Origin of the sequence: Shinella sp. HZN7 (assembly GCF_001652565.1) — a bacterium.
In the GTDB taxonomy this organism is placed as follows: domain Bacteria; phylum Pseudomonadota; class Alphaproteobacteria; order Rhizobiales; family Rhizobiaceae; genus Shinella; species Shinella granuli.
Genome location: NZ_CP015736.1, coordinates 2,530,350 through 2,642,838 on the forward strand (window position 1 = coordinate 2,530,350; position 112,489 = coordinate 2,642,838).

Here is a 112,489-nt window from a genome sequence, read left to right on the forward strand (position 1 = left end):
TTGAAGTCCATAGGCAATTGCCGGCCCTTGTGGGGAGATGCCCGGCAGGCAGAGGGGGTGCCCGCCCTTTCGGGTACGGACGGGCGCCGGCTCCTTCCGGGAACATTTTCAGCCCTCGCGCGTCTTCACTCCGACACAATCGGAGGCATCGCCATGCTGAAATGGGCACTCATTTTCCTCGTCATCTCGCTGATCGCCGGCTTTCTCGGCTTCTCCGGCGTCTCGGCCGCCACAGCGACGATCGCCAAGGTGCTCTTCGCCATCGCGCTCATCATCTTCCTGATCTTCCTTGTGCTTGCAGTGATGGCCGGCAGCCTCGCCTTCTGAGTGCGGATCCTCCACAGCCTGTGTTGCATCCGGGCAACACAGGTCAAATCCTGAGCATTTAAGTCATATAATTTGTTGCAGCAGGCCAAATCCTGATAAAAACGATCACGTTATCGATCCGCTTCGTCAGAAAGTTCCCGCATGCACAAGCCCTCCCGCACGATGTTCCGCCTGGCGCTCGCCGGCACGTCCCTCCTCACGCTCGCCTCGCTCGCCCTTGCGCAGGACGAGGGGACAACGACGGCGGGCGGCGCGACCGTGCTCGAAGACATCGTCGTCAACGGCGGCAGCGGCGGCGTCATCACGGCGGACGGCTATGTCGGCAAGAGCAGCGCGACGGGCGCCAAGGTCGACACGCCCTTCATCCAGACGCCGCAGTCGATCTCCTCGGTCACGCAGCAGCAGCTCGAAGACCGCAACCCGCAGACCCTGCTCGACACGCTCGCCTATACGCCCGGCACCCGCATCGGCGGCTACGGCTTCGACCCGCGCTTCGACAGCTTCACCGTGCGCGGCTTCGACGTGACCTATACCGGCGTCTTCCGCGACAACCTGCGCCAGCCGGGCGCCGGCTCCTCGCTGTTCAAGACGGAACCCTACGGCCTCGAAGGCGTGTCGATCCTGCGCGGCCCCTCCTCCGCGCTCTACGGTGCCTCCGGCGCCGGCGGCCTCTACAACCTCATCAGCAAGCGCCCGACGGAAGAGGCGCTGCGCGAGATCCAGCTGCAATATGGCAGCCACGACCGCTACCAGGGCCAGTTCGACCTTTCCGGCCCGATCAACGAGGAAGACCCGGTCTACTATCGCCTCACCGGCCTGCTGCGCAGCGCCGATACCGAGCAGGTCGGCGTGCCCGACGACCGCGCCTACATCGCGCCGGCCTTCACCTGGAAGCCGGACGAGGACACCAGGCTGACCATCCTCGGCGAATATTCCCGCACCAAGACGGGCGGCACGGCGGCCTATTACTACGATCCGATCACCGGCAAGGTCAGCGACTTCTTCGCCGGCAACCCGGCCTTCAACGATTCCGTGCAGAACCAGGGCCGCATCGGCTACGAGTTCGAGCATCGCCTGAACGAGGTCTTCACCTTCCGCCAGAACGCCCGCGCCTCCCGGCTCAACATCGACGCCGACTGGGCCTTCGCCTACCAGCCGAACGCCGCCGACCCGACGCTGCTCGACAGCAGCGCCGGCTCGTTCGAAGAGTGGATGAACACCTACACGATCGACAACCAGCTCGAAGCGAAGTTCGAGACCGGCGCGCTGGAACACACGCTTCTGACCGGCATCGACTTCACCAAGGTCTACTGGAAGTCGCTGAACGGCTACGGCGTGACGCCGCCGCTCGACACCACCGACCCGACGCGCGGCCGCCCGACGGACCCGATCGGCTTCCAGACCAAGAGCGTGCAGGACCAGTTCATCACCGGCCTCTACCTGCAGGACCAGATCCGCTACGACGCGCTGACCTTCACGCTCGGCGGCCGCTACGACTGGGTCTCGACCGACACCGACAACACGGACCTCGCCTCCGGCGCGCTCGACACGATCAAGCAGAGCGACCGCGCCTTCACCTGGCGCGCCGGCGTGACCTATGAAACCGAATGGGGCATCACCCCCTATGCAAGCTATTCGACCGCCTTCTCGCCGAATGCCGGCGTGAACATGGCCACCGGCAACCCCTTCAAGCCGACCGAGAGCGAACAGCAGGAAGTGGGCGTAAAATACCTGCTGCCGGACAGCAACACGCTGCTGACCGCCGCGCTGTTCAACATCGACCAGACCAACGGCCTCTATTACGAGGTCGTCGACCTGCCGACCGGCCCGGCCAACATCCAGGTCCAGCGCGGCAAGCTGCGTTCGCGCGGCCTGGAACTGGAAGCCTCCACCAGCCTCGACAACGGCCTGTCGCTGATCGCTTCCTACACCTATACCCAGGCGAAGATCATCGACGGCCCGGCCGGCACCGTCAACAACGACGTCTCCTCCGTGCCGCGCCACATGGCCTCGCTCTGGGCGCACTACACCATGCCGGAAGACGGCGCGCTGGCCGGCCTCGGCTTCGGCGCGGGCGTCCGCTTCACCGGCGAAAGCTACGGCGACGACGCCAACAGCATGAAGAACAAGGCACGCGCCTTCGTCGATGCGTCGATCGATTACGACTTTGCCGCCATCGACAAGGACTTCGCCGGCCTGAAGCTGCAGGTCAACGCGACGAACCTCTTCGACCGCCAGGATGCCGTCTGCTCGGCCGGCTTCTGCTACCGCGACCAGGGCCGCACGATCATCGGCAGCCTGAAATATTCCTGGTAAGCGCTTGACGGCGCTGTCCCCCCACGATGGCGAGACCGCTTTCCGGCCGGACGGCCTGAAGGCGGTCTTTACCGGTGAGCACGCCTGGTGCGGCGAGAAGATGATGCTCTCGTCGGATCTCGACGGCGCCGTACCGCTCGCCGAGTTCCTGGGGGGAGACGGGTTTTCCCGGACGATCGACCGCTATGCGGAAAGCCACGGCAAGGCCGATCGGCGCGCCGCCGCCTCCTTCTGGTCGCTCTACTATTTCTCCGCCCTCACAATCCCCTATGTCGTGGCGCGCCGCGCGGAACGGACCCTGCCCGTCGCCTTCGAGGAGATGACCATCGCCATCGGCGAGGACGGCCTGCCGCACGCCTTCGGCCTGCCGCACGAGGGCGACTGGAGCGAGGGGGGCGAGCTCGTCGATTTCGTCACGCCGCTGGTCGATTGCCATCTCGCCCGTGCCGTCGCCCTGTTCAAGGAAAAGACCGGCATCGCGCCGAAACTCGCCTGGAACAACGCGGCCGTCTATATCGACTATGCCTTCAACGCGACGGACCGTTCGCCGCCCGAAAGCGACGACCACTGGCCGTCCCGCCCCCTCTTCGATTGTCCGCTGCTGGCGAACGGCAGCCGCAATCCCTTCCATGGATGCCTGCGCCACGAGCTGGACGCGGGTGCCGTCCACTGTCGCCGCAAGGTCTGCTGCCTGCGCTACATGCTGCCCGGCATTCCGGGCTGCGGCGAGCTGTGCGCCCTGCCGGAGCTGAGAAAACAATGATCCTGCGCCTTTCCACCCTCATCGCCGCAGCCTTCCTGCTCCTGGCCGCCCTGCCCGCCCGCGCCGAGGTAGACTATCCGCTGACCGTCAAGGACGCCTTCGGCCGCGAGGTGACCATTGCCGCCGAACCCAAGGCGGTGCTGCTCGGCAGTGGCTTCAACCTGGTCGCACTTTCGCTGATCCATCCCGATCCGGTCAGCATCCTTGCCGGCTGGGCGAGCGACATGAAGGGCGACAACCCGGAGATCTATGACCGCTTCAAGGACAGGTTCCCGGCAATCGACGACGTGCCGATCATCGGCGACGGCGTCACCGTCTCGTTCGAGGCCGCGCTCTCGCTGAAGGCGGATCTCGCCATCCTCGCCAACTGGCAGGCCGACACGGACCTCGGCAGGCAGGCGATCGACTATCTGGAGAGAAGCGGCGTCCCCGTCGTCGTGGTCGATTTCAACAGCGACGCACTGAACAACACCGCGGACAACATGCGCCTCCTCGGCACGGTGCTGAACCGGGAGGAGCAGGCGAACGCCTTCGCCGATTTCTACGAGGAACGGGTCAAGCGCATCCGCGACCGCGTGGCCGAGCACAAGGAGCCCGGCCCGACCGTGCTGATGGACGCCTTCCCGAACCCGGAAAAATGCTGCTACGCCTACGGCACCGGCGGGCTCGGCGCCTTCATCGCCATCACCGGCAGCCGCAACATCGCCGAAAGCCTGCCGGCGCAGGGCGGCATCGTCAGCTCGGAATTCATCGTCGCGGCGGATCCCGACGTCTATATCGCGACCGCCTCGCCGGGCGGCACCTACAGCACCTTCTCGGTCGGCCCCGGCGTTGCGCCGGAGGAGGCACGCGAGACATTGGCGCGCGCCGTGTCCGGCCCGTTCCTCAAGAACCTCAAGGCAGTGAAGGAGGAGCGCGTGCACGGCCTGTGGAACTTCTTCAACGCCGTGCCGCTGAACATCCTCGCCGCCGAAGCCTTTGCCCATTGGCTGCGCCCCGAGATTTTCGCCGACATCGACCCGGATGCGACGCTGGCGGAAATCAACGCGCGCTTCGCCGCCGTGCCCTTCGACGGCGCCTATTGGATCAGCCTCAAGGCAAAGTGACAGGAGCGGCCTTTCGGTCGCTTCTTCCGCAGGCTATATCATGCCCAGGAGGACCTGCATGATCTGGGCATTCGCAGTCGCGGCAGCGGCCATACTCTATCTCGCATTGCGCTTCCGGCGCTTCCAAAGCTGGGTCGAACCCGTTCTCACCATCGTGGTGGCCATCGGCCTTGCAAGCGCGCTTCTCATCTGGTTCGTCGAGGACCGCACGCCCTCCGGCACCGCCGTCACGCCGAACGCCACGGTTTCGGCGCTGTCCGCGGATGGGGCGGAACTCTCCGAGATGCAGGCCAGCGCCGGCCAGACGAAGACGAGCTTTCGCGTGACCGGCCGAATCGCCAACAAGGGCAGCCAGCCGATGCAGTCCTTCCGCCTCGATGTCGTGCTGTCCGATTGCCCTGGCGGCACCTGCCGCGAGGTCGGCCGCGACAACGCGCTGATCGTGCTGCGCGTGCAGCCGGGCGAAAGCCAGCCCTTCTCCACCTTCGCCGTCTTCCCCGGCATCGACCTCAACCCCGTCATAGCCCCCGAATGGGATTTCGGCGTGCGTGAGGTGAGGGCCGCGACCCGCTAGAGCATTTCCGCTTTTCTTCGAATCGCGAAAACGCTCTATCTGTTTGTTTTTACGCAATTCCGGACGCAAAACCGCTACGCACTTTTGCTGGAATTGCTCTAGAGGCCAGCCACGATCTCTGCCGTGCGCAGCACCGTCGCGAATTCGTGGCGCAGCGTCGCGACATGGGCGCGGTGCACGTCGCGGGCGGCGATCGTCCCGCCCTCCCCGTCCGGCAGGTCGAAGCAGTCGCAGGCGTCCTCGACCAGGATCACCCGGTAGCCGAGATTGGCCCCGACGCGCACGCTGGTCGACACGCACATATCCGTGGACACGCCGAACAGCACGACCGTATCGGCCCTAAGACGGCGCAGGCGCAGATCGAGATCCGTGCCGATGAAGGCGGCATTGACGCTCTTCGTCACCAGCGGCTCGCCCTCCTGCGGCGCAAAACCCGGGCGGGACGCGTTGCCCGGCGCCTCCGGCCGCAGGGTGGAGGCGGGTTCGACGCTGTCGTGCCGCACATGGATGATCGGCCGGCGGGCGGCCCGCCAGGCGGCAAGGAGCGCAAGGCCGTTCTCGTCCAGCCTTTCGTTCCAGCGCCGCGGCCAGGGCGCGGCGTCGAAGGCCTGCTGCATGTCGATCGGGATCAGGACGGCGTTTTCCGGCAGGGTCGGCATCGGTCTCTCCTTGAAGCGATGTCCGACGAATAGTTGCTTTTCCGTCCGGTTTCGCGCAGCAAGAAGGCGGCGTGCCGGACGATCATCCGGCAACAGGGAAATTTTCCGGATGAACGAACTGGACGACAAGGACAGGCTGCTGCTCGCCGCGCTCCGCGCCGATGCCCGGCAGAGCCTCGTGGAGCTTGCGCGCCATGCGGGGCTGTCGCGGAGCGCCGTGCACGAGCGCATCCGGCGGCTGGAGGCGAGAGGCGTGATCGCAGGCTATACGGTCAAGCTCGGCATCGACCGGGAGCGGCCGGGCGTCGAGGCACTGATCGCCATCGGCTTCCAGCAGGGCCGCAACTGCGATCACATCGTGCCGCATCTCACCGGCATTCCGAACGTCGTGACCTGCTGGTCGCTCGCCGGGCCGACGGACCTGATGCTGCTCGTCGAATGCGCCTCGAACGGCGAGCTCGACACCGTGCGCCGCCAGATCGCCACGACGCCGGGCATCGCGACCGTGCAGACGCACGTGTCGCTGCGCACCCATTTCGATCGGCGGAGCTGACTTGCAGCCGAAAGGCATCAGAAATAGATCTTGAACTTTTCCCGCACCGCCTGGTCCGTCGCGAAATCGAAAAGCGGGCCGCCGGCTTCGGCGAGAATGCGGTTCTTGCGCTCGATCGCCTTCTGCACGAGGTCCGGCCGGCCGATCTCGGCCCATTCCTTCGGGCTCGTGCGGTCGGCCACAGTGGGGTAGATATATTCCGTCTGCATCAGCGACAGGGTCTGAGGGTCGCCGAGATAGTGGCCCGGTCCATCGAGGCAGACGGATCGCATGGTCTCCAGCGAGACGGAATCCTCCGTGACGTCGATGCCGCGCACGCAGCGCTGCACCTGGCCCAGAAGATCATCGCCGAGCACGAGGCTTTCCAGGCAGAAGCCGAGCAGCGAGGCGTGCATGCCGACCGCCTCATAGACCATGTTGAGGCCGGAAAGGCCCGCCATGACATTGGAGATCGCCTGTTCCCAGCCCGCCTGCATGTCCGGAAGCTTGGAATCGGCGATGCCCGCGGCCGCGCCGCCGGGAAGCTTGTAGAACTGGTGCATCTGCGCGCAGCCCGCCGTCAGCAACGCCTGCTCGCCCGAACCGCCGGACATGGCGCCCGTCCGAAGGTCCGACACGAAGGGCCAGGTGCCGAAGATCGCCGGGTGGCCGGGCGCCATGGCGTTGACATAGACGACGCCCGCAAGGCACTCGGCGACGGCCTGCACGATGGCGGTGGCAAGCGGCGCCGGCGCCGTCGCGCCCGCCTGCCCGGCGGAGAGCAGCAGGATCGGCATGCCGGCCCGGATGCAGGCCTCCATGGTGATGCAGCTTTCCTCCGCGAACTTCATCGGCGGCACGACGAAGCAGTTGGAATTCGACACGAAGGGCCGTGCCCGCCACTTGTCCTCGCCGCCCGCCATCATGTGGATGAGGTCGAAGCAGCCGGCGACATGCGAGGGATCGGAGAAACTGGTGCCGACATGTTTCGACGTGCCGGCGCAGCAGCCGTAGAGCGTGTTGATGTCCATCAGGAAATTGTCGGCGACGTCGCGGCAGACCATCGCCCGCTGGAAGAAATGCACATTGTCGAGGTGGTGGACGAGCTGGGCGGCGTTGTAGAGGTCCTTCGCCGTCGATTCGCGGTATTCCCGCTTCTCCACGTCGACGATATGCACCGCCGCGCCCGCCGTGCCGTAATAGACGCGGGTGCCCGACAGTTCGAGGTCGTATTTCGGATCGCGGCCATGGAGCGTGATGTCGCGCGCGGCAAGTGCCAGCATGTCCTCCACCAGCGCCCGCGGAAAGCGCAGGCGCCCGTCCTCGCCGAGGATGGCGCCCGCGCCGGTCATGATCTCGATGCCGGATTTCGGCGCATTGGCAAGGCCGATATTCTCCAGCGCATCCAGCGCCGCCTCGTGGATGCGGCGCACGCCCGCCTCCGTCAGCGGCTTGTACTGGCCGCCGGGAAGACCCGGCCGCACCGGCCGGACGTTTTCCGCCAAGGGTGCGGCGCGCATCGCGACCCGTGCCGCACGCCCGCCCGATCGCCGGGACAAAACTGCCTGTTCACTCATGACCCGTCTCCCCCGCACCGGCGGCCAGCATTCTGTTAATGAGATCCCCCGACGCCGCGGCGGACAATTTCGCAAAACTGCCATCCTTCACGATGGCGTCCATCTGCTCGGCGATCGCGGCATGGGTGACGCGGGCGATCATCGAGCCGAGCGAGATGCGCCGCACGCCGAGCGCGGCGAAGTCCGGCACGGTGAGCTGGCGCAGCGGCCCCGCGGCAAGCCCGTTCACCGGCACCCCGACCGATTGCACGACGCGCCTGAGCTCCTCCGGCCCCGGCGGCACCGGCACATAGACGAGGTCCGCGCCCGCCTTCTCGAAGGCCTGGATGCGCCGGATCGCCTCGTCGAGGTCGTAGACGCCGTTCATCACGCCATCGGCCCTGGCGCAGAGGATGAAGGGACGGCCGAGCGAACGGGCGGCGTCCGTGGCGGCACGGATGCGCTCCACGGCAAGATCGAAGGCATAGGCCGGGTTGCCCTCGACCATCCGCGTATCCTCGATCGAGCAACCGGAAAGCCCGACCTCGGCGGCGAGCCGGATCGTCTCGGCCACGTCGTCCGGCGCATCGGCAAAACCGTTCTCGAAATCGCCCGAGACCGGCAGCGGCGTGGCGCGCACGATATCCTGCGCATGCCGCAGCGCCTCGTCGCGCGTCACGCGGCCCATGTCGGGCCGCCCCAGCGTGAAGGCGAAGCCGGCGGAGGTGGTGGCGAGCGCCACGGCGCCCGACGCCGCCATCATGCGGGCCGAGCCCATGTCCCACGGATTGGGGATGACGAAGCAGCCCGACTGGTGCAGGGCATGAAAACGCCGGTGGCGTTCGGCAAGGTTGCTCACGCGCGTACCCTCTCGGCTTTCGGATCGTACATGGGCACGAGCGAGGCCTCGGCCTTCACCCGCACGCCGGCGATCTCGATCTCGTAGTTGGAGGCCAGCACATCCGCCTCGCTCTCGCCGGCGCATGGCACGTAACCCATGCCGATCGCGCCGCCGAGATGGTGGCCATAATTGCCCGAGGTGACGGTCGAGACGATCCTGCCGTCGCGCACCAGCGCCTCGTTGTGGAAGAGCAGCGGCTCGGGATCGGTCAGCCTGAACTGCATCATGCGGCGCTTCAGCCCCGCTTCCTCCTTGCGCAGCACCGCGTCGCGGCCGATGAAATCGCCCTTCCTCGTGCGCACGGCAAAACCGAGGCCGGCTTCCAGCACATGGTCCTCGTCGGTGATATCATGGCCGAAATGGCGGAAGGCCTTCTCGATGCGGCACGAATCGAGCGTGTGCAGGCCGCAGAGTTTCAGGCCGACATCCGCCCCCGCCGCCTCCAGCGCCTCGAAGACATGGGCCGCCTGGTCGGTGGAAACGTAGAGCTCCCAGCCGAGTTCGCCGACATAGGTGACGCGGTGCGCCCGGGCAAGGCCCATGCCCACCTCGATCTGCCGCGCCGTGGCGAAGGGATGCGCCGCATTGGAAAAGTCGTTCGGGCTCACCTTCTGCATCAGCTCGCGCGCCTTGGGGCCCATGACGCAGAGCACGCTTTCGGCCGCCGTCACATCGGTGATGACGACGAACTCGTCCGCAAGGTGCTTGCGCAGCCAGGCAAGGTCGCGCTGCAGCGTCGCGCCGGGCACGACGAGGAAGAAGGCGGTCTGCGAAAGGCGCGTCACCGTCAGGTCGCTCTCGATGCCGCCGCGTTCGTTGAGCATCTGCGTGTAGACGATCCGGCCGGGGGCGACGTCCATCTGGTTGGCGCAGAGTTTCTGCAGGAAGGCCAACGCATCGCGGCCCTCCACGCGGATCTTGCCGAAGGAGGTCATGTCGAACAGACCGACACGCTCACGGACGGCGAGGTGTTCTTCCCGCTGATTCTCGAACCAGTTCTGCCGCTTCCACGAATAGCGGTACTCCCGCTCCTGCCCCTCCTTGGCGAACCAGTTGGCGCGCTCCCAGCCGGCGACCTCGCCGAAGACGGCGCCGCGGGCCTTCAGGTGCTCGTGCAGCGGCGATCGGCGCACGCCGCGCGCCGTCGCCATCTGGCGATAGGGGAAGTGATCGGCATAGAGCAGGCCGAGCGTTTCGGAGACGCGGTCCTTGAGATAGGCGCGGTTCTTCTGGAACGGCTGGGCGCGGCGGATATCCACCTCCCAGAGATCGAACGGCGGCTCGCCGTCGTTCATCCACTGGGCGAGCGCCATGCCGGCCCCGCCGGAGGAGACGATGCCGATGGAATTGTAGCCGGCGGCGACCCAGTAGCCCTTCAGCTCCGGCGCCTCGCCGAGATAGTAGCGGTCGTCGGGCGTGAAGCTCTCCGGACCGTTGAAGAAGGTGTGGATGCCGGCCGTCTCCAGCATGGGCATGCGGTGGATGGCGTTTTCGAGGATCGGCTGGAAGTGGTCGAAATCCTCCGGCAACTGGTCGAAGCAGAAGTCTTCCGAAATGCCGTCCATGCCCCAGGGCTTGGCCTTCAATTCGAAGGCGCCGATCAGCATCTTGCCGGCATCTTCCTTGTAATAGGTGCATTCGTCCGGCACGCGCAGAACGGGCAGCCTCTGCAGGTTCGCGATCGGCTCGGTGACGATGTAGAAATGCTCGCAGGCGTGCAGCGGCAGGGTGACGCCCGACATGTCGGCGAGCGTGCGACCCCACATGCCGGCGGCGTTGACGACGTTTTCCGTCTCGATGGTGAACGTCTCGCCGTTCTGCTCGCAGGTGACGCCCGTCACGCGGCCGTCCTTCGTCAACACCGACGTCACCTTGACGCCTTCGATGACGGTCGCGCCGTTCTGCCGCGCGCCCTTCGCCAAGGCCATGGCGATGTTGGCGGGATCGCACTGGCCGTCGAGCGGCAGGTGCACGGCGGCCTTCACATCCGCCGTGTTGAGATGCGGATAGAGCGCCTTCACCTCCTCGACGGTGATCTCGCGCACATCGATGTCGAAGGCCCGGGCGAGCGAGGCCTGGCGGTAGATTTCCTCCTTGCGCTCGTCCGTCAGCGCCACCGTCATAGAGCCGCACTGGCGCATGCCGGTGCCGATGCCGGTCTCGGCCTCGAGCTTGACGTAGAGATCGGCGGAATATTTCGCGAGCCGCGTCATGTTCTGCGAGGCGCGCAGCTGGCCGATGAGGCCGGCGGCATGCCAGGTGGTGCCTGAGGTCAACTGCTTGCGCTCCAGCAGCACCACATCCGTCCAGCCGAGTTTGGCCAGGTGATAGGCGACCGAACAGCCGGAGACGCCGCCGCCGATGATGACGGCTCTCGCCTTCTGGGGAATGGGCTTCGTCATGCGCGCAGTCTTTCATTGTTGGGGTCGAAGAGCGGGCCGTCGGGCTCAACGGTCGCCTTGAAGCGTTCGCCGTAGATTTCCACCTCGATCTCCGTGCCCGGCACGGCGAGGTCGGCCCTCAGCATGCCGAGCGCGATGGATCTGCCGGTGCGGTAGCCCCAGTTGCCGGAGGTCGTCTCGCCGACGACCTTGCCACCGTGCCAGAGCGTCGACATGTAGGGCGCATCGCAGTCCCCGGCCTCGACGGTCAGCGTCACGAAGCGCTTGGTGACGCCCTGCTGCTTCTCCCGCTCCAGCGCCGCCTTGCCCTTGAAGGCGGGCTTGGTCCAGTCGACGAAGCGTTCGAGGCCGCCCTGCAGGATGGTATAGTCGGTCGAAAGATCGCCCTTCCAGGCGCGATAACCCTTCTCGATGCGCAGGCTGTCGAGCGCCTCCATGCCGAAGGGCTTCAGGCCATGCTTCTGCCCCGCCGCCCAGACGGCGTCGAAGATGACGGCCGTGTCCTCCACCTTGGTGTGGATCTCCCAGCCGAGTTCGCCGGCGAAGGAGACGCGCACGAGCTGGCACCAGCGGCCGGCGATCTCCACCGGCTGGTGGGTGAGCCAGGGCATGGTGAGGTCCGCCTTGCAGACATCCGAAAGGATGGCGCGGGAATTCGGGCCGGAGAGGATCTGGCACGAAAAGTTTTCGGTGACGTCCTCCAGCGTGAAGACGGGATTTTCCGGCAGGTGTTTCTGCAGCCACTCGAAATCGTGCCACTGCGCCGTCGCGGCGGTGATGAGGAAGAAGAAATCCTCCGCCAGCATCATGACCGACATTTCCGTGACGATGCGGCCCTTGTCGTCGGCGAAATAGGCAAGGCCGATGCGGCCCGGTTTCGGCACGCGGCCGGTGATCAGCGAGGAAAGCCAGGCCGTCGCGCCCTCCCCCTTCACGCGGAAGCGCGAGAAGCCCGGCAGGTCGAGGATACCGGCGGCCTCGGTGACGGCGCGGCACTCCGCCTCGATGCGCGGCCGCCAGGGGCCCTCGCGGTTCCAGGTCTGGGTCGCGGCCTCCGACGTGTCGTCGCCGGGCCCGGCATACCAGTTGGCGCGCTCCCAGCCGTTATAGGGCTTGAACTGCGCGCCGAGCGCCGCGATGCGGTCGTGGATCGGCGACAGCTTCCGGTTCCGGCCGGCCGGCCAGGCGTGTTTCGGGAAATGCATGGCATATTCGTGGCCGTAGACCTCCATGCCCTTGGCCACGCAATAATCCTTGTCGGCGGCGAAGCTCGTGTAGCGGCGCGGATCGCAGGACCACATGTCCCATTCCGTTTCGCCCTCCGTCACCCATTCCGCCAGCACCTTGCCCGCGCCGCCCGCCTGGCAGATGCCGAAGGTGAAGACGCAGGCCTCATAGGCGTTCGGCACGCCCGGCATCGGGCCGATCAGCGGGTTGCCGTCCGGCGCATAGGGGATGGGACCGTTGATCATGCGCGACAGGCCGGCGGTGCCGAGGATCGGCACGCGCTCGACGGCGTCGTTGAGATACCATTCGAGCCGGTCGAGATCGTCCGGGAAGAGCTGGAAGGAGAAATCGTCCGGCATCGGGTCGTCGGGCGTCGTCCAGTGCGCCTTGCAGTTCCGCTCGTAGGGGCCGAGGTTCATGCCCGTCTTCTCCTGGCGGAGATAATAGGACGAATCCACGTCGCGCAGCAGCGGCAGCTTGTGGCCGGCCTCCTTCGACCAGGCGGCAAGCTCCGGAATCTCCTCGAACAGCATGTATTGATGGCTCATCACCATCATCGGCACCTCGCGGCCGAACCATTTTCCGACCTCCCGCGCATAATAGCCGGCCGCGTTGACGACCTTCTCGCAGCGGATCTCGCCCTGAGGCGTCGAGATCACCCATTCCTCGCCCTCGCGCCGCGCGCCGGTCGCCGGACAGAAGCGGAAGATTTTTGCGCCCATGTCGCGCGCACCCTTGGCGAGCGCCTGCGTGAGCTGCGCCGGGTCGATGTCGCCGTCATAGGGGTCGTAGAGCGCACCGGTGAGGTCGTGCGTTTCGAGGAACGGATATTTCCCGCGCATCTCGTCGGGCGAGAGGATGTCGAGGTCCATGCCCTGGTAGCGGCCCATGCCGACGACGCGCTTGAACTCCTGCAGGCGCTCCTTCGAATGGCCGAGGCGGATCGAGCCGGTGACGTGGTAGTTCATGGGATAGTCGACCAGCGCGCCCAGCTCCCGGTAGAGCGCGGCGGAATAGCGCTGCATGTTCATGATCGACCAGGAGGAGGAGAAGGTCGGCACGTTGCCGGCGGCATGCCAGGTGGAGCCGGCGGTCAGCTCGTTCTTTTCCAGAAGCACGCAATCCGTCCACCCGGCCTTCGCCAGATGATAGAGCGCCGACGCCCCGACGGCGCCTCCGCCGATGATGACGACACGGGCATGGCTTGGCAGTGCGGACATTCTCGTTCCCCTTCTTCGCCCCGGATTTGTGGCAACCAAAGCGGCGCGCAGCAAGCGGATGGATTTTGCTTTATTAATCGACTTTCTCGATTACACTTCCCCCGAACACTGGGAAAAATCGGCGCATTCATGCAAATTGTCCTGATTGAGACATTCCTCGACCTGATGGAAACGCGCAATTTCAACCGCACGGCCGAGCGGCTGAACATCACGCAGTCGACGGTCACGCACCGCATCAACGCGCTGGAAGGAATGTTCGCGCGAAAGCTCTTCGCGCGCAACAAGGGCGGCACCCAGCCGACCGCGGCCGGCCTGCGCTTCCTCGATCACGCCAAGGCGCTGCAGCACCAGTGGCACGAGGCGGCGCGCGCGGTGGAAACGGCCGGCGCCTACGAGCGCTCCATGCGCATCGGCCTGCAGCACGATCTTGCCGCCCACTTCGCCGGCGACTGGCTGGCGGCGGTGCGCAAGGAATTGCCGGGCACCTCGATCTATGTGGAGGTCGACTATTCCAACCAGATGAACCGCGACCTCGGCGCGGGCGACCTCGACCTTGCGATCCTTTTTACCCCGCACTACCTGCCGGACCTTGCCTATGAGCGCATCGGCGAGGTGCAATACGAGATGGTGAGCAACAGGGTGGCGCGGATCGAGGACGTCCGGCCGGAGGACTATATCCAGGCCGTCTATTCCCCCGCCTTCGACCGGCTGCACCGCCAGGCGCATCCGACCCTCTCGACCGCGCCGATCGCCAGCGGCGAGACGACGGCGATCCTCGCCCTGCTGCAGAAGCTCGGCGGCTCCGCCTTCGTGATGACGCACGATGCGAAGCGGCTGCTGCGCTCCGGCGCAGTGAGCCGCGTTACCGGCGCCGAGCCGATCGCGCAGGCTGTCTATGCCGCCACCAATGTGCGCACGCGCCATGCCCACCAGCACCGGCGCATCGTCGCCATCATGCAGGCCTTGCTCGCCGCGTGACATGCGCCATTGAAACGGCCCGCCGCTGCGCCTATGAACGGTCCGCCGATATTTGACGAAGGAGTTTCCATGGCCGCCCGTGACCGCTATTCGCGCAAGCTCGAATGCGCCATGTGCGGCAATTCCGGTTATGCCGAGGTCTCGGAAGACGACATGCCGAGCCGCAAGCACCCGGATTTCACCATCGATTCGCTGCCGCGCGGCTTCCTCACGGAACGCGCCTCGAAATATCCGGACAAGCACATGCTGCGCTGCCGCTGCGGCCATGTCTTCAAGTTCCAGCAGAAGACCGTCTACGCCGAGGGCGGCGAGCCGCGACGCTGAACCTACCCGCGCCCGACGAAGGGCATGGTCGTCGCCATGACCGTCATGGTCAGCACATTGGCATCGAGCGGCAGGCTGGCCATGTAGACCACCGCATCGGCGACGTGCTTGACAGGCATGGTCGGCTCGCTGGCGATCTCGCCGTTCGGCTGGAGGATGCCGGCGCTCATGCGCTTCGTCATGTCCGTCGCCGCATTGCCGATATCGATCTGGCCACAGGCGATGTCGTATTTGCGCCCGTCGAGGGCGGTCGATTTGGTAAGGCCGGTGATCGCGTGCTTCGTCGCCGTATAGGGCGCGGAGTTCGGCCGCGGCGTCGTGGCGGAGATCGAGCCGTTGTTGATGATGCGCCCGCCGCGCGGGCTCTGCTCCTTCATCAGTTTGAAGGCCTGCTGGGTGCAGAGGAAGGCACCCGTCAGGTTTACGGCGAGGATGTTGCTCCACTCCTCGAAGGGAATGTCCTCCAGCAGCGCCGGGGAGACGTTGGAGCCGGCATTGTTGACCAGCACGTCGAGCCGGCCGAAAGCATGCCCGATCTCGGCAAAGACCGCGGCGACCTCGCCCGGATCGCCGACATTGCAGGCAATCGCGCGGACCGGATTGCCCGTTTCACCGGTGATGGCGGCGGCGGCCTCCTCCAGCACCGCGGCCCGGCGGCCGGTGACGACGACCGCATAGCCCTCGGCGCTGAGGCCCCGGGCGATGGCAAGGCCGATGCCCGTGCCGCCGCCCGTCACCAGCGCGATCTTGCCCATGCCGGTCCGGCCCCAATCGGTCATGTCGTCCTCCTCCTTTGACGCCTTCTTCCGGTTTGCTCGAAAAGCGCATCCGCTGCAAGCGGTCATGAAAAAGTCCCCGGCACCGGCCGGGGACCTGGCTTTCCGACAAGCATCGCCCTCCACCATCGTCATCCTCGGGTTCAACCCGAGGATCCAAGTCTCACCCGCGGTGGTGGATGGTCGGGTCGAGCCCGACCATGACGGAGGAGAGGGCGTCTCCGGGAGGATCTCAGAACAGCGCGGCGGTGCTCTTCAGCGTCACCCAGATGCCCCAGAGGAGCGGAAGGCCGACGACGGCCCAGGCGAGCGCCGCCCTGGCGTCGAGCCCGCCCTTGCCGATGCCGAAGGAACCGGTCGGGCCGGCATTGGCGGCCGCGGTCTTCGCCTGCAGGGAGGCGACCTCCTCGTCCGACATGAACCATTTGTCGGAAAGCGGCCGCACCAGCATGTTGGCGATGAGGCCGAGCGCCAGCATGCCGGCGAGGATGTACATGGTGCCGGTATAGAGCGCCGGCCCCGGCGCCACGCCGGCGGCGATCTGCGCCTCGCGGATATAGTTGACCACGACCGGGCCGACGATGCCGGCGGTCGCCCAGGCGGTCAGCAGGCGGCCATGGATCGCACCGACGAACTGCGTGCCGAAGATGTCGGCGAGATAGGCCGGAACCGTGGCGAAACCACCGCCGTACATCGACAGGATGATGCCGAAGGCGAGCACGAAGAGCGCCTTGCTGCCCATGTCCGCCAGCGTCGGCGCGAGCGCGTAGAGCACGATGCCGAGGATGAAGAAGGTATAATAGGTGTTCTTGCGGCCGATCTTGTCGGAGAGCGAGGCCCAGACGAAGCGCCCGCCGATGTTGAACAGCGAGAGCAGGCCGGTGAAGCCCGCGGCGATCGCCGCGATGGCGGCCTTCTGGTCGGTATCGAGCTGGCCGAAACTCAGCTCGGGCTGGCCGATGAGGCGGCCGCCGAAGATTTCCTGCAGCATCGGCGAGGCCATGCCGATGACGCCGATGCCGGCCGAGACGTTGAGGCAGAGCACCAGCCAGATCAGCCAGAACTGCGTCGTCTTGTGCGCGTCGCGCAGGTGGACGTGCTTGGTGGTGATCATCGTCGACTTGGAGGCCGGCGGCGTCCAGCCCTCCGGCCTCCAGCCGGCCGGCGGAATGCGGTAGCCGAAGGCACCGCCCATCATGAAGCAGAAATAGATGGCGGCCATGACGAGGAAGGTCTGCCAGACGCCGGCCGTCGTGTCGGTCTTGAAGACGTTCATCAGGAGGTTCGCAAGCGGGGCGCCGATCATCGCGCCGCCGCCGAACCCCATGATCGCCATGCCGGTCGCCATGCCGCGCCGATCCGGGAACCACTTGATCAGCGTGGAGACCGGGGAGATGTAGCCGAGGCCGAGGCCGATGCCGCCGATGACGCCCGCGCCGAGCCACATCAGCCACAATTGATGGGTCATGACGCCGAGCGCCGCGACGACGATGCCGCCGCACCAGCAGCAGGCCGAGACGAAGCCCGCCTTGCGCGGGCCGACGCGCTCCAGCCAGCCGCCCCAGATGGCCGCCGAACAGCCGAGCAGCACGAAGAACAGCGTGTAGATCCAGCCGAGATCAGCGACGCGCCAGTTGCAGCTCGTGGTGAAGAGCGCGGAGACGAGGTTGAGATCGGCGCAGGCCGCATCGGCAGCGCCCGGAATGGCCCTGGACAGCGGCAGCCAGAACACGCTGAAGCCGTAGGCCATGCCGATGCAGAGATGGATGGCGAGCGCGGCCGGCGGAACGAGCCAGCGGTTGAAGCCGGGTTTGGCGATGATGCGCTCCCGGTCGAGGATGCTGCCGGAATAGTCGCCGGCATAGGTCTCGGTCGATGCAGTCATTGGGTCTCCTCCGCGACGCACCCCTCGGTGCGAAGATTTTCGTGATGGGGAGCCGGCGAAAACCGCCCCTTCGACGCCCGGATGCCTGCATCCCTCTCGCAGGCGGCCGGAAGCCGAACCTCCCGCGCGGACCGAAGCAAGGCCCATGCCAGAATGGATGTCCTTTGGAATCAGGAGGTTGGAAGAAAAAACGGAAGGAAAACGGACACTTTGTCCGAAGGGCGGACAAAGTGTCCGGTCAGGCCGCCTCGGGCAGCCAGATGGTGAAGGTCGCGCCCTCGCCCGGCCGGCTCGCCACCGAGATGGCGCCGCCCTGCCGCGTCACCAGCGTCTGGCTGATGGAAAGGCCGAGGCCCGTGCCCTCCTGCCGCTTCGTGGTGAAGAACGGATCGAAGACCTTCGCGACGAGATCCGGCTCCATGCCGACCCCGGTATCGCTGACGACGATCTCGACGCCCGGGCGCCCGCCGCGGTCGCTGTCGCGGGTGACGATGGTCAGCCTGCCGCCATCCGGCATGGCGTGGATGGCGTTGACGACGAGGTTGACGACGACCTGCTGCAGCTCGGTGCGGTTCATCAGCACCAGCCGTTCGGCCGTATCCTCCAGCCGCACCTCGATCGCCGCCCTGGCGAGCAGATGCTGGACGAGCGGCATGCAATCGGCCACCGCCGTGCCGGGCGCATGGCGATCGACGAAACCGGCGAATTCCTCGGGCTTGGCGAATTGCAGGAGTTTCGTGACGATCTGGCTGATGCGCTGGATCTGTTCGTCGAGGAGCTGGAACTCGACCTTGGCCAGCGCCGCCCGGTCGCCGACCACGGAGCGGATGACCTCCAGATTGCCCTGCATGACGGCGATCGGGTTGTTGATCTCATGGGCGACGCCGGCGGTGATCTCGCCGATGGCGGCAAGCTTTTCCGACAGGATGAGCTGCTTGGTCGTCGCCTCCAGCCGGCGGTTGGCGAGCTGCAGCTCGCGGGTGCGCTCGTCGACGCGCGCATTCAGCTCCTCGTTCCAGCGGCGCAGCTCCAGGTCGTTCTGCTCGAGCTGGTTCAGGAGGTCGTCGAGATGCACGGCGACGCGGCCGATCTCGTCCTGGCTGTCGACCGGGCCGGTGCGCGCACCGAGATCGCCGCTCTCCACCCGCGCGATGGTGGCGTCCACCCGCTCCAGCGGCTCGAAGATGCCGCGCGCCCAGCGCAGAAAGATCGGCACGCTGGCCGCCGTGATGGCAAGGAAGGCGACGACGATGGTGAGCACCGTCTGGTACTTCGCCGCCGTGAACGGCGCCTCGAGGAAGCCGACATAGAGCATGCCGACGCGCTCGCCGCGGCTGTCGGTGATCGGCTCGTAGGCGGAAATGTACCAGTCGTTGACGACGAAGGCGCTGTCGAGCCAGGTGCGCCCCTCGCCCAGCACGGCCGAGCGCACGGCGGCCGAGACGCGCGTGCCGAGCGCGCGGCGCCCTTCGAACAGGCGCACATTCGTGCTGATGCGCACGTCGTCGAGGAACAGCGTCGCCGTGCCCTGGCTGCCCTCCGGCAGGCTCGCCTCGCGGTAGACGAGATCGTTGATCGTGTCGATGAAGACGAGGTTCTGGTTGAGCAGGATGCCGCCGACGAGCACCGCCGCGCGCCCGTCGCCGAGCGTGACGGGGCTGGCACTCTGCACGACCATGCCGCGCGTCTCCTCCGTGCGCTCGGTCGGCACCGCATTCGGCGTCGAGACGAGCGGCAGCCGCGCGCGGGCGGCAAGGTCGGGCGAGAGCCGTTCGAGATCGGCGTTCTCGAAGATATCCACCCCCGTCGCCGGCTTGCCGGCCAGCGCGTCGCGGATGACCGGCCAGTCGGTGCGCAGCGTTTCCGCCGTGGTCGCGGTCACGGAGACGACGAGCCGGCCGTCGGTCGCGACGACATAAAGGAAATCGAGCTCCAGCCGCGCCCGCGCCTCGTCGAGCAGGGCTTTCAGCGCGCCGGTGTCGCCGGCGCTGTCGCGGAAGCGCACGGAGCCGCCGAGCGCGGTGACGTGCTCGCCGGTATTGTCGAGGATATGGGCGAGATACTGGTGCGCGATGGTGAGGTCGCCGTTGACCTTGGAGATCAGCGTCGCGTCGAACTTCTCGTTCCAGCGGTAGACGGTGATGCCGAGCAGGAGCGGCAGGATCACCAGCATCGGCAGGAGCGCGATGGCCAGCAGCCGGTAGCGCACCGAGCGCGCCGGCCGGATGACGCCCTGCCTGCCGTCAGCCATCCCAGGCCGCCAGCTTGCGGTCGATCGTCTTGCGGGAAATGCCGAGCTGGCGCGCCGCCTCGTCGCGCTGGCCATTGCAGGCGGCAAGCACCGAGAGGATGTGGCGCCGCTCGACATCGGCAAGCGAGCCGCCCTCCCTGCCGGCCGCCGCCTGCCCGAATCCGTCCGGGAAGCGGCCGAGGATCAGCGTGCGCTCGATGAGATTGCGCAGTTCGCGCACATTGCCCGGCCAGTCATAGGTCGACAGCGCCCGGCGGGCCGCCTCGTCGATGGGCACGGCGGGCATGGCGAGCTGCGCCGAGAGCTTCTTCATGAAGAGGACGGCCAGCTCCACCGCATCGCCGTCGCGGTCCTTCAGCGGCGGCAGGTGGATCTGCATGACATTGATGCGGAAGAAGAGATCGGCCCGGAAGCGCCCGGCCTGCACCTCCTTCTCCAGCTCCGCATTGGTGGCGAAGACGAAGCGCAGGTCGACCGGCACCTCGCGTTCGGAGCCGACGGGCCGCACCTTGCGGTCTTCCAGCACGCGCAGCAGCTTGCTTTGCGTGGCCGGCGGCATCTCGCTGATCTCGTCGAGGAAGAGCGTGCCGCCCTGTGCATGCAGGAACAGCCCCTCGCGCGCCCGTTCGGCGCCGGTGAAGGCGCCCTTCAGGTGGCCGAACAGCTCGCTTTCGATCATATCCGCCGGGATCGCCCCGCAATTGACCGGCACGAAGGGTTTCGCCGCGCGGTCGGACAGCGTGTGCAGCGAGCGGGCCGCCACCTCCTTGCCGGTGCCCGACTGGCCGGTGAGCAGGACCGAGGTCGGCAGCGGGGCGACGCGGGCGATGGTTTCGCGCACGCGGGCGATGGCCGTCGATTCGCCGATCAGCCGGTCGCGCAGGAGGATATGGTCGGACGTCGCCTTCAACTCGTAGCGCAGCACGTAGTTTTCGCGCTGCAGGCGGATGCGGTCGAGGCAGCGCGCGACGGCATTGAGCAACTGGTTGGAGCGGAAGGGTTTCAGGATGAAATCGACCGCGCCGGCCCTGAGCGCCTGGATCGCGGTTTCGAGGTCGGCATAGGCGGTCATCAGGATGGCATCGGCGAAGAAGCCGATGGCCCGCTGCTCGGCAAGCCATTCCACGCCGTTCTTCTTCGGCATGATGTTGTCGAGGATGACCACGTCGAAATGGTTCTGGTCGAGCTTGCGCGAGGCCTCGTCCGTATCGGCCGCCAGCTCCAGTTGACGGCAGCGCGGCCCGAGCGTGCGCATCAGGAAGTTGCGCATGCCCGGCTCGTCGTCGACGACGAGGATCGAGGCCTGCGCCAGCCACGGCCCGAATTCCGGGTCGGCGGACGTGTCGCGCAGCACGCGCGCGGCTTCAGTCGACACCTCATCTCCTCCCGATGGTCAGGCGCGTCAGGTTTGCACGCCCGGATGCGAAAGCGCTGCACGCTTCTGCCCGGACGGCTTGAACACCTACCATAGAAAGCCGCCGCCGCGAGCACAAGGCGAGCGCGGCGGCAGAGCGGGAGGAATTGTCAGGAATGTAGACGAATGCGCTCACGGCGTTCACGCATCGCCGCAAGCTCCTGTTCGATATGAATTTTTCGAGCATCCTCCATCGCCGCGGCGATGGTTTCGCTGATCACGCGCACGCTTTCTTCCGAGATGAGCGGCGATGCCCCCTGGCACTCCGCTGCATGCAGTTTGCAAAGCGCGCTGGCGAGCAGCCGCGCATAGTCTTCCGGTTTGCGACCCATGTTCCCCACCTTTTTTGATTAGAGCCACAGAAAACCACACAATAAGGCAAAAAGCCACAGGTTTCTCACATGCTAATGGAAAAAAATGTGGGTATTCGCATCGGGCCGCCCGCGCGGGAATGCCGGGAAACGAGACTGTTCAGAAATGAGGCAGGGGAAATGCCGGGCAGCGTCAGTGCGCGGCCGGAAACACGATGTCTGCCTGAAAACCGTCAACACGCCCGGCAATGGGCGATGTGAGGACGAGGCTGGCGCGCATCTGCGCCAACAGCCGCTCGGCGATGGAAAGCCCGAGACCGGAGCCCGCGGCAAGCGTCCTGCCGCGGGAAAAGCGCTTGCGCACCGCGCCGAGCTCCGCCTCGGACAGAACAGGCGCGCCGTTGCGGATGCTGACGATGCCCGTTTCGGTGAGGTGGATCTCGACCGGCTCGTCCGCCCGCCCGTGCAGCAGCGCGTTTTCGACGAGGTTGCGCAGCACGATGGCGAAGGCGTCGGCCGTGCCCTCGCGCAAGGCCGGTCCCGCGAGATCGTTCCGGAAGCGGATGCGGCTTGCCGCGTCCGATGCACGCTGGAAATCCGTGACGACGACGCCGAGCACATCCACGAGGTCGAAGGTCGTCTCGCTGACGCCGATCCCGGCCTCGGCGCGGGCAAGCTGGAGCAGCTTTTCGGTGAGTTTCGTCAGCTTCTGCAGGGAGGCCTCGATCTGCCGGGCGCGGGCACGAGTCGGGCCGTCCTTCAGTTCGGCCGTGAGCAGTTGCGTCTGCGCCAGCGCGCCGGCGATCGGCGTGCGCAGTTCATGCGCGCTGTTGGCGGTGAATTCCCGCTCCGCCGCCAGCGCGGCGCGCAGGCGCGCGAGCAGGAGATTGACGGAGCGCAGGATCGGCTGCAGCTCCTGCGGCAGGCCCGCCGCCGCGATCGCCGCGAGATTGCCGCCGTCCTTTACACCGATCGCCGCCCGCAGCGTCTCGACCGGCCGGAGCACGCGGCGCACGACGAACCACACGGCCAGCACCGTGACCGGCACGATGAGCAGCACCGGCAGCAGCAGCGCCAGCGCGCCCTCCAGCATCGCCTCCCGCCGCTCCTCGGCCGAATCCTCCACCTGCACGAAGATCGAGCCGTCCGCCGTCGCGGCGGTGTAGACCCGGCCCCGCGCGCCATCCCGGAAACCGACCCTCAGCGGCACGTCGAACGGTTCCGCCGAGGCGGTGTGCGAATGCAGCAGCACCCGGCCCGCACGGTCGCGCACCTGGTAGGTCAGGTATTCCTCGCCGGGCTGCGCGGGCGAGCGCTCGATGCGCCGGGGGGCGTTCAGGTCGTCGCGACGGTTGAGGTCGTCGATGACGAGCGGCACCAGGCGCTCGGCGGTCTCCTGCAGGGCGCTGTCGAAGATCTCGCCGAACTCGTCCTGCATGACGAGCGCGCCGAACCCCACCGCGACGAGCCAGAGGCAGGTGGTGATGACGGTGATCCACAGCATGAGCTGGCCGGCGAGGCTCTTCGGCCGGAAGGCGCTTGCGTGCGGTTTCCCGCTCTGCGGTGCCGACCCCGTCACCGGCCGAGCCTGTAGCCGATGCCGCGCAGCGTCTCGACGCAGTCCTTGCCGAGCTTCTTGCGCAGCCGGCTGACATAGACCTCGACCGTGTTGCTCTCGATCTCCGCGCCGAAGGCATAGAGCGCCTCCTCGATCTCGCCCTTGGAGACGACGGCATTCGGCCGCGTGGCGAGCCGCGCCAGCACGGCCCATTCGCGGCCGGACAGATCGACCGGCGCGCCATCGCGCAGGACCCGTCGGTCGGCCAGCGCGATCGCCAGCGACCCGGATTGCAGCACCGGCAGCGAGGAGGCCGAGTAGCGCCGCGCGACGGCGAGCATGCGGGCGCCGAGCTCGCCGAGGTTGAACGGCTTGACGAGATAGTCGTCCGCCCCGCTGTTCAGGCCCTCGATACGGTCGGAAATCTGGTCATGCGCGGTGAGGATGATGACCGGCACCGCCGTGCCGGCGCGGCGCAGGTCCTTCAGCAGCGAAAGCCCGCTGCCGTCGGGCAGGCGGAGATCCAGCAGGATCAGCTCGTAGCCGACCGCCTCCGCCGCCGTGCGGCCGTCCTCGAGCGTCTGCATCCAGTCGACCGCATGGCCGAGCCCGGCCACATAGTCGCGCACCGCCTCGCCCAGAACGGCATCGTCCTCGATCAGCAGAACCCTCACGCGCCCGTCTCTCCGCACCATGGCGACGGCCGCCCATGCGCCCGCGCGTCACCTTCCGAAACCGGAGAATACACAGGGGAAGCCAGGCTTGCCACCGCCCGTCCCGATCAGGATACGGCGCCGCGCCGGCAGGAGGACATGAGGTCGAGCGCGGGGTCGCGCACCTTGGTTTCCACCCGCATCATGCCGAGCACGGTGTGGAAGAGTATGTCGTGCGATTGCGGCTTCACCGTCTGCGCATCGAGGCAGGCGCCGGAATAGGCGGCCCTCGCATCCTCGCCGAGCCAGAGCACGAAGGGCACATGGGTCTGCTCGCCCGGCGCGATCATGTAGGGCGCGCCGTGCAGGTAGAGGCCGAGCTCGCCGAGCGATTCGCCGTGGTCGGACATGTAGAGCATCGAGACGTCGAGGCTGCCTTCGGCCTTCTGCAGCCGGTCGATCACACCGGCGAGGATATGGTCGGTATAGGCGATCGTGTTGTCATAGGCGTTGACGATCTCCTCGCGCGTGCAATCGGAAAACTCGGCGCTGCGGCAATCCGGCCTGAAGCGGCGGAATGCCTCCGGATACCGCAGGTAATAGGACGGGCCGTGGCTGCCGATCTGGTGCAGAACCAGCACGGTGTCCGCCTTCACCGAGCCGATCCAGGCGTCGAGCGCGTCGAGCATCACTTGGTCCTGGCACTCGCCGCCCGAGCAGTCGCGCGGGTTGCCGCCCTCGATCAGCGAGCGCTCCCTCACGCGGGCGGCGATCTTCTTGCTGCCGGTATTGTTGTCCCACCATTCGACGGCGACGCCCGCATGGGCGAGCACGTCGAGCAGGTTCTCGGTCTCCAGCCCCTTGCGGTGCGAATAGTCGGCGCGGGTATAGACGGAGAACATGCAGGGCAGCGAGACGGCAGTCGCCGTGCCGCAGCTCGTCGTGTCGCCGAAATAGCGGATGTCCTTCGTCTTCAGTTCCGGATTGGTCTCGCGCGCATAACCGCCGAGCGAAAAATTGGTGGCGCGCGCCGTCTCGCCGGCAACGACGACCAGCAGCCGCGGCTTGCGCCCGGTGACGGGACCATCACCGATACGGGCATCCGTGCCGAGCGGGGCGGCGACCACGTTGCGATCGGCCGACTGGCCGGCGGCGAACTGCACGGCCGTGACGAGCGGCACGAAGGGGTTCAGCGTCTCGAACCAGTCGTGATGCGCCCGCACGGTGGCGGCATAGACACGGGCATGGGAAAGGCCGGCGACCAGTGCGATGACCAGCGCGGGCAGGATGATGGCGAGATTGGCGCGCAGCTTCCAGAAGAAGGTGTGGTGACGAACCTTGACCCACAGGAGCAGCGCTGCGGGCAGCACGCCATAGGCCAGCATGTGCAGGACGAAACCCGGCGTGATCAGGTGCCCGGCCTCCGCGCTGTTCGTCTCGGCCGCGTTGCGGATCATCTCCATGTCGATGATCACGCCGTAGCGGTCCATGAACCAGGCACCGGCGGCGCTTGCCAGGATGAGCAGGATGAAGACCGGCTTCATCACATATTTCAGCGAGACCGCGACGCAGAACGCGATGTAAAGGCAGGCAATGCCGACGGCGATGGAGAAAAGCGTGGTCGGCCGGCCATCGAGATAGAGCCAGCCCTTCGACCAGAAGCTGCGGTTGGTCAAGGCGAGCAGGTAGAGCGCCGTCAGGATGCTGACGGCAATGCTGCCGAGCTGCGGCCGCCAGACGGCGGGGAAGCCGGCCTTGCCGGTTGTTTCGCGCATCGGATGTCCTTTCGAAAGCGTCTCAGGCAGCCCGCGGGCCGCCATCCCGCGCCTCCCTGCCCCGCGAAGCTGACAGCCGCCTGAACGAGCTGACGGCCGCGTTCAGCGCCGCGTCAGGTTGGTGGCGGACAAGACGGCTGTTCGAATGTGAGGTGACGCGTGAAATCGGGACTGCTGCATCCGGGAATGCTGTTCGTGACGGCCCTGGTCTTCCTGGTCCTGTCGATCCCCCTCGCCCAGATGCAATTTTCAAGGCCGCATGGCCAGGATCTGAGGCAGGCGCTGCTGCTGCGCCCAGGATGAAAAAACCGATTGCAAAACGCAATCAGATTTGCGACAACGTCCGCAGACGCGGAGGTTGCCATGAAACCCGTTCTGTATGCTCATCCCTTTTCCAGCTACTGCCAGAAGGTGCTGATCGCGCTTTATGAAAACGGCACCGATTTCGACTACCGCCTGCTCGACCACAACGACGCCGAAACGCTCGCGGATTTCGAAAGGCGCTGGCCGATCAAGCGCTTCCCGATCCTCGTCGACGGCGACCGGACGATCGTCGAGGCGAGCATCGTCATCGAATATCTCGGGCTTTATCACCCCGGGCCGGTAAAGCTCATCCCCGACGATCCGAAGGCGGCGATCGAGGTGCGCATGCTCGACCGCTTCTTCGACAACTACGTCTCGACGCCGCAGCAGAGGATCGTCTTCAACGCCATCCGGCCGGAGGAGAACCGCGATCCCTACGGCGAGAAGGATGCGCGCGACATGCTGGAAACGGCCTATGCCTGGCTCGATACCCACATGGACGGCCGGATCTGGGCCACGGGCGACACCTTCACGCTGGCCGACTGCGGCGCCGCTCCCTTCCTCTTCTATGCGGACTGGACGCACGCCATCGACCCGGCCTTCGCCAATGTGCATGCCTATCGCAAGCGCCTGCTCGCCCGCCCCTCCTTCGCCCGCGCCGTGGACGAAGCCCGGCCCTTCCGGAAGTTCTTCCCGCTCGGGGCGCCCGATCGCGACTAGATACCCAACGGCTAGCCGGCGCGGCAGTGCCGCCGTTCATCGGCCGTGGCCTCGCGCTCGATGCCGGTGACGACGAGGACCGGAAGGCTCTGCCGCCGGCCGGCGATCTCCTGGTCGCGATCCTCGACATGGCCACGCAGGACAAGCCGGCCGTAGTAGAGTGCATCCGTCTCGCGGATGCGCTGCCGGTCCGCTTCGGCCAGCCCGTCGATATCAGGGGAGACGCCGCGCGTTTCCGCACCGCTGTCGAGATTGCGGATGGCGGAGGACGGGCATGGCGCCGTCACACAGCGAAGGCCGTTGTCGCAGACGACATAGCGCTCCTCCGCGGCAGCGAGCGGAGAGGCGAACAGGGGCAGCACGGCGGCAAGGGCAAGGGTTCGAAGGCGCATGCATCATCCTCCGCAAGGATTGCGGCCAAATAGCGTTACTTGCGGCCATCCCGCTCGCGGCGCATCTCGGCCAGCGCGCGGATGGCGTCCTGCCGGCCGGTCTCGCCCAGCGCCTCGAACAGGCGCATGGCATCGACGCGCATGCCGAGATTCTTGTAGGCATAGGCGCGCAGCACCATCAGGTCCGCCGGCTCGGCATGGAACTGGCGGCGCTGGTCGAGGAAGACCAGGGTTTCGCGATAGCGTTGCGCGCGAAAACTGCTGACGGCGCGATCGCCGAGAATGGCGGTCTGCAATTCGGCGGCACGCCCCTGCTCCAGCCGCGCCTTGGTAGCGGAGACCGCGGCATCGCTCGTCAGCCCGGCGCGCAGATAGGCAAGGCTCTGGCCATAGGCGGCATCGCTGCGCGTGCGGCCCTCGCCGGCCAGCGCCGCCTCGAAGGCCTGCACGGCCTCCAGCGGCCGGTTGATCTCCATCAGGCACCAGCCGAGCGAGAGCGCACCCGCCGCCGAAAGGCGGCCGGGATCACGCGTGCTGCGGCAATCGACGGCGCCGTCCGTCCGGCGCGCCGTGCGGGCGCCGCGCTGCGGCGTCAGGGCGACCTCCTCGACCACTTCGCGCACCGGCACGCGGCGTTCGGTGCGGGCGGTCCGCGCCTGCCGGTCGCGCAGCGCCGGCGCGGCATCCCCGCTCGTGTCCCGCTCGCCGAGCAGCGCGATGCGCTCGGACCGGCCGGCCCAGGCCTGCTTGACGGCGGCGAGACCGGCGCGGTCCTCCAGCCTCAACCGCGCGACGCCGAGCCCGTAGGCGGCAGGCTCGTAGTCCGCCTTCCACGCCAGCACCTGCGAAAACCATTCCTCCGCCGTTCCCGGCTGGTCCATGGCGAGCGCATACCAGCCGAACTGCTCGCCGGTCTGCGGATGCTTCTCCTCCAGCGTCACCTGCGCGATGCGGCCGAGCACCTTGGCGTCGAGCTTCGGCGGCGGATCGAGCGCCAGGAGGTTGGCGGTGGCGGCGAGATAGGTCTGCATCGCCTGGTCGGAGGTCGTGCGCCAGGCATACATCACCTCCTCCGCCTCGCCCGGCATCTTGCGCGCGAGAAGGATGAGGGCGAGGCCTTGCGAGGCCGAGGCGGAATCCTCGACGGCGCGCGCCTTGCGGAAGAAGGGTTCGGCCAGCGCATTCTGCTCGCGCCGGAGGTGATACCAGCCGAGCAGCAGCGCATCGGAGGCGAGCCCCTCGTCCGTCACCAGCTTCTCGACGAGCTTCAGATAGGCCGGCGCGACCGTGATCGCCGCGTCCTCGTCGCCCTCGCCGACGAAGCGGCGGGCGAGATCGTTGCGGATCGTGTCGAATTCCTTGACGCCATCGGCGCCGGTGCGCTCGCGGGCGATGAGATCCTGCATGTCGGCATAGCCGAGCAGGGTCGAGGCCTTCTGCACGGTGGCGACACGGATCGGCCCGTCCGAGCAATTGTCGAGCATGTAGCCGTAGGCATCCTTGGCGCGCTGCACGCGCTCGGTCTTCACGAAGGCCTCGGCGACGCGCCAGAGCACATCCGCATCCGAGCAGGTGAGCAGGCTCGGCGTCTCCGCGCCGAGGCGCACGACATCCTCGCTGCGCCCCGCATTGGAGGCGGCCACCAGCTCGGCGCGCTTCTCCGCCACGTCGAGGCGCTCGACGAGGTCGGCGGGCGGCGTCCATTGCGGGTCGTCCTGCTGGCGCCGGGCGATCGCCGCGCGCACGTCCGCGTAGCGCGACTGGGCATAGAGCGCCCACATCTCCTCGAGCTGCCGGTCCTCGTTGACCGGCACGGCGAGCGGGTTTTCCGGCGGTGTCCAGGTGGGATAGAGCGCGCGCAGCCGGGCGATCTCCGCATTCAGCCGGGCGGTGTCGCCGCGGGCGGCGAAGTAGCGCAGCGCGCTTTCGTCGACGACCGGCTTGTTCTGCGTGACCTCCACGACGGGCGTCGGCTCCGTGCCGGTGCCGGCCGCCTGCTCGGTCTGCTGTGCCTGCGCGATTTCCACGCGCGGCTGCTTCGTCAGGGAAGCCGGCGCTTCATCGAGGCTGCCGGTGGTGACGCCGTCGGTTCCCGCACCGAGGCGCGGCAGGCCCTTCACCAGACCGTCGGGCACGCCGAAGGATACGCCTGCGACGCTGGCCGCGCCGGCGGAGACGATGACGAGCGCCACGAGGATCGACTTCATCCCGAATTTCCTTCGGTCCATCACTGCCATACAGCGCCGGGCATCGGTCATGACGCACGAGGGGCGCTGCAACATTCCAACTTCCAATCGGCCCGCCCCGGTCCGCGGCGACACCATGCGCCATGAACGGCGGGACATCTCGCCCCGCCCCCGGGAAGAGCCAATCAATCGTGATAAAACCCCGATAGGGTTAACCGTCGGTAAACAGGCGCCCTCAGACTTCCCTACCGAAGCGGCGCAGGAGGCCGGACGTGGCGATGCCGAGCAGGATCGACAGGACACAGAACACCGCCGCATAGGCGAGGATGTTGGAGGACAGCCAGTTCGCCGCGACCAGCCGCATGTTGGAGAAGGTCCAGGGCTGCGTCGCCACGAAGCGGGTGCGGCTGACCGGGCGCGTGTCGAGCGCATCCGCGTCCTTGCTGTCCAGGCTGACATAGCCGTCGAGCTGCTGCCAGCGTTCGTCCTGCGCGACCGCGACCATGCCGGCCTTGAGGTCGGCGCCGGTCGGCGCGGAGAGCACGGTCCAGGTCGCACTCTCGTCAGGGCTGTTGCCCTGCGCGACGAGGAAGCGCGCCGTATCGCCGGGCGCCACGAGCGGTTCTTCGCCGGGCAGCAGGCGGAGCGAGGCGAGCGGGATGTCGAAGGTCTCCTGCAGCCAGGCCTCCAGCGCGGAAATCTGCCCGCGCCAGGAACCGCCGCGCACGCGCGACTGCCACTCGTCGATGGCGTCCTGGGTCGCGCCGTGCTGCGCGCCGCCATCGGCCGGCCCGCCCCAGGCGGAGGCGCTTTCGGCGGCGATATGCGTTTGGCCGAGCACGAGCGGGGGAAGTTGCGAGATCGTGCCCACCAGGATGGCATTGCGTTCGCCGATGGCGAGCGCCGAGGATTCCGGACGCACCTGCAGCGCCCGCCCGCTCGACACCGCCATCTTGCCGAGGAAGGTCGCGCTGGTCGAAAGCGTGTCCGCATCGAGGCGGTCGAGATAGAGCGCCACCGGATCGGCCTGGCCGTTATAGGGAAAGCCCGTGCCCGACAGGGCGGCAAGGCTGGGAAGCTGCGCGACGCGGGCAAAGCGCGGCATGCGGAACTCGGAGGTATCGAACAGCGCGAAGCGCGGCTCGTCGCTGGCGCTGGCGCCCGGCGCGCAGATCTTGTCCGCCTCGGTCAGGAGCGCGGTCTCGATGTCGATGCGGTTCGGCCCCGGCCGGAAATGCCGCATGGTCACGCGGATCGGCAGATGGCGGAAGATGCCGCCGTTGCGGTTGGTGATCGGCACCGTCGTGGCGATGTTGCCGTTCACATAGATGTCGATATGGCTGCCCGGCAGCACTTCGGGCGAATAGGCCGCATCGAGCAGCAGCGTCGCCTCGCCATAGGCATCCGCATAGAAATCCGAGGGAATGCCGACGTCGAAGCCGATGCGATAGCGCCGGCCGCTGAATTCGCCGGTGCGCACGCCGAGCGAGGCGAAGGTCGGCGACGTCTCCCCCAGGATGAGCGGCATGTCCGCGCCGTTGCGCTGGCGCACGCTGAGCGCTTCGCGCGTCACGCCGAGCGGCCGGTCGATGGGCGAGACCATGCCTTCCACCGCGCCCTCGATCGACGGCCAGTCCGGCCCGCTGACCACGAAGACCTTGCGGTCGCCGTCCGGCGCATCGACGAAGGTGGCGACGGCCGAGGAGCGCGCCGTCGCGGGCAGGCCCGGCAGCAGCGCCGCCAGATTGCCGGCCGTGCCGACCAGCACTGTCAACTCCCCGGCCCCCGCCGCCGACGGCAGCGTATCGGTGATGTCGAAGGTCTGGTTCGGCATCTTCGCGATCAGCGCCAGCCCCTGGCTGAGCCGCATCAGCGCATTGGTGGCGACGGGCTGGCCCATTTCCGGCACGACCATGACGAACTTCGTCTGCCCCGTCGGCCCGAGGCCGATGGCCGCGACGTCGTCGGTCGTCAGGAGGCGGCCGCTCGTGTCGCGCGGCACCGTCAGATAGGTGCGCGACGGGTCGAGCGACGTCCAGAGATCATAGGTCGAGCGGATCGTGCAATCCGTCCGGTGGCGGTGCACGGCGTTGAAGGTCACCCGGTTGACGCCGGGGCGCAGGAGGCCCGCCGGCAGGTCGAAGCGCACGTCCTTGATGCCTTCCGCGGACTGGACCGGCAGCTCGCCGACGACCGTGTCGTTGACGACGACGGTGAGCCGCGAGGCCTCCGGGGCCACCACGACGGCATTGGAATAGCCAAGATTGATCGCCGTCGCGCTGCCCGCCTGTTGCGGGGTCAGGAAGAGCGGGAAGGACTGGCTTGCGACCTCCCCTTCCAGAAGCAGCGACGTTGCCGGAACGATATAGCGCCGGGTGGAAAGATCGGGCATCGCCACCTTCTTTTCCGGCTGCTTCGTTTCCCGCACGGCAGGGGTGTTTTCCTCCGTCGCCGGCGTGTTCTCGACGGCAGGGCCGCGTTCGCCGGACATGTCGAAGGGAACGGAGGTATCCTGCGCGAGGGCGACGGATGCGCAGAGCGAGAAGGTGAGACCGCAAAGCGCGGCCCTGACGGGCAGGAGCATCACGAGGCAACCTCCTTCTTGCGGCCGCCGCCGAAGCTGCGCACGAGATAGAGAAGGCCGCGGCTCGTCTGGTAGAGGGCGATGCCGAGGAACCACAGCGAGCCGCGGAACAGGCCCGGATTGTAGCGGCGCGAGACCTGGAAATCGCTCCACTGGTTGGAATTGGCGAAGATCAGGTCGGCGACGAGCGAATGGTGCCGCGCCACCTCCGGCATGAAGCGGCAGCCGACCGCGACCACGCTGCCGAGGTTTTCGACATTGCGCACGTCGACCGGCAAGACCTCCTCATGCGCCGCGCCGTAGGGGGTGAAGCGCAGCGCGCAGCGCGCATCCGTCGCAAGGTCCGGCTCCAGCCCGAAGACCTGCACGCGCGCGCCGTTGGCCGAGACATTCTCCAGCGTGGAGGGATATTCCCGTCCGTCGGCGATGAAGGTGCAGCGCCGCTTGACCGTCACGCGCCGGCTCGCGGCCCTTTCGCTGCGCTCCGACACGACGCCGAGCGCGCAGCCGGCGATGATGAGGTTGAGCAGGTTCCAGCCGCCGACGACGAAGGTGACGTCGGCCTTGTAGGGCTCGGAATAGAAACGGTAGATGCTCATCAGGAAGGCGACGAACAGCACGGCGAAGATGACGAAGAACGGCCGGCTGATCTCCGAAAGGCGCGATTCGCGGATCGACTCGTCCTTCGCGGTCACCTTGAAGGTCGGCTTGGTCGGGTTCAGCATGACCGAGACGACGGCGGGCAGGAGATGCACGCTCTGCACATATTCGTAGAGCTCGGAGATCCAGGGCCAGCGGAACGAGCCGTAGAGATAGTTCTGCATCATCAGGTTCACGAACATGTAGGCGAGCGTATAGCCGAGGAATTCGCCGCCGGAGGCCGTGAAGATCTCCAGGTCGAAGAACAGGTAGAACAGCGGCGCGAAGAGGAAGATCGTGCGCGGGAAGGGAAACAGCCAGAACAGCATCGACGACATGTAGCAGAGCCGCTGCGGCACGGAGAGGCCGCGCTTGAACAGCGGGAAGCGGAAGCGCAGGATCTGCATCATGCCCTGCGCCCAGCGGCTGCGCTGGCCGATGAAGCTGGCGAAGGTGGCGGGCTGCAGGCCGGCGATCAGCGGCTTGTCGACATAGACGCTGTTCCAGCCGCGCGAATGCAGCGCCAGCGCCGTCTCGCAATCCTCGGTGATCGAAAGGCCGGAAAAGCCGCCCGCCTCGTTGAGCGCGGTGCGCCGCAGCACGGCGGCCGAGCCGCAGAAGAAGGCAGCGTTCCACTTGTCGAGGCCGCGCTGGATGATGCCGTAGAACATCTCGTTCTCGCTCGGCATCGTCTCGAATGTGCGCAGGTTCCGCTCCAGCGGATCCGGGTTGAGGAAGAAATGCGGCGTCTGGACGAGGAAGAGCTTCGGGTCGTCTGCAAAGTAGCCCACCGTCTGGCGCAGGAAATCGCGCGCCGGCGCATGGTCCGCATCGAAGACGGCGATCAGCTCGCCGGTCGAGTGCTGCATGCCGTTGTTCATGTTGCCGGCCTTGGCATGCTCGTTGCGGGCGCGGGTGAGGTAATTGACGCCGAGATCGCGGCAGAGCGCCTGGAGCTCGCGGTGGCGGGCCTCGGCCACCTGCGCCTCGATCACCGCCGCGGCATTGCGCTTCTGCTCCGTGCCGCCGTCGTCGAGCAGCCAGACGGTGAGCTTGTCCGCCGGGTAATCCATCGCCTTGGCGGCGGCGAGCGTGTTGGCGAGAAGGCCGATATCCTCGTTGTAGCTCGGCACGAAGACATCGACGGACGGCAGCCTGCCCTCCTCGGCCAGCCGGCTCTTGCGCGGCGGCAGCGGCATCGCCACGACGAAGAGGCTGAGCGCCAGCATCATCACGCTGTACATTTCGGCAAGATAGAGCAGGAAGCCGGGAATGAAGTTCTCAAGCTGGTTCAGCGGCGGCAGCGTGCTGGTGGTGCGCCAGTAGACATAGCGCAGCACGACCGCCGTGCCGAAGGCGAGCGCGATCAGCCGCCAGATACCCTCGGCGCGCAGCACCTTGATGACAGCCATGAAGGTGACCACGGCGATGCTGGCGACGAGCTGGGTCTGCAGGTTGATGGGCAGCGTGATCACGAGGATCACCAGGGCGGAGACCAGTGCCCATAGGATGATCGTGCCGATATGTCTCATACGCCGTCCTTCGCCGTCATAGCGTTCCAACCCGGGACCTTACGCCCCATTATGTTAAGGAAAAATTAGGCGATATTCAATTGCAGGTTGTCGAACCCGAAGAAGACGTAACGCAGACGGGTGACGGCACCACCACGGCCTCCCCTTCCGTTTCCGAGACCGCGCCGCCCGTCGGCGACGGCACGATGACGGTATCGCCCCCGTCGAGCGCTTCCGCGCGCCGCATGACGGGCCGCTTTTCCGTCTGGCGGCGGACCGCCGGCACGCGCGTCCCGGTCTCCACGACGACGGTCGCCGGCGCCCTGCGCTCCTCGATCGCGACCCGCAGCGGCTCGCCGCCGCCGATCCCGCTGTCGACCGCGGCCGGCGTGCCGTAGGGGTTCCAGGTCGTGCCGGAAAAGCCGCCGGCGATAGTGTAGCCATACATCATCTCGACCAGCTCCTTCTCGCCGGCGCCGGACTGGCAGACGCGCAGGCGGATCTGGATCGAGCCGTAGCTGTTGAGCCTGCCGCGGTCCGCCTCGTCCGCCCGGATCTGCTGCCAGCCATAGAGGCAGCCGTCATCGCCCGCGCCCCGCCCATAGGCGTAGCCGAACGGCCCGTAGCTGTTGCGCACGAAATTCGACGAGATCGCCAGCGCGCGGCCGGGCAGCGCGGCGCGGATCTCGCTTCGGATCGCCGAATGCTGCACCGGCTTGAAGGCCAGCGTGCCGCCGGGCATCGCCGTCGTCTCCACCGGGCCGAAGGCCTGGATGCTGATGAAATTCTGGCCGGGCGTCGCCGCCGAGGTGGACAGCGCGATCTGCTGCTCGACCGCATTGGTATATTGCCGCTGGATCACGCTGACGATCGACAGCGTGCCGGGAGCGGGCAACACCAGCGCGCTCGACGCCGGAACGGTGGTGGAAAGCGTCGCGACACCGACGCCGGGCCGCGCCGCACAGCCGGCGGCCAATACTGCCGCCGCGCAGGTCGCAAGCAGGACGCTCCTCTGAAACACCCTGCCGCCACGACCGGAAAAACGAATCGCCGCCGAATCATCCATGCAGCACTCATATTTCGCCCGGGCGCGAATAGGAATCCCCCATATCCAGCCATGGCACTGCCGGCATCAGCTTCGGGCAAGCGGCACCTTTGGCCGCCCGAACGGCAAAAAGCCCCGGCATCCGCATGATGCCGGGGCTTTTTCGTCGCGTCGACGGTGTCTTATTTCAGCTTGGCGCTGACGGCCTCGATGCCGGCGCGGGCGCATTCGTCGTCGATATCGCCGCTCGGCGCGCCGCCGACGCCGATGCCGCCGATCGTCTCGTCACCGGCCTTGACCGGCACGCCGCCGGCAAGCACCAGCAGGCCCTCGATCGAAACGAGCTGGGCAGCGGCCGGGTTCTTGCCGACATTTTCGGCGATCGTCTGGGTCGGCGTGCGCATGGACGCGGCGGTGTAGGCCTTGCGAACGGCGCTGTCGAGCGTGTGCGGGCCGGCGCGGTCGGCGCGCAGGACAGCGCGGGTGACGCCGGCGCGGTCGACGACGGCGACCGATACGTTGAATTTCTTGGCAGCGCAGGCCTTCACGGCGGCGTCGGCCGCCTCGACGGCGATGTCGAGCGGCATGTTGCGCTCGGTGAGGATTTCAGCCCGGGCGGCGCCGGCAAGCGTGAGGGCGGCGAAGGCGGCGGCAACGAAGGTCTTCATGTCTATCTCCATCTGGGCCGCCCGGTCTTCCCGGCGGCGACGGCCCTCTTTTCGGAGATTTCCGGCTTTCGCGGTATCGGTGGACGGACGGAGCGGGGTCGGTAGGACTACGGAGCCTGCCCGATCAGCGAAAGGCGCGCGAATTCCGCGACCGAGGTCGTGCCGAGCTTCTGGGCGATGTTGGCCCGGTGCGTATCGACCGTGCGGGGCGAGAGCTGCAGGGCTTCGGCGATCTCCTTCGTCGACCAGCCGCGCCCTACCATGTCCAGCACCTCGCGCTCGCGCTCGGTGAGCTGCGCCACCAGTTTCGCCGCCTCGGCCCGCTCCGCATGCACGTCCAGCGCGCCGGAGGCCTGCTGCAGCGCCTCGACCAGCACCTGCTCGTCGATGGGCTTGGTGAGGAAATCGACGACGCCGGCCTTGAAGGCGCGGCGGCAGGCGTGCACGTCGCCATGGCCGGTGCAGATGATCGTCGGCCAGTCGCAGCCGATGGCGGCGAGCTTCTCGTGCAGTTGCAGGCCCGTGATCGCCGGCATGCGCAGGTCGAGCAGCAGCACGCCGGGCTTGAGTTTCGGCGCGCGGGCGAGGAACGCGGTGGGATCGCCGAAGGTCTCGATGCGGATGCCGTAGGTGCCGAGCAGCAGCGACAGCGCGCTGCGCACCCCCTCGTCGTCGTCGACCAGATAGACCGGCGCCATCGTCATTCCGCGGCCTCTTCCCGTTCCTCGATGCCGTCCGCCGCCGGCAGCCGCACGGTGAAGACCGCGCCGCCCGCCGCCGCGTTTTCCGCCGAAATGCTGCCGTCGAAGCGCTCGACGATGCTTTCGCACAGGCTGAGCCCGAGCCCCATGCCGTCCGGCTTGCCGGAGAAGAACGGCTCGAACAGCCGCGGCAGGATATCCGGCGCAATGCCGGTGCCGTTGTCGAAGACACGGATCGCATGGCCCGCCGCATCGGGCGTGAGCGCCACGCGCACCCGTCCGTCCGTCCGCCCCGCCTCGCTCACCGCGTCGGCGGCATTGCGGATGAGGTTGTGGATGACCTGCTCGATCTCCACCGGATCGACCCGCGCCAGCGCCGGGGCCTCCGGCAGGTCGACGTCGAGCGCGATGCCGCGCCGGTCGAGATCGATGCGCGACAGGGCGACGATATCGGCGACGTGGCGGGAAAGGTCGTGCACGCCGGCCTCCGGCGCGCTTCTGCCGACATAGGCGCGCAGGCGCACCAGGATATCGGCCGCGCGTTTGGCCTGCAGCACATTGGCGGCAAGCACACCGTCGATCGGCGTATCCTTGAGGCCGGCCGCCGCCGCGATGCGCCGGCCCGCCTGGCTCTGGCTGAGCAGCGCCGTCAGCGGCTGGGTCAGTTCATGGGCGATGCCCGAGGCCATTTCGCCCATGCTGTTGATGCGCAGGGCATGGGCAAGCTTCGTCTCGTGCTGGCGCAGCGCCTCGCGCCGCGCGGCCGCCTCCGCCGCCTCCCGCGCCAGCGCCGCCTCCTGCCGGTGGCGCAGCAGCGAGCGCACGAGCACAAGCCCGGCAAGCGAGATTGCGGCGAAGAGGGCGAGCGGCAGCGGCGGAAGAAGCGCCGCCAGCGTGACATGGCGTTGCAGCGAAAGGCGCAGCGGCTGCGTGGCGCTGGCGATCGGCGCCTCGAAGCGGATGGTGCGGGCGAGGAAGCCCGTATCCGCGGGCTGCGCCGCCCCCATTTCCAGCAGCGTGCCCTCGCCCGTCGCCAGCCTGAGCAGGGCCCAGCGCGGCAGTTCCTCGTCCTCGACGAGCTTTGCCCCGTCGATATCGAGGCTGACGGCCATCGTATCGTTCATGCGCTTCATCAGGCGGTAGTGGCCGGGCCGCGCATCCGCGCCATAGGCGGCCTTGCCGGCCGTCAGCGCCGCCACGGCCTTCGAGACCTCTTCGGGGCTCGCCGTCGCGCCATCGGCGGATGTCGCCGAACTCACGACGCTCGCCCCCTCGCCCGGCGTCAGGCGGATGAGGTCGATCGCGACGATGCGCGGATAGAAGCGCAGGATGGATTTTGCGACGAGGTCGAAATCCTCCGACGGCTGCGCCTGCGCAAGCCCGAGGGCGCTGAGGCTCGTCAGGTGCGCGTCGTGCTGGGCGACGCGCTGCGAGACCGCCCTTTGCAGCGCGCGGCCGCTTTCGGAGACATCCAGTTCCAGCGCCTGCCGGTGGCTTTCGGCCGAATAGAGGCCAAAGGCGGCGACGAGCAGCAGCCAGCCGCCGGCAAGGGCGGCCGAGGAACGAAGAAAGGTCGGGCGTGCACGCATCCGGGATGAAGCCGCGTCAGGGATCGGGAGGACCATCATAGGGCCTCGCCCGCGCCTTGGCGATCCGCAGCGCCACGGATATGCGGCCCGGGATCGCGTCAGGACAGGACCGGCAGCGACAGCGGCGCGAGCGTCGCGGCGGGCCGGCCGCGCGGATCGTTCGCCTCAAGGCGGCGCACCGCGAAATCCTGCACCGCCTGCAGCTCGGCCAGCGCGCCGTCGTAGTCGACCAGCGTCGGGCGATCCTCCCGCATGACGCAGGCGCCGTCGACATAGACGGCGGCGACCGCCCGTTCGGCGGCGCAGTGCAGGAGGTTGCGCAGCGGATCGTAGAGCGGCTGCATGCCGGGATGCTTGAGGTCGACCAGCGAAAAATCCGCCTTCGCGCCGCGGGCGATGCGGCCGATGTCGCTGCGCCCCAAGGCCCTGGCGCCTGACAGTGTCGCCGCCTCGAAGACCGCGGCGGTATCGACGTCGAAGACCGAACCGCCGGCGATGCGGGCGCAGATCATCGCCATGCGCATCTCCTCCAGCATGTTGAACGGATAGCTGTCCGTGCCGATCGCCACATTGACGCCCGCCTGCCGGTAGCGGCCAAGCGATTGCAGCACCATGCCGCTGCGCGAGAAGGTGACCGGGCAATGGGCGACGCTCGTCCTGCTGGCGGCGAGCCGCTCGAGGTCCGCCGCCGTGCGCTGGCGTGTCCAGGCATGGCTGTCGATGAAGATGCAGTGCCCGAGGATGAGGTCCGGCCCGAGAAGGCCGAGGCTTTCGAGATAGGCGACGGCGGTGAGGCCGTGGCGACGCATGAGCTCCTCGTGTTCGGCCATGGTCTGCGCGGCATGGATGGTGATCGGCACGCCGCGGCTGCGCGCCGCCTCCGCTGCCGCCTGCAACAGGTCCGGGGAGCAGGTCTCGACCTGCGCCGGGGCGACGATGCCGCCGAGCCGGTCCGAGGGATGCGCGCAGGCGGCATCGACCGTCTCCAGCGCCCGGGTGAAGGCATCGCGGCCCCGCGCGGCGTCCCAGCGGAAATCGAGCCTGTGGCTGTCCTCGACATGCCAGGCCGCCTCGCGGAAGCCCGGGGCGACATAGGCGCGCGCGCCGCTGCGTGCCAGCACCGGCAGCCAGCAGGCATGCGGGCCGGCAATGTCGACGAAGGTGGTGACGCCGCTGCGCAGGAGATCGCCGAGCATGACGGTGAGCGCGGCCTCGACCGCATCGTCGCTTATTTCGATCAGCGTCGAATATTCGTACATCGCCTGGCCCCAGAGCGCCGCCGTGCCGGCATCCTCGAACAGGCTTTTCGAGACCGGCTCCTCGCCGGAATGGCAGTGCACGTTGACGAGGCCCGGCATGACCATGCGGTCGCGGCCGGAGATTTCCGCGGTGAACGGCCCTTCGTAGCGCCCGCCGACATGGACGAAGCCGGCCGCGTCGAAGGCGACGTCCGCATCGTGGAGATAGGCATGGCCGCCGCGGGCCGCATCAAAGGCGACGACGGTATGGGCGTTGCGGATGACGGTGACGGTATCAGGCATGGGTCGTCCGGAAATGCTTTTCGAGGAATCGGCTATAGGCGCCCATCAGGGCACTGAAGGTGAAGTAGACGGCGGCGGCGACGAGATAGCCTTCGAGCACGGCGATGCCCTGCCATTGCGGATCGCGGATGGCCGAGCGCACCGTGTCGAGGAAATCGACGAGGCCGACGATGGTGACGAGCGTCGTATCCTGGAAGAAGCCGATGAAGAGGCCGACCATCGGCGGAATGACCTTCTTGAGCGCCTGCGGCAGAACGATCTTGCGCATGACCTGCCAGTAGTGCAGCCCGAGCGAGGATCCCGCCTCGTATTGCCCGGCGGGCACGTCCTGCAGGCCGCCGCGCACGATCTCGGCGATATAGGCGGAGGCGAAGAGGATGATCGCCACCTGCGCGCGCAGCAATTTGTCGATGGTCACGCCCTCGGGCATGAACAGCGGCAGCATCACCGTCGCCATGAAGAGGATGCTGATCAGCGGCACGCCGCGCACGATCTCGATGAAGCCGACGGCGAGAACCCGGATTGCCGGCAGGTTGGAGGCGCGCGCCAGCGCCAGCACGATGCCGAGCGGCATGGCGAGCGTCAGCCCGACGAAGGAGAGCATGAAGGAGAGCGGCAGGCCGCCCCAGCTCGTCGTCGCGACGGGCGTGAGGCCGAAGACGCCGCCGGCCATCAGGATGTAGAGCACCGGCAGGACGAGGAGGATCCAGCCGAGAAGCAGGCCCCGGCTCCAGAAGCGCGGCATCATGGAAAAGAGGAAGGCGGCGAAGAGCAGCAGCAGCGCCAGCATCGGCCGCCACTGTTCGTCATAGGGATAGAAGCCGAACAGCATGTAGCGCAGCTTCTGCGCGACGAACGGCCAGCAGGCGCCGCTTGCCGCCTTGCAGGTCTCGCCGTTGCCGGAGAACACCGCATCGACCACCAGCCAGCCGAAGGCGAGCTTGGCGATGAAGACGACGGCGGCGATGGACAGCACGCTGATGAGCGTGTTGCCGGGCGTGCCGAAATAGGCGGAAAGCCTGCCGAGGCGCGGAGCGGTCGGCGCCGGCTGCGGCGGCGCCAAAGCAAGGGTCTGGACGTCGGCCATATCAACGCTCCTTCAGCGCGACATGCGCATTGTACCAGTTCATCAGCAGCGAGATGGCGATCGAGAGCGCAAGGTAGACGCCCATGAAGATCGCGATCGTCTCGATTGCCTGGCCGGTCTGGTTCATCACCGTGTTGGAGACCATGACGAGGTCCGGATAGCCGATGGCGATGGCGAGCGAGCTGTTCTTGAAGACGGTGAGATAGGTGTTGGTGAGCGGCGGGATGATGATGCGCAGCGCCTGCGGCAGCACGACGAGCCGCATGGTCTTGGCGCGGGCAAGGCCGAGCGCGGCCGCCGCCTCCCATTGCCCCTTGCTCACCGCCTGGATGCCGGCGCGCACGATCTCCGCGACATTGGCCGAGACGCTGAGCGCAAGGCCGAAGAGCAGCGCCACGAATTCCGGCCGCACATGCAGCCCGCCCGTCAGGCGGAACTTTCCGGCGGTCGGGAAATCCCAGTCGATGCCGACACCGCCGGCAAGCCAGAGCAGTAGGGCCGGCAGCACGAAGGCGGCCGTGGCGATGAGTGCACCGTGGTTCGGCCGGCCCGTCGCGACACGCCTGCGCATGGAAACCCGGCGGATGACGAACGCCGCGACGGCACCGCCGAGGAGGCAGGCGAGCAGTGCGCCGCCGCCGCTTTCGACTAGGGCCGCCGGCACGACGAGGCCACTGTTGGAGAGATAGACGCCCGGCAGGAGGTTCAGCGCCTGCTTGACCGGCGGCAGGATGAGGATGATCAGCGAATACCAGAGGAAGAGATAGAGCAGCAGCGGCACATTGCGCAGAAGCTCGACATAGACGAGCGCAAGACGCGCCAGCAGCGGATTGCGCGACATGCGCGCGATGCCCACCGCAAGGCCGATGAGCGTGCCGAGGATGGCGGCGAGCAGCGACACTTTCACCGTGTTGGCGATGCCGACGAGGATGGCGCGGCCGACCGTGTCGGTCGCCTCGAAGGCGATGGCGGCCTCGGTGATGACGAAGCCGGCGGGCCGGACCAGGAAGTCGAAGCCGGTCGCGATGTTCTGCTTGGCGAGGTTGCCGCTCGCCGTCGAGAACATCGTCCAGCCGACGAGGATCACGGCGCCGATCGCGACGACCTGGTAGAAGAAGGCGCGAAAGCGCATGTCATGCAGGAAAGCCATGAATCCCCACCGCTAGAAACCAAAAGGGGACGGGCGCGCACACCGCCATGCGCGCGCCCGGGTAATCGCTTGAAAGCGATCAGCGGATCGGCGGCGAATAGATCAGGCCGCCGGCGTTCCACAGCGCGTTGGGGCCGCGCGTCAGGCCGAGCCTGGTGCCCTCGCCGAGATTGCGCTCGAACACTTCGCCATAGTTGCCGACGCTCTTGATGATGCTGTAGCCCCAGTTGTTGTCGAGGCCGAGCATCTTGCCGAGCTCTTCCGTGACGCCGAGCATGCGTTGCACGTCCGGGTCCTCGCTCTTCAGCATCTCGTCGACATTCGCCTGGGTGATGCCCTTCTCCTCGGCGGCCATCAGCAGCCAGACCGACCAGGAAACGATGTCGCCCCAGTTGGAATCGTTCTGGCGGAAGGCCGGCGCCAGCGGTTCCTTGGAGATGGTTTCCGGCAGGACCACGTAGTCGTCCGGGTTGTTGGCGACGGCGCGGATCGAGGCAAGGTCGGACCGGTCGGAGGTGATCGCCTCGCAGCGGCCGGAATAGAAGGCCGCGCGGTTCTCGTCCGGGCTTTCGAAGACGACGAGCTCGAACTTGCCGTTGATCGCGCGGAAGAAGTCGGAAATGTTCTGCGCCGTCGTGGTGCCCGGCAGGGTGCAGATCGCCGCTTCCGTCAGTTCCTTGGCGCTGGCAACACCGAGCGACTTCGCCACCATCAGACCCTGGCCGTCATAGAAGACCGTCGGGCCGAAATCGAGGCCGAGCGAGGCATCGCGCGAGAAGGTGTGGGTCGTCTGGCGCGACAGGACGTCGATCTCGCCGGACTGCAGCGCCTGGAAGCGCGTGTTGATATTGGTCGGGACGAACTCGACCTTGTCGCCGTCGCCGAAGACCGCAGCGGCGATCGAGCGGCAGATATCGGCGTCGAAGCCCTGCATGCGGCCCTTGTCATCGGGTGCCGCAAAACCCGGCGTCGCCAGCGAGACGCCGCAGACCAGCTTGCCGCGCGCCTTGACGGTTTCGAGCGTGCCGGCCGCCGAGGCCTGGCCGGCCATGGTCAGTCCGAGCGCGGCGGCGCAGATCGAAAGAAGTGCCTGCTTCATGCTTCCCCTCCCATTGGGTGTCGTTGGATGCGGCCGGCGCCGCCCTCCAGCGGCACCGCCCCATCGCGATCTTCTGGACCGCAATCATTGTGTACAATGCAAAAACAGCATCATCAACAGTTCAAGACATGGAATGTCGACAATCCAGCCAAATCGGCCATGTACAATGGGTATGAAGCCATGTATGTTGAACATCAACTGCTGTTTCACACGCTTCCGGATGCGCATCTCGCACCTGAGAAGGCCTGTGCACGTTGATAAATTTATCAGGCGATACAGTTTTTCGGGTTTTTACGTATACAATTTTCGTCAGACATCGTGGCCGGCTTTCCGGCTTGGGTTTCTCCCGGACGACGGGGCCGGAACGCGAATGTTCGGGCCCCGCCGCCGTTTTGCGCACCGCTCGGCAGCTTCTGGACCGGGCTTCCCCATGCAGGCGGGATTTCCCGCCGCGGCGTGTTCGCGAACACACCCGATTTTTTCCCGGATCCACCGGAACAATCGCTCCCCTTGCCGGTTTCGGCAGGGACAACGACGATTGAGCGTGATCGCCCATGCCGGACCAATCCAAGCTCTTTCCCGACCACCGCAGGCTGTCGGGGGAACGCTACACGATAGAGACCTTTCGCGCGGCCTATGACCTGCCGGCGCAGGAGGCCAAGCGCCTTTACGACAAGTTCGGACCCTCGAAACGGGAGCTGGACCTGCTCATGCGCGCCCGCAAGAACCCGGCACAGTTCCTGAATTTCTGAGAAGCGCCGGAACAAGCCCCGGAACAAGCAAGAAAAGCAAGGAGCCGACCATGACCATCGGAAAACCACAGAGCGGTGCCGCCGGCACCACCGAGCAATCCCCCGCTGGGAAGGCCCCGAGGCAACGCGCCCGCGTGGCTACCTCCCTGCCAAAGACGATCCGGACCGCGACCGGGACGCCCATGGCGAAAACAATGCCGACCCGTCCCGGGAGAAGCTGAGCGATGCCGGCAAGACCCGCGACGACCCGCCAGAAGATGCCGCGGAGACCGAGGAAGAACGGATCGAGCGCAAGCAGGCGACGAACCCCGCCCTGATGCCGATCGGCGACCCGTCCGGAGCGGCTTAGGGCGAACCTGTCCGCACCACCGGCCACTTCCGCGACTGGGCTGCTCGTCCCGAGGAGCCCAGCATCCCGGTCGTTCAGGCCGCCGCCAGCGCCGCGCGCGCCCTCGGCACCGGCTTGAACGTCATGGCGATCAGGAAGGCGCCGAGGCCGATGCCCCACGAGCCGACATAGAGCCAGGTATAGCTGGCGAAGGTGTCGTAGATCAGTCCGCCGGCAACCGGCCCCAGCGCCATGCCGAGGCTGCCGGCCATGGCCGTGCCGCCGATGACCGTCCCCATCATGCGCAGCGGGAAGTTTTCCCGGGCGATCACCGCATAGAGCGGCATCACGCCGGCATAGATGAAGCCGAACAGACCCGCCACGACGTAGAAGGAGGCAAGCCCGCCGGCAAAGACATAGGCGAGCGCGCCGAAGGCCTGCGCGAAGAGGCCGAGCACGAGGATGTGCTTGGCGCCGAACCGGTCGCCAAGAAGCCCGAAGGCGACCCGGCCGCCCATGCCGGCAAGGCCCTCGATGCTGTAGATCGAGACGGCGGCGATCATCGGGATGCCGCAGGTGATGGCATAGCTCACCGTATGGAAGATCGGCCCGGAATGGGTGGCGCAGCAGAAGAAGTTCGTCAGGCACAGGATGATGAACTGCGGCGTCTTCAGGATATCGCGCGTCGTCATGCCGGCCTGTGGCTCGTCGGCCGCGGCCGGGTCCTCGCCGCCCGCCTCCAGCGCCGGCGCGCGCCGCACCAGCAGGGATGCCGGGATCATCACGACGGCGACGAGGAGCGCGATGATCTGCATCGCGCTGCGCCAGTCGTTGAAGGTGACGAGCCAGGCGGCGAAGGGCGACATGGTCATCGGCGCCATGCCCATGCCGGCCGAGACGAGCGAGACGGCAAGGCTCCTGTGCGTGTCGAACCAGCCCGTCACGCAGGCCATCATCGGCGCGAAGACCGCGGCGACCGCCACCCCCGCCACCAGGCCGAAGACGAACTGGAAGGCAAGGAGCGACGGCGCGAGGCTCGCCGCAAGCAGGCTGGCCGCCAGCAGCACCGAGCCCGACAGCACGACCGGCCGCGGCCCCCAGCGGTCCGAAAGGCCGCCCCAGACCATGCTGGCGAAGGCCATGGCGAGAAAGCCGACGGTCATGGCGGTGGAAATGCCGGTCACCGACCAGCCGGTCTCCCTGGCGATCGGCAGCAGGAAGACCGGCAGCGAGAACATCGCGCCGATGGCGATGCAGCCGAGCAGGCCGCCCGCGGCGACGATCACCCAGCGATAATGCGTATGGATCATTGTCATCTCCTCTGCGGCCCCCGGCTGGCCGGCGCCGCGCCCAACTCAATATCGATCATGCCGCCTACCCCTTCCATCGGATAGCGAAGGCCGTCCTCGCCACGGCCCTTCGGCACGAGGTCGAGGACGTGACAGGCACCGTCCACCATCTCGACACCGCGCGCGTGGCAGGGATAGGTGTGGCACACCTCGCACGGCCCGCTCCTGTAAAAGACGCTGACGCCGACCATTTCCGACACCGTGTTCGAACAAATCGCGAAATTGTAGTCGGCACGCTTTGTCGCCAACTCCTCCGGCGGCGCGGAGGCCCGGTCGTCGAAGTTGAAGTCGCCGGGTCAGCGCCTCGCGCTGTCGGGTGCATGCCGTTTCCGCGGCCGGCAGCGGCAGGCGGCCCTTCAGCCCGTTCCTCATGGGAAACGACTTGATTGCGCATCGTGAAACGCCTTTCTTCTCTATCGATGCACCGAGCGTAAGCGGCGGCCGCGGAAAAGCGGGAGTGACAAGTGTGACGGGAATACAATGGACTCGATGATCACCGCCGCCGCCCGGGCGCTCGCCGGCGGCGATCCGCTCGGCGCGCTGAACCGCGTGGCGCTGCGCGATGACGCGCCAGCACTGGCACTGCGCGGCATCGCCATGGCGCAGCTCGGCGATCTCGACCGCGCAAAGGTGCTGCTGAAGAGCGCCGCCCGCGCCTTCGGCCCGCGCGAGGCGGTGGCGCGGGCGCGCTGCGTTGTCGCCGAGGCGGAAATCGCCCTCGTCTCGCGTGATCTCACCTGGCCGGTGAAGGCGCTCGCCACCGCCGAGGCGACGCTCACGGCGCACGGCGACCGGCTGAACGCCGCCCATGCAAAGATGCTCGCCATCCGCCGCCTGCTGCTGATCGGCCGGCTGGACGATGCCGCCGCCCTTCTCGCCGCGATCGATCCCGCCACCCTGCCTCCACCGCTTCAGGCCGCATATGCCCTCGCCGCCGCCGGCATCGCGATCCGCCGGCTGCGCACGGCAGCGGCCCGCGAGGCCTTCATGCGCGCCGCCGCAGCCGCCCGGCAAGCCGGCATCCCCGCTCTCATCCGCGAGGTCGAGGACGCCGCCACGGTCCTGCAAAGCCCCGCCGGCCGGCTGATTGTGGAAGGCCGCGCGCAATCCCTCCTGCCGGGCGAGGTCGAGGCCCTGCTTGCCACCGACAGGATCGTGGTGGATGCCTGCCGCCACGTCGTGCGCTGCGGCGAGACCACCGTCTCGCTCGCCACACGGCCGATCCTGTTCGCGCTGCTGCGCACCCTCGCCGAGGCCTTTCCCGGCGATGCCAGCCGGGAAAGCCTGCTGCTGCGCGCTTTCCGCGCCCGGCACGCCGACGAGTCGCACCGCGCGCGCCTGCGCGTCGAAATGGGCCGGTTGCGGGCCGAGCTCGAACCGCTCGCCGGGATCACCGCCACGAAGGACGGTTTCCTGCTGGTGCCGCGCGAAGGAAGGGCCGTCGCGGTGCTGGCGCCGCCGCACGACGAGCCCCATGCCGACATGCTCGCGCTCTTTGCCGATGGCGAGGCCTGGTCGAGCTCGGCGCTCGCCATCGCACTCGGCACCAGCGCCCGCACCGTGCAGCGCGCCCTCGAACAGCTCTCCACGGATGGCAAGGTGCAGGCGATCGGCCGCGGCCGTAGCCGGCGCTGGCTGACGCCGACACCCGGCGCTTTCTCGACAGTCTTGTTACTCCCGGGTCCGCTACCGGGCGATTAGGATCGCCCCATCAACGATCCAAAGGAGATTGAGATGACCACTTCCAAAGCCGACATCCTGCGCGAATACGGCCCCTTCCCCGGCGTGGAGCAGGTCCACGGCGTCACCTTCGACGGCAAGGCCGTCTGGTTCGCCTCCGGCGACAAGGTCAATGCTCTGGACCCGGACGACGGCCGCATGCTGCGCTCGATCGATCTTGCGGCCCATGCCGGCACCGCCTATGACGGCCGCCACCTCTTCCAGATCGCGGAAGACCGCATCCACAAGATCGACCCCGCCTCCGGCGCCATCGTCTCCACCATCCCCGCGCCCGGCAAGGGCGGCGATTCCGGCCTCACCTGGGCGGAAGGCTCGCTCTGGGTCGGTGAATACCGCAGCCGGCAGATCCACGAGATCGACCCGGAAACCGGCGCGCTCCTCCGCACCATCGAGAGCAACCGCATGGTGACGGGCGTCACCTGGGTGGATGGCGAACTGTGGCACGGCACCTGGGAGGGCGAGGAAAGCGACCTGCGCCGCCTCGACCCCAGGACCGGCGCGGTGCTCGACACCATCGTCATGCCCGCAGGCACCGGCGTCTCAGGCCTCGAATCCGACGGCGCCGACCGCTTCTTCTGCGGCGGCGGCAACAGCGGAACGATCCGCGCCGTCCGCCGCCCGCGCTGAGCGTCTTGCTTCTACCGCATTATCCGACGCCGAAGCTATGCCGCTTCGGCTAGAGACCATGGGTGCCGTCGTAGCCGTTGACCGGCGGCGGCGCCCAGCCTTCCGGCAAGGCCTTCGGCTCGTAGATCTCGACGACCATCGGATAACACGCCGCCGTGTCGGAGGAGTGCTGCGCCGAGCAGTCGCCGCCCGGGCAGGCCGACATGCAGCCGAGAAGGTCGATCTCGGCGAAGAACTCCAGGTAGTCGTCCGGCCGCACCGGGCTCGCCTTCATGAAGTACTGGCCCGTATCGCGCGTGAAGCCGGTGCACATGAAGACGTTCAGCACGTCATGCACATAGGTCTCCGCCTCGCGCAGCGCCATGCCGGTCTTCGCCGCGAAGGCGCGGGTGAGGTTCGAGTGGCAGCAATGATGGTACTGCCCGCCATGGCTCAGCAGATTGTGCGTGTAGGGATCGCAGCGCGTGCCGATCACGTCATGCACCGCGCCGCCGAATTCATCGAAGCCGTACCAGTCGAGCGTATCATGCGTGATGGTCGCGATGGGGCGCAGATAGGGGAAATTGGAAAAGAGCTGGTCGCCGAGGCCGACATGGGTGCCGGCGAGCGCCCGCGTCTTGCCGGTATAGAGCCGTTCCTTCAGGTCCTTGGCATTGAACAGGTTGAGGTCGCCCACCTGCGGCCCCTCGCTGCAGACGATGCGGCAGAAATGCCCCGCCGGCACCGACCACGTCGCCGCCTCGCGCGGCGGCACGACAACCCTCTCGACAAGCGTCAGGTCGTCTCTCAGCGCACGGTAGGCCGCAAGATCGGGAGGCGTCAGGGTCTCGACCGGATAGCAGATCACCGGCCGGATCGCCTTGCGGACAGCGGCGTCGCCGGGCGCCGCCGTGATGGGGTTGGGCTTCATCTTTCCGTCTCCATGTCATAGCGCACCGCCATGGCAGGCATCGCGCGTCGCCCGCGACTATAGCCGGTTCCTGCCGCCTGTCAGCCGTCCTTCGCCGACCTTTCACGTCGCGCTGCAGGCACAGGTCTCCGGGCCGGGCCGGGACCGTTTCAGACAACGCGCCTCCCCGTCTCGTCGAGAACCTGCTCGCCATCCTCCTTGAAGAAGGGTCCCGCGAGCGTGTCGGGAAGGATTTCGAGGACGCGTTCGGAAGGGCGTGCGAGCCGCGTGCCCAGAGGTGTCACGACGAACGGCCGGTTGATCAGGATCGGCGTCTCCACCATCGCGTCAAGCAGCTGCTCGTCGGAGAGGCCGGGATCGTCGAGACCGAGATCGGCATAGGGCGTTCCCTTCTCGCGGATCGCCTCGCGCACCGTCAGGCCCGCCTCCGCGATCATCCTGGCGAGGTCCTCGCGGGATGGCGGGGTCTTCAGATATTCAACGACGGTCGGCTCGATCCCCGCGGCACGGATCAGGGCCAGCGTGTTGCGGGAAGTGCCGCAGGCCGGGTTGTGATAGATGGTCGCGTCCATGGTCAGGTCCTTTCGGTCGCGGCATTTCGGGATACGGCCGGAGCCGCCTCGTACCAGCCCTTCGTCCGGTTCACGATCCAGACGACGGAAAGCATCACGGGCACCTCGATGAGCACGCCGACGACCGTCGCAAGCGCGGCTCCGGACTGGAAGCCGAACAGGCTGATGGCCGCGGCGACAGCCAGTTCGAAGAAGTTCGAAGCCCCGATCAGGGCCGACGGCCCGGCCACGCAGTGGCGCTCGCCCGCCATCCGGTTCAGAAGATAGGCCAGCCCCGAATTGAGATAGACCTGGATCAGGATCGGAACGGCCAACAGCGCGATGATCGTCGGCTGTGCGATGATCTGCCCGCCCTGGAAGCCGAACAGCAGGACCAATGTGGCCAGCAGGGCCAGCAGCGAGAGCGGCTGAAGCTTTTCCAGCATTGCGTCCAGCGCGCGTGTCGTGCCGTCGGCCGTCAGTCTCCTTCTCAGGACCTGCGCGATCACCAGCGGAACGACGATATAGAGGCCGACGGAGATTGCGAGCGTATCCCAGGGCACGGTGATCGATGACAGGCCGAGCAGCAGGGCGACGATCGGCGCGAAGGCGACGACCATGATCGTGTCGTTCAGCGCGACCTGCGACAGGGTGAACAGCGGCTCGCCGCGCGTCAGGTTGCTCCAGACGAAGACCATGGCCGTGCACGGGGCCGCAGCCAGAATGATCAGGCCTGCAATGTAGGAATCGATCTGGTCGGCTGGCAGAGACGCCCGGAACAGCCAGCCGACGAACAGCCAGGCGAGGAGCGCCATGGAGAACGGCTTGACGGCCCAGTTGATGAACAGGGTGACCCCGATCCCCCGCCAGTAACCGCCGACCTGCTTCAGCGCGCGAACATCGATCTTCACCAGCATCGGGATGATCATCAGCCAGATGAGGGCGGCGACGGGAATGTTCACCCTGGCGATTTCCGCCGCGCCGACGGCGTGGAAAACGCCGGGCAGCAGATGGCCGAGCGTCACGCCGACGGCGATGCAGAGAAGGACCCACACCGTGAGATAGCGTTCGAAAGCGGACATCAGGCCGACGTCTCCCGGCAGGTGCCCGAACGCTGGCTGGCGGAAAGCGTGTTCGCGCTCACGACGGCTTCACCTGCGGTGCACAGCACGGCGTGAGTTCGGCGATCAACGGCGCGCAAAGCGCGGTCGCTCCCCCGCAACAGTCCTTGACCAGGAAAAGCGTCAGATCACGAAGCGCTTGGAGGTCGGCCCTGTAGATGATCGACCTGCTCTGCCGCTCGCTCTTGACCAGTCCTGCCCGCGACAGCGTCGCAAGATGCGCCGACATCGTGTTCTGCGGCACATCGAGGAGGCGCGCCAGTTCACCCGCGGGCACGCCGTCGGGCTCATGCCTGACGAGAAGCCGGAACGTCTCGAGCCGCGTTGCCTGGGCCAGTGCGGCGAGCGCCGCGATCGCTGTATTATTTTCCATATATCCAGATTAACGGATATGCTTTTGTTGTCAAGCCGCATTCGACGACCGGGCCGAGCATCAGTAACTGAAACACAGGCTTGCAACGACAGCAAACTCCCGATCCGCCAGCACGCCTCGTATTGGCGAGATCGGGGTCGAAAACTGCCGGTCCGGTTTCGGAGAGCGAGGCCGAGATGGCAGACTTCCACAGCGCGATCGAGAACGTCGTTCCAGTTCGGATCTCCTTCGGCGGGACACGCTGAATAGATGAGATCTATGTTGACTACATAGCCCTCGAAAATGAGCGATGAAGATCGGCTGCACCCCACTGAAGTCATCGGCGGTCCGGCCGTTTCTTCTTCATCGCACGTATTGTGTGGATTGCCGCGAGAGCGACCCCGCTACCGCATGGCAGGAGATCGGTATTGTCATTCGGTTCGGAGGCTATTTCGTAAGAATTGAGATCCGGCCGAAATCATACTTCCTGTACTGACGTCCCCATGGATCAACTCCCTCTTCCGATGTCACCTTGCCTGAAAGAACATCTTCCGTCGCCGCCAATGCGATGGGCAAAAGGTCCTTACTTTGGCAGGGCGCATTGTGGCAGGGCATCAGAAAGTCGAATTCGTCGTAGTGCTGCATCAGAAGCTCATAGCTGGCGCGCAATGCGCTGACATCCCCGCCATCGAGATGCGACCAAACGGCACCATCGAGCAGGATGTCGCCGCAAAAAAGGATGCGATGAGTTTGATCCAGCAGGCAGATGTGGTCCGGTGCCTCGCCCGGCGTATGCAGCACCTTCAACCGTATGCCGCCGATGTCCAGGACATCGCCATGCTCCAGCCACCGCGATACCCGGAAAGGCGGCAGCGCCGCGTTCTCCCGCGAGAAGCCGCGCGGCCATGGCGGCGTCACGACTTTTTCGTTGAAAAGCTCCCAGAATAACGTTTCCCGCGGCACGCCATTGCGCGAAATGTCACGCGAGCGTGGGTGATCAAACATTACGATATTGCTGAACTGGCTGTTGCTGCCGAGATGATCCAGATGCGTATGCGTATTGATCACAGTCACGGGATGGCTGGTCAGCAGTTCGACGACCCGCCGCAAATTTCCAATGCCGCATCCGGTATCGATGAGCACCGCGTGCTGGTGGCCTATGAGCAAATTAAGGACGGTATGCTCATAGTGGCGAGGTTCCGAGATTGCATAGAGATAGTCGGCGATCTGCTGGACTTCGAACCAATCGTCATCAATGGTGATGCGGTGCGGCTGGGGAATGGATGTTGAGTGTCGAGCAGTCGCAGGCATTTGTACTTCGCTCCCACTTTCACAATGGTAGGACCCTCCCATAGCGCAAGGCGCCTAGCAACCGAATTGCGCGTGGCGGCGCCTTCCTTTGGTGGAGTTGCACCGTGAGTTCACACACTGACGCGATACTGACCGGTGCAACGGAAGGGAAAACCCCGTGTTTAGCCGCCGTTCGCAGATTGTACCGATCCCTTAAGTTATTAAGCAGTTCGAAGTGGAGGGCCGCCAATTGCGCCCTGCGCGCCGAGATGGGCGTGTTCGCTCTTGCCGTAGACGCGAAAGATGAGCCGGCTGCGGCGCTTTATCGGCATTTCGGGTTTGTGGCCTTCGCCTCGAAGCTGCTGCAACTCTTCCTCCCGCTGGCGACGATTGCCAGAACCTGACCGGCATATTGCGTTAGAGTATCCGGCCGCGAGAGTAGATTCTCACGAAAAGTTATGGTGGGGCACCATATTTACTATTGCTGCAACCGCTCATACCCATAAACTACCGACATAATAACAACCTATTGTCGAGCCCGATCAACGGGCTCCAACGAGATGCTGTCAGCAGATTTTCGCCCATGCGTTCGCTGTGAAAACCGGAGGAAGATATGACGACCTTTTCTTACAAAGGCTACCTTTCGACCCACAACTCGAATGGTAACGCCACGAAGCTGAAATCGACGAAGCTCGAAGTGGTGGCCACCAGCAAGGACGCGGTTTTCAGCTACAAGCGCACCGATGGAAAAGAGGGCATTACGATTACCAGCCCCGCCATCGAGCTACGCATAGACGGTAAGGTCTACGCTCCGAAAAAGCTCGACGCAGATATAACGCAAATCTCATGGCGGGATGGAAACGGCACAAAAGGCGTGGCGAACATCCTTGTTGTCGATCTCGGCGATCAGCAGTTCACCATGCAGATATCGGGAAACGACATTCCGACCTTATCCACCGCCGGGAAGTACAATTCCTTCGTGAATTCTATTACCAGTGAGAAACCGCTCACGTTCGGGTTCTTCGGTCCCGACGGAAAAATTCCCCTTGATCGGATTATGAAGCCGTCCGTAACGGAAAACGATCGCATTCTGGGGACGAACGGAAAGAACACCTACGATGGTGGCGTGGGGAACGACCAGATTTCCGGCCAAGGCGGCAACGATATTCTGAAAGGCGGCGCTGGAAACGACAAGCTCTATGGCGGCGCGGGCCGTGACGAACTCCACGGCGGAGCGGGCAAGGACGTCTTCATATTCAAGTCGATAAAAGACTCCACTGTCGCGGTGTCGGGGCGAGACACGATCAAGGACTTCTCCAGCAAGGAGGGGGATAAAATTGATCTCAAGGCCATTGACGCGGACACTACGACCAAAGGCAACCAAACCTTTGAGTTTATCGGAACGAAGGCTTTTTCAGGTGATGCGGGAGAACTGCGCTACATCAAGAAGGGCGGCGATACCTTCGTGTTCGCCGACGTAAACGGCGACAAGAAAGCGGACTTTTCGATCCTCATCGATGCAAGCCTCACGCTGAAAGCCACCGATTTTATTCTATAGAGAAATCCTCACGGCTGTAGCCTACGCTTGATCGCCCTGGCGATTTGTCGGGCGGTCAAGTTCGTCGGCGTGCCTTTGCCTCCGTACGTGGCTACGTTGTGCGCTATGCAGCAGCGCCATATCCTTTGTGTGCAGCCGCCGCGTATGGTCGATCTCCCGCTGCAAGCGACGGCGCTCGTCAAGCTGGCGTTCGATGAGGATTTGCTTAATCCGAAAAGCACGGGGTTTCTGATCGACGTCTACGGCGATCTTATTTACGGGCATCTTGCATATGTCGGTGACTAGGGAAGGAGAAAAGCCGCAACAGGAGCGGATTTAAAACAGAATCGTATGGCGGTTGGGCTTGATCCGCTCACTACCTCTTGGGAGCTGGCCAAGCTGGTGCCCAGGAAAGGCCAACGACTTGATCAATCGGAAGGTGAAAATCCGAGAGAAGGGTTCGCAATGGACGATTCGGGTAAGTTGGTGGGCCCGGCAGGACTCGAACCTGCAACCAAGCGGTTATGAGCCGCCGGCTCTGACCATTGAGCTACAGGCCCGGCCCGGCGGGTGGCCGGGGGCGTCGGTCAATGGCGGCCGACGCGTAGAGATCGTCTAGACGAATTCGGCGAGCCTCACAAGCGTCGCCGTATTCTCTACACAATCACGGGCGAAGAACGGCGCAAGGGACGCAACCATCAGGAGATTTTCTTCATGTTCTACGGAACCCTGGGCCGCCGCACGGGCGCCAGCCTTGTCGCGCTTTCGCTTGCTCTTGCCGCTGCGATGCCGATGGCCGCACAGGCGCAGGACAGCGCCAAGCCGCGCGAGGCGACCATCGTCGTCACCGGCGAAGGCAGCGCGGAGATGGCGCCCGACATGGCCCTGATCGACCTCGGCGTCGTCAAGGACGCCAAGACGGCCCGCGAGGCGCTCGACGCCAACAACAAGGCCATGGCCGACATCCTGGCCGCGCTGAAGGAAGCGGGCATCGAGGAGCGCGACCTGCAGACCTCCGGCTTCATGATCAACCCGCAATACCAGTATCCACAGAGCTCGACCGGCGAAAATCCGCCGCCGGTGCTGATCGGCTTCCAGGTCACCAACACGGTGACGCTGCGCGTACGCGATCTCTCCAAGCTCGGGGAGATTCTCGACACGGCCGTAACGCTCGGCGCCAACCAGGGCAACGGCATCCGCTTCGTCAACGACAAGCCGGACACCGCCGTCAGCGCGGCGCGCAAGAAGGCCGTCGAGAACGCCATGGCCAAGGCCAAGGAACTGACGGATGCCGCCGGCGTCGGTCTCGGCCGCGTGCTGGAAATCTCCGAAACCACCTATCGCGCGGAACCCATGCCGATGATGCGCGCCGTGGCCAAGGACTATGCCGCCGGCGGCGCCGTGCCGCTCGCCACCGGCGAGAACAGCTATTCCGTCACCGTCAACGTGACCTTCGCGCTCGGCAACTGAGCCGCGCGAAACGACGCTTTCGTGAAGGGCCGGGCAACCGGCCCTTTTTTCGTTCCTCGATCGCCCGCGAAACGGACGCGGACCGATCATCGGCAGGGAAAGGCCGCGCTCCCGTGGCCGCACATATTCCGCAGCAGGAAGCGTGCGGGTCCCCTTCCCCTGCAAAGCCCCCCCTTTGCAGCGGCGCCTTCACCGTGAACAGCACGCTCCCCTCCCGACTGGGGTAATCGCCATGGCATGGTATCGCCGTTCCCTCTCTGCCCGCCGGACGAGTGGGCAGGCAGCACGCCCTTCGTTCCACAGACCATAATCCTGCGGCCCTGCCGGGCATGGTGAGGCGCAAAACGCAAAAACCCTCCCGGCGGAACCGGGAGGGCGGCCGCTCGCCGGCCGGGGGTGACATGGACGAGCGGTGTTCTCCAGGAAGAGGCCGGCAGGCCGGCCTTCCCACTCAGCGCCAGAGCACCGGGCAATGACGGTCGTTGGCAAAGACGATGCGGCCGTAGCCCTGGTAGCGGAAGCCCTCGACGACGACCTTGCGCGGCGTGACATCGGCGATGCGGGCGCGGCGCAGGCCGAAATCGTGCGCCTTCACCATGGCCAGGCGAGGATCGCAGCGGCCGCGGCCGCCCCAGTTGCCCTGGCGGCGGTCATGCCGGCGATCCCAGCGATCGCGGCGCCCGTCATGGTCGCGGATCTCGAAGAAGCCGTTGCGGTAGCCGGCCTGCTCGATCGACAGCTCGATATTGGCGGCGGAGGCGGCCGGCATGGTGGCCGTCAGCGCGCCGAGGCCGAGGACGGCGGCAAGAAGGGATTTTTTCAGAAAGCGGGTCATCGCGGGATCTCCTGTTCACACCGGCCGGATCGTTTCGTCCGGCGATCGAGGAGACCTTAGGAGGCCGAGGCTGAACGCAGGCCGAAGCCGTTGTTCAGCCGCCGTTCAACTTCATGAACCTGTGAAGAAGGCGATGCGGGTGATGGCCCCTTCCTCGAGCTCAAGCAGCAGGATCTTCTCCTTCGAATAGGCATCGCCCGCCGCCGACCGGCCGCGCGCCGTCAGGCGGATCGCGACATTGTTGCCGAGCGCATCGCTCATCACCAGCGCGTCGCCATAGCTTTCGTCGAAGGCCTCGAAGTGCCGGGCGAGACGATCGCGCAGCGCAGCGCGGCCATTGTCCATGCCCTCGCCGATGCCGGAGATCGAAACATCCTCGTGAACCTTGCCGGCAAGGGCGGCGAAGTCGCGGGCGTTCAACGCCTCGATGACGGCATGGTTGATGCTTTCGGTATTCGCCATGAACATCTCCTTCGAAATCCGCCGCGCGGGCGCCTGCCGGGCCTTCGCCGACGACTGGCGAGAACAGGACCCGGAACGCAAGAGTGGCACGCTCCGGGATGGATCGCCGCAGGAACGTTCCATCGTGCCGGCCGGTTCCGTCAAGGGCCGAGATGCAGGACGATTTCGCGCCGGTGCGGCCGGTCGCGGTGCTCGAAGAGATAGAGGCCCTGCCAGGTGCCGAGCGCAAGGCGCCCGCCGACGACCGGAATGCCGATCGAGACGGCTGTCAGCGCCGCCTTGATATGGGCGGGCATGTCGTCCGGCCCCTCAAGCGTGTGCACGATCCAGCGCATGGCGGGATCGTCCGAGGGCGGCACGAGGCGGCGGAAGAACTGGTCGAGATCGCGCCGGACATCCGGATCGGCATTTTCCTGGATGAGCAGCGAGCAGGAGGTATGGCGGACGAAGACCGTCAACAACCCCTCCCCCACGCCCGCGCCCCGCACGAAGGCGGCGGCCTCGCGGGTGAATTCGTAGAGCCCCTGCCCGCGGGTCGGGACCGTCACGATCGTCTGCGGCATGGCGCGCGTCAGCCGCCGATGGCCCAGAACAGGGTGCCGACGACCACGATGAAGGCAAGGATGACGCCCATGAAGCGCGCCAGGCCCATATTCGTGTCCGTCGTGGTTCCGACGATCGCGTAGTAGAGGTTCGTCATGGCGCTTCCTTTCTTCCGGTTCCGGATAAGGGTTTAGCCTTCTTCCCCTCGGCTCACAACTCGACGACCGCCTCGAAGCCGCCGTAGATCATGCGCTTGCCGTCGAAGATATCCTTCCATTCGTCGCCCTTCAGCCGCTCGTCCGCCATCACCTTGGCAAGGATCTCGTCGCGCTTCGCGCGCGATTCATAGGTGATCCAGGAGAAGATCACCACCTCGTCGTCCTTCGCCAGAACGGCGCGGGGAAACGAGGTGAGCTCGCCATAGGGCACATCGTCACCGATGCATTCGACATAATCGATCGCGCCGAGCTCCTTCCAGACATCGCCCGCCGTGCGTGCCATGTCCTTGTACCGCTCCAGATTGGCCTTCGATACGGCCAGCAGGAATCCATCGACATAGGTCATGATCGTCTCCTTCTTGGGTTTGGACATGACAAGGACGTGTGTCGGAAGACCAATCCGACAAGGGGGAGCCGATTTTTGTCGCGGTGGCGGTGGTGGCCGGCGCAGTGGCTGGTGGACCCTCGGGTCAAGCCACGCACATTGCCCCCATGGCGGGATCTCTATCTGCAACTCCGGTGGCCGATACTCTCGACCTTACCACGCCCCGCAATTCTTCAACTGGCGCGAATAGCTGGCCGCCATGTTGGCCGCGCGCTTTGCGCCGGCCTTGGCCGTGCCGCTCCAGTTGCCACGCGAATAGCCGGCATGGCCGTGGTAATAGGCGATGTAGAGGCGGTAGGTGTCGTTGAGGGCGATGCCGTTCTTGCGGTTGCTCTCGGCGTGATACCAGGCGATGAAGCGGATCGCATCGGAGAAATCCTTGCGGTTGGCGGCCCAGCGGCCGGTCACGCGCTTGTATTGCGCCCAAGTGCCGTCGAGCGCCTGCGAGAAGCCGAGCGCGCTCGATTGGCGCTTCCAGGGGATGAAGCCGAAGAGCTTCGTGCGCGGCGGGCGCGCATTGTGCCGGAAGCCGGACTCCGTGTAGATCGTCGCCATGAGCACGGGAACGGGCACGCCATATTCCCGCTCGGCGCGGTAGGCGGCTCGCCGCCAGTTGTCGAACAGGCCGTCACGTTGCTCGAAGATGGCGCAGGCATTCTGCGTCTGCCGTGGAACAGACGCGCATCCGGCAAGCAACAGGAGGACGACGATCAAGACGCAACGCATCGCAGTTCCTCAGAATTTCCGGATATTTATAAATCGTAAATCTTAACAATCCGTTTTGATTCAAATGCCGCATACCCCCTTCCATTCACGCGGCTGATCCGCCCATCAAATATGCAAATGCATTATTTTGTTGCGCTTTTTCCCCTTCCGGCCTAATCAATCTGCAGCACGCCGGCCCTTCGTGAACGATTGTTCCGGACCGTGAAAGAACCCGCTCCGCATCGGAATCCGGCCAGCGCCGTCCGGACGCGTGAGCATCTGCGACCGGGCCGACCATGGCCCCAGCTGAGGAGACTCCCATGAAGAAGCAGATCTTTGCCGGCGCCCTGCTCGCCGCGTCCGTCGCCTTCGCCCCGCTCGCCCATGCGGACATCGTCATCGGCCTCGTCGCCCCGCTGACCGGCCCGGTCGCCGCCTATGGCGACCAGGTGAAGAACGGCGCGGAAGCGGCCGTTGCCGAGATCAACAAGAATGGCGGCATTCTCGGCGAACAGGTCGTCCTGAAGCTGGCAGACGACGCCGGCGAGCCCAAGCAGGGCGTTTCGGCCGCCAACCAGATCGTCGGCGAAGGCATCCGCTTCGTCGTCGGCCCGGTGACCTCGGGCGTCGCCATCCCGGCCTCCGACGTCTTCGCTGAAAACGGCGTGCTGATGGTCACCCCGACGGCGACCGCGCCGGACCTGACGGCCCGCGGCCTCGAAAACGTGCTGCGCACCTGCGGGCGCGACGACCAGCAGGCCGAGGTTGCAGCCGCCTATGTGCTCGCGAGCCTGAAGGACAAGAAGGTCGCCGTGATCCATGACAAGGGCGCCTACGGCAAGGGCCTGGCGGACGCCTTCAAGGCCGCGCTCAACAAGGGCGGCGTCACCGAAGCGCTCTACGACTCGGTCACCCCGGGCGACAAGGACTTCAGCGCGCTGATCACCCGCCTCAAGTCGGACGGCGTCGAGGTCATCTATTTCGGCGGCTACCATCCGGAAGGCGGCCTGCTCGCCCGCCAGTTGAAGGACCTCGCGGTCGACGCCACGATCATCGGCGGCGAAGGCCTGTCGAACAGCGAATACTGGGCGATCGGCAACGAAGCGGCTGCGGGCACGCTCTTCACCAATGCCTCCGACGCGCTGAAGAGCCCCGATTCGCAGGCCGCCGTCGCCGTGCTCAACGAAAAGGGCATCCCGCCGGAAGCCTTCACGCTCAATGCCTATGCCGCCGTCGAGGTTCTGAAGGCCGGCATCGAGAAGGCCGGCAGCGCCGAGGATTCGGCCGCCGTCGCGGCAGCGCTGAAGTCCGGCGAAGCCATCCCGACCGCCATTGGCAAGCTGACCTACGGCGAGAACGGCGACCTCACCTCGCAGAGCTTCTCGCTCTTCAAGTGGGAAGACGGCAAGATCGTCGCCGCCGAATAAAGCGAAAGACGCCAGGAGCGGAAAACGCCCCACATGCCGCGTGGCAACTGTGTTCATGCGAAGTGAGTTTTGTCACGCTGCATTGCATTTAGGATTGTGAGGAGCTTCCTTGCGACGGCGATGATGCCGGCCTTTGCCGATCCTGTTCTGGCCGAGACGGCTTGATGGAAGGCACGCAGGCGCGCGGAGGCCTTGATGGCGCCGAGGGCCGCCATATAGAGGGCCTTTCGCACGCGTGGCCGGCCGCCCTTGATACGGCGTCGGCCAGATCTCTTGCCGGAATCGTCATTGAAGGGAGCAAGGCCCGCAAGGCTTGCCGCCGCCTTGGGCGAGAGGGCGCCGAGTTCGGGCATATGGGCCAGCAGGGTCAAGGCCGTCACCTTGCCGACGCCGGGGGCGGAGGTGAGGCGATGGGCGTGTTCGGTGAGGGCCTGGCTCTTCATGTGGTCGTCGATCTCGGCCTGGATCGAGGCGATCTTCTCGCCGAGGATGGCGATCATGGTCTCGATGTCGGCGCGGATGGCGGGATCGAAGGCATCGCAAAGGTGCCTGCGCTCGGTTGCGCGGGCATCGACGAGCTGATCCCGGCGGCGGGCAAGGGCCGCCAGCCGCTCGCGGACCGGGCAAGGCGGCGCCTCGGCCGTCAGGCCGAACATGCTGCCCATCTCGCAAAGCGAGCGGGCATCGATGCGATCGGTCTTGGCCAGCCGTCCCCGCGCTTCGGCAAAGCGCCGGGCCGTCTTCGGGTTGACGCGGGCAAAGGCGATGCCGGCCTGCGAAAGACACAGGCGCAACAGCCGGTCGCAATGGCCTGTCGCCTCGAAGACGACCAGGTCGGTGGCCGGGTCGAGACGGTGCGCGAAGGTCGACAGCGCCGCTTCGTCATTGGGGATGCGGCAGAACCTGGCCGTTCGCGGATCGAAGATGTCGATCATGTCCTTGCCGATGTCGCAGCCGATGAAGGTATGGTGTATCGTCATGGCGCCTGCTCCTGTGTGCGGGGTCTGTGGCGACAGCCCCGTGCAACTGTTCAGGTTGATGGGCGAAGCGGGAAGGGACCAAGCCACGTCGCGGCCTGCCGTCACAAACGGCGGCCTGGATCCTCTCGGCCTCCTTCCCGCAACCATCTTACATCAGTGCAAACACACAGGATCCTCGGGTCAGGCCCGAGGATGACGGCAGTGGGTGGGGTGGGGTTTACCGGCGAACCTGACGCCGGGGCGAGAGCCTCGGCGTTTTTGTTTGGCGACGTCCGCCTCGCCTCTCCTCCGTCATGGTCGGGCTTGACCCGACCATCCATGCAACAAACGCTGCGCTTGCCGCTGGTTGACGGCAGTGGTGGGGTGGGATTCACTGGCAAACCTGACGCCGGGGCGAGAGCCCCGGCGTTTTTGTTTGGCGACGTCCGCCTCGCCTCTCCTCCGTCATGGTCGGGCTTGACCCGACCATCCATGCAACAAACGCTGCGCTTGCCGCTGGTCGGCGGCAGTGGGCGGGGCGGGGTTCACTGGCAAACTTGGTGCCGGGGCGAAAGCCCCGGCGTTCTTGTTTGCCCTCACGCGTCGCCGTCGGAATGCGCCCAGTCGAAATAGAGGTCGCGCGCCTTGGCGGTGATCGGGCCGGGCTGGAGGTCGCGGTCGTCGAGGCGCGTCACCGGAACCACCTTGGAATAGTTGCCCGAGGTGAAGATCTCGTCCGCGCTCTCGAAATCGGCGACCGTCAGCGTCGTCTCGACCACCTCGAAACCGGCTTCCTTCAGCAGGCCGATGACGCGCATGCGCGTGATGCCGGCGAGGAAGGTGCGGTTGGCGGCGGGCGTGAAGACGACGCCGTCCTTGACCATGAAGATGTTGGACGAGGCGGTTTCGGCGACATTGTCCAGCATGTCGCGCACCAGCGCGTTGTCGAAGCCGCGCTTCCTGGCCTCCACCAGCATGCGGGCATTGTTCGGATAGAGGCAGCCGGCCTTGGCATCCGTCGGCATGCATTCCACCGTCGGGCGGCGGAAGGGCGAGAGGGTCAGCGAGGATGCGGCCTTCGGGTCACCCATCGGCGCCTCGAAGAGGCAGAGCGCGAAGCGGGTCGATTCCGCATCCGGCGCCACCACGCTGAACGAACCGTGCTCGGCCCAGTACATCGGCTTGACATAGATCGCCGTCTTGCCGTCGAACTTCTTGACGCCTTCCCAGGACAGCGCCTCGATCTCCTCGGCCTTCATCACCGCCTTGAGGCCGAGCGCCTCGGCGGAGCGGTTGACGCGCTGGCAATGCAGGTCGAGGTCGGGCGCGATGCCGTCGAACCAGCGCGCGCCGTCGAAGACGGTCGAGCCGAGCCACATGGCGTGCGAGGTGGGGCCGATGAGCGGCGGGTTGCCTGAAACCCATTCGCCATCCACGAAGGTCCAGGTCGTCGAGCGTGGTGAGGTATCGACTGGCATTTTGTAAACTCCTTTTTGCCCATCAAGGCCCGGTGGGCCGGACCGGTCAAGTCACAAATGCCTTCCGACAGCCGGCCGCGCTTGTCCATTCAAGATGTTGAATGGGTGCATCAGGCCTTATCATGGGTGGCGCCGTTGAGGGCGTTCGAGGCGCATGCGATACAAGAACAGAAGGGAGATCACCATGCGCGCGATGTATTACGAAGCCTTCGAGGCGACACCCGAGATCCGCACCCTGCCCGACCCGACGCCGACGCCCGGCGGCGTGGTGATCAAGGTGGAGGCGACGGGGCTCTGCCGCTCCGACTGGCACGGCTGGATGGGCCATGACCCGGATATCCGCCTGCCGCATGTGCCGGGCCACGAGCTCGCCGGCAGGGTGGTGGCCGTCGGCAGGAACGTGCGCCGTTTCCGCGAAGGCGAGCGGGTGACGGTGCCCTTCGTCTCCGGCTGCGGCCATTGCGGCGAATGCCGCTCGGGCAACCAACAGGTTTGCGAAGAACAGTTCCAGCCCGGCTTCACCCATTGGGGCTCCTTCGCCGAACTCGTCGCCATCGATTTTGCCGACCACAATCTCGTGCACCTGCCGGACGCGATCGACTATGCCACGGCCGCCAGCCTCGGCTGCCGCTTCGCCACCTCCTTCCGCGCCGTCGTCGACCAGGCGCGCGTGACGGGCGGCGAATGGGTGGCCGTGCACGGCTGCGGTGGGGTGGGCCTCTCCGCGATCATGATCGCCGCCGCCCTCGGCGCCAACCCCATCGCCGTCGACATTTCCGCGGAGAAACTGGACTTCGCCCGGAAAATGGGCGCCGTCGCCGTCATCAACGCACGCGAGGTCGCCGATGTCGCGGAGGCCGTGCGCGAGATCACCGGCGGCGGGGCGCATGCCTCGGTCGATGCGCTCGGCTCGCCCGTCACCTGCTTCAACTCGATAAAAAACCTGCGCCGGCGCGGACGGCACGTGCAGGTCGGCCTGATGCTCGCCGACCATGCGACGCCCCAGATTCCCATGGCCCAGGTCATCGGCCACGAGCTGGAAATCTACGGCAGCCACGGCATGCAGGCCTGGCGCTACGACGCCATGCTGGCGATGATCGAAAGCGGCAAGCTCGCCCCGCAGCGGCTGATCGGCCGGCATGTCAGCCTGGAGGAGGCCGTGCTCGCCCTGACGGCGATGGACAAGGCGACCGACCTCGGCATCAGCGTCATCACGCGGTTCTGAGGGGCCTGCCGACCCGATTGACTTTCATCGTCCGATGGCGACCAATCGCCCTCGACAATGCCAGAAGGAATCGCCGCCCATGTCCCATGCCGCCTATGTCTTCGACGCCTATGGCACGCTGTTCGACGTGCACGCGGCGGTGCGCCGCCATGCGGGGGATGTCGGGCCGAACTACCAGATCTTTTCCGAGATCTGGCGGGCCAAGCAGCTCGAATATTCCTGGACGCGGGCGCTGATGGGCGCCTATGCCGATTTCTGGCAGCTCACCGAGCAGGCGCTCGACTATACGTTCAAACGCATCGGCGGCGTCGATCCGACGCTGCGCCAGAAGCTGCTCGATGCCTACTGGAAGCTCGACTGCTACCCGGAAGTGCCGGCCGTGCTGAAGGCGCTGAAGCAGCGCGGCGCGCATATCGCCATCCTCTCCAACGGCTCGCCCGCCATGCTGGCCTCGGCGGTGAAGAATGCCGCACTCGACACCGTCATCGACGACATCTTCTCGGTCGATGCGCTGAAGACCTACAAGACCGCCCCCGCCGTCTACGACCTCGTGACGACGAACTACCGGCTCTATCCGAGCGCCGTCTCCTTCCAGTCCTCCAACCGCTGGGACATCGCCGGCGCGACGAAATTCGGCTTCCGCACCGTCTGGATCAACCGCAGCGACATGCCGGACGAGTATTTCGACCTCGGCCCCGCGCTGATCCTGCCGTCGCTCGAAAGCCTCTGAACGGAGCCGCCATGGCCTGGTCCGCCGCGCAATACCTGAAATTCGAGGACGAGCGCACCCGCCCTGCCCGCGACCTGCTGGCACAGGTGCCGGCCGACCTTGTCGCCGGAACCGTCTATGACCTCGGCTGCGGGCCGGGAAACTCGACGGAGCTGCTGGTGGAGCGCTTTCCCGGCCGGGGCGTGCGCGGCGTGGACAATGCCGGGGACATGCTGAAGGCCGCGCGGAAGCGCCTGCCCGGCGTCGATTTCGTCGAATGCGACCTTGCGAAATGGCGCCCGCACGAGCCGGCCGCCCTGCTCTTCGCCAATGCCGTCTTCCAGTGGCTGCCCGATCCGGTGGCGCTGATGGCGCGGCTGGTGGAGGGTCTGCGGCCCGGCGGCGTGCTGGCCGTGCAGATGCCGGACAATCGCAACGAACCCTCCCATCTCCTGATGGAGGAAAGCGCCCTTGCCGGTCCCTGGCGGGGTGCCTTTGCCGAGGGCACGCCGCGGCGCGGCCCGATGCCCGCCCCGGCTGCCTGCTTCGACGCGCTCGGCCCCAAGGCCGCCCGCGTCGATGTCTGGCACACCGTCTACAACCATCCCATGGCGGATGCGGCCGCCATCGTCGACTGGGTGAAGGCGACGGGCCTGCGTCCCTATCTCGACCGCCTGCCGGCCGGAGAGCACGACGCCTTCCTTGCGGACTACGAGAACCGGATCGCGAATGCCTACCCGCCGATGGCCGATGGCCGCCGGCTGCTGCGCTTCCCGCGGCTCTTCATCATCGCCGTCAAGGGCTGATCACCGCCCCGCCCGGAACCTCTCCTTGAGCCGGGCGACGTCCGCCGCGCTCCAGTCCGTCACGTCCGTCACAGCGATCCACGGATCGATATAATGCTCGCCGGCATAGACATGGCCGAGCCCCATCGGCGTCGTGGTCGCCATGGCCATGTCGAGCGTCAGTTGCAGGAAGGTGACGACGGGATACCATTCGAAATCCGGCGAGACATCCGGCCCGCGCGGCACGGCCATCCAGGCCGGCTGGCGATAGAAGGCATAGGGATCGTAGAAGGTGATCGGGTCGCTGGCATATTGCAGATAGACGATGCGCATCGGCCCCCAATGGTCGCCCGCCGCCGGCAGCGCGTTCTCCTGGCTGGTGAAGCGCACATAGGAACCGTCGCGGAAGCGCGGCAGCCAGGCGGGCGTGCCGGCATTACGGTCCGCCGTCATCTTGCGCCAGATGCGGCTCGGAAACGGCGGGCCGGCCCACAGCGCCCCCTGGTAGGGATCGCCGATCACCTCGAAGAGTTCGGCCGACTGTTCCGACGACAGGGCGCCGAGGCTGAGGCCGTAGAGATAGAGCTTTGGCCTTTTGTCCTTCGGCAGGCTCGTCCAATGGCCGTAGACGGCGCGGAAGAGCGCCCGCGCGGCCTCGGCGCCATAGTCCGGCTCGGCGAGCAGCGAAAGCCAGCTTGCGAGATAGGAATACTGGATGGCGACGCTGGCGATATCGCCATGGTGCAGGTACTCGACCGTGTCGATGCCCTCCGGATCGATCCAGCCGGTGCCCGTCGGCATGACGATGACGAGCGTCGCGCGCTCGAAGCCGCCGACGCGGATCAGTTCATCGAGTGCGACCTTCGCCCGCGCTTCCGGCGTCTCGGCGGCGTTGAGGCCGGCATAGACGCGCAGAGGCTCCATCGCCGGCTTGCCCGTGAAGGCGGCAATGTCCCCTGCCGTCGGCCCGCTCGCCACGAAGGAGCGGCCCATGCGGCCAAGCTCGTCCCAGCGCACCAGCGAGGCGGCGCTGCCGGATTTTCCGGGATCGGAAGGTTCGGCCGTGTCCGGCTCGATCACCTGGTCGAGCCGGCGGAAGGAGGAATCGGCCGTGTGCAGCACGAAGCGCACCAGAATACCGTCAGCCAGCGTCCAGAACAGCGTCGCGGCCAGCGCCGTGCCGATGACGGAGGAGAGCCGCCGCGGCGCCGCCCGGCGCGACGTCCGCGCGAACAGCCGGGCGAGAAAGGCGAAGAGCTGCCCGAGGCCGAAGAGGACGAGGAAGACGGCGAGCGCGATGAGCCCGACATAGAAGGGATGCGCCGTCTCGATCGGCGGCAGGTGCATCAGCGTGCGGATGGAGTTCTGCCACTCCGCCGTGCGCCAGAGGAAGACCAGCACCACGACGCCGCAAAAGCCCCCGGCGCCCGCGGCAAGCCAGAGACGGACCCGGTCCTTCGGCTCCGGCAGTCCGAGCCAGAACCACAGCGCGGCAAGGGCCACGCCGAGCCCGTAGCCGCAGGCCATGGCGACGCCCGAAAGCACGCCCTGCATGACATAGGTGCGCGGCAGGAGGCTGGGCGTCAGCGAGGCGGCAAAACACAGCGTGCCCAGGATCAGCCCGGTGGCGGAGAAGGAGAGGACGAAGCGCCAGAGCCGATCCCGCATGACTACCCTTCCGTCGTTCCGTTCACCTTGCGCGGGCAAGCCTTGCACGGCGGCGGGAGCGAGGCAATCCGCAGGCCGGCTCGTGTTCGGCAAAAGCCTCCGCATCCACAGGCCAAGACCGTCGCCCTTGCCGGCCGTTCGCGATAAGCTCCGGCGGTTTCTAAAGGAGAGCAGGGTGCGCAAGGAAAAACCGGCGGACAGCCCGGACGCCTATGTCGCGGCGCTCGACGGCTGGCGACGGGAGACCGTCGAGACGCTGCGCGCCGCCGTCCCTTTCTTGATCCGCGCCGAGGAGGCCCGCGTGCTGTTCGGCTTCTTGCGCGGCAGGAGTTCCTAGGTGCGCTGCGAGGCACACACCTCTCCTCCGTCATCCTCGGGCTTGACCCGGGGATCCACGCCTCGCGGCATAGCTTGAGTTCGTAGCATGGGATCCTCGGGTCAAGCCCGAGGATGACGGAGGAGAGGTGTGTGCCCTGATGCCATAAACAAAAAAGCCCCGCGACCTCTCGGTCGCGGGGCTCGTTTTGTCTCTCTGTCGCCTCAGCTGTCGAGGAACGACCGCAGCTTGCGGCTACGGCTCGGGTGCTTCAGCTTGCGCAGCGCCTTCGCCTCGATCTGGCGGATACGTTCGCGGGTGACCGAGAACTGCTGGCCGACTTCCTCCAGCGTGTGGTCGGTGTTCATGCCGATGCCGAAGCGCATGCGCAGGACGCGCTCCTCGCGCGGCGTCAGCGAGGCCAGCACGCGGGTCGTCGTCTCGCGCAGGTTCGCCTGGATGGCGGCGTCGATCGGCAGCAGCGCGTTCTTGTCCTCGATGAAATCGCCGAGGTGGCTGTCCTCTTCGTCGCCGACCGGCGTTTCGAGCGAGATCGGCTCCTTGGCGATCTTCAGGACCTTGCGGACCTTTTCGAGCGGCATGGCGAGCTTTTCGGCCAGTTCCTCCGGCGTCGGCTCGCGGCCGATCTCGTGCAGCATCTGGCGCGAGGTGCGCACGATCTTGTTGATCGTCTCGATCATGTGCACGGGAATGCGGATCGTGCGGGCCTGGTCGGCGATCGAGCGGGTGATCGCCTGACGGATCCACCAGGTCGCATAGGTCGAGAACTTGTAGCCGCGGCGATACTCGAACTTGTCGACCGCCTTCATCAGGCCGATATTGCCCTCCTGGATGAGATCCAGGAACTGCAGGCCGCGGTTCGTGTACTTCTTGGCGATCGAGATGACGAGACGGAGGTTGGCTTCCACCATCTCCTTCTTGGCGATGCGCGCCTCGCGCTCGCCCTTCTGCACCATGTGCACGATGCGGCGGAATTCCGAGATGGAGATGCCGGTCTCGGTGGCGAGATTCTGGATCTCCTGGCGGATGTCGCGGATCGTCGTGTTCTCGCTCCTGGCGAATTCCTTCCAGCCGCGGGCGGCCAGGTTGGCGATCGACTTCATCCAGTTCGGGTCGAGTTCCGCGCCATTGTACTGTTCCAGGAACGAGTCGCGCTTCACGCCATAGCTCTCGGCAAGACGCAACAGGCGGCCCTCGTTCTGCACGAGGCGCTTGTTGATGTCGTAGAGCTGCTCGACGAGGCTGTCGACGCGGTTCTGGTTGAGCGACAGCGACTTGACGGCGGTGATCAGCTCGTCCTTGAGCTCCTTGTAGCGACGCTCCTGGGCGGGCGAGAGCGTGCCGGTCGCCTGCAGGCGGGCCTCCACCTGCTGGTCCTGCAGCTTGCGCAGCTTCTTGTAGGTCTCGGCGATCGTGTCGAGCGTTTCCATGACCTGCGGGCGCAGTTCCGCTTCCATGGCGGCGAGCGAGAGGTTCGATTCGTCGTCGTCCTCTTCCTCCTCCTCCGGCGGCATGCCGTCGCCGCCGACATTGGTGATGTCGTCGTCGTTGGCCGCGCGGGGCTTGCGGGTCTTTTCCTTTTCCTCGGCCGCCTTGCGGTCGGCCTCGATCTTTTCCGGCGACTGGAACTGCGGGGCCGCCTTCGCCTCGGGACCGGAATAGGTCGTCTCGAGGTCGATGATCTCGCGCAGGAGGGTCTGGCCTTCGTTGAGTTCATCCCGCCAGATGATGATGGCCTGGAACGTCAGCGGGCTCTCACAGAGGCCGGCGATCATCGTCTCGCGGCCGGCCTCGATGCGCTTGGCGATGGCGATTTCGCCCTCGCGCGACAGAAGCTCGACGGAGCCCATCTCGCGCAGATACATGCGCACCGGATCGTCCGTGCGGTCAGTCGGTTCCTTCTTCTTGGCGGTGGCAAGCGCAGTGCCGCCGGACGCGGCAAGCTCGCCGCCCTCGCTCTCGCCGTCCTCGTCGCCGCCCTCTTCGTCACCGCCCTGGGCCGCCTCTTCGGCGTCCTCGTCCTCGATGACGTTGATGCCCATGTCGGAGAGCATGGCCATCGTGTCCTCGATCTGCTCCGAGGTGACCTCCTCGGACGGCAGGACCGAATTCAGCTCGTCCATGGTGACATAGCCGCGCTTCTTGGCGGCCTTGATCATCTTCTTGACGGCATCATCGGAAAGATCGAGAAGTGGGCCGTCGGATGCGCCTTCGCGTTCGTTTTCGACTTCCTCGTTCTCTTTGACCTTTGTCGCCATTTACTTCGTCGCTTTCCTGAGCATCAGTTTCCAAGCGGTTAGGGGCTCCGCGCCGATCGCCTTCCGGCGTCGTTAGCGCGAATCAGCGTCCCTGACCTAACGGATTGACAATTAAATCCCGATTAACCACATCCCGGCCCTCGGGCGTGTGGTGATGTTGCCGAAGCAACACAATTGACATGACTTCCCGATCCGCCGTACCCATTCCTTCTCAGCCAACAATGGTGATTCCCAGAATTTTCGGTTACGTCAAGCTTTTCCGGCAAAAAAGCCGTAAAAGGTTCCGATTCGGGTTCGCGGACAGGAAAGTCGGCGGATCCGGGCGATAGAGCCCACATGTAGGAGCCTTTCCCTAAAAGACAAGGCCCCCGATCCCTCGAAAACCAGCGCCTTGCCCGAACCGATTCGCAGGCGGTACGATCAGAACGAACGGCCGTCGACCTTGGTGATGGTCAGCGCCTCCAGATCGATGGCCGGAATGCAGCGCAGGTTGACCGCCGCCATCCTGTTCCCTTTCGGATCGGTTCCCTCGCCATAGGGCGCAATGCCGCATTTGGCACAGAAATGATGCTCGATGACGTGGCGGTTGAACATATAGGTCGAAACGTTCTCCTGCGGCATCGTCAGCACGAATTTTTCGCGCGGCACGAAGGCGAGCAGCGCACCGCGACGGCGGCACATCGAACAGTTGCAGTCGAGCCCCGTATCGAATTCGCCCTCCACCTCGAAGGCGACATTGCCGCAATGACAGCTTCCCTCGTATTTCATCGACAGGCCTCCTCTTCCTGTTCCGACGCGCCCCTGCGCGCCCTGGCTCAGTGCCAGTCCATGACGACCTTGCCGGAATTGCCCGAACGCATCGCCTCGAAGCCGTCGCGGAAATCGTCGATCCCGATCCGGTGGGTGATGATCGGCGACAGATCCAGCCCGCCCTGCACGAAGGCGATCATCTTGTACCAGGTCTCGAACATCTCCCGGCCGTAGATGCCCTTCAGCGTCAACATCTTGAAGATCACCTTGTTCCAGTCGATGCCGAAACCATCGGGCGCAATGCCGAGGATGGCGATCTTGCCGCCATTGTTCATCGTGTCGATCATCGAGCGGAAGGCCGGCGGCGCGCCGGACATTTCAAGGCCGACGTCGAAACCCTCGGTCATGCCGATCGCGGTCATGACTTCGGAAAGGTCCTCCTTCGAGGCGTCGACGACGTAGTCGATGCCGACCTTGCGGGCGAGATCGAGGCGGACGGGGTTGATGTCGGTGATGACGACCTTCCGAGCGCCGGAGCGCTTGGCCACCATCGCCCCCATGATGCCGATCGGCCCGGCGCCCGTGACGAGCACGTCCTCGCCGACGAGATCGAAGGACAGCGCCGTATGCACGGCATTGCCGAACGGGTCGAAGATCGCCGCCACCTCGTCCGGCACGTCGTCGGGGATCGGCACGACATTGTATTCGGGAATTGCGACGAACTCGCCGAAGGAGCCCGGCCGGTTGACGCCGACGCCCTTGGTATAGTGGCAGAGATGCCCGCGGCCGGCGCGGCAGTTGCGGCACTTGCCGCAGACGATGTGCCCCTCGCCCGAGACCCGCTCGCCGACACGGTACTTGGTGACGGCGGACCCCACCTCGGCGATCTCGCCGACGAATTCGTGGCCGACGACCATCGGCACGGGGATCGTCTTCTGGGCCCAATGGTCCCAGTTCCAGATATGCACGTCCGTGCCGCAGATCGCCGACTTCTTCACCCGGATCAGCACGTCGTTCGGGCCGACCTCCGGCACCGGCACGGTCTCCATCCAGAGGCCGACTTCAGGTTTTGCTTTAACCAGCGCACGCATCATGTTCGACATGACGAAATCTCCGCAAGGGATTCAGATGGCAGTTCAAATGACGCCCAGTTCGCGCCCGACCTCGGCGAAAACCTGAATCGCCTTGCAAACATCCGCCTCGCTATGGGCGGCCGACATCTGGGTGCGGATGCGCGCCTGGCCGCGCGGCACGACGGGGAAGGAAAAGCCGATGACGTAGACGCCCTTCGCCAGCATGCGCGAGGCCATCTCCTGCGCAAGGCTCGCATCGCCCAGCATGACCGGGATGATCGGATGCCCCTCGCCCGCAAGCGTGAAACCGAGCGTCGTCATCTCGGCGCGGAAGAGATCGGCATTGGCATAGAGGCGCTTGCGCAGCGCATCGCCATTGTCGATAAGATCGAACACCTTGAGCGAGGCGGCCGCGATGACCGGCGCCAGCGTGTTGGAGAAGAGATAGGGCCGCGAGCGCTGGCGCAGCCACTCCACCACCTCCCGCCGGCCGGACGTATAGCCGCCGGAAGCACCGCCCAGCGCCTTGCCGAGCGTGCCGGTGATGATGTCCACCCGCCCCTCGACGCCGCAATGCTCGGCCGAGCCGCGGCCATGTTTTCCCACGAAGCCGACGGCGTGGCTATCGTCCACCATGACCATCGCGCCGTATTTTTCCGCAAGGTCGCAGACGCCCCGGAGGTTGGCGATGATGCCGTCCATCGAGAAGACACCGTCCGTGACGATCATCTTGAAGCGCGCGCCTTCCGCCTTCTTCAGCTCCTCCTCCAGGCTCGCCATGTCGTTGTTGGCATAACGGAAGCGCTTCGCCTTGGAGAGCCGCACGCCGTCGATGATCGAGGCGTGGTTCAGCGCATCGGAGATGATCGCGTCCTCCTCGGAAAGCAGGGTCTCGAAGAGGCCGCCATTGGCGTCGAAGCAGGAGGAATAGAGGATGGTGTCCTCCAGCCCGAGGAAGGACGAGATGCGCGCTTCCAATTCCTTGTGCTCCTCCTGCGTGCCGCAGATGAAGCGCACCGAGGCCATACCGTAGCCGTAGCGGTCGAGCGCCTTCTTGCCGGCCTCGGCCAGCTCCTCGCTGTCGGCGAGACCGAGATAGTTGTTGGCGCAGAAGTTCAGCACGCGCTCGCCCGAGGCGACGGCGATCTCGCCGGCCTGCTTGGAGGTGATCACGCGCTCCGACTTGTAGAGGCCCGCGGATTTGAGACCGTCGATTTCGGACTGGAGATGGGCGATGAAGGCGGAGGTCATGGGCACGCACTCACGAAAATGACGGAAAGGTTTAGGCGGCGACGGCTCAGGCCGCGCTCGCCGCATAGGCGCCGATCAGTTTCTCGTAGTCCTCCATCGGTGGGAACTTTTCATAGCTGTGCACGGCCGGCGTCTGCGCCCAGGCGAGCTTTTCGCTCGTATAGGTCTCGATGAACGGGCTGTACCAGCCGGTCTCGTCCAGCATGGTCGGCCGCACATTGACGAAGAAATCGAACCCGGCGGGCCGGGTGAACATCCAGGTCATGCAATCCGGGCAGAAATGATGGCCGGCCTCGGCAGTCGCCCCGGCGACGACGGGCGTGCCTTCGACGACAGCAAACCCTTCGGCCGGAATCGCCGCGCTCAGCGAATAGGCACTGCCCGACATGCGCTGGCAGCCGGTGCAATGGCAGGCCATGGTCAGCATCGGCGGCGCGCTGATGCGGATTTTCACGCGCCCGCAGCGGCAGGCGCCGTCGACCGGCAGGTTCAGTCTTTTCATGGGCACGGCTCCCCTTCCGGTAAACGCCGGCTTGTCGTTTTGATCATGGTGCCGGCGAATTGCTCCACTGCGATAGTTCTAGCGCAGCGGCAAGCAACGTAAAGGGTTTTGACTGCTCTTTTCGCCGTTTCAGGATCGTTCGCAGGCGATCAGCAGGAACATCGGCCGGTTGAGCTCCACCTGCCATTCCGGATGCGCCGCAAGCTGCGCCTCGCTCGGCCGCCATTCCTCGACATGGCGGATGGAAAAGCCGGCGGCGATCAAGGCATTGAGGGTCGTGCCGAGCGTGCGGTGGTGCTTGACGACGCCCTTGGCGAGCCAGTCCGTCGTGCGCGGGCCTTCGGCGAGGTAACCGTCGACCGGCCAGACCGTCCGGCCGTCGACCTCCGCCCAATCCGGCCGGGACGGCGCCATGTAGAGCGGATGCTCGATGGTGAAGACGAAGGAGGCGCCCGGCACCAGCGCGGCATGGACGGTGCGCACCAGCCGGTCGAAATCCGCGATATAGTGGAAGGCGAGCGAGCTGTAGGCGAAATCGAAGGCCCCGGCCGGCAGGTCCAGCCGGTCGAGATCGGCGATCTCGTAGCGGACGGCGGGAGACGCGGTCTCCGCCCGGGCGCGGGCGATCATGTTTTCCGACAGGTCGAGGCCGAGCACGCTTTCCGCCCCCGCCTCCGCCGCATGGCGCGCGAACCAGCCGAAACCGCAGCCGAGATCGACGATGCGCTTGCCCGCAAGCTCCGGCAGCAGCGCGCGCACCGCCTCCCACTCCGCCGCGCCCGCAAGGCCATGCACCGAACGGGGAAGACTCGAATAGCCCTCGAAGAAGGCGGGCTGGTCGTAGATGTTCTGGGCCATGGCAAATTCCTTTCGCGCCGGAGATAGCGTCTTTTTGCGAAAGGACAAAGTCGTGCATTGCCGCAGCCCGGGCGGCCGCAGGGTTGACAGGACAGCGCTTGCCCTGTCCGGTGGCGGCGCGAAAGGATGTGGCCATGACGATACTGGAAAGATTCTCCCAGAAGGGCCGCGTGGCGCTCGTCACCGGCGGCGGCCGCGGCCTCGGCTTCGAGATCGCCAAGGCGCTGGCCGAGGCCGGCGCCCATGTGGTGGTGACGGGCCGCACGGCCGCGACGCTCGACGGGGCGGTCGAGAGGATCGCGGCGGCCGGCGGCAGCGCGTCCGCCGCCGCCTTCGACATCGCCGACCGGGCCGCCCAGCGCGCCGTGCTCGCCGGGATCGAGGACGCCCACGGCCGGCTCGACGTGCTCGTCAACAATGTCGGCGCCCGGGACCGCCGGCCGCTGTCGGAGATGGACGACGCGGCCATCGACGAGCTGATCCGCACCGACCTTTCCGCCGCCGCGAGCCTCTCGCGGGACGCCGCCGCGCTGATGAAGCGCAACGGCCACGGGCGGCTGATCGCCATCACCTCGATCGGCGGCCATGTGGCCATGCCGAACGACGGCATCTACCCCGCCGCCAAGCACGGCCTCACCGGCCTCATGCGCAGCATGGCCGTCGAATACGCCCCGCACGGCATCACCAGCAACGCCATCGCCCCCGGCTGGTTCGCGACGGAAACCAACGCGGCGCTCGCCGCCGACGAGGGCCTGATGCCCTTCGTGCGCCAGCGCATCCCCGTCCAGCGCTGGGCCCGCGCCGACGAGATCGCCGGCGCCGCCCTGTTCCTCGCCAGCGACGCGGCGTCCTTCGTCAACGGCCATGTGCTGGTGGTCGACGGTGGCATGACCGTCCGCATGTAGCGGCTGGACCTGCGCCTCATCCGGCTTGCCGCGCCGCGGCCGCCTCCAGCGGCGCGATGTCGAGCTTGACCATCTGGAGCATTGCCTCGGTGACGCGCTTGACCTTCGCCTGGTCCGGATCGCTCATCAGTTCGCCGAGCCGCGTCGGCGCGATCTGCCAGGAGAGGCCCCAGCGGTCCCTCAGCCAGCCGCACTGCTCCACCGAGCCGCCGGCGCGCAGCGCGTCCCACAGCCGGTCGAGGTCGCCCTGCGTCTCGCATTCGACCATGATGGAGAAGCTGTGGTTGAACGGATCGAGCGGACCGGCCTCGATCGCCATGTAGCGCTGGTCGCCGAGCGTGAAGCTGGCGATCTTCACGCTGCCCGGCGGGCCGCTCGGCGTTTCGGCCGGAAGCGACGAGACCCAGTGGACCGAGGAACCGGGAATGAGCGACGTGTAGAAGCCGATCGCGGCCTCCATGTCCTTCTCGAACCAGAGATGCTGCGTAACCTTCATCGAAGCGTCCTCCTTGCCTGAACGCACACAAGGACGAAGGGGGCCGGAACGTTCCGGCGGCGGCGTCAAAAAATCAGCCGCTGAATTCGTCGATGACGGCAAGGAAGGCATCGCCGAACCGGTCGCGCTTGGAAACGCCGATACCGGGGATATCGAGCAGCTCCTCCCGGTCGCGCGGGCGCTCCTTGGCGAGCGCGATCAGCGTCGTGTCCGGGAAGACGACATAGGGCGGCACGTCGAGATCCTTGGCGATGGACAGCCGCTCGGCGCGCAGCAATTCGAAAAGCTCGCGGTCGGAACCGGCAAGGTTCGAGCGTTCGCGAGCGGCGGGCGAGCCGCCGGCCTTGCCCTTGCGCCCCGTCGGCGGGCGGTCCTTGCGGAGCAGCACCTGCCGCTCGTGGCGGAAGACGGCGCGTGCCTCGGGCTCCAGCTTCAGCGCGCCATAGGCGGCGTGGTCGACGCTGATGAGGCCGGCCGCCAGGAGCTGCCGGAAGATCGACTGCCAGACGCGCCCGGCAATGTCCTTGCCCACGCCGAAGACCGGCATGGAGGTGTGGCCGAAGCGCTCGGTCTTCTCGTTGACCGCGCCCACCAGCACGTCGATGACATGGGCCGCACCGAAACGCTCGCCGGTACGGTAGACGGCGGCGAGCGCCTTGATCGCCGCTTCCGTGCCGTCCCAGGTCTCGACCGGGTTGCGGCAGGTATCGCAATTGCCGCAATGACCGAAATGGCCTTCGCCGAAATGCGCCAGGATCGCCTTGCGCCGGCAGCCGGCCGTCTCGCAGATGGCGAGCAGCGCCGTCAGCTTGGCGCGCTCGATGCGCTTGATCTCCTCGGCCGCCCCGCCCTCGTCGATCATCTTGCGGCGCTGCACGACGTCGGCCATGCCATAGGCCATCCAGGCCTCGGAGGGCAGGCCGTCGCGCCCGGCGCGCCCCGTCTCCTGGTAATAGGCCTCCACCGAGCCCGGCAGGTCGAGATGGGCGACATAGCGCACATCCGGCTTGTCGATGCCCATGCCGAAGGCGACCGTCGCGACGAGGCAGAGGTTCTCCTCCTTCAGGAAGGCATCCTGGTTGGCATCGCGCACCGCGCGGTCGAAGCCGGCATGATAGGGCAGCGCGCGGACGCCCTGCGCGTTCAGCCAGTCGGCCGTGTCCTCCACCTTGGCGCGCGACAGGCAGTAGACGATGCCGCTCTCGCCCTGGTGGCGCGAGAGGAAGCGCAGCAATTGCTGGCGCGCCTGGTCGCGCTCGGCGATCTCGTAGGAAATGTTCGGCCGGTCGAAGCTGGTGGTGAAGACCGCCGCATCCTGGAGGCCGAGCCGCTCGATGATGTCGCCGCGGGTATGCGGATCGGCGGTCGCCGTCAGCGCGATGCGCGGCACGCCGGGATAGCGCTCGCCGAGAACGCCGAGCGTCCGGTATTCCGGCCGGAAATCATGGCCCCATTGCGAGACGCAATGCGCCTCGTCGATGGCGAAGAGCGCGATGCGCGCATCGGCGACGAGCTCGGCAAAGCCCTCCGTGACGATGCGCTCGGGCGTGACGTAGAGGAGATCGAGCTCGCCCGCGCGCATGGCATCGCGCACGGCGAAGAATTCGTCGCGCGTCAGGGAGGAATTCAGCGCGGCAGCCCTGACGCCGAGCTGCTTCAGCGCCTCCACCTGGTCGCGCATCAGCGCGATCAGCGGCGAGATGACGATGCCGACGCCCGCGCGGCAGAGCGCCGGGATCTGGAAGCAGAGCGACTTGCCGGCACCGGTCGGGAACAGCACGACGGCATCGCCGCCGCCGACCACATGCTCGACCACCGCCTGCTGCTTGCCGCGGAAGGCGTCATAGCCGTAGACGCGCTTGAGCACATCGAGCGGATCGTCCGTCGGCGCATCGAAAAGGGCGGCAAGGGGAGTGGAAGGTCGGGCTTCGATCATCATGTGCACTTTCGTTCCCCCCATTCTGACCAAGCGGGCAAGGTTCGGCAACCGCCCGCGCGCCGACGTCCACCGCTCAATAATGTTCTTGATTTGTTCCGATTTCAAGATAGGGTTGCAAAAAATCGACATGGTAGAAGCAGGGATGGATGTCTATGCAACCCTCGGCACATCGGACGCCGCGGCCACCACGCCCTTTTACGACGCCGTCCTCGCGACGATCGGCTGGGCCGTGCGGGCGGATTATCCGGGATTGCGCGGCTACACCAGAGGCGGCGGTCCCGACGGCTTCATTCTCTGGCTGTGCACGCCCTTCGACGGCGCGCCGGCAAGCCCCGGCAACGGCACCATGATCGGCTTTCCCGCCGCTTCGCATGACGAGGTGGAGGCCTTCCATGCGGCCGCCCTCGCCCATGGCGGAGCGGACGAAGGCGCCCCCGGCCCGCGCCCGCACTACGGCCCCAACTGGTATTCCGCCTATGTCCGCGACCCGGTCGGCAACAAGCTCGCCATCGTCTTCGACGAATGAAGACCGGGGGGGCGGCTACTTGCCTGCCGGCCCCTTCACGCGGCCGGAGAGCACGCCGAAGCCCTCGATGATGGCCTCCTGGTTCTCCAGGCGCACGGTCTCCATCTGCACCTCCTGCAGCGCGCGCAGGATCTGGGGAACCCGTTCGCCGTCGCCTTCCTCGGTCGCCACGGCAAGCTCGCGCTCCAGTTCGCGGCGCTGCCAGAGCAGGGCGCGGGTGCGCTTGTGCAGGGCGAGTGCCTGGAGGAAGCCCTCGCGGGCATCCTCGGGCGCGGCCTCCGCCGTCGCGGTCCACAGGCGCGAGTTGCGGATCTGCTGGTCGAGCCCGCGCAACAGCGTGTCGAAGCCGGCCGCCTCCAGTTCCTCGACCAGCCGGTCGCGCTCCAGCCGGGCGCCGACGGAGCCGGCGATGCCGAGCAGCGCCGACCAGAGCCGCTGCAGGTCGCGGTTCTCGTATTCGATGATGGCGATCTCGTCATAATCGCTGAAGAGCAGGCCGGGATGGTTGACGACGGTGAGCGCCAGCACGCTTTCGCGCAGGGCCGGCAGCTCCTGCGCGCCGCGCACGAGCGCCGAGCGCGCCAGCCGGTCGGAAATGCCCGAAGAGACGGGCGTGCCCTGCGGCGCGCCGCGCCCGCCGCCCCTTCCCTGGCGATTGCCGGAAAAGCCGCCGCCGCCCTGCCGCTGCGCGGGGCGGAAGAAGGCGTTCAGCCGGTCGCGCATGTTCTGCTGGTAGTGGCGGCGCACATCCTCGTCGGCGATCACGCCGGTAACCTGGCGCAGGCGCGCCTCGAGCGCCGCCCGGCTTTCCGGCGTCTCGAAACTCACACCCTGCACCTCGCGGTTCCAGATCATCTCGGCGAGCGGCCGGGCGCCTGCCATCACCTTGTCGAAGGGCGCGCGGCCCTCGTGGCGCACGAGATCGTCCGGGTCCTTGCCGTCGGGCAGCAGCGCGAAGCGCACGGTGCGCTCCGGCTTGATGAAGGGCAGCGCCAGGTCGGCGGCGCGGTTGGCCGCGCGAATGCCCGCCCCGTCGCCATCGAAGCACAGCACCGGCTCCGGCGTCATCTTCCACAACAGGTCGAGCTGGTTTTCCGTGAGCGCCGTGCCGAGCGGCGCCACGGCATTCTCGATGCCGGCCTGGTGGAGCGCGATCACGTCCATATAGCCTTCGACGGCAATGACAGTGCCGGCGGTCTTCTCGTCCTGCCCGGCGCGGCTCGCCCCCTGCGCGGCCTTGCGGGCGCGGGCATGGTTGTAGAGCACGTTGCCCTTGTGGAAGAGCTCGGTCTCGTTGGAATTGAGGTATTTCGCCGGCGCATCCGGCGACATGGCGCGCCCGCCGAAGGCGATGACCTTCTCGCGCACCGAGAGGATCGGGAACATGATGCGGTCGCGGAAGCGGTCGTAGGAGACCGGGATGTCCGGCCCGTGCACGACGAGGCCGCAGGCCTCGATCGCCTCCTTCGGCACGCCCTTGCCGGCGAGGAACTCCTTCAGCGCATTGCGGCTTTCCGGCGCATAGCCGAGCCGGAAGGTCTCGATGGTGCGCCCCGTCAGGCCGCGGTCGCGCAGGTAGGCGCGCGCCTTCGCGCCGGCCGGCGTCTGGAGCTGGTCCTCGAAGAAGCGGGTGGCCATCTCCATGACCTCGATGAGGCCGGTGCGCTCCTTCTCGCGCTGCTCGGCCTCGCGGTCGGGCTGGGGCATGGCGACGCCCGCCATGTCGGCGATCTGCTGCACGGCCTCCGGGAAGGACAGGCCGTCGAGATCGGTGAGGAAGCGGAAATGGTCGCCGGAGACGCCGCAGCCGAAACAATGGTAGCGGCCCTTGCGGTCCTCGCAGTGAAAGCTCGGCGACTTTTCGCCATGGAACGGGCAGCAGGCCCAGTAGTCGCCGCGCGACACATTGGTCTTGCGTCGATCCCAGGTCACGCGTTTGCCGATCACCTCCGAAATGGAGACGCGGTCGCGGATCTCGTCTAGGAAGGCATTGGAAAAGCGCATGGGTCCCTCGGTCGGGGTCCATATAACCATGCGCGGCGCCCACCGCCAGCGATAGTCGCCCGCCCACAGCAATTCACAGGGCGCGTCAGAACCCCATGTCCGGCGCATAGAAGCAGCGCGGCGTGTCCTCGGTCGGATAGAGACAGAGATGGTACTCGCCGTCCTGCGAGCGGCGCGTCATGTCCTGCGGCATGAGGAAGATGTGGCTGCGGGTGGCGAGGCGATGGTCGCCGGGCGCCAGGGTCACCCGGTAGCCGCCTGCGATGATGCGCACGGTCGTCGCCGGAATCATCTGGCAGTCGCCGTTATGGCTGTTGCCGTTGCAGCAGAAGGCTTCGTACTGCCAGCCGCTCGCCGCGTCATGCGCAAGGGCCGGCCCCGCGAGAAGAAGCGGCGCAAAAGGAAGAAGGAACATCAGGCGCATCGGCTCGGCCTCCCTTGGGCGGCCGCCGGGCATCAACGCAAGACCATATCCGGCGGCATTCTCATGCACTTCGCCGGGGCGAGCCGATGGGCGGTCCTCGCCGCATCGTCGGGCTCCTGCTGGACAATAACAGCGCTCGGCGCTTTTGGTTCCCGCAGATTGCACGGAATGCGTGCCGCCGCAAAAACCACCCGCCAAACAGAAAGGGCGGCCGAAGCCGCCCTCTTACCAATTCTCGCTGCCGGGGGCCTATTTCAGGAGATCCTTCACGATGCCGGAGGCCTTGGCGAAATCCATCTGGCCGGGATAGCGCTCCTTGAGCACGGCCATGACCTTGCCCATGTCGCGCAGGCCCTGCGCGCCGATTTCGGCGATGGCCGCGGCGATGAGGTCCTTCATCTTGTCCTCGGAGATCTGCTCGGGCAGGAAGCTCTCGATGATCTTGATTTCCTCGCGCTCCTGCGCGGCGAGCTCCGGCCGGCCGTTCTCGGAAAAGATCTTGGCCGATTCCTCGCGCTGCTTGATCATCTTGGCGAGAATCTGCAGCAGTTCGTCGTTCTCGACCGGCCCCTTGCCGACACCGCGGTTGGCGATGTCGCAGTCCTTCAGCTTGGCCTGGATCAGGCGCAGCGTGGAGACACGGCAGGCATCCTTGGCCTTGAGTGCATCCTTGAGGGCATTTGCGATCGTATCGCGCATCATTTTCTCCATTGGAAGCCGCCGGCGCCGGATGCGCGGCTTGGGCTTCGATCATCGTTCGATTGTGCATGCTCATAGACCGGCAAAGGGCCTGCCGGCAAACGGATTGCGCAAGCAATTGAATTTCAACGCTTTATAATTCGGCGCAATCCACAGGCAACGGTTGACCCCGTCATCCGCTTTGTCTATTTTCCGGCACCTGCACGAAAATTGGCAATCAGGGCGAACCAACGCGGGTTTTTCGCGCGCCTTTGCCTGCGCTCTTAAATGGTGCTCGGCGCCCTGGCTTTCAAGCCGGCGCCCGGCGCCGGAAACGGGATACTCATGACCTCGACCCCCGCATGGACCACCGAAAAGCCGACCGCCCTGCTCGTTCTTGCCGACGGCACCGTCATCGAAGGCAAGGGCATCGGCGCCACCGGCAAGGTGACCGCAGAAGTCTGCTTCAACACGGCGCTGACCGGCTACCAGGAAATCCTCACCGACCCGTCCTATCTCGGCCAGATCATCACCTTCACCTTCCCGCATATCGGCAATATCGGCGCCAATGACGAGGACATCGAGGACCTGACGCCCGCCGCCCGCCACGGCGCCGTCGGCACGATCTTCAAGGCCGACATCACCGAGCCCTCCAACTACCGCGCCGCCAAGCATCTCGACGGCTGGCTGAAGGCCCGCGGCATCATCGGCCTTTCCGGCATCGACACGCGCGCGCTGACCGCCTGGATCCGCGAGAACGGCGCGCCGAACGCGGTGATCGCCCACGACCCGAACGGCGTCTTCGACATCGAGACGCTGAAGGCGGAGGCGAAGGCCTGGAGCGGCCTCGTCGGTCTCGATCTCGCCAAGGTCGCCTCCTCCGGCCAGTCCTCGCGCTGGAGCGAGAAGCCCTGGGTGTGGAATGAAGGCTACGAAGACCTCGCCGAGGGCGACGTGAAATACCACATCGTCGCGCTCGACTATGGCGTCAAGCGCAACATCCTGCGCCTCTTTACCGGCCTCGGCTGCAAGGTCACCGTCATGCCGGCGACCTCCAGCGCCGACGACGTGCTGGCGCTGAAGCCGGACGGCATCTTCCTCTCCAACGGCCCGGGCGACCCCGCGGCGACCGGCGAATATGCCGTGCCGGTCATCAGGACGCTGATCGACACGGGCATCCCGATCTTCGGCATCTGCCTCGGCCACCAGATGCTGGGCCTTGCCGTCGGCGCCACGACCGAGAAGATGCACCAGGGCCATCACGGCGCCAACCACCCGGTGAAGGACCACACGACCGGCAAGGTGGAGATCGTCTCGATGAACCACGGCTTCGCCGTCGCCTCCGCCTCCCTGCCCGACGGCGTGGAAGAGACCCACATCTCGCTGTTCGACGGCACGAATTGCGGCCTGCGCCTTGCCGGCAAGCCGGTCTTCTCCGTCCAGCACCACCCGGAGGCCTCGCCGGGCCCGCAGGACAGCCACTACCTCTTCCGCCGCTTCATCAACCTGGTGCGCGAGAAGAAGGGCGAGGCGGCCATCCCCGAACGGGCCTGAGCCACCCCGACAGACAAAAGCCCCGGACGATGTCCGGGGCTTTTTTCGTTCCGGCACTCAGGGCGAACCCGGCACCACCGTTCCCTGGTGAAAGGCCATCTGCCAGTGCCCTCCCACCCGTTTCCAGATCGAGGAGCGCAGGACATGGCGTTCCGATCCATCCGTCGTCCGCCGGCACGTGCGATAGGTGAGCAGAACGGCGCTTTCGGCAATCGACGTCAGGGCGTAGTCGTAGGCCTGCAACGCTCCGTCCGCCGGATCGTCCGCCTCCCGAGACAGGAGACCGAGCATCTCCGCCCGGCGATAGACCGTGCCCGAACTGCCGAACTCTACGAATCCCTCGGCAAGCAGCGCCTCGACGGCCGGCCGCGAGCCGCGCACCTCCGGGCGGTGCAGTGCTTCTTCGAGCGCCTGGATTTCCTCCAGGCTGACGCCAGGGCCAGTCATCGCCGGCCCCCTCATATCGGCCGGGCGGCTGGCATGCCCCGCGTCACCAGGCGGTAGAAGCGCCAGTTGAGCAGGATGGACGCTGCCGAAAGGCCGCAGAGGAAACCGAACCAGACGCCGATGCCGCCGAAGCCGGCCGGGAAGGCGAAGAACCAGGCGGCAAGGAAGCCGATCGGCCAGTAGGAGATCAGCGCGAGGATCATCGGGATGCGCGTGTCCTTCAGCCCGCGCAGCAGGCCGGCGGCGATCGCCTGCAGGCCGTCGACGAGCTGGAAGATGCCGGCGATCACCACGAAGGGGCCGGCGATGGCCAGCACCGCGGCCGAATCCGCGCCCGCCTTGTCGAGGAAGATCGAGGCAAGCGTCGTGGGAATGAGCGCGAAGAGCACGCCGCCGCCGACCGCGATCACCGTCGCGATCGCCAGCACCGCCCAGGAGGCGCGCACGACGCCGAGGTGATCGCCCTGACCATGCGCCACGCCGACGCGCACCGTGCCGGCCTGCGCGAGGCCGAGCGGGACCATGAAGGCGATGGAGGCGAGCTGGAGCGCGATGCCGTGGGCCGCCAGTTCCAGCGTGCCGATATTGCCCATCAGCAGCGAAGCGCCGCTGAAGAGGCTGACCTCCGCCAGCATGGTGAGGCCGATCGGCAGGCCGAGATGGACGACCTCGTGGAAGGCCAGCCAGTCCGGCCGCCAGAAGCGCACGAAGAGCTCGTAGCGGCGCATGTCGGGGCGCGACTGGATATAGGCCGTCAGCAGCACGAAGCTCAGCAGATTGACGCCGAACGAGACGATGGCCGCCCCCTTCATGCCCATCGCCGGGAAGCCGAAACGGCCGAGCACCAGCGCATAGGCGAAGAAGGCGTTGACCGACAGGATGATGATCGTGACATAGAGCACGATTCCGGCCCGGCCATGCGCGCTGACGAGGCCGCGCAGCGTCATGAAGAGCAGCCCGGGCGCCATGCCCCACTGGGCGATCTTCAGGTAGGTGCCGGCCAGCGCCGCCACATCCGGCTTCTGGCCGGCAAGGAGCAGGATGCTCTCCGCATTGTAGAAGAGCGGGATCATCAGCACGGAATAGAGCAGCACCACCCACATGCCCATGCGCACGGAGCGCCGCACGGACACCGGGTCGCCGCGGCCATAGGCCTGCGCCACCATGGGCATGACGGCATTGGCAAAACCCGAACCGAGGATGAAGATGGTGAAGAAGAACGCGCTCGACAGCACGATCGCCGCCAGATGCGCGGCGCCGAGGCGGCCGAGAATAACCACGTCGGTCGTGTGAATGCCGAGCTGGGCGAGCTGCGCGCCGATCAACGGTACGCCGAGGGCAAAGGTCGCGCGAAAATGCGCGCCCCAGCCATTGTTCCCGCGATGCGGTGCCATGTGCATAATAGTTCTCACTTTCGCCTCGCTTCGGATCACAACTTCCAGCCGCGATCAATCGAATTGATTTGATGATTTCATCAAAAATGCTCGAATGCGGCGCCGCGCAGGCGGTTTCGCGCGGAAATTTCGTCGAAATGTCACGTTTGAAAGCGCTTCAGGCGCGTTCCGGCGCGAGATTCCCGTTCGGCCCGGCCCCGGCGCCGCGCAGCCTCACGACGAAGATCACGAGGCCCACCAGGAGCATCACGGCTGCAAGCGCAAAGGGCGCCCCGGCAAAGACGACCGGCGCGGACGGTCCCGTGAAGTGGCTGAACACCTGGGTGAAGATCAGCGGCCCGATGATCGTCGTGATGCTGGAAACGCTGGTCAGCGCCCCCTGCAACTCGCCCTGCGCGGAGGGCGGCACGCGGGCCGAGGCGATGGAGCGCAGCGGCGGATCGGCGAGGCTTTCGAGCGCCGTCAGCACGATCACCGCATAGATCATCCAGCCGTGAACGGAGGCGGCGTAGCCGGCAAGGCCGAGCACGGCGAAGGCGAGGCCGACGACGGCCGTGCGGAACTCGCCGAGCCTCGGCACGACGCGCGGCAGCACGAAGGCCATGACGATCGCCCCGCCGACCCCGAAAACGCCGAGCGACAGGCCGATCTGCCCCTCGCTCCAGCCATAACGCAGCGCCGAGACGAAGGACCAGACGGAGGGATAGACGGCATGCGCCAGCCAGTAACAGAAGAAGACGAGGCCGACCCACAGCACGCCCGGATAGTTGCGCATCTGGAGAAGCGCGCCGAGCGGGTTGGCGCGGACAAGCTCGAAGCGGCGGCGATGGGCCGCCTCCAGGCTTTCCGGCAGGAGGAAACAGGCCGCGACGAAATTGAGGAAGGCGAGCACCGCCGCCCCGTAGAACGGGATGCGCGGGCCGAACTCGCCGAGCAGCCCGCCGATGACGGGCCCGAGCGCGAAGCCGGTGCCGAAGGCGATGCCCATCAGCCCGAAATTCTTCGCCCGCGTCTCGTCCGTGGAGACATCGGCGATATAGGCGGCGGCCGTGCCGAAGCTGGCGCCGCTGATGCCCGCCAGCACCCGGCCGACGAACAGCATCCAGTAGCTGGTCGCCAGCGCGCAGATGAGATTGTCGATGGCAAAGGTGAGGATGCAGGCGAGCAGCACCGGCCGCCGGCCGAAGCGATCGGAGAGATTGCCGATGAAGGGTGCGAAGAGGAACTGCATGCCGGCATAGACGAGCAGCAGCCAGCCGCCGTCGATCGCCGCCTGGCTGATATCGTCACCCGTCAGCTCGCGCAGATAGGTCGGCAGCACCGGCATGATGATGGCGATGCCGATCACGTCGAGGAACATGATCATGAAGACGAGAAAGAGCCCGCGCCGGGTGGACCTGGCATCGATCATGGCTTCACCCCTGGAAGGATAACGCCCGGCATGCGCGGGCAAAAATGTCAGGCGAAGACTTCTATTTCACTTCCTGCCGCGAAACAATCCGTGAACATCGCAATATTTTTGATGGTTTGATCGCGATTTGCTGATGAAAGGCCTCATTCCGGTGAGGGATGCGCCTTCACGAAATCGACGAAGGCGCGCAACGGCGCGGGCATCAGGGTGCGGCTCGGATAGTAGAGGAAGGGGCCGGAGAAGGTCTGGATCCAGCCGGGCATGACGACCTGCAGCGCGCCGGAGGAAAGGGCCGGCGCCAGGAATTCCTCGAAGGTGAAGACGATGCCGAGGCCGGCCAGGGCGGCGTGCTGCTCCACCTCGTTCGATTCGGAGATCAGGCAGGCGGGCGGCGTCAGCGAAACCTTCTCCTCGCCCCGCTCGAAGACCCAGGGCAGCACATGGCCGCTGGCGAAACGGTGCAGGATGCAGCGGTGCCCCATCAGGTCGCGCGGATGTTCCGGCGCCCCGTGCTCTTCGATATAGGCGGGCGCGGCGGCCACGACGAAACGCTGCCGGCGCGGACCGATCGGCACGGCGATCATGTCCTGGTGCAGTGCCTCCTCATAGCGGATGCCGGCGTCGAAACCCTCCGCCAGCACATCCACCAGCGCATCGTTGGACGCGACCTCCAGCGTGATGCCGGGATAGGCCTTGAGAAAGGGCGTGGCGATCGGCGGCAGCACGAAGCGCGCGACGATGCCCGGCACGTTCAGCCGGAGGCGGCCGACCGGCCGGTCGCGCAGGCTGTTCACCCCGTCGATCGCCGCCTCGACCTCGGCCAGCGCCGGCGCCAGCCGCTCCAGGAGGCGCGCGCCGGCATCCGTCAGCGTCACGCTGCGCGTCGTGCGGTTGAAGAGGCGAAGATCGAGCCGCCCCTCCAGCCGCCGCATCGCCTCCGACAGCGCCGAGGCGGAGACGCCGCGCAGCTTGGCGGCGGCGCGGAAGCTCTTCACCCGGGCGATGGTGACGAAGGCATCGAGATCGGCAAGGGGGATCTGGCTCATTGTTCGGAAAACCGCACGACTTGTTCAAGAGAGATCGGATTATCGCACAACGGCGATGGCGGTAAAAGAGCATGGACCGAAAGACAGCGCACAGGAGAAACACCATGAAGACCATCACCCTCGGCAAGACCGGCCCCGTCGTTTCCACCATCGGGCTCGGCTGCATGGGCATGTCCGGCATGTATGGCCCGGCCGACCGGGCGGAAAGCATCGCCACCCTCCACGCCGCGCTCGACGCCGGCATCACCCTTCTCGATACCGGCGATTTCTACGGCATGGGCCACAACGAGATGCTGATCGCCGAAGCGCTGAAGGAGCGCCGCCGCGAGGACGTGCTGCTCAGCGTGAAGTTCGGCGCGCTGCGCGGGCCGGACGGCATCTGGAGCGGCTACGATTGCCGCCCCGCGGCGATCCGCAACTTCCTCGCCTACTCCCTGCAAAGGCTCGGCACCGACCATATCGACATCTACCGCCCCTCCCGCCTCGATCCGGCGGTGCCGATCGAGGAGACGATCGGCGCGCTCGCCGACCTCGTGAAGGCCGGCTACATCCGCCATATCGGACTGTCCGAGGTGGGCTCGGAAACGATCCGCCGGGCGGCGGCCGTCCATCCGATCGTCGATCTACAGATCGAGTATTCGCTGATCTCACGCGGCATCGAGGACGACATCCTGCCGACCTGCCGGGCGCTCGGCATCGCGATCACCGCCTATGGCGTGCTGTCGCGCGGCCTGATCAGCGGGCATTGGCAGAAGGGGGCAACGACGGGCGGCGATTTCCGCACGCTGAGCCCGCGCTTCCAGGACGGCAATGTCGACCGCAACCTCGCGCTCGTCGAGGCGCTGCGCCGCGTCGCGGAGGAGAAGGGCGCCACCGTCGCCCAGCTCGCCATCGCCTGGGTCGCCGCGCAGGGCGCCGATATCCTGCCCCTCGTCGGCGCCCGCCGGCGCGATCGCCTCGCCGAGGCGCTGGGCGCACAGCAGGTCGTGCTCACGGAAGCCGATCTTGCCGCGATCGAAGCCGCCGTGCCGAAGGATGCCGCCGCGGGCGAGCGCTATCCGGCCGCCGCGCTGGCGCATATGGACAGCGAAAAGCGGGCCTGAGGCCATGGGAGCGGGCTGCTGCCGCGGCAGCGGCCCCCGTTCCCGCACCAATCCTTCCGGTTCGAACGCGGCGGCAGGGGCCGTCAGCGACCTGTCAGCTTCCCCGTGAGAGAAACGCGCGGATGGGGGCTGCTTGTCATTCGCCGGTAACGGCGCGGGGCAAGATATGTCCTCCGCATGTCAGCGTTCGAGGACCGGCAATGTCATTCCGCTCAGTTCAGGGCCGCTCAGCTCAGGCCCGCTCAGTTCAGGCCCGCTTTCCCGCCGCAAGGCCCGCCTTCGGCAGCCTGACAGTCAGCCTTGCGACCGGCCTCTATCTCTTCCTCATCACCAGCCGCGATTTCTGGATGGAGAGCTGGGCCCTGCTCGGCGCCCGCCCCGGCACGCTCGCGCTGGTGACGGGCGGGTTCCTCTGCCTCTTCATCGCGGCCTGCGTCGCGGTCTCCTGGAAACGGGTGATGAAGCCGCTCTTCGCGGCGCTCCTGCTTCTCGCGGCGGCGGCGGCCTGGTTCATGGACGAGGACGGCGTCTTCCGAGCAGGAACGTCCTTCCAGCCGCTCTCCCTTGCCGTTCACATGCTGGTCTTCGGCGGCCTGCCGGTCGCGCTTCTCTTCTGGGTGAAGGTGGTGCACCGGCCGTTCTTCTGGCAGCTGTGCGGCAATCTGGCAATCGCCGTGCCGATGCTCGCCGTCGCGCTCGCCATAGCCCTGACGCACGCGACCAAATATGCCCTGATCGTCGAGGAAGACCTGAAGATCGCCGACAGCGGCAATGCCGCCGGCGCTTCCGTCAGACATCGCCCCTGAACGTGTCGCAGGCATCGACCCGGCCGGTGTCGAAGCCGCGCTTGAACCAGCGGCGGCGCTGCTCGGACGTGCCGTGGTTGAAGCTTTCCGGCACGACATAGCCCTGCATGCGCTTCTGCAGCGTGTCGTCGCCGATCTGGGTGGCGGCGTTCAGCGCCTCCTCCAGGTCGCCGCGCTCCAGGAGGCCCTTCTGCTCGGTATACTTGCCCCAGATGCCGGCATAGCAGTCGGCCTGAAGCTCGACGCGGATCGACATCTGGTTGGCCTCCACCTCGCTCATGCGCTGGCGCTGCTGGTTGAAGCGCGGCAGGACGCCGGTGAGGTTCTGCACATGGTGGCCGACCTCATGGGCGACGACATAGGCCTGCGCGAAATCGCCGGACGCGTCGAACTTGCCTGCCAGCTCGTCGAAGAAGCTCATGTCGAGATAGACCTTGCGGTCGCCCGGGCAGTAGAACGGACCGGAGGCCGCCGATGCGAAGCCGCAGGCCGACTGCACGGAGCCCGAGAAGAGCACCATCTTCGGCTCCTCGTAGCGCTCGCCGGCCGCCTGGAAGATGCCGTTCCAGGTATCCTCCGTCTCGGCAAGAACGGTCGCCATGAAGGCCTTGGTCTCCTCCTCCTGCGGGGAGGCGCGGCGGCTTGCGCTTTCGGTCTGCTCGAAGCCCGGCATGCTGACCTGCCCGCCGCCCTCGCCCATGACCTGCAACAGGTCGATGCCCATCGCCTTGAAGACGAAATAGATGACGACGAGGAAGATGATGGTGCCGATGCTCATGCCGCCGCCGGCGCGGCGCCCGCTGCCCATCGGAATGCGAAAACCGCCATTGCCGCGGCCGAACGGATTGCGCCCGCCCGCCGAAGGACCGGCTCCGCGCTGGTCCTCGATATTGCCCGACTGGCGACGACCCTTCCATTCCATGGCGCATTTCCCCGAATTGATTGCCGACGAACGCTCACCGCATGAATTCGTTCCTCAGCAAAGACTTATAGGGCCTGCCGCGCCGCCATGCAAAACGAAAAGCGGGGCCTCAGCGCCGCCGGAAAACCGCCTCGAAACGAGCCGTCCAGCCCGCCTGGCGCGCCGCAAGGGCCCCGGCCGCAACGAAGAGCGCGCTGACGACGGCCGCCGCGAGCACACTCGCAAGGTCCGAGGCACCGTCGAAGATCATCGCGCCCATCACCCGGTTCGGCAGCAGCGTGAAAAGCCCGGCAACGACGATGCCGCCGAAATACATGCCCGCGACATGGGCGCGGTGCGCGCGGATATCGCGGCGGCGCGCGGCGCGGATCGCAAGGGCGCTGCCGATGATGACATAAATAGAGAGCAGATGGATCGGGCTGAAATCGCCGACCGTCTTCAGGTCGTGGATGAAGAAGGTCGAAAAACTCGTCAGCACCATCAGGAGCAGCCAGACCTTGCCGAGGCGGCGATGGGCGGGCGTGCCCTTGGGGCGGGCGAGCAGGACGGCCCCCAGCACCGCCGCCGGCAGGACGGTGGCGACATGGAACTTTACGGCAAAGGGGGCGGAGAGAAGCGGCTCAAGGGTCATGGGGGGGGCTCCGGGACGGTTGAATTCGCCATCGTCTTCGGCCATTGATCGGGCCGCCTCAAACGCTTTGGCCCGAACGGACGGAAAACTTCGTGGAACGCCCCCTCCTGCAATCGGCGCTTCGTGAACTGCAGGTCTTCCTCAGCGCCCCGCGCTTCTGGGCGACCTTCGGTGCGGTCGTGCTGATCTTCTGGGTGACCGGCCCCTATGGCACGGCCGAGCGGCTGGCGAGCGTGCCGCGGCTCGGCTTCTGGCTCGTGCTGCACGCCGTCGCCTGGGGCATCGCCGTCCTCGCCATCGTCACCGTCAATACGCTCTTCCGGCAGAGGGTGCCGGGCCTCCTCGCCCGCATGGCACTCGGCACGCTGGTGGCCGGCGTGCCGGTGGGGCTCGCGACCGAGGCCATCAGCCTGATGACCTTCGGCGGCACGCCCACCCCGACAAGGATCGCCGAAAGCATCGCCACGGGGCTTCTCCTCTCGGCGCTGTTCTGCGCGCTCACCTTCATGACGATGGGCAGCAGGCAGGCCGAGGCGTTGTCCACCGCAGCGCCGCCGACCAGGGCTCCGGAAGACCGGGCCGAAATCCCCCTGCTGCGTCGCCTCAGGCCGGAGAACCGCGGCCCCATCCTGCACATGACGGTCGCCGACCACTATACGCAGGTGACGACGAGCCGCGGCCACGAGCTGATCCTGCTGCGCTTTTCCGATGCGCTGGCCGAATGCGGCGACACGCCGGGCCTCAGGGTGCATCGCTCGCATTTCGTGGCCGACGCCCATGTCGACAGGCTGCTGCGCGCGGAGGGCCGGCTGGCGATCCTCCTGAAGGACGGGCAGGAAGTGCCGGTCAGCCGCAGCCGCGCCGAAGCCGTGCGCACCCGCTGGGGTTAAACTCTAGCAACCCGACGTGAAGACGGGCTGGCCTTGACCGGCCGCGCCGTTGCGGCTCCTATCTCCCGGAGGAGAACGGGAGGACGGCATGAAAGCGGCGCGGCTGGAGGCGATCGGCGAATTCTTCGTACGCACGGTGGAAAAGCCGGAGCCCGGCCCGGACGATCTTCTGGTCCGGATCGAGGCGGCCGGCATCTGCGGCACGGACCGCCACCTCTTCCACGGCGATTTTCCCTGCCGGCCGCCGGTGACGCTCGGCCATGAATTCTCCGGCATCGTCGAGGCCGTCGGCAAGGCCGTCATCGATGTCCACCCCGGCATGCGCATCACCGGCGATCCGAACATCCATTGCGGCCGCTGCGCGCAATGCCGGCGCGGCCGCATCAATCTGTGCGAGAACCTGCAGGCGATCGGCATCCACCGCGACGGCGGCTTTGCCGACTATGTGCTGGTGCCGCAGAAGCAGGCCTATCAACTGCCGCTCTCGCTGCCGCCGGAACACGGCGCCTTCTGCGAACCGCTCGCCTGCTGCCTGCACGGCACCGACATGGCCGGCATCGAACCCGGCAGCACCGTCGTGGTGCTGGGCGGCGGGGTGATCGGCATGCTGGTCGTGCAGCTCGCCCGCCTTGCCGGCGCGACCACCGTCATCCTCGTCACCCGTCAGGCCGTGCGCCGGAAACTCGCCGAGGCGATCGGCGCCACCCATTCCTTCGATCCGGGCAGTGGCACCACCATCGAGGGCATAGCGGGCAAGGACGGCCTGCTGCCCGGCGGCGCCGATGTCGTCATCGAATGCGCGGGCGTTGCCGAGACCGTGGCCGAGGCGCCGAAGCTTGCCCGCAACGGCGGCACGGTCGTCGTCCTCGGTGTGCTGCCGCAGGGCGAGACGGTGGAATTCGAGCCCTTCGACCTGCTCTTCCGCGAGGTGAGAATCCTCACCTCCTTCCTCAACCCCTTCACCCATGGCCGCGCCGCGGCGCTGATTTCCTCCGGCACGATCAAGGTCGACCGCCTTATCTCCCGCCGTATCGGCCTCGACGACCTGCCGGACGCCGTCGCCAACCCGCCGCGGCCGGGCGAGGTGAAGGTGCTGGTCATGCCGGGCGTGAAAACCTAGCCCAGCCCCTCCTGCGCCACCGCCTCGGCCAGCCAGGCCGAAAAGGCGGCCATGGCGGGGGTGAGGCTGCGTGATTGCAGGCGGGTCAGCCAGTAGCTTCCGAGCGCAAGGCTCGTCTCGAACGGCTGGACGACCGCACCGGCCGCCAGAAGGCGTGAAAACATCAGCGGTGGGGCAAGGCCGACGCCGGCGCCCTGAAGCACGGCCTCCATCATGGCGAGCGAGGTGTCGAAGACGATGGCATTCTGCGGCGGCGGCGTGCGCGGCAGGCCGGCAGCCTCGAACCAGCGGGTCCACTCGTCGCGGCGGTAGGAGCGCAGCAGCGTCAGGCCGAGCAGGTCCGCCGGCTCCCGGAGATCGCGCGCGACAGCGGGGATGGCGAGCACGGAGAGCGGCGCATCGAAGAGGCGCACCGCATCCGTGCCGTGCCAGGCGCCGGCGCCGAAGCGGATGGCGAAGTCGAGCCCCTCGGCGGCAAGGTCGACGCGGTTGTTGTTGGTGGACAGCCGCACCTCCACGAAGGGATGGCGCTCGCGGAACGCGGCGAGCCGCGGCAGCAGCCAGCCGACGGCGAAGGTGCCGACGGCGCCGACCGTCAGGATCTCCCGCACATGGCCGCCGCGAAAGCGCTCCACCGCATCGGCCATGCGGTCGAAACTGTCGCGCAACACGGGCAGCAGGCTCTCCCCCTCCGCCGTGATCATCAGCCCGCGCGGCAGGCGCTTGAAGAGCACGACGTTCAGTTGCTCCTCCAGGCTCTTGACCTGGTGGCTGACGGCAGCCTGCGTGACATTCAGCTCGATCGCCGCCCGCGTGAAGCTGAGATGGCGGGCGGAGGCCTCGAAGGCGCGGAAGGCGTTCAGCGGCAGATATGGCCGAACCATGGCAAAGCCCCAATTTTCCTAATGGCTGAGACCAGTATTGATCTTTTGCCAGCGCATCAAAGCACTGCTATCCAGAATGCACAAGCCATTCAAATTTCGAGGAAAACGTGATGGACATGCGTCTTTTCGCGGCCGGCATCCTGCTGGCCGCAGGCTTCAGCGCGCCGGCCGAGGCCCGCATTATTTGTACGATCGTCGCCGATGCGGCGAGTGATGAGGTCATCCTGGAAAAGGGAGACTGCGAAAGCCGCGTGACGCCGGCCTCCACCTTCAAGGTGCCGCTCGCCGTGATGGGCTACGATTCCGGCTTCCTGGAAGACGCGGGCGAACCGGTCCTGCCCTTCATGAAGGGCGATCCGGACTGGGGCGGCGATGCCTGGCGCCAGCCGGCGACGCCGAAGCGCTGGATGGAGTTTTCCATCGTCTGGTATTCGCAGCGCATCACCGCGTTTCTCGGCTACGAGCAGCTACGCGACTATGCCGATGCCTTCGGCTACGGCAATGCCGACATGGCGGGCGATTCGGGCAAGGACAACGGGCTGGAGCGCGCCTGGATCGCCTCCTCGCTGAAGATCTCGCCGCGCGAGCAGGTGGCCTTCCTGAAGAAACTGGTGAACCACGAACTGCCGGTCTCCGCCGACGCGATGGACCGGGCGATGGAAATCCTCGAACGGCGCGACCTTGCCGACGGCTGGGGCGCGCAGGGCAAGACCGGCATGGCCTATCCCCGCAAGACCGACGGCAATTTCGACTATGCCCGGCCGTGGGGCTGGTATGTCGGCTGGGCCCGCCGCGACGACCGCACCGTCGTCTTCGCCCGGCTCATCCAGGACGAGAAGAGGCAGGAACCGCGCACGAGCCTGCGCGCGCGGGACAGCATCCTGAAGGAGCTGCCGGGGCTTCTGGCGACAGAGTGAATGGGCAGGCGCGGCAGGGCACGGCCCCTCACCTGCCTGCCGGCATCCTCTCCCCGCAAGCGGGGAGAAGAGCGATGGACTCGCCGTTTCCCCCTTCTCCCCGCTTGCGGGGAGAAGGTCCCGGCAGGGGGATGAGGGGCATGCACGCAGTTCAGCGTCGGGGAACCATCCCGAGCCCCTTGCGGGCGAGGCCGGAAAGGTTGAGCGCCAGCTTGCGGCGAAAGACCGGCGATGCGCCGAGAAGGCGAAGGACGAGGTTGCGCAGGATACGGCCGACAAGGCTGCGCATGGTCGCGATCCGCGTCAGGCGGCCGGCGAGGTCCAGGACCTCGACCGCGGCGGGGCGGCGTTTCTCCTCATAGAGGTCGAGCGTCGTGTCCGGCGCCCTGCCGGCGATGACGTCCGCCAGCAACTGTCCCAGCACGACGGCATCGACAAGCCCCGTATTCATGCCCTGCCCGCCGGCCGGGCTGTGCACATGGGCGGCATCGCCCATGACGAAGAACGGGCCCGACCGATAACGCGCGGCGACGCGGTGATGCACGCGGAAGCGCGAACTCCAGAGGACCTCGCGCACGCGACCCGGGGACTTGCGCGGGCCGCGGGCATCGAGCAGCGCCTGCACGAAGGCTGCATCCGGCGCTTCGGGCGCATCCTCGACGGGTGCCACGATGCGGTAGCGATTTGCCGGCAGCGGCGCGACGACGCCCATGCCTTCCGGCGAGAAGAACAGCGTCACCTCCGTGCTCAGGGCCCAGTCCATATGGACATCGGCAAGCACGAAGGAACCGGCATGGCTCTCGCCGTCGAAGGCGATGCCCGCGGCCTCGCGCACGACGCTGTGCATGCCGTCGCCGCCGACAACATGGCGGGCGCGGATGGCCTGCGGCCCCTCCGGCGTCTCGACATGGACCACCGCCCCCGCCGCATCGCGCTCGATCCGCGTCGCCGTGACGCCGCGCGCGACGGAGCCGCCGAGGCTCGCCAGCCGGTCGGCAAGGATCGCCTCGGTCTCGTCCTGCGGGATCATCAGGATCTGGGCATAGCGCGACGGCAATGTGGAGAAGTCGAGTTCCAGCAGCGCCTTGTCGTGATCGCGCAGGGCGAAGCGGGTGAGCGGCAGCCCAAGGCGCTCAAGGTCGTCCGTGACGCCGAGCCGTTCCAGAACCTCCAGCGTGTGGGCATGAATGACCGCGGCGCGCGAGGTGTTCTGGCCGGCCGCAAGGCGGTCGATGATGACGGGCCGCACGCCCGCCTGTTGCAGGGTGACGGCCAGCGCAAGGCCGGTCGGCCCTGCCCCGACAATCAGCACATCGGTTTCCTGCGGCAGCATGGTTCGCACTCCAAAAATCAACATTCGTTGACTTTTATGCCGGCCACTTGAATTTGTCAACACGTGTTGGCATTTTTACGCCATGACCGATTCCCCCGCGAAGAAAACCAAGTCCGACCGTACCCGCGAGGCCATTCTCGAAGCCGCGCGGCTGCTCTTTGCGCAAAGGGGTTATGACGGCACGACGGTGCGCGACATCGCCGCCGCCGCCGCGATCGATCCGGCCATGGTGATCCGCTACTTCGGCGGCAAGGACGCGCTGTTTGCCCGCGCGGCGGATCTCGATCTGCGGCTGCCCGACCTCACCACCCTTCCCCGCCACGCGGTGGGCGAGGCGCTGGTGCAGCACTTCCTCACGGTCTGGGAAGGCGACGGCGGCACCGTCGGCCTGCCGATCGCCCTGCGCTCGGCCGCCTCGAACGAGCTTGCCGCCGCGCGGCTGCGCGAGATTTTCGCGACCCAGGTCGCCCCCGCCATCGCGCGGCTTGCCGGGCCGGATGCGCCCGCCGTCGCCGGCCTCGTGGCGACGCAGATCCTCGGCCTTGCCTTCACCCGCTACGTGCTCAGGCTGCCGCCGGTCGTGGCGCTGCCGCGCGAGCGCATCGTCGCGGAGGTGGGCCGCTCGATCCAGGCCTATATCGACGGCGCACGGCCCTGAGGCAGCCCACGTTGTGGGCCAACATATTTCCTGTCGATTGGTCCATTTTCGGGGTTCCGCTCGCCCCCGCATTTGCCTATAAGCCGCTTCTAGCCTTGAAAGACCTTTTTTGCGCGCCCGGCCGGTGAACCCATCACCATGGCCGGTTTTTCGCGCACGCGGATAGATCGGATAGAGAGATGCCCAAGCGCCAAGATTTGAAATCCATCCTCATCATCGGCGCGGGGCCGATCGTCATCGGGCAGGCCTGCGAATTCGACTATTCCGGCACCCAGGCCTGCAAGGCGCTGAAGGAGGAAGGCTACCGCGTCATCCTCGTCAACTCCAACCCCGCGACGATCATGACCGATCCGGGCCTTGCCGACGCGACCTATGTCGAGCCGATCACCCCCGAGGTCGTCGCCAAGATCATCGCCAAGGAGCGCCCGGACGCCCTGCTGCCCACCATGGGCGGCCAGACGGCACTCAACACCGCCCTCTCCCTGAAGCGCATGGGCGTGCTCGACCGCTACAATGTCGAGATGATCGGCGCCAAGCCGGAAGCCATCGACAAGGCCGAGGACCGCGCGCTCTTCCGCGAGGCCATGGCGAAGATCGGCCTCGAAACGCCGAAGTCGATGCTCGCCAATGCCACCGAGATCAAGGAACAGGACCGCAAGATCCACGAGGCCCAGCGCGCCAAGCTCAAGGCCGAACTGTCCGGCGATGCGCTCGACAAGGCGCTGGACGAGCTGGAAAACCAGTGGAACCTCGGCGAGACCGACCGCAAGCAGCGCTATATGAGCCACGCCATGGCAGTCGGCGCGCAGGCGCTCGACGTGATCGGCCTGCCCGCGATCATCCGCCCGTCCTTCACGCTGGGCGGGACCGGCGGCGGCATCGCCTACAACCGCTCGGAATTCTTCGAGATCGTCAATTCCGGCCTCGACGCCTCGCCGACGACGGAAGTGCTGATCGAGGAATCGGTGCTCGGCTGGAAGGAATACGAGATGGAGGTCGTCCGCGACAAGGCGGACAACTGCATCATCATCTGCTCGATCGAGAACATCGACCCGATGGGCGTGCATACGGGCGACAGCATCACCGTCGCCCCGGCCCTGACGCTCACGGACAAGGAATACCAGATCATGCGCAACGCCTCGATCGCGGTGCTGCGCGAGATCGGGGTGGAGACCGGCGGCTCGAACGTGCAGTTCGCCGTCAACCCTGCCAATGGCCGCCTCGTCGTCATCGAGATGAACCCGCGCGTCTCGCGCTCCTCGGCGCTCGCTTCCAAGGCGACCGGCTTTCCCATCGCCAAGATCGCCGCGAAGCTTGCCATCGGCTACACGCTGGACGAACTCGAAAACGACATCACCGGCGGCGCGACCCCGGCCTCGTTCGAACCCTCGATCGATTACGTCGTGACGAAGATCCCGCGCTTCGCCTTCGAGAAATTCCCCGGCGCCGAGCCGACGCTGACGACCGCCATGAAGTCGGTCGGCGAGGTCATGGCCATCGGCCGCACCTTCGCCGAATCGCTGCAGAAGGCGCTGCGCGGCCTTGAAACCGGCCTCACCGGTCTCGACGAGATCGAAATCCCGGGCCTTGGCGACGGTAACGACAAGAACGCCATCCGCGCCGCCATCTCCACGCCGACGCCGGACCGCCTGCGCATGGTCGCCCAGGCGCTTCGCCTCGGCCTCACGCTGGAAGAGGTACACGAGGGCTCGAAGATCGACCCGTGGTTCCTCGAACAGTTCAAGGCCATCGTCGACATGGAGGCCCGCATCCGCGAGCACGGCCTGCCGCAGGATGCCGAGAACCTGCGCATGCTGAAGGCCATGGGCTTCTCCGACGCCCGCCTTGCGACTCTCTCCGGCAAGCGCCCGAAGGAAGTCGCGGAACTGCGCAACGGCCTCGACGTGCGCCCGGTCTTCAAGCGCATCGACACCTGCGCCGCCGAATTCGCCTCGCCGACCGCTTATATGTATTCGACCTACGAGACGCCGTTCGCCGGCGCCACGCGCTCGGAAGCCGGCATTTCGGATCGCAGGAAGGTCGTCATCCTCGGCGGCGGGCCGAACCGCATCGGCCAGGGCATCGAGTTCGACTATTGCTGCTGCCACGCCGCCTTCGCGCTGAAGGATGCCGGCTATGAGGCGATCATGGTCAACTGCAACCCGGAGACCGTCTCGACCGACTACGACACTTCCGACCGCCTCTATTTCGAGCCGCTGACGGCCGAGGACGTCATCGAGATCCTCAAGGCCGAGCAGACCAACGGCGAAGTCGTCGGCGTCATCGTGCAGTTCGGCGGCCAGACGCCGCTGAAGCTCGCCGAAGCGCTGGAGAAGAACGGCATCCCGATCCTCGGCACCGCGCCCGACATGATCGACCTTGCCGAAGACCGCGACCGCTTCCAGAAGCTCCTCCAGAAGCTCGACCTTACCCAGCCGAACAACGGCATTGCCTATTCGGTCGAACAGGCACGCCTCGTCGCCGGCGAGATCGGCTTCCCGCTGGTCGTGCGCCCGTCCTACGTGCTTGGCGGGCGCGCCATGCAGATCATCCATTCGGAAGGCCAGCTCCAGACCTACCTGCTCGACACGGTGCCGGAACTGGTGCCGGAAGACATCAAGCAGCGCTACCCGAACGACAAGACCGGCCAGATCAACACCCTGCTCGGCAAGAACCCGCTGCTCTTCGACAGCTACCTGTCGAACGCGGTCGAGGTCGACGTCGATGCGCTGTGCGACGGCAAGGACGTCTTCGTCTCCGGCATCATGGAGCATATCGAGGAGGCCGGCATCCATTCGGGCGACTCGGCCTGCTCGCTGCCGGTCCACACGCTCTCCAACGAGATCGTCGACGAACTGGAACGCCAGACGAAGGCGCTGGCCAAGGCGCTGAATGTCGGCGGCCTGATGAACGTCCAGTACGCCATCAAGGACGGCACGATCTATGTGCTCGAAGTGAACCCGCGCGCCTCGCGCACGGTGCCCTTCGTGGCGAAAACCATCGGCGCGCCGATCGCCAAGATCGCCGCCCGCGTCATGGCCGGTGAAACGCTCGATGCCGCGATTGCCGCCTATGGCAAGAAGCCGGACCCGCGCAACCTGAAGCACATCGCCGTCAAGGAAGCCGTGTTCCCCTTCGCCCGCTTCCCGGGCGTCGACACGCTGCTTGGGCCCGAAATGCGCTCGACCGGCGAGGTCATCGGCCTCGATACCGATTTCGCGCTCGCCTTCGCCAAGTCCCAGCTCGGCGCCGGCGTCGACCTGCCGCGCGAAGGCACGGTCTTCGTCTCGGTGCGCGACGAGGACAAGGAGCGCGTCCTGACCGCCGTGCGACTCCTGACAGAGATCGGCTTCAAGGTCATGGCAACCTCGGGCACCGCCCGCTTCCTCGCCGAAAAGGGCATCGAGGCGACCAAGGTCAACAAGGTGCAGGAAGGCCGCCCGCATGTCGAGGACGCCATCCGCAACCGCCAGGTCAGCCTCGTCATCAACACGACGGACAGCAACAAGGCGATCTCGGATTCGAAGTCGCTGCGCCGCGCCGCGCTGATGCAGAAGGTGCCCTACTACACCACCATGGCCGGCGCCGAAGCCGCCGCCCAGGCGATCAAGGCGCTCAAGCAGGGCCAGTTGGAAGTGCGGCCGCTGCAGGCCTATTTCTGAGGCCCTTCGCCTCCTCCCGCCATGCTCGGCCACCGGGCATTTACGACTGCGGGTGCCGCGTGGATCCTCGGGTCAAGCCCGAGGATGACGTTAAGGGGGCGAGACCGTTGTCAAACGGAACCGGAGGCATCACCGTCCGGCCCGATTGATGGGAACCTTCCCCCCACCCACCGACGTCATCCTCGGGCTTGACCCGAGGATCCTGTGTGTTTGCACTGATGTAAGATGGTTGCGGGAAGGAGGCCGAGAGGATCCAGGCCGCCGTTTGTGACGGCAGGCCGCGACGTGGCTTGGTCCCTTCCCGCTTCGCCCATCAACCTGAACAGTTGCACGGGGCTGTCGCCACAGACCCCGCACACAGGAGCAGGCGCCATGACGATACACCATACCTTCATCGGCTGCGACATCGGCAAGGACATGATCGACATCTTCGATCCGCGAACGGCCAGGTTCTGCCGCATCCCCAATGACGAAGCGGCGCTGTCGACCTTCGCGCACCGTCTCGACCCGGCCACCGACCTGGTCGTCTTCGAGGCGACAGGCCATTGCGACCGGCTGTTGCGCCTGTGTCTTTCGCAGGCCGGCATCGCCTTTGCCCGCGTCAACCCGAAGACGGCCCGGCGCTTTGCCGAAGCGCGGGGACGGCTGGCCAAGACCGATCGCATCGATGCCCGCTCGCTTTGCGAGATGGGCAGCATGTTCGGCCTGACGGCCGAGGCGCCGCCTTGCCCGGTCCGCGAGCGGCTGGCGGCCCTTGCCCGCCGCCGGGATCAGCTCGTCGATGCCCGCGCAACCGAGCGCAGGCACCTTTGCGATGCCTTCGATCCCGCCATCCGCGCCGACATCGAGACCATGATCGCCATCCTCGGCGAGAAGATCGCCTCGATCCAGGCCGAGATCGACGACCACATGAAGAGCCAGGCCCTCACCGAACACGCCCATCGCCTCACCTCCGCCCCCGGCGTCGGCAAGGTGACGGCCTTGACCCTGCTGGCCCATATGCCCGAACTCGGCGCCCTCTCGCCCAAGGCGGCGGCAAGCCTTGCGGGCCTTGCTCCCTTCAATGACGATTCCGGCAAGAGATCTGGCCGACGCCGTATCAAGGGCGGCCGGCCACGCGTGCGAAAGGCCCTCTATATGGCGGCCCTCGGCGCCATCAAGGCCTCCGCGCGCCTGCGTGCCTTCCATCAAGCCGTCTCGGCCAGAACAGGATCGGCAAAGGCCGGCATCATCGCCGTCGCAAGGAAGCTCCTCACAATCCTAAATGCAATGCAGCGTGACAAAACTCACTTCGCATGAACACAGTTGCCACGCGGCACCCGCGGGCCTAGCCCGACATGATGCAGGAGAAGGCGGAGGCTTTTTCATGCTCAATAACCACCGATGATCGGCAGCACCTCCCCCGTGATGTAGCTGGAGCATTGCGGGGACGCGAGGAAGACATAGGCGGGCGCCAGTTCCTCCGGCTGGGCGGGGCGTTTCATCGGCGTGTTCGCGCCGAACTTCGCGACGTCCTCGGCCTGCTTGTCGGACGGGTTGAGCGGCGTCCAGACCGGCCCCGGCGCGACGGCGTTGACGCGGATGCCGCGATCGACCAACTGGCTTGCCAGCGAGCGGGTGAAGGCGTGGATGCCGCCCTTGGTCATCGAATAGTCGAGCAGCGCCTTGGAACCTTCAAGGCCGGTGACGGAGCCGGTATTGATGATCGCCGAGCCCGGCTCCAGATGCGGCACCGCCGCCTGGGCCATGAAGAAATAGCCGTAGAGATTGGTCTTCAGCGTCTCGTCGAAATGTTTTTCCGAGAGGTCGAGGATATCCTCCGTGTGCACCTGGAAGGCGGCGTTGTTGACGAGGACATCGAGCCGGCCGAGGTCCTTCACGGTGCATTTCACCGCCTGCGCGCAAAAGGCCTTGTCCTTGACGTCGCCGGAAAGCGCGATGCAGCGCCGGCCCTCCGCCTCGACGGCGGCGATCGTCTCCTTCGCATCCACCCCTTCGGCGAGATGGCAGATCGCGATGTCCGCCCCTTCACGCGCGAAGAGCACGGCGACCGCCCGGCCGATGCCGGAATCCCCGCCGGTGATCAGCGCCACCTTGCCCTTCAGCTTTTCCGATCCCTTGTAGAACGGCGCGTCGTACATCGGCGCCGGATCGAGTTTGGCCTCCTGGCCGGGTTTCGGCTGGTGCTGCTTGGGAAAGGGCGGCACGGGATAGGTGCGCGCGCCGGCCTGCATGGCCTTCGGTGCCTTCTGTGCGCCCTTGCGGTCGGCCTTGGCCACCTCGTCCTGGATGTCACGCTGTTTTGCCGCCGTGCGGGCGGATTGGCTGGGACTCATCGTCGGCCTCCTCACAATTCGGTTGGGCGGATATTGTCGACACGCACGGTGCCGGCGACGACTTCGCGCGGACCTTCGACCGGATAGGACGGATCGGTCTCGTCGACGACGGTGTAGAGCTTCTCGTTGCGGAAGGCGCTCGACGAGGTGGTGGAATTGCCGTCGGCCGGCAACGCGTCGATCTCCAGATAATCGAGCTCGGCCGCCGCGGCCACGACACGCGCATCGCCGCTGGAACGGGCGCGCACCACCACCTCGCCCTGATTCGGCGCAAGGTCCCAGTTCGTGTCCGAGGCACCGGCAAGCGGCACGAGGCGGTAGAGCTTCAGTTGCTCGGGATCGGAATAGTCGGCGACAGGGTCCGGCAAGTCCTGCCGCGGCGCGGTCTCGTCGAAGCCGGCCGACCAGTCGCTGGCCGGCGCCTCCGTGCCCGGCGGCGTGCGGTGCACCGTGGCATCGTCGCTGCCGGTGATGACGCGCGGCTTGGCGCTCGACACGCCGTCATTGTCGCGACCGGCCTGCGAGACGGCGAACTGCGGCACCGCGTCGGCCTCGATGATCGTCTTGCGACCCGTCTCGGCCGAGACGACGCCATCGGCGCCGGCCACGGTGCTGCGGGAAACCGGCACGACCTGATCGTCCTTTTCCTGGTAGTCGCCCGACGCCTGCCTGCGGCCCTCGTCGTGCAGCTTCTGGTCGCCCGACACTTCGCCGGCCAACTGTTTGAAATAGCCGGAAATCTTCTGCAACATGTTCATGGATTGGTCCTCACGTCCTGGTTTCGAGGCGGGCCATCGCAGCCTCCAGGATCGCCCGTATCTCGTCGTCGGCGATCTGCTGGGCGGCGAAGGCGGCATCGGGCTCGATGCCTGGATCCTCCTCGTGGTCAAAAACCGTCTCGTTGTCGCGCGCCATGGCAAGAAGCGCCTCGCGCGCCGCGGGAATGGCCGCCACCACCGAGATCAGCTCCACAAGCAGGCGCCGATGCGCGTTGATCCTGCCTTCCAGATGAATCGAATCTTGAATGGCCATGCACGCCTCCCGCGATATCGGACTAACCGGAACGCGGGCCGATTGTTCCCGTCCTTGTGGGCGCAGAGCAGCCTGCGGCGAAAAAACTGGCTTTCGGACGATGCAATCTGCTATAAGGGGCGTTCAAATGCTTTCGACGGTTCCGGGGATTCCTCTCCGGAGACCGTTTTCTTTTGCGTTCGCGCAGGCGGGAGCCTGGGCGGCGCGGGCTGAAGGACGGGATAAAATGGTTGAAAAGGTACCGATGACTCAGGGCGGTTTCGTCAAGCTGCAGGAAGAACTGCGCTGGCGTCAGCAGGAAGAGCGTCCGCGAATCATCGAAGCGATCGCCGAGGCACGCGCCCATGGCGACCTGTCGGAAAACGCCGAGTACCACGCCGCCAAGGAAGCCCAGAGCCACAACGAAGGCCGCATCACGGAGCTGGAAGACTTCGTCGCGCGCGCCGAGGTGATCGACCTTTCCAAGATGTCCGGCTCCAAGGTCAAGTTCGGCGCCAAGGTGAAGCTCGTCGACGAGGACACCGAGGAAGAGAAGGTCTACCAGATCGTCGGCGACCAGGAAGCCGATGTGAAGCAGGGCCGCATCTCCATCTCCTCGCCGATCGCCCGCGCGCTGATCGGCAAGGAAGTCGGCGATTCGATCGAAGTGAACGCGCCGGGCGGCTCCAAGGCCTACGAGATCCTCGCCGTCACCTGGGGGTGACGGACGCGGGGAGCCCCATGCTTTCCACGAAGAAGAACGGCACCGCAGCGACGGTGGTCAAGGTCATGGACCGGGTCAGCCGGACCCATGGCATAAGCCCCCTCGCCCGGCAGGTGCCGGCCGGCTTCTCCGCAGCGCGCGGCCTCGTCTTCACCTTCGATCCCGAGGCGCGCGACTACGATTGGCTGGTGGTCTACGAGAACCTGCCGTCGGCCGGCGGCGAGCGCCGCTCGATGCGGGTGGAAGAACTCGCCTGCGCCCCTGAAAACACCATCCTCTTCACCACCGAGCCATCGGGCATCAAGATCTACGGCCGCGCCTTCACGCGGCAGTTCGGTCATGTGGTGACGAGCCAGGAACCCTTTGCGCTGCGCCATCCCGGCCGCATCTGGAGCCAGGCGGGCCTGCGCTGGTTCTATGGCGAAGGCAGCCGCCGCCTGATGACCGCCGACGAGATCGCCGGCCATTTTCCGGAAAAGACGAACGTGCTGGGCACGGTCTGCTCGACGAAGCGGCAGGGCCACACGCTGCATCGCCTGCGGTATGATTTCACGCAGGCCATGGCCGCCCGCATGCCTGATCTCGACGTCTTCGGCCGCGGCCACCGGCCGGTCGACGACAAGGCGGAATCGATCGACCCCTACAAGTACCATCTCGCCATCGAGAACCACCTCGCCCCGCACCATTTCACGGAGAAGCTGGCCGACCCCTTCCTCGGCCTGTCGCTGCCCTTCTATTTCGGCGCGCCGAACGCCGCCGACTATTTTCCGGCCGACAGCTTCATCCCCATCGACATCCGCAAGCCGGACGAGGCCTGGCGCATCATGCGCGAAGCGATCGACAACAACGAATATGAAAGGCGCCTGCCCGCCATCCGCGAGGCGCGCCGGCGCGTGCTGGAGGACCACAATCTCGTCGCACTGATCGCCGATGTGGTGGAGAAGAATGGCACCAGGCCGAAAGGTGACGGCAAGGCCGTGCTGAAAAGCCAGCGCGCGGCGCGGCAGGGCCATCCGCTGCTGACGGCCGGCGATTTCGTCTTCCGCGAGGCGCTTCACCTGAAGAATCGCATCGCCGGGCTGCTAAGGCGCTAAGACCTACAGCGCCCATCCTGCACGGTTGCTGCTTCAACACGGGTCGCATCGAGCACATCTATGAGGATCCGCACGAGCTTGCCCGCGAAATGATGCGGAAGGACTTTGCGGAAAAGGACCGTCTCTGAATGTACGATCTTGCAGGAAAACGCGTCTTCGTCGCCGGTCATCGCGGCATGGTGGGCAGCGCCGTCGCCAGACGGCTGGCGGCGGAGAACGGTACGGTGCTGACCGCACCGCGTGATGCGGTGGACCTGGAGCACCAGGCGGATGTCGAGCGCTTCTTTACGGCGGAGCGGCCGCAGGCGGTGGTGATGGCGGCGGCGAAGGTCGGCGGCATCCTCGCCAATGACCGCGAACCGGTGGAGTTCCTCCAGCGCAATCTCGCCATGGAGATGAACGTCATCAAGGCGGCGCACGAGGCCGGCGTCGAGAAGCTGCTCTTCCTCGGTTCGAGCTGCATCTATCCGAAATTCGCGGACCAGCCGATCACCGAGAGCGCGCTCCTTACCGGCGCGCTGGAGCCGACCAACGAATGGTACGCCATCGCCAAGATCGCCGGCATCAAGCTCTGCCAGGCCTATATGAAGCAGCACGGCGCCCGCTTCATCTCGGCCATGCCGACCAATCTCTACGGCCCGAACGACAATTTCGACCTTGCGACCAGCCATGTACTGCCCGCGCTGATCCGCAAGGCGCATGAGGCGAAGCTGGCGGGCCTCGACCATGTGACGATCTGGGGCACCGGCTCGCCGCGCCGCGAATTCCTGTTCAGCGAGGATTGCGCCGATGCGCTGGTCTTCCTCCTCAAGCATTACGAGGACTACGAGCACGTCAATGTCGGCTCGGGCGAGGACATCGCCATTCTCGACCTCATGACACTCGTCGCCGAGGTGGTCGGCTTCGAAGGGCGGATCGAGACCGATCCCTCCAAGCCGGACGGCACGCCGCGCAAGCTGATGTCGAATGCCAAGCTGGCGGCGATGGGCTGGAAACCGGCCACGACGCTCCGCGAGGGCATTGCGCGCGCCTATCGCTGGTATCTCGACACCCTCGGATAATAGAGGCAGGCGCGCCGTCGCGGCCTCAGCGCCAGTTCTCGTCGATCCAGCGCGTCGGCCGGACGTGCTTGTAGGCCTTCTTCCACCAGGCCTTCACCGGCCATTGACCGATCACGGCCTCGTCGGGGTCGGGCTTGCCGGTAAAGGCGACGATGCGGGTGCCCGCGGGCAGCGGCACGTCCTTGAAGAAGTTCAGCGGCCAGCGCGGCAGGAGCGTGTGCTTGAAGCTGACGCACCATTCCGCCGGCCAGTAGGTCATGTCGTCGGCCGCGGCGGAAACGTAACGCTGCGAGATCGTGTGCGTGTCGATCTTGGCGTCCGGGTCGCGGACGAAGTCGTCGTAGATATGCGTGTTGGTGCCGACCGTCCAGCGATAGACCGAGGTGTTACCGATGCCCTGGCCGAGCTGCGTCCAGTTCTCGGCGATGCAGAACCGGCCGGGCGCGTAATCGAAGAAATCGTCGAGCGGCCCGGTGATGACCACGTCGAGATCGACGAACAGCACATCGCCTTCCAGATCAGCGAGCGGCGCCTGCCATAGCGAGATCTTGCGCCACGGCTTCCAGGCGACACGCTCGGGAATGGTAATCGGCGGCAGCGGGAAGACGGAGACCGCGGGATCGATGCCGTCGGCATCTTCCGTGAAGCAGACGAGCCGCGTCGGACGGACGGTGTTGCGCTTGATCATGGACCACAAACGGTTGACGTAATCCGCCGGATAGCGCGTGCCCCATTTCATGCATACGATCGTCTGCATCCGCATCATCTCCTCTGGACCGCGCCGATTGAGCGCCGGCGCCTCCATAGACCATATCGCCTGCCGGTGGTAGGAGTTCCGCGACCACGCCGCATTTTCGAGCCTCACTATCCCATGAACATCCTCATACTCACGCAATGCTTCCCGCCGGTCGTCGGCGGGATCGAGAACATGATGGGCTCGATGGCGCTTGCCCTGCAGGAGGGCGGCCACACCGTCACCGTGCTGGCGGACGGTACGCCAGACCCCGCCGAAAAAAGCCGCCCCTACCGCATCGAGCGTTTCTCTGCCTGGAAACCGGTGCGGCGCTGGTGCAAGGCACACGAGGCTGCCCGCCTCGTGCGCACCGGCGCCTATGACCGCATCATCGCCGACACCTGGAAGAGCGTCGAAAACCTTGGCATAGACACCGTTCCCGTCACCGTGCTCGCCCACGGCATGGAGTTTCCCACAGCCCCCTCGCCGCGCAAGGCGCAGCGCATCCTGGCGGCCATGGCCAAGGCGAAGGATGTCGTCGCCAATTCCAGCTTCACCGCCAGCCTTGCCGCGCCCTATGTGGCGGCGGGCCGGCTGCGCACCGTCACCCCCACCGTACCCGCGCAGGCGGCGGCCGATCCCGACCGACTGGCGGCGCTGCGGGCAAGCCATGGCGAGGGGCTGCAGGTCGTCACGCTCTGCCGGCTGGAGCCACGCAAGGGCGTGGACCGGCTCATCGAGGCCGTGGCGGCGCTGCATCCGGCCTATCCCGGCCTGACCCTGCACGTCGCCGGCGACGGCGCGGACCGCGCCCGGCTCGAAGCCCTTGCCAGGGATGCCGGCATTGCCGGCGCCGTCATCTTCCATGGCCGCGTGCCGGATGCGGAAAAGGCAGCTCTTCTGGAATTCGCGGACGTCTTCGCCATGCCCGCACGGCGCGAAGGCAACTCCGTCGAAGGCTTCGGTCTCGTCTATCTGGAGGCGGCCTGGTACGGTGTGCCAAGCCTTGCGGGCCGCGAGGGCGGCGCGGCGGATGCCGTGCACGACGGCGAGACGGGGCTTCTGTGCGACGGCGCCGACCCGGCCTCGGTGACGGCGGCGCTGGACAGGCTGCTCGGCGACCGTGACTTCCGGCTCCGGCTCGGCGAGAATGCCGCCCGCCATGCCCGCCAGCAGACCTGGCAGCACAAGATCGAGGATTTCCTGATGCCCCCACCGGAGGGTAAGACGACCGCCGGACCACGCGTCCTTCAGCTCCTTCCCGCGCTCGGCGACGGCGGCGTGGAGCGCAGTGCCGTGGAGATGGCCGGCCATCTCGGCGCGCTCGGCCTGCCGAACTGGATCGCCAGCGCAGGCGGCCCGCTCGTCGCCGCCGCGGAGGCCGCGGGCGCCAGGCACGTCACGCTGCCGGTCGGAAAGAAATCGCCGTTTTCCGCCATCTCGGCTGCGCGGGCCGTCGCTCGGCTGGTCGATTCCGAGGGCATCGACATCATCCATGCCCGCAGCCGCGTGCCGGCCTGGGTCGGTCTTCTCGCCCGCCGCCTGGCGCGGCGGCCGGTGCATTTCGTCACGACCTTCCATGGCGTCTACAGCCACGGCAACGCCCTGAAACGCTTCTACAACAGCGCCATGCTGCGCGTGCCGCTGGTCATCGCGAATTCCGGGTTCATTCGTGACCACATCGTCGCCGTCTACGGCTTTCCGCAGGCGCGCGTCGTCGTCGCCCCGCGCGGCGTCGAACCCGATCTCTTCGATCCCGCCCGCGTCCCGGCCGAAACACGGTCAGCCCTGCGCAGCGAACTCGGCGCCACGGAAATGGGCCCGCTGGTGGTGATGGTCGGCCGCGTCACGCGGTGGAAGGGCCATGCCGTGCTGCTGGAGGCCGCCGCCCGGCTCGATCGTCCCGATCTTCGCCTCGCCTTCGTCGGCGGCGGCTCGGACGCGCTGGTCGCCGAACTCCAGCGCGACATTGCGCGCCTCGGCCTTGACGGCCGCGTCACCTTCACCGGCAGCCGGCGCGATATTCCCGCCGTTCTCGCCGCCGCCGACCTTGCGATTTCGGCCTCGACGGATCCCGAGGCCTTCGGCCGCGCCGCGATCGAGGCGCAGGCGATGGGCACGCCCGTCATCGCCACCGATCACGGCGGCAGCCGGGAGACGGTCCTGCCCGGCAGGACCGGCTGGCTCGTGCCGCCCGGCGACGCCGCGGCCCTCGCCGCCGCGCTGGAAGAAGCCCTTTCCGATCCGGGCCGCCTGAAGGCCCTGGGCGCGAACGGCCGGGAGCATGTGCTGGCAAACTTCACCACCCGACAGATGCTGGAGAAGGAGTTTTCCGCCTATGAACGGCTGATGGCGGAGCCGCGGCGCTGAGATGGCGAAGGGCGCCGCTCCCGTCGTCTGGGTCCTGACGGATGGCAAGGCCGGCGACGAACAGCCGCTGATCGGCCTTGCGGAAGCCATGGGCGTGGTGCCGGTCCTGCGACGGGTGGCGCCGCGCCGCGCCTTCACCTGGCTGATGCCCTGGGGGCCGATCGATCCGAAGGACGCATCCGCGAAGGCCGGCTCGCCGCTCGCCCCGCCCTTCCCCGACATCTGCCTTGCCACGGGCCGGCGGGCGGTGCCCTATCTGCGCCGGCTGAAGGCGCTCGCCCCCGCGACCTTCTGCGTGTTCTTCAAGGATCCCCGGACACGGCGGCACGGCGCGGACCTCCTCATCGTGCAGCAGCACGACGCGCCGCGCGGCAGGGCTGTCCTTGTCGTCACCACCGCCCCCAACCGGCTCCTGCCGGAGCGGCTGGCGGAGGCGCATGCCGCCTTTGCGGAGGTCCTCGCCCCCCTGCCCCGGCCGCGGATCGCCGTGCTCGTCGGCGGCAACGGCCGGCACCATCGTTTCACCGACGCCGATAGCGACCGGTTCCTGCGCGGCCTTGAAGCAAAGCGGGAGCAGGGCTGCGGGCTGATGATAACCTCGTCGCGTCGCACGCCCGCCTCGCTCGCCAAGGCCTTGGCCGGGCTCGGCAATCGCCAGGGAGTGCATGTCTGGGACGGCACGGGGGAAAACCCGCTCCTTGCCTATCTGTCCTGGGCGGACGAGATCGTCGTCACTGCCGATTCGACCAACATGGTGGGCGAAGCGGCCGCACTCGGCGTGCCCGTACAGCTCTTCCATCCCTCCGGCGGCCATCCGAAGATCGACAGCCTCATTTCGGCCCTGTCGCGGGAGGCCGCCATCGGCCGGTTTCCGGAGGCGCCCGTGCACGGCCGCGGCAGCCCGGTCAATTCGACGCCCGGGCTGGCGGAGGAGATCCTGAAGCGCTGGCGGGCCAGCTAGAGTTCCGGCGCAATTCCGGACGCAGAAACCTTTGCGGATACGGCTCTAAAGCTCGACCAGCCCGACCTTCTTGACCTGACGGATCGTCAGCATGGTGCGCACGGTATCGACCTGTGCATTGGCGGTCAGTTCCTCGATGACGAAATCCTGGAACCGCGTGAGATTTTCGGCGACACAGTGCAAGAGGAAATCGCTGTCGCCCGAGACCATCCAGGCCTGGCGCACCATCGGCCATTCGCCGGTGGCAGCCGCAAAGGCCTTGAGGTTCGCCTCCGACTGGTGCTTGAGCCCGACCATGCAGAAGGCGACGAGATCATAGCCGAGCGCCGGGGCGTTCAGCATCGCGGTATAGCCCTCGATGATGCCCGCCTCCTCCAGCTTGCGCACCCGGCGCAGACAGGGCGGCGCGGAGATGCCGGCACGGGCGGCAAGCTCCACATTGGTCATCCGGCCATCGGCCTGAAGCTCCTTCAGGATACGGATGTCGATGGCGTCGAGTTCGGCACGAAACATGGGAATTATTGAAACCTTTCAGGGACGCGACCGGAAGTGACCCGAATCGCCGCATCAGCGCAACATTGTTACCGTAAGAGGCACAAATATGTCACGCGCCATCGCTTGTCTGTTGGCAAAGCCCCGCGCGCACTTGAAACTCACGGCGCTCCCTTCATAAATGATGGCTGAACAACGACACGCTGGCCGATCCCCTGCGCGCGGCCGCGCGGGAATTGGCCCATTGGGGCAGAAGCCCCGGAAGGAAACGACCATGTCCGCCCGTCACGTCAAGGTGCTGATCATCGGCTCCGGCCCCGCCGGCTACACCGCCGCCATCTATACCGCCCGCGCCATGCTGGAGCCGGTGCTGATCGCCGGCATGGAACAGGGCGGCCAGTTGATGATCACGACGGATGTGGAGAACTATCCCGGTTATGCCGATCCGGTGCAGGGTCCGTGGATGATGGAGCAGATGCTCAAGCAGGCAAGCCATGTCGGCGCCGAGATCGTCAACGACCTCGTGACCAATGTCGACCTCGACGTGCGCCCCTTCCGCATCTCCACCGACAGCGGCACCGAATGGACCGCCGACGCGCTGATCATCGCGACGGGCGCCAAGGCCAAGTGGCTCGGCATCGACACCGAGCACAAGTTCATGGGCTTCGGCGTCTCGGCCTGCGCGACCTGCGACGGCTTCTTCTATCGTGGCAAGGACGTGATCGTGGTCGGCGGCGGCAACTCGGCCGTGGAAGAGGCGCTCTACCTCTCCAACCTCGCCAGGACCGTGACGGTCGTGCACCGCCGCGACTCGTTCCGTGCGGAAAAGATCCTGCAGGAGCGGCTGTTCGCCAAGGAGAACGTCAAGATCGTCTGGGACCATGAGGTCGTCGAATATCTCGGGGCCGATCCCAAGCCGCCGATGCCCGCTTCCGTCAACGGCGTCAAGCTGCGCAACGTCAAGGCCGGCGAGACGCGCGACATGGTGACGGACGGCGTGTTCGTGGCGATCGGCCACGCACCGGCGGTCGACCTCTTCAAGGGCAAGCTGCGCCAGAAGCCGAACGGCTATCTGTGGACGGCGCCCGATTCGACAGCGACGGACGTGCCGGGCGTTTTTGCCGCAGGCGACGTCACCGACGACATCTATCGCCAGGCGGTGACGGCCGCCGGCATGGGCTGCATGGCGGCCCTCGAAACCGAAAAATACCTTGCAGGTCATATGCCTGTCGCAATTGCGGCCGAGTAGAAGCCGCCAACAAAGGGCGGCGGGACAGCCCGACCGCCCGCGTGGGAACAGTTGAATCAGCGACCGGGCGGGAAGCACGCGCTCCCCGCCATAAAGACATATGGGGGTTAGAATGCCGCTGGATTGGGATAAGCTGCGGATCTTTCATGCCGCGGCCGAGGCCGGCTCGTTCACGCATGCGGCGGACAAGCTGCACCTGTCTCAATCGGCCATCAGCCGCCAGGTGAGCGCGCTGGAGCAGGATGTCGGCATAAAGCTCTTCCACCGCCATGCCCGCGGCCTCATCCTCACCGAACAGGGCGAGATCCTCTACCGCACCGCGCACGACGTGCTGATGAAGCTCGAAAGCGTGCGCGTCCAGCTCACGGAAAACACCGAAAAGCCGAGCGGCAAGCTGCGCATCACCACCACGGTCGGCCTCGGCCAGGGCTGGCTGACCGACAAGGTGCAGGAATTCCTCGCCCTTTACCCGGACATGCAGGTGCAGCTCATCCTCGACAACGAGGAGCTGGACGTGAACATGCGCCATGCCGACTGCGCCATCCGCCTGCGCGAACCGCAGCAGTCGGACCTCATCCAGCGTCGGCTCTTCACCGTGCATATGCACATCTACGCCGCGCCCTCCTACATCAACCGCTACGGCGAGCCGCAGTCGATCGACGATCTCGACAACCACAAGATCATCACCTTCGGCGAGCCCGCGCCGAGCTACCTGCTTGACGTCAACTGGCTGGAGATCGCCGGACGCGATTCGGACAATCCCCGCCCGTCCATCCTGCAGATCAACAGCCAGACCTCGATCAAGCGCGCCTGCCTGCTCGGCATCGGGGTCGCGATGTTGCCGGACTATATTGTCGGGCGCGATCCGGGCCTCATCCAGTTGCCTGTCAGCGCCGACATCCCGTCCTTCGATACCTATTTCTGCTATCCGAGCGAGATGAAGAACTCCGCGAAGCTCAAGGTTTTCCGGGATTTCATCGTCGCCAAGGCGCGCAACTGGAACTTCTGAGGAGGCGGATTCGCAAGGCCTGCGCCTCATGCATGGCTGGCATGCACATTAAATGATTGATGTGTGCCCACAAAACCATCATATCGCACGCAGCTGATGCACTTTGGTGGCTTTTTCCTCCCAGTGCCACCGCACCAGCTGTTCCCCTCTGGAGGTTTTATTACCTTCAAAACTATAAAGGGCCCAAGTTGATCTTGTGGCCCTCTTTTTTTGCCTTCCATTAACCAAAACAGATTTTTCAGCGTTTCTGCAAAACTTGGCACGCGTTTCTCTTGAAGAAGTGCGCCGCCTCTCCCATATTCGATTCAGCCAGCGCACCTGCGGTCTTTCTCCTCCCAGTGCCGCGCGTTGGCTGTTCCCCTCTGGAGGTTTCATACCTTCACACCTGCAGGGCCCGAGCTTCGCTTGTGGCCCTCTTTTTTTGTCGGGACCTCTTGCATCGGACAATGGCGAAACCAATATCGGAAATAACCGATATATCCATCGCCGGACCACGATAGACATGAGCCCGCTCGACACCG

106 protein-coding genes, 1 tRNA gene and 1 pseudogene (1 of these 108 running past the window's edge) are annotated in these 112,489 nt (G+C 66.3%); 42 read left to right on the plus strand and 66 right to left on the minus strand.

Annotated features, from left to right (window positions below):
* The first annotated feature begins 153 nt into the window (after positions 1-153).
* The 5 genes from shn_RS34810 to shn_RS12195 all read left to right on the plus strand — a co-directional run bounded on the left by shn_RS34810 (position 154) and on the right by shn_RS12195 (position 5,086).
* Positions 154-327, plus strand: coding sequence for a DUF1328 domain-containing protein (locus shn_RS34810; protein WP_064496055.1), 174 nt, complete (start codon positions 154-156; stop codon positions 325-327).
* A 141-nt stretch (positions 328-468) separates the two neighbouring features.
* The gene (locus tag shn_RS12180) at positions 469-2,643 is read left to right on the plus strand and encodes a TonB-dependent siderophore receptor (RefSeq protein WP_064330643.1); all 2,175 of its coding nucleotides are present in this window, start codon (positions 469-471) and stop codon (positions 2,641-2,643) included.
* Positions 2,644-2,743: 100 nt separating this feature from the next.
* The gene (gene fhuF / locus shn_RS12185; protein ID WP_084438320.1) at positions 2,744-3,406 is read left to right on the plus strand and encodes a siderophore-iron reductase FhuF; all 663 of its coding nucleotides are present in this window, start codon (positions 2,744-2,746) and stop codon (positions 3,404-3,406) included.
* Positions 3,403-4,512: an ABC transporter substrate-binding protein gene (locus shn_RS12190; protein WP_064330645.1), complete on the plus strand. Its 1,110-nt coding sequence runs from the start codon at positions 3,403-3,405 to the stop codon at positions 4,510-4,512. Before fhuF ends, shn_RS12190 begins: the two co-directional genes overlap by 4 nt.
* Positions 4,513-4,570: 58 nt before the next feature.
* The gene (locus tag shn_RS12195; RefSeq protein WP_064330646.1) at positions 4,571-5,086 is read left to right on the plus strand and encodes a hypothetical protein; all 516 of its coding nucleotides are present in this window, start codon (positions 4,571-4,573) and stop codon (positions 5,084-5,086) included.
* A gap of 98 nt (positions 5,087-5,184) precedes the next feature.
* Here shn_RS12195 and shn_RS12200 read toward each other — a convergent pair whose 3' ends face one another.
* Positions 5,185-5,745 carry an isochorismatase family protein gene (locus tag shn_RS12200; protein WP_064330647.1) on the minus strand — a complete coding sequence of 187 codons (561 nt, stop codon included), beginning with the start codon at positions 5,743-5,745 and terminating at the stop codon, positions 5,185-5,187.
* Positions 5,746-5,854: 109 nt separating this feature from the next.
* On the opposite strand from shn_RS12200, the gene shn_RS12205 reads away from it, so the two are divergent.
* On the plus strand, positions 5,855-6,298 hold the full coding sequence (locus shn_RS12205) for an Lrp/AsnC family transcriptional regulator (RefSeq protein ID WP_064330648.1): 444 nt from the start codon (positions 5,855-5,857) through the stop codon (positions 6,296-6,298).
* 17 nt (positions 6,299-6,315) lie between these two features.
* Here the strand turns inward: shn_RS12205 and shn_RS12210 are convergent, their stop codons facing one another.
* From shn_RS12210 to shn_RS12225, 4 genes are read right to left on the minus strand one after another with little or no spacing between them, the layout of a single operon-like run.
* Positions 6,316-7,854, minus strand: a complete 1,539-nt coding sequence (locus shn_RS12210; RefSeq protein ID WP_064330649.1) for a trimethylamine methyltransferase family protein — start codon at positions 7,852-7,854, stop codon at positions 6,316-6,318.
* Entirely contained in the window at positions 7,847-8,692 is an 846-nt protein-coding gene (locus tag shn_RS12215) for an oxaloacetate decarboxylase (protein ID WP_084437951.1), read from the minus strand. The genes shn_RS12210 and shn_RS12215 overlap by 8 nt, the downstream gene beginning before the upstream one ends.
* Complete coding sequence (locus shn_RS12220; RefSeq protein ID WP_064330650.1) at positions 8,689-11,136, minus strand: FAD-dependent oxidoreductase; 2,448 nt, start codon at positions 11,134-11,136, stop codon at positions 8,689-8,691. Before shn_RS12220 ends, shn_RS12215 begins: the two co-directional genes overlap by 4 nt.
* Complete coding sequence (locus tag shn_RS12225; RefSeq protein WP_064330651.1) at positions 11,133-13,583, minus strand: FAD-dependent oxidoreductase; 2,451 nt, start codon at positions 13,581-13,583, stop codon at positions 11,133-11,135. The genes shn_RS12220 and shn_RS12225 overlap by 4 nt, the downstream gene beginning before the upstream one ends.
* Positions 13,584-13,712: 129 nt before the next feature.
* Between shn_RS12225 and shn_RS12230 the strand changes: the two genes are divergently transcribed.
* Both shn_RS12230 and shn_RS12235 read left to right on the plus strand, forming a co-directional pair.
* The gene (locus shn_RS12230; RefSeq protein WP_064330652.1) at positions 13,713-14,561 is read left to right on the plus strand and encodes a LysR family transcriptional regulator; all 849 of its coding nucleotides are present in this window, start codon (positions 13,713-13,715) and stop codon (positions 14,559-14,561) included.
* 69 nt (positions 14,562-14,630) lie between these two features.
* Positions 14,631-14,885, plus strand: a complete 255-nt coding sequence (locus shn_RS12235) for a hypothetical protein (RefSeq protein ID WP_064330653.1) — start codon at positions 14,631-14,633, stop codon at positions 14,883-14,885.
* A gap of 2 nt (positions 14,886-14,887) precedes the next feature.
* Here shn_RS12235 and shn_RS12240 read toward each other — a convergent pair whose 3' ends face one another.
* From shn_RS12240 to shn_RS12275, 8 genes are all read right to left on the minus strand, one after another.
* On the minus strand, positions 14,888-15,664 hold the full coding sequence (locus shn_RS12240; protein WP_064330654.1) for an SDR family oxidoreductase: 777 nt from the start codon (positions 15,662-15,664) through the stop codon (positions 14,888-14,890).
* Positions 15,665-15,893: 229 nt separating this feature from the next.
* Positions 15,894-17,546, minus strand: a complete 1,653-nt coding sequence (locus shn_RS12245; RefSeq protein ID WP_064330655.1) for an OFA family MFS transporter — start codon at positions 17,544-17,546, stop codon at positions 15,894-15,896.
* Positions 17,547-17,784: 238 nt separating this feature from the next.
* Positions 17,785-19,797 (minus strand): cache domain-containing protein, encoded by a 2,013-nt coding sequence (locus tag shn_RS12250; protein ID WP_064330656.1) that lies wholly within the window; start codon positions 19,795-19,797, stop codon positions 17,785-17,787.
* Positions 19,790-21,172 (minus strand): sigma-54 dependent transcriptional regulator, encoded by a 1,383-nt coding sequence (locus tag shn_RS12255; protein WP_064330657.1) that lies wholly within the window; start codon positions 21,170-21,172, stop codon positions 19,790-19,792. The genes shn_RS12250 and shn_RS12255 overlap by 8 nt, the downstream gene beginning before the upstream one ends.
* 149 nt (positions 21,173-21,321) lie before the next feature.
* On the minus strand, positions 21,322-21,543 hold the full coding sequence (locus shn_RS12260; protein ID WP_064330658.1) for a hypothetical protein: 222 nt from the start codon (positions 21,541-21,543) through the stop codon (positions 21,322-21,324).
* Positions 21,544-21,715: 172 nt separating this feature from the next.
* Entirely contained in the window at positions 21,716-23,101 is a 1,386-nt protein-coding gene (locus tag shn_RS12265) for a HAMP domain-containing sensor histidine kinase (protein ID WP_245337286.1), read from the minus strand.
* The gene (locus shn_RS12270) at positions 23,098-23,754 is read right to left on the minus strand and encodes a response regulator transcription factor (RefSeq protein WP_064330660.1); all 657 of its coding nucleotides are present in this window, start codon (positions 23,752-23,754) and stop codon (positions 23,098-23,100) included. Before shn_RS12270 ends, shn_RS12265 begins: the two co-directional genes overlap by 4 nt.
* Positions 23,755-23,861: 107 nt before the next feature.
* Complete coding sequence (locus shn_RS12275) at positions 23,862-25,508, minus strand: phosphoethanolamine transferase (RefSeq protein ID WP_064332571.1); 1,647 nt, start codon at positions 25,506-25,508, stop codon at positions 23,862-23,864.
* A gap of 159 nt (positions 25,509-25,667) precedes the next feature.
* On the opposite strand from shn_RS12275, the gene shn_RS36395 reads away from it, so the two are divergent.
* Positions 25,668-25,811 carry a hypothetical protein gene (locus tag shn_RS36395; protein WP_168168907.1) on the plus strand — a complete coding sequence of 48 codons (144 nt, stop codon included), beginning with the start codon at positions 25,668-25,670 and terminating at the stop codon, positions 25,809-25,811.
* 60 nt (positions 25,812-25,871) lie between these two features.
* Complete coding sequence (locus shn_RS12280) at positions 25,872-26,531, plus strand: glutathione S-transferase family protein (RefSeq protein WP_064330661.1); 660 nt, start codon at positions 25,872-25,874, stop codon at positions 26,529-26,531.
* A gap of 11 nt (positions 26,532-26,542) precedes the next feature.
* Here the strand turns inward: shn_RS12280 and shn_RS12285 are convergent, their stop codons facing one another.
* The 12 genes from shn_RS12285 to shn_RS12340 form a co-directional block, all read right to left on the minus strand.
* A complete protein-coding gene (locus tag shn_RS12285) occupies positions 26,543-26,923 on the minus strand; it encodes a hypothetical protein (RefSeq protein WP_064330662.1) in 381 nt (126 codons plus the stop codon).
* Positions 26,924-26,958: 35 nt separating this feature from the next.
* Positions 26,959-29,130 carry a hypothetical protein gene (locus tag shn_RS12290; protein WP_064330663.1) on the minus strand — a complete coding sequence of 724 codons (2,172 nt, stop codon included), beginning with the start codon at positions 29,128-29,130 and terminating at the stop codon, positions 26,959-26,961.
* A 214-nt stretch (positions 29,131-29,344) separates the two neighbouring features.
* Complete coding sequence (locus shn_RS12295; RefSeq protein ID WP_064330664.1) at positions 29,345-31,693, minus strand: cellulose biosynthesis cyclic di-GMP-binding regulatory protein BcsB; 2,349 nt, start codon at positions 31,691-31,693, stop codon at positions 29,345-29,347.
* On the minus strand, positions 31,693-33,864 hold the full coding sequence (gene bcsA, locus shn_RS12300) for a UDP-forming cellulose synthase catalytic subunit (RefSeq protein WP_064330665.1): 2,172 nt from the start codon (positions 33,862-33,864) through the stop codon (positions 31,693-31,695). The genes shn_RS12295 and bcsA overlap by 1 nt, the downstream gene beginning before the upstream one ends.
* Positions 33,865-33,940: 76 nt before the next feature.
* Complete coding sequence (bcsN, locus tag shn_RS12305; RefSeq protein ID WP_084437953.1) at positions 33,941-34,909, minus strand: cellulose biosynthesis protein BcsN; 969 nt, start codon at positions 34,907-34,909, stop codon at positions 33,941-33,943.
* 161 nt (positions 34,910-35,070) lie between these two features.
* Positions 35,071-35,556 (minus strand): heme-binding protein, encoded by a 486-nt coding sequence (locus shn_RS12310; protein WP_064332572.1) that lies wholly within the window; start codon positions 35,554-35,556, stop codon positions 35,071-35,073.
* Positions 35,557-35,663: 107 nt separating this feature from the next.
* Positions 35,664-36,260, minus strand: a complete 597-nt coding sequence (locus shn_RS12315) for a response regulator transcription factor (protein WP_064330667.1) — start codon at positions 36,258-36,260, stop codon at positions 35,664-35,666.
* Positions 36,257-37,846, minus strand: a complete 1,590-nt coding sequence (locus shn_RS12320) for a sensor histidine kinase (protein WP_064330668.1) — start codon at positions 37,844-37,846, stop codon at positions 36,257-36,259. Before shn_RS12320 ends, shn_RS12315 begins: the two co-directional genes overlap by 4 nt.
* Positions 37,847-37,944: 98 nt before the next feature.
* Entirely contained in the window at positions 37,945-39,387 is a 1,443-nt protein-coding gene (locus tag shn_RS12325) for an amidohydrolase family protein (protein ID WP_064330669.1), read from the minus strand.
* Positions 39,380-40,474, minus strand: a complete 1,095-nt coding sequence (locus shn_RS12330; protein ID WP_084437957.1) for an amino acid ABC transporter permease — start codon at positions 40,472-40,474, stop codon at positions 39,380-39,382. Before shn_RS12330 ends, shn_RS12325 begins: the two co-directional genes overlap by 8 nt.
* 1 nt (position 40,475) lies before the next feature.
* Positions 40,476-41,624 carry an amino acid ABC transporter permease gene (locus shn_RS12335; RefSeq protein WP_064330670.1) on the minus strand — a complete coding sequence of 383 codons (1,149 nt, stop codon included), beginning with the start codon at positions 41,622-41,624 and terminating at the stop codon, positions 40,476-40,478.
* 79 nt (positions 41,625-41,703) lie between these two features.
* The gene (locus shn_RS12340; protein WP_064330671.1) at positions 41,704-42,723 is read right to left on the minus strand and encodes an amino acid ABC transporter substrate-binding protein; all 1,020 of its coding nucleotides are present in this window, start codon (positions 42,721-42,723) and stop codon (positions 41,704-41,706) included.
* A 554-nt stretch (positions 42,724-43,277) separates the two neighbouring features.
* Between shn_RS12340 and shn_RS12345 the strand changes: the two genes are divergently transcribed.
* Together shn_RS12345 and shn_RS37010 are read left to right on the plus strand one after the other, a co-directional pair.
* Entirely contained in the window at positions 43,278-43,475 is a 198-nt protein-coding gene (locus shn_RS12345) for a hypothetical protein (RefSeq protein WP_064330672.1), read from the plus strand.
* A gap of 50 nt (positions 43,476-43,525) precedes the next feature.
* Positions 43,526-43,716: pseudogene (locus shn_RS37010) on the plus strand (hypothetical protein); the annotation flags it as partial.
* A 182-nt stretch (positions 43,717-43,898) separates the two neighbouring features.
* Here shn_RS37010 and shn_RS12350 read toward each other — a convergent pair.
* Positions 43,899-45,113 carry an MFS transporter gene (locus tag shn_RS12350; protein WP_064330673.1) on the minus strand — a complete coding sequence of 405 codons (1,215 nt, stop codon included), beginning with the start codon at positions 45,111-45,113 and terminating at the stop codon, positions 43,899-43,901.
* A 2-nt stretch (positions 45,114-45,115) separates the two neighbouring features.
* A complete protein-coding gene (locus shn_RS12355; protein ID WP_064330674.1) occupies positions 45,116-45,400 on the minus strand; it encodes a DUF899 family protein in 285 nt (94 codons plus the stop codon).
* Positions 45,401-45,632: 232 nt separating this feature from the next.
* Between shn_RS12355 and shn_RS12360 the strand changes: the two genes are divergently transcribed.
* Both shn_RS12360 and shn_RS12365 read left to right on the plus strand, forming a co-directional pair.
* Entirely contained in the window at positions 45,633-46,853 is a 1,221-nt protein-coding gene (locus shn_RS12360) for a hypothetical protein (RefSeq protein WP_064330675.1), read from the plus strand.
* A 33-nt stretch (positions 46,854-46,886) separates the two neighbouring features.
* Complete coding sequence (locus tag shn_RS12365) at positions 46,887-47,519, plus strand: PQQ-binding-like beta-propeller repeat protein (RefSeq protein ID WP_064330676.1); 633 nt, start codon at positions 46,887-46,889, stop codon at positions 47,517-47,519.
* Between the two features lie 49 nt (positions 47,520-47,568).
* On the opposite strand, the gene shn_RS12370 is transcribed toward shn_RS12365, so the two are convergent.
* The 5 genes from shn_RS12370 to shn_RS12390 form a co-directional block, all read right to left on the minus strand.
* Complete coding sequence (locus shn_RS12370; protein ID WP_064330677.1) at positions 47,569-48,429, minus strand: DUF1989 domain-containing protein; 861 nt, start codon at positions 48,427-48,429, stop codon at positions 47,569-47,571.
* A gap of 149 nt (positions 48,430-48,578) precedes the next feature.
* Entirely contained in the window at positions 48,579-49,001 is a 423-nt protein-coding gene (gene arsC / locus shn_RS12375) for an arsenate reductase (glutaredoxin) (RefSeq protein ID WP_064330678.1), read from the minus strand.
* 2 nt (positions 49,002-49,003) lie between these two features.
* Entirely contained in the window at positions 49,004-50,062 is a 1,059-nt protein-coding gene (arsB, locus tag shn_RS12380) for an ACR3 family arsenite efflux transporter (protein WP_064330679.1), read from the minus strand.
* A 58-nt stretch (positions 50,063-50,120) separates the two neighbouring features.
* A complete protein-coding gene (locus tag shn_RS12385) occupies positions 50,121-50,474 on the minus strand; it encodes a helix-turn-helix transcriptional regulator (RefSeq protein WP_064330680.1) in 354 nt (117 codons plus the stop codon).
* 426 nt (positions 50,475-50,900) lie between these two features.
* Complete coding sequence (locus tag shn_RS12390; protein WP_064330681.1) at positions 50,901-51,764, minus strand: MBL fold metallo-hydrolase; 864 nt, start codon at positions 51,762-51,764, stop codon at positions 50,901-50,903.
* A gap of 254 nt (positions 51,765-52,018) precedes the next feature.
* Here shn_RS12390 and shn_RS37425 point away from each other — a divergent pair, with 254 nt between their 5' ends.
* From shn_RS37425 to shn_RS12405, 3 genes are all read left to right on the plus strand, one after another.
* A complete protein-coding gene (locus shn_RS37425) occupies positions 52,019-52,147 on the plus strand; it encodes a hypothetical protein (RefSeq protein ID WP_256388461.1) in 129 nt (42 codons plus the stop codon).
* A gap of 209 nt (positions 52,148-52,356) precedes the next feature.
* Complete coding sequence (locus shn_RS12400) at positions 52,357-53,301, plus strand: M10 family metallopeptidase C-terminal domain-containing protein (RefSeq protein WP_064330683.1); 945 nt, start codon at positions 52,357-52,359, stop codon at positions 53,299-53,301.
* Between the two features lie 27 nt (positions 53,302-53,328).
* A complete protein-coding gene (locus shn_RS12405) occupies positions 53,329-53,586 on the plus strand; it encodes a hypothetical protein (RefSeq protein ID WP_064330684.1) in 258 nt (85 codons plus the stop codon).
* Between the two features lie 178 nt (positions 53,587-53,764).
* Here shn_RS12405 and shn_RS12410 read toward each other — a convergent pair.
* A tRNA-Ile gene (locus tag shn_RS12410) sits at positions 53,765-53,840 on the minus strand.
* Between the two features lie 154 nt (positions 53,841-53,994).
* On the opposite strand from shn_RS12410, the gene shn_RS12415 reads away from it, so the two are divergent.
* Positions 53,995-54,750 (plus strand): SIMPL domain-containing protein, encoded by a 756-nt coding sequence (locus tag shn_RS12415; RefSeq protein WP_064330685.1) that lies wholly within the window; start codon positions 53,995-53,997, stop codon positions 54,748-54,750.
* A 451-nt stretch (positions 54,751-55,201) separates the two neighbouring features.
* On the opposite strand, the gene shn_RS12420 is transcribed toward shn_RS12415, so the two are convergent.
* From shn_RS12420 to shn_RS12440, 6 genes are all read right to left on the minus strand, one after another.
* On the minus strand, positions 55,202-55,585 hold the full coding sequence (locus tag shn_RS12420; protein WP_064330686.1) for a hypothetical protein: 384 nt from the start codon (positions 55,583-55,585) through the stop codon (positions 55,202-55,204).
* A gap of 111 nt (positions 55,586-55,696) precedes the next feature.
* On the minus strand, positions 55,697-56,047 hold the full coding sequence (locus shn_RS12425; RefSeq protein WP_168168908.1) for a nuclear transport factor 2 family protein: 351 nt from the start codon (positions 56,045-56,047) through the stop codon (positions 55,697-55,699).
* A 140-nt stretch (positions 56,048-56,187) separates the two neighbouring features.
* Entirely contained in the window at positions 56,188-56,610 is a 423-nt protein-coding gene (locus shn_RS12430) for a secondary thiamine-phosphate synthase enzyme YjbQ (protein ID WP_064330688.1), read from the minus strand.
* Positions 56,611-56,618: 8 nt separating this feature from the next.
* Positions 56,619-56,747, minus strand: coding sequence for a hypothetical protein (locus tag shn_RS37430; RefSeq protein WP_256388462.1), 129 nt, complete (start codon positions 56,745-56,747; stop codon positions 56,619-56,621).
* Between the two features lie 53 nt (positions 56,748-56,800).
* Positions 56,801-57,154: a DUF1428 domain-containing protein gene (locus shn_RS12435; RefSeq protein ID WP_064332574.1), complete on the minus strand. Its 354-nt coding sequence runs from the start codon at positions 57,152-57,154 to the stop codon at positions 56,801-56,803.
* A 192-nt stretch (positions 57,155-57,346) separates the two neighbouring features.
* Positions 57,347-57,919 (minus strand): transglycosylase SLT domain-containing protein, encoded by a 573-nt coding sequence (locus shn_RS12440; protein WP_064330689.1) that lies wholly within the window; start codon positions 57,917-57,919, stop codon positions 57,347-57,349.
* A gap of 299 nt (positions 57,920-58,218) precedes the next feature.
* On the opposite strand from shn_RS12440, the gene shn_RS12445 reads away from it, so the two are divergent.
* Positions 58,219-59,325, plus strand: coding sequence for an ABC transporter substrate-binding protein (locus tag shn_RS12445; protein WP_064330690.1), 1,107 nt, complete (start codon positions 58,219-58,221; stop codon positions 59,323-59,325).
* Positions 59,326-59,378: 53 nt separating this feature from the next.
* Here the strand turns inward: shn_RS12445 and shn_RS12450 are convergent, their stop codons facing one another.
* Both shn_RS12450 and shn_RS12455 read right to left on the minus strand, forming a co-directional pair.
* Positions 59,379-60,305: an IS110 family transposase gene (locus shn_RS12450; protein ID WP_064329635.1), complete on the minus strand. Its 927-nt coding sequence runs from the start codon at positions 60,303-60,305 to the stop codon at positions 59,379-59,381.
* 575 nt (positions 60,306-60,880) lie between these two features.
* Entirely contained in the window at positions 60,881-61,762 is an 882-nt protein-coding gene (locus shn_RS12455; RefSeq protein ID WP_064330691.1) for a branched-chain amino acid aminotransferase, read from the minus strand.
* 184 nt (positions 61,763-61,946) lie between these two features.
* Between shn_RS12455 and shn_RS12460 the strand changes: the two genes are divergently transcribed.
* The 3 genes from shn_RS12460 (at position 61,947) to tam (ending at position 64,502) form a co-directional block, all read left to right on the plus strand.
* The gene (locus shn_RS12460; RefSeq protein ID WP_064332575.1) at positions 61,947-62,987 is read left to right on the plus strand and encodes a zinc-dependent alcohol dehydrogenase family protein; all 1,041 of its coding nucleotides are present in this window, start codon (positions 61,947-61,949) and stop codon (positions 62,985-62,987) included.
* 79 nt (positions 62,988-63,066) lie between these two features.
* The gene (locus shn_RS12465; RefSeq protein ID WP_064330692.1) at positions 63,067-63,717 is read left to right on the plus strand and encodes a haloacid dehalogenase type II; all 651 of its coding nucleotides are present in this window, start codon (positions 63,067-63,069) and stop codon (positions 63,715-63,717) included.
* An 11-nt stretch (positions 63,718-63,728) separates the two neighbouring features.
* A complete protein-coding gene (gene tam / locus shn_RS12470; RefSeq protein WP_064330693.1) occupies positions 63,729-64,502 on the plus strand; it encodes a trans-aconitate 2-methyltransferase in 774 nt (257 codons plus the stop codon).
* On the opposite strand, the gene shn_RS12475 is transcribed toward tam, so the two are convergent.
* Positions 64,503-66,149, minus strand: a complete 1,647-nt coding sequence (locus shn_RS12475; protein ID WP_064330694.1) for an alpha/beta-hydrolase family protein — start codon at positions 66,147-66,149, stop codon at positions 64,503-64,505.
* A gap of 175 nt (positions 66,150-66,324) precedes the next feature.
* Between shn_RS12475 and shn_RS35795 the strand changes: the two genes are divergently transcribed.
* Complete coding sequence (locus shn_RS35795; protein WP_206362172.1) at positions 66,325-66,486, plus strand: hypothetical protein; 162 nt, start codon at positions 66,325-66,327, stop codon at positions 66,484-66,486.
* 203 nt (positions 66,487-66,689) lie between these two features.
* Here shn_RS35795 and rpoD read toward each other — a convergent pair whose 3' ends face one another.
* The 6 genes from rpoD to shn_RS12505 form a co-directional block, all read right to left on the minus strand.
* Positions 66,690-68,744 (minus strand): RNA polymerase sigma factor RpoD, encoded by a 2,055-nt coding sequence (rpoD, locus tag shn_RS12480; protein ID WP_064330695.1) that lies wholly within the window; start codon positions 68,742-68,744, stop codon positions 66,690-66,692.
* 420 nt (positions 68,745-69,164) lie between these two features.
* The gene (locus tag shn_RS12485) at positions 69,165-69,512 is read right to left on the minus strand and encodes a GFA family protein (protein WP_064330696.1); all 348 of its coding nucleotides are present in this window, start codon (positions 69,510-69,512) and stop codon (positions 69,165-69,167) included.
* Positions 69,513-69,559: 47 nt separating this feature from the next.
* Positions 69,560-70,597, minus strand: coding sequence for an L-threonine 3-dehydrogenase (gene tdh / locus shn_RS12490; protein WP_064330697.1), 1,038 nt, complete (start codon positions 70,595-70,597; stop codon positions 69,560-69,562).
* Positions 70,598-70,630: 33 nt separating this feature from the next.
* Positions 70,631-71,818: a glycine C-acetyltransferase gene (locus shn_RS12495; protein ID WP_064330698.1), complete on the minus strand. Its 1,188-nt coding sequence runs from the start codon at positions 71,816-71,818 to the stop codon at positions 70,631-70,633.
* A 46-nt stretch (positions 71,819-71,864) separates the two neighbouring features.
* Positions 71,865-72,320 (minus strand): GFA family protein, encoded by a 456-nt coding sequence (locus shn_RS12500; protein WP_064330699.1) that lies wholly within the window; start codon positions 72,318-72,320, stop codon positions 71,865-71,867.
* A gap of 129 nt (positions 72,321-72,449) precedes the next feature.
* The gene (locus shn_RS12505; protein WP_064330700.1) at positions 72,450-73,178 is read right to left on the minus strand and encodes a class I SAM-dependent methyltransferase; all 729 of its coding nucleotides are present in this window, start codon (positions 73,176-73,178) and stop codon (positions 72,450-72,452) included.
* Between the two features lie 134 nt (positions 73,179-73,312).
* Here shn_RS12505 and shn_RS12510 point away from each other — a divergent pair, with 134 nt between their 5' ends.
* Positions 73,313-74,083, plus strand: coding sequence for an SDR family oxidoreductase (locus tag shn_RS12510; RefSeq protein ID WP_064330701.1), 771 nt, complete (start codon positions 73,313-73,315; stop codon positions 74,081-74,083).
* Between the two features lie 16 nt (positions 74,084-74,099).
* Here shn_RS12510 and shn_RS12515 read toward each other — a convergent pair whose 3' ends face one another.
* Positions 74,100-74,579 (minus strand): VOC family protein, encoded by a 480-nt coding sequence (locus shn_RS12515; RefSeq protein ID WP_064330702.1) that lies wholly within the window; start codon positions 74,577-74,579, stop codon positions 74,100-74,102.
* 73 nt (positions 74,580-74,652) lie between these two features.
* Complete coding sequence (recQ, locus tag shn_RS12520; RefSeq protein WP_064332576.1) at positions 74,653-76,515, minus strand: DNA helicase RecQ; 1,863 nt, start codon at positions 76,513-76,515, stop codon at positions 74,653-74,655.
* A gap of 145 nt (positions 76,516-76,660) precedes the next feature.
* Here recQ and shn_RS12525 point away from each other — a divergent pair, with 145 nt between their 5' ends.
* A complete protein-coding gene (locus shn_RS12525) occupies positions 76,661-77,044 on the plus strand; it encodes a VOC family protein (protein ID WP_064330703.1) in 384 nt (127 codons plus the stop codon).
* Between the two features lie 15 nt (positions 77,045-77,059).
* Here the strand turns inward: shn_RS12525 and dnaG are convergent, their stop codons facing one another.
* From dnaG to shn_RS12540, 3 genes are all read right to left on the minus strand, one after another.
* Complete coding sequence (dnaG, locus tag shn_RS12530) at positions 77,060-79,048, minus strand: DNA primase (RefSeq protein WP_064330704.1); 1,989 nt, start codon at positions 79,046-79,048, stop codon at positions 77,060-77,062.
* Positions 79,049-79,133: 85 nt separating this feature from the next.
* Complete coding sequence (locus shn_RS12535; RefSeq protein ID WP_064332577.1) at positions 79,134-79,472, minus strand: hypothetical protein; 339 nt, start codon at positions 79,470-79,472, stop codon at positions 79,134-79,136.
* A 249-nt stretch (positions 79,473-79,721) separates the two neighbouring features.
* Positions 79,722-80,171, minus strand: a complete 450-nt coding sequence (locus shn_RS12540) for a GatB/YqeY domain-containing protein (protein ID WP_145925915.1) — start codon at positions 80,169-80,171, stop codon at positions 79,722-79,724.
* A gap of 324 nt (positions 80,172-80,495) precedes the next feature.
* Here shn_RS12540 and carA point away from each other — a divergent pair, with 324 nt between their 5' ends.
* Positions 80,496-81,704 carry a glutamine-hydrolyzing carbamoyl-phosphate synthase small subunit gene (gene carA / locus shn_RS12545; RefSeq protein ID WP_064330706.1) on the plus strand — a complete coding sequence of 403 codons (1,209 nt, stop codon included), beginning with the start codon at positions 80,496-80,498 and terminating at the stop codon, positions 81,702-81,704.
* A 57-nt stretch (positions 81,705-81,761) separates the two neighbouring features.
* Here the strand turns inward: carA and shn_RS12550 are convergent, their stop codons facing one another.
* The 4 genes from shn_RS12550 to shn_RS12565 all read right to left on the minus strand — a co-directional run bounded on the left by shn_RS12550 (position 81,762) and on the right by shn_RS12565 (position 86,002).
* Positions 81,762-82,151 (minus strand): DUF4440 domain-containing protein, encoded by a 390-nt coding sequence (locus shn_RS12550; protein ID WP_064330707.1) that lies wholly within the window; start codon positions 82,149-82,151, stop codon positions 81,762-81,764.
* Positions 82,152-82,162: 11 nt separating this feature from the next.
* On the minus strand, positions 82,163-83,551 hold the full coding sequence (locus shn_RS12555) for an MATE family efflux transporter (RefSeq protein WP_064330708.1): 1,389 nt from the start codon (positions 83,549-83,551) through the stop codon (positions 82,163-82,165).
* Positions 83,552-83,702: 151 nt separating this feature from the next.
* Positions 83,703-84,956: a TCR/Tet family MFS transporter gene (locus tag shn_RS12560; RefSeq protein ID WP_064330709.1), complete on the minus strand. Its 1,254-nt coding sequence runs from the start codon at positions 84,954-84,956 to the stop codon at positions 83,703-83,705.
* A 143-nt stretch (positions 84,957-85,099) separates the two neighbouring features.
* Positions 85,100-86,002, minus strand: coding sequence for a LysR family transcriptional regulator (locus shn_RS12565; RefSeq protein ID WP_064330710.1), 903 nt, complete (start codon positions 86,000-86,002; stop codon positions 85,100-85,102).
* A 104-nt stretch (positions 86,003-86,106) separates the two neighbouring features.
* Here shn_RS12565 and shn_RS12570 point away from each other — a divergent pair, with 104 nt between their 5' ends.
* Both shn_RS12570 and shn_RS12575 read left to right on the plus strand, forming a co-directional pair.
* Positions 86,107-87,105, plus strand: coding sequence for an aldo/keto reductase (locus shn_RS12570; RefSeq protein ID WP_064330711.1), 999 nt, complete (start codon positions 86,107-86,109; stop codon positions 87,103-87,105).
* 200 nt (positions 87,106-87,305) lie between these two features.
* Positions 87,306-87,911 (plus strand): phosphoethanolamine transferase domain-containing protein, encoded by a 606-nt coding sequence (locus tag shn_RS12575; RefSeq protein ID WP_064330712.1) that lies wholly within the window; start codon positions 87,306-87,308, stop codon positions 87,909-87,911.
* Here the strand turns inward: shn_RS12575 and shn_RS12580 are convergent.
* Complete coding sequence (locus tag shn_RS12580) at positions 87,895-88,833, minus strand: neutral zinc metallopeptidase (protein WP_064330713.1); 939 nt, start codon at positions 88,831-88,833, stop codon at positions 87,895-87,897. The genes shn_RS12575 and shn_RS12580 overlap by 17 nt on opposite strands.
* A gap of 109 nt (positions 88,834-88,942) precedes the next feature.
* On the minus strand, positions 88,943-89,509 hold the full coding sequence (locus shn_RS12585; protein ID WP_084437965.1) for a DUF2306 domain-containing protein: 567 nt from the start codon (positions 89,507-89,509) through the stop codon (positions 88,943-88,945).
* Positions 89,510-89,556: 47 nt separating this feature from the next.
* Between shn_RS12585 and shn_RS12590 the strand changes: the two genes are divergently transcribed.
* On the plus strand, positions 89,557-90,354 hold the full coding sequence (locus shn_RS12590) for a LytTR family DNA-binding domain-containing protein (RefSeq protein WP_064330714.1): 798 nt from the start codon (positions 89,557-89,559) through the stop codon (positions 90,352-90,354).
* A gap of 88 nt (positions 90,355-90,442) precedes the next feature.
* Positions 90,443-91,474 (plus strand): zinc-dependent alcohol dehydrogenase family protein, encoded by a 1,032-nt coding sequence (locus tag shn_RS12595; RefSeq protein WP_064330715.1) that lies wholly within the window; start codon positions 90,443-90,445, stop codon positions 91,472-91,474.
* On the opposite strand, the gene shn_RS12600 is transcribed toward shn_RS12595, so the two are convergent.
* Positions 91,471-92,358 carry a LysR family transcriptional regulator gene (locus shn_RS12600; protein WP_064330716.1) on the minus strand — a complete coding sequence of 296 codons (888 nt, stop codon included), beginning with the start codon at positions 92,356-92,358 and terminating at the stop codon, positions 91,471-91,473. The two genes, shn_RS12595 and shn_RS12600, sit on opposite strands and share 4 nt — an antisense overlap.
* A gap of 110 nt (positions 92,359-92,468) precedes the next feature.
* On the opposite strand from shn_RS12600, the gene blaOXA reads away from it, so the two are divergent.
* On the plus strand, positions 92,469-93,275 hold the full coding sequence (gene blaOXA, locus shn_RS12605) for a class D beta-lactamase (RefSeq protein WP_064330717.1): 807 nt from the start codon (positions 92,469-92,471) through the stop codon (positions 93,273-93,275).
* 151 nt (positions 93,276-93,426) lie between these two features.
* On the opposite strand, the gene shn_RS12610 is transcribed toward blaOXA, so the two are convergent.
* Positions 93,427-94,608, minus strand: a complete 1,182-nt coding sequence (locus shn_RS12610; protein ID WP_064330718.1) for an FAD-dependent monooxygenase — start codon at positions 94,606-94,608, stop codon at positions 93,427-93,429.
* 82 nt (positions 94,609-94,690) lie between these two features.
* On the opposite strand from shn_RS12610, the gene shn_RS12615 reads away from it, so the two are divergent.
* From shn_RS12615 to shn_RS12625, 3 genes are all read left to right on the plus strand, one after another.
* Entirely contained in the window at positions 94,691-95,266 is a 576-nt protein-coding gene (locus tag shn_RS12615; protein ID WP_064330719.1) for a TetR/AcrR family transcriptional regulator, read from the plus strand.
* Positions 95,267-95,445: 179 nt separating this feature from the next.
* Positions 95,446-98,928 carry a carbamoyl-phosphate synthase large subunit gene (gene carB / locus shn_RS12620; protein WP_064330720.1) on the plus strand — a complete coding sequence of 1,161 codons (3,483 nt, stop codon included), beginning with the start codon at positions 95,446-95,448 and terminating at the stop codon, positions 98,926-98,928.
* A 372-nt stretch (positions 98,929-99,300) separates the two neighbouring features.
* Positions 99,301-100,227, plus strand: coding sequence for an IS110 family transposase (locus shn_RS12625; RefSeq protein WP_064329635.1), 927 nt, complete (start codon positions 99,301-99,303; stop codon positions 100,225-100,227).
* 71 nt (positions 100,228-100,298) lie between these two features.
* On the opposite strand, the gene shn_RS12630 is transcribed toward shn_RS12625, so the two are convergent.
* The 3 genes from shn_RS12630 to shn_RS12640 form a co-directional block, all read right to left on the minus strand.
* Positions 100,299-101,264 (minus strand): SDR family oxidoreductase, encoded by a 966-nt coding sequence (locus shn_RS12630; protein WP_064330721.1) that lies wholly within the window; start codon positions 101,262-101,264, stop codon positions 100,299-100,301.
* 11 nt (positions 101,265-101,275) lie between these two features.
* A complete protein-coding gene (locus shn_RS12635; protein ID WP_064332579.1) occupies positions 101,276-101,632 on the minus strand; it encodes a hypothetical protein in 357 nt (118 codons plus the stop codon).
* 400 nt (positions 101,633-102,032) lie between these two features.
* A complete protein-coding gene (locus shn_RS12640) occupies positions 102,033-102,296 on the minus strand; it encodes a hypothetical protein (protein WP_064330722.1) in 264 nt (87 codons plus the stop codon).
* A gap of 226 nt (positions 102,297-102,522) precedes the next feature.
* On the opposite strand from shn_RS12640, the gene greA reads away from it, so the two are divergent.
* The 3 genes from greA (at position 102,523) to shn_RS12655 (ending at position 105,154) form a co-directional block, all read left to right on the plus strand.
* A complete protein-coding gene (gene greA, locus shn_RS12645; RefSeq protein WP_064330723.1) occupies positions 102,523-102,999 on the plus strand; it encodes a transcription elongation factor GreA in 477 nt (158 codons plus the stop codon).
* A gap of 17 nt (positions 103,000-103,016) precedes the next feature.
* Complete coding sequence (locus tag shn_RS12650) at positions 103,017-104,093, plus strand: glycosyltransferase family 10 domain-containing protein (protein ID WP_245337287.1); 1,077 nt, start codon at positions 103,017-103,019, stop codon at positions 104,091-104,093.
* Between the two features lie 128 nt (positions 104,094-104,221).
* Entirely contained in the window at positions 104,222-105,154 is a 933-nt protein-coding gene (locus shn_RS12655; RefSeq protein WP_064330724.1) for a GDP-L-fucose synthase, read from the plus strand.
* A gap of 25 nt (positions 105,155-105,179) precedes the next feature.
* Here shn_RS12655 and shn_RS12660 read toward each other — a convergent pair whose 3' ends face one another.
* Positions 105,180-105,911 carry a hypothetical protein gene (locus shn_RS12660; RefSeq protein ID WP_064332581.1) on the minus strand — a complete coding sequence of 244 codons (732 nt, stop codon included), beginning with the start codon at positions 105,909-105,911 and terminating at the stop codon, positions 105,180-105,182.
* A 114-nt stretch (positions 105,912-106,025) separates the two neighbouring features.
* Here shn_RS12660 and shn_RS35000 point away from each other — a divergent pair, with 114 nt between their 5' ends.
* Together shn_RS35000 and shn_RS12670 are read left to right on the plus strand one after the other, a co-directional pair.
* Entirely contained in the window at positions 106,026-108,257 is a 2,232-nt protein-coding gene (locus shn_RS35000; protein ID WP_084437967.1) for a glycosyltransferase, read from the plus strand.
* Between the two features lies 1 nt (position 108,258).
* Complete coding sequence (locus shn_RS12670; RefSeq protein WP_064330725.1) at positions 108,259-109,218, plus strand: mitochondrial fission ELM1 family protein; 960 nt, start codon at positions 108,259-108,261, stop codon at positions 109,216-109,218.
* A 45-nt stretch (positions 109,219-109,263) separates the two neighbouring features.
* Here the strand turns inward: shn_RS12670 and shn_RS12675 are convergent, their stop codons facing one another.
* Positions 109,264-109,731 carry an Lrp/AsnC family transcriptional regulator gene (locus shn_RS12675; protein WP_023516337.1) on the minus strand — a complete coding sequence of 156 codons (468 nt, stop codon included), beginning with the start codon at positions 109,729-109,731 and terminating at the stop codon, positions 109,264-109,266.
* 253 nt (positions 109,732-109,984) lie between these two features.
* Here shn_RS12675 and trxB point away from each other — a divergent pair, with 253 nt between their 5' ends.
* From trxB to shn_RS12690, 3 genes are all read left to right on the plus strand, one after another.
* Positions 109,985-110,959, plus strand: coding sequence for a thioredoxin-disulfide reductase (trxB, locus tag shn_RS12680; protein WP_064330726.1), 975 nt, complete (start codon positions 109,985-109,987; stop codon positions 110,957-110,959).
* 112 nt (positions 110,960-111,071) lie between these two features.
* Positions 111,072-111,968, plus strand: coding sequence for a LysR family transcriptional regulator VtlR (locus shn_RS12685; protein WP_064330727.1), 897 nt, complete (start codon positions 111,072-111,074; stop codon positions 111,966-111,968).
* 502 nt (positions 111,969-112,470) lie between these two features.
* Positions 112,471-112,489, plus strand: partial view of a helix-turn-helix transcriptional regulator gene (locus tag shn_RS12690; protein WP_064330728.1) — the start only. It continues 287 nt past the right edge of the window; only the first 19 of its 306 coding nucleotides appear in the window; the start codon lies at positions 112,471-112,473; the stop codon falls past the right edge of the window.

What these genes read in the sequence shown, in the direction of transcription:
- shn_RS34810 (WP_064496055.1), top strand. Translation starts at nt 154, where the DNA reads ATGCTGAAATGGGCACTCATTTTCCTCGTCATCTCGCTGATCGCCGGC.
- shn_RS12180 (WP_064330643.1), top strand. Translation starts at nt 469, where the DNA reads ATGCACAAGCCCTCCCGCACGATGTTCCGCCTGGCGCTCGCCGGCACG.
- fhuF (WP_084438320.1), top strand. Translation starts at nt 2,744, where the DNA reads ATGATGCTCTCGTCGGATCTCGACGGCGCCGTACCGCTCGCCGAGTTC.
- shn_RS12190 (WP_064330645.1), top strand. Translation starts at nt 3,403, where the DNA reads ATGATCCTGCGCCTTTCCACCCTCATCGCCGCAGCCTTCCTGCTCCTG.
- shn_RS12195 (WP_064330646.1), top strand. Translation starts at nt 4,571, where the DNA reads ATGATCTGGGCATTCGCAGTCGCGGCAGCGGCCATACTCTATCTCGCA.
- shn_RS12200 (WP_064330647.1), bottom strand. Translation starts at nt 5,745, where the DNA reads ATGCCGACCCTGCCGGAAAACGCCGTCCTGATCCCGATCGACATGCAG.
- shn_RS12205 (WP_064330648.1), top strand. Translation starts at nt 5,855, where the DNA reads ATGAACGAACTGGACGACAAGGACAGGCTGCTGCTCGCCGCGCTCCGC.
- shn_RS12210 (WP_064330649.1), bottom strand. Translation starts at nt 7,854, where the DNA reads ATGAGTGAACAGGCAGTTTTGTCCCGGCGATCGGGCGGGCGTGCGGCA.
- shn_RS12220 (WP_064330650.1), bottom strand. Translation starts at nt 11,136, where the DNA reads ATGACGAAGCCCATTCCCCAGAAGGCGAGAGCCGTCATCATCGGCGGC.
- shn_RS12225 (WP_064330651.1), bottom strand. Translation starts at nt 13,583, where the DNA reads ATGTCCGCACTGCCAAGCCATGCCCGTGTCGTCATCATCGGCGGAGGC.
- shn_RS12230 (WP_064330652.1), top strand. Translation starts at nt 13,713, where the DNA reads ATGCAAATTGTCCTGATTGAGACATTCCTCGACCTGATGGAAACGCGC.
- shn_RS12235 (WP_064330653.1), top strand. Translation starts at nt 14,631, where the DNA reads ATGGCCGCCCGTGACCGCTATTCGCGCAAGCTCGAATGCGCCATGTGC.
- shn_RS12240 (WP_064330654.1), bottom strand. Translation starts at nt 15,664, where the DNA reads ATGACCGATTGGGGCCGGACCGGCATGGGCAAGATCGCGCTGGTGACG.
- shn_RS12245 (WP_064330655.1), bottom strand. Translation starts at nt 17,546, where the DNA reads ATGACTGCATCGACCGAGACCTATGCCGGCGACTATTCCGGCAGCATC.
- shn_RS12250 (WP_064330656.1), bottom strand. Translation starts at nt 19,797, where the DNA reads ATGGCTGACGGCAGGCAGGGCGTCATCCGGCCGGCGCGCTCGGTGCGC.
- shn_RS12260 (WP_064330658.1), bottom strand. Translation starts at nt 21,543, where the DNA reads ATGGGTCGCAAACCGGAAGACTATGCGCGGCTGCTCGCCAGCGCGCTT.
- shn_RS12275 (WP_064332571.1), bottom strand. Translation starts at nt 25,508, where the DNA reads ATGCGCGAAACAACCGGCAAGGCCGGCTTCCCCGCCGTCTGGCGGCCG.
- shn_RS12280 (WP_064330661.1), top strand. Translation starts at nt 25,872, where the DNA reads ATGAAACCCGTTCTGTATGCTCATCCCTTTTCCAGCTACTGCCAGAAG.
- shn_RS12285 (WP_064330662.1), bottom strand. Translation starts at nt 26,923, where the DNA reads ATGCGCCTTCGAACCCTTGCCCTTGCCGCCGTGCTGCCCCTGTTCGCC.
- shn_RS12290 (WP_064330663.1), bottom strand. Translation starts at nt 29,130, where the DNA reads ATGAAGTCGATCCTCGTGGCGCTCGTCATCGTCTCCGCCGGCGCGGCC.
- shn_RS12295 (WP_064330664.1), bottom strand. Translation starts at nt 31,693, where the DNA reads ATGCTCCTGCCCGTCAGGGCCGCGCTTTGCGGTCTCACCTTCTCGCTC.
- bcsA (WP_064330665.1), bottom strand. Translation starts at nt 33,864, where the DNA reads ATGAGACATATCGGCACGATCATCCTATGGGCACTGGTCTCCGCCCTG.
- bcsN (WP_084437953.1), bottom strand. Translation starts at nt 34,909, where the DNA reads ATGGATGATTCGGCGGCGATTCGTTTTTCCGGTCGTGGCGGCAGGGTG.
- shn_RS12310 (WP_064332572.1), bottom strand. Translation starts at nt 35,556, where the DNA reads ATGAAGACCTTCGTTGCCGCCGCCTTCGCCGCCCTCACGCTTGCCGGC.
- shn_RS12315 (WP_064330667.1), bottom strand. Translation starts at nt 36,260, where the DNA reads ATGACGATGGCGCCGGTCTATCTGGTCGACGACGACGAGGGGGTGCGC.
- shn_RS12320 (WP_064330668.1), bottom strand. Translation starts at nt 37,846, where the DNA reads ATGCGTGCACGCCCGACCTTTCTTCGTTCCTCGGCCGCCCTTGCCGGC.
- shn_RS12325 (WP_064330669.1), bottom strand. Translation starts at nt 39,387, where the DNA reads ATGCCTGATACCGTCACCGTCATCCGCAACGCCCATACCGTCGTCGCC.
- shn_RS12330 (WP_084437957.1), bottom strand. Translation starts at nt 40,474, where the DNA reads ATGGCCGACGTCCAGACCCTTGCTTTGGCGCCGCCGCAGCCGGCGCCG.
- shn_RS12335 (WP_064330670.1), bottom strand. Translation starts at nt 41,624, where the DNA reads ATGGCTTTCCTGCATGACATGCGCTTTCGCGCCTTCTTCTACCAGGTC.
- shn_RS12340 (WP_064330671.1), bottom strand. Translation starts at nt 42,723, where the DNA reads ATGAAGCAGGCACTTCTTTCGATCTGCGCCGCCGCGCTCGGACTGACC.
- shn_RS12345 (WP_064330672.1), top strand. Translation starts at nt 43,278, where the DNA reads ATGCCGGACCAATCCAAGCTCTTTCCCGACCACCGCAGGCTGTCGGGG.
- shn_RS12350 (WP_064330673.1), bottom strand. Translation starts at nt 45,113, where the DNA reads ATGATCCATACGCATTATCGCTGGGTGATCGTCGCCGCGGGCGGCCTG.
- shn_RS12360 (WP_064330675.1), top strand. Translation starts at nt 45,633, where the DNA reads ATGGACTCGATGATCACCGCCGCCGCCCGGGCGCTCGCCGGCGGCGAT.
- shn_RS12365 (WP_064330676.1), top strand. Translation starts at nt 46,887, where the DNA reads ATGACCACTTCCAAAGCCGACATCCTGCGCGAATACGGCCCCTTCCCC.
- shn_RS12370 (WP_064330677.1), bottom strand. Translation starts at nt 48,429, where the DNA reads ATGAAGCCCAACCCCATCACGGCGGCGCCCGGCGACGCCGCTGTCCGC.
- arsC (WP_064330678.1), bottom strand. Translation starts at nt 49,001, where the DNA reads ATGGACGCGACCATCTATCACAACCCGGCCTGCGGCACTTCCCGCAAC.
- arsB (WP_064330679.1), bottom strand. Translation starts at nt 50,062, where the DNA reads ATGTCCGCTTTCGAACGCTATCTCACGGTGTGGGTCCTTCTCTGCATC.
- shn_RS12385 (WP_064330680.1), bottom strand. Translation starts at nt 50,474, where the DNA reads ATGGAAAATAATACAGCGATCGCGGCGCTCGCCGCACTGGCCCAGGCA.
- shn_RS12390 (WP_064330681.1), bottom strand. Translation starts at nt 51,764, where the DNA reads ATGCCTGCGACTGCTCGACACTCAACATCCATTCCCCAGCCGCACCGC.
- shn_RS12400 (WP_064330683.1), top strand. Translation starts at nt 52,357, where the DNA reads ATGACGACCTTTTCTTACAAAGGCTACCTTTCGACCCACAACTCGAAT.
- shn_RS12415 (WP_064330685.1), top strand. Translation starts at nt 53,995, where the DNA reads ATGTTCTACGGAACCCTGGGCCGCCGCACGGGCGCCAGCCTTGTCGCG.
- shn_RS12420 (WP_064330686.1), bottom strand. Translation starts at nt 55,585, where the DNA reads ATGACCCGCTTTCTGAAAAAATCCCTTCTTGCCGCCGTCCTCGGCCTC.
- shn_RS12425 (WP_168168908.1), bottom strand. Translation starts at nt 56,047, where the DNA reads ATGGCGAATACCGAAAGCATCAACCATGCCGTCATCGAGGCGTTGAAC.
- shn_RS12430 (WP_064330688.1), bottom strand. Translation starts at nt 56,610, where the DNA reads ATGCCGCAGACGATCGTGACGGTCCCGACCCGCGGGCAGGGGCTCTAC.
- shn_RS37430 (WP_256388462.1), bottom strand. Translation starts at nt 56,747, where the DNA reads ATGACGAACCTCTACTACGCGATCGTCGGAACCACGACGGACACGAAT.
- shn_RS12435 (WP_064332574.1), bottom strand. Translation starts at nt 57,154, where the DNA reads ATGACCTATGTCGATGGATTCCTGCTGGCCGTATCGAAGGCCAATCTG.
- shn_RS12440 (WP_064330689.1), bottom strand. Translation starts at nt 57,919, where the DNA reads ATGCGTTGCGTCTTGATCGTCGTCCTCCTGTTGCTTGCCGGATGCGCG.
- shn_RS12445 (WP_064330690.1), top strand. Translation starts at nt 58,219, where the DNA reads ATGAAGAAGCAGATCTTTGCCGGCGCCCTGCTCGCCGCGTCCGTCGCC.
- shn_RS12450 (WP_064329635.1), bottom strand. Translation starts at nt 60,305, where the DNA reads ATGACGATACACCATACCTTCATCGGCTGCGACATCGGCAAGGACATG.
- shn_RS12455 (WP_064330691.1), bottom strand. Translation starts at nt 61,762, where the DNA reads ATGCCAGTCGATACCTCACCACGCTCGACGACCTGGACCTTCGTGGAT.
- shn_RS12460 (WP_064332575.1), top strand. Translation starts at nt 61,947, where the DNA reads ATGCGCGCGATGTATTACGAAGCCTTCGAGGCGACACCCGAGATCCGC.
- shn_RS12465 (WP_064330692.1), top strand. Translation starts at nt 63,067, where the DNA reads ATGTCCCATGCCGCCTATGTCTTCGACGCCTATGGCACGCTGTTCGAC.
- tam (WP_064330693.1), top strand. Translation starts at nt 63,729, where the DNA reads ATGGCCTGGTCCGCCGCGCAATACCTGAAATTCGAGGACGAGCGCACC.
- shn_RS12475 (WP_064330694.1), bottom strand. Translation starts at nt 66,149, where the DNA reads ATGCGGGATCGGCTCTGGCGCTTCGTCCTCTCCTTCTCCGCCACCGGG.
- rpoD (WP_064330695.1), bottom strand. Translation starts at nt 68,744, where the DNA reads ATGGCGACAAAGGTCAAAGAGAACGAGGAAGTCGAAAACGAACGCGAA.
- shn_RS12485 (WP_064330696.1), bottom strand. Translation starts at nt 69,512, where the DNA reads ATGAAATACGAGGGAAGCTGTCATTGCGGCAATGTCGCCTTCGAGGTG.
- tdh (WP_064330697.1), bottom strand. Translation starts at nt 70,597, where the DNA reads ATGTCGAACATGATGCGTGCGCTGGTTAAAGCAAAACCTGAAGTCGGC.
- shn_RS12495 (WP_064330698.1), bottom strand. Translation starts at nt 71,818, where the DNA reads ATGACCTCCGCCTTCATCGCCCATCTCCAGTCCGAAATCGACGGTCTC.
- shn_RS12500 (WP_064330699.1), bottom strand. Translation starts at nt 72,320, where the DNA reads ATGAAAAGACTGAACCTGCCGGTCGACGGCGCCTGCCGCTGCGGGCGC.
- shn_RS12505 (WP_064330700.1), bottom strand. Translation starts at nt 73,178, where the DNA reads ATGGCCCAGAACATCTACGACCAGCCCGCCTTCTTCGAGGGCTATTCG.
- shn_RS12510 (WP_064330701.1), top strand. Translation starts at nt 73,313, where the DNA reads ATGACGATACTGGAAAGATTCTCCCAGAAGGGCCGCGTGGCGCTCGTC.
- shn_RS12515 (WP_064330702.1), bottom strand. Translation starts at nt 74,579, where the DNA reads ATGAAGGTTACGCAGCATCTCTGGTTCGAGAAGGACATGGAGGCCGCG.
- recQ (WP_064332576.1), bottom strand. Translation starts at nt 76,515, where the DNA reads ATGATCGAAGCCCGACCTTCCACTCCCCTTGCCGCCCTTTTCGATGCG.
- shn_RS12525 (WP_064330703.1), top strand. Translation starts at nt 76,661, where the DNA reads ATGGATGTCTATGCAACCCTCGGCACATCGGACGCCGCGGCCACCACG.
- dnaG (WP_064330704.1), bottom strand. Translation starts at nt 79,048, where the DNA reads ATGCGCTTTTCCAATGCCTTCCTAGACGAGATCCGCGACCGCGTCTCC.
- shn_RS12535 (WP_064332577.1), bottom strand. Translation starts at nt 79,472, where the DNA reads ATGCGCCTGATGTTCCTTCTTCCTTTTGCGCCGCTTCTTCTCGCGGGG.
- shn_RS12540 (WP_145925915.1), bottom strand. Translation starts at nt 80,171, where the DNA reads ATGCGCGATACGATCGCAAATGCCCTCAAGGATGCACTCAAGGCCAAG.
- carA (WP_064330706.1), top strand. Translation starts at nt 80,496, where the DNA reads ATGACCTCGACCCCCGCATGGACCACCGAAAAGCCGACCGCCCTGCTC.
- shn_RS12550 (WP_064330707.1), bottom strand. Translation starts at nt 82,151, where the DNA reads ATGACTGGCCCTGGCGTCAGCCTGGAGGAAATCCAGGCGCTCGAAGAA.
- shn_RS12555 (WP_064330708.1), bottom strand. Translation starts at nt 83,551, where the DNA reads ATGCACATGGCACCGCATCGCGGGAACAATGGCTGGGGCGCGCATTTT.
- shn_RS12560 (WP_064330709.1), bottom strand. Translation starts at nt 84,956, where the DNA reads ATGATCGATGCCAGGTCCACCCGGCGCGGGCTCTTTCTCGTCTTCATG.
- shn_RS12565 (WP_064330710.1), bottom strand. Translation starts at nt 86,002, where the DNA reads ATGAGCCAGATCCCCCTTGCCGATCTCGATGCCTTCGTCACCATCGCC.
- shn_RS12570 (WP_064330711.1), top strand. Translation starts at nt 86,107, where the DNA reads ATGAAGACCATCACCCTCGGCAAGACCGGCCCCGTCGTTTCCACCATC.
- shn_RS12575 (WP_064330712.1), top strand. Translation starts at nt 87,306, where the DNA reads ATGTCATTCCGCTCAGTTCAGGGCCGCTCAGCTCAGGCCCGCTCAGTT.
- shn_RS12580 (WP_064330713.1), bottom strand. Translation starts at nt 88,833, where the DNA reads ATGGAATGGAAGGGTCGTCGCCAGTCGGGCAATATCGAGGACCAGCGC.
- shn_RS12585 (WP_084437965.1), bottom strand. Translation starts at nt 89,509, where the DNA reads ATGGCCGAAGACGATGGCGAATTCAACCGTCCCGGAGCCCCCCCCATG.
- shn_RS12595 (WP_064330715.1), top strand. Translation starts at nt 90,443, where the DNA reads ATGAAAGCGGCGCGGCTGGAGGCGATCGGCGAATTCTTCGTACGCACG.
- shn_RS12600 (WP_064330716.1), bottom strand. Translation starts at nt 92,358, where the DNA reads ATGGTTCGGCCATATCTGCCGCTGAACGCCTTCCGCGCCTTCGAGGCC.
- blaOXA (WP_064330717.1), top strand. Translation starts at nt 92,469, where the DNA reads ATGGACATGCGTCTTTTCGCGGCCGGCATCCTGCTGGCCGCAGGCTTC.
- shn_RS12610 (WP_064330718.1), bottom strand. Translation starts at nt 94,608, where the DNA reads ATGCTGCCGCAGGAAACCGATGTGCTGATTGTCGGGGCAGGGCCGACC.
- shn_RS12615 (WP_064330719.1), top strand. Translation starts at nt 94,691, where the DNA reads ATGACCGATTCCCCCGCGAAGAAAACCAAGTCCGACCGTACCCGCGAG.
- carB (WP_064330720.1), top strand. Translation starts at nt 95,446, where the DNA reads ATGCCCAAGCGCCAAGATTTGAAATCCATCCTCATCATCGGCGCGGGG.
- shn_RS12625 (WP_064329635.1), top strand. Translation starts at nt 99,301, where the DNA reads ATGACGATACACCATACCTTCATCGGCTGCGACATCGGCAAGGACATG.
- shn_RS12630 (WP_064330721.1), bottom strand. Translation starts at nt 101,264, where the DNA reads ATGAGTCCCAGCCAATCCGCCCGCACGGCGGCAAAACAGCGTGACATC.
- shn_RS12640 (WP_064330722.1), bottom strand. Translation starts at nt 102,296, where the DNA reads ATGGCCATTCAAGATTCGATTCATCTGGAAGGCAGGATCAACGCGCAT.
- greA (WP_064330723.1), top strand. Translation starts at nt 102,523, where the DNA reads ATGGTTGAAAAGGTACCGATGACTCAGGGCGGTTTCGTCAAGCTGCAG.
- shn_RS12650 (WP_245337287.1), top strand. Translation starts at nt 103,017, where the DNA reads ATGCTTTCCACGAAGAAGAACGGCACCGCAGCGACGGTGGTCAAGGTC.
- shn_RS12655 (WP_064330724.1), top strand. Translation starts at nt 104,222, where the DNA reads ATGTACGATCTTGCAGGAAAACGCGTCTTCGTCGCCGGTCATCGCGGC.
- shn_RS12660 (WP_064332581.1), bottom strand. Translation starts at nt 105,911, where the DNA reads ATGCAGACGATCGTATGCATGAAATGGGGCACGCGCTATCCGGCGGAT.
- shn_RS35000 (WP_084437967.1), top strand. Translation starts at nt 106,026, where the DNA reads ATGAACATCCTCATACTCACGCAATGCTTCCCGCCGGTCGTCGGCGGG.
- shn_RS12670 (WP_064330725.1), top strand. Translation starts at nt 108,259, where the DNA reads ATGGCGAAGGGCGCCGCTCCCGTCGTCTGGGTCCTGACGGATGGCAAG.
- shn_RS12675 (WP_023516337.1), bottom strand. Translation starts at nt 109,731, where the DNA reads ATGTTTCGTGCCGAACTCGACGCCATCGACATCCGTATCCTGAAGGAG.
- trxB (WP_064330726.1), top strand. Translation starts at nt 109,985, where the DNA reads ATGTCCGCCCGTCACGTCAAGGTGCTGATCATCGGCTCCGGCCCCGCC.
- shn_RS12685 (WP_064330727.1), top strand. Translation starts at nt 111,072, where the DNA reads ATGCCGCTGGATTGGGATAAGCTGCGGATCTTTCATGCCGCGGCCGAG.